The organism is Vibrio sp. Isolate33 (assembly GCF_022397895.1).
GTDB lineage: Bacteria > Pseudomonadota > Gammaproteobacteria > Enterobacterales > Vibrionaceae > Vibrio > Vibrio pomeroyi.
On the sequence record NZ_JAKEUP010000018.1, the window covers coordinates 1 to 96010 of the forward strand.

The 96010-nt window shown below is 45.1% G+C and carries 93 protein-coding genes and 1 riboswitch; of the genes, 53 read left to right on the plus strand and 40 right to left on the minus strand.

Translation table 11 applies throughout. The features are described 5' to 3' along the window. From L1D37_RS19580 to L1D37_RS19595, 4 genes are all read left to right on the plus strand, one after another. The coding region (locus L1D37_RS19580; protein WP_239848870.1) for an integrase core domain-containing protein at positions 1 to 113 on the plus strand (113 nt) is incomplete at its 5' end. Between the two features lie 186 nt (positions 114 to 299). Beyond that, entirely contained in the window at positions 300 to 644 is a 345-nt protein-coding gene (locus L1D37_RS19585) for an SMR family transporter (RefSeq protein WP_239848872.1), read from the plus strand. Positions 645 to 1131: 487 nt separating this feature from the next. After that, positions 1132 to 1995 carry a lysylphosphatidylglycerol synthase domain-containing protein gene (locus L1D37_RS19590; protein WP_239848873.1) on the plus strand — a complete coding sequence of 288 codons (864 nt, stop codon included), beginning with the start codon at positions 1132 to 1134 and terminating at the stop codon, positions 1993 to 1995. An 8-nt stretch (positions 1996 to 2003) separates the two neighbouring features. After that, positions 2004 to 3077, plus strand: a complete 1074-nt coding sequence (locus L1D37_RS19595; protein ID WP_239848874.1) for a polysaccharide pyruvyl transferase family protein — start codon at positions 2004 to 2006, stop codon at positions 3075 to 3077. Between the two features lie 135 nt (positions 3078 to 3212). On the opposite strand, the gene mpaA is transcribed toward L1D37_RS19595, so the two are convergent. Next, complete coding sequence (gene mpaA / locus L1D37_RS19600; RefSeq protein WP_239848875.1) at positions 3213 to 3917, minus strand: murein tripeptide amidase MpaA; 705 nt, start codon at positions 3915 to 3917, stop codon at positions 3213 to 3215. 144 nt (positions 3918 to 4061) lie between these two features. On the opposite strand from mpaA, the gene L1D37_RS19605 reads away from it, so the two are divergent. The 8 genes from L1D37_RS19605 to ugpC all read left to right on the plus strand — a co-directional run bounded on the left by L1D37_RS19605 (position 4062) and on the right by ugpC (position 13491). Further along, positions 4062 to 5687 (plus strand): peptide ABC transporter substrate-binding protein, encoded by a 1626-nt coding sequence (locus tag L1D37_RS19605; protein WP_239848876.1) that lies wholly within the window; start codon positions 4062 to 4064, stop codon positions 5685 to 5687. Positions 5688 to 5857: 170 nt separating this feature from the next. Next, positions 5858 to 6760 carry a LysR substrate-binding domain-containing protein gene (locus L1D37_RS19610; protein WP_239848877.1) on the plus strand — a complete coding sequence of 301 codons (903 nt, stop codon included), beginning with the start codon at positions 5858 to 5860 and terminating at the stop codon, positions 6758 to 6760. Positions 6761 to 6844: 84 nt separating this feature from the next. Beyond that, a complete protein-coding gene (locus L1D37_RS19615) occupies positions 6845 to 7729 on the plus strand; it encodes a sugar ABC transporter permease (RefSeq protein ID WP_239848878.1) in 885 nt (294 codons plus the stop codon). Positions 7730 to 7752: 23 nt separating this feature from the next. Next, the gene (locus tag L1D37_RS19620; RefSeq protein ID WP_239848879.1) at positions 7753 to 8700 is read left to right on the plus strand and encodes a carbohydrate ABC transporter permease; all 948 of its coding nucleotides are present in this window, start codon (positions 7753 to 7755) and stop codon (positions 8698 to 8700) included. A gap of 7 nt (positions 8701 to 8707) precedes the next feature. Continuing rightward, the gene (locus L1D37_RS19625) at positions 8708 to 9988 is read left to right on the plus strand and encodes an extracellular solute-binding protein (protein ID WP_239848880.1); all 1281 of its coding nucleotides are present in this window, start codon (positions 8708 to 8710) and stop codon (positions 9986 to 9988) included. 122 nt (positions 9989 to 10110) lie between these two features. Next, positions 10111 to 11580, plus strand: a complete 1470-nt coding sequence (locus tag L1D37_RS19630; RefSeq protein ID WP_239848881.1) for a CehA/McbA family metallohydrolase — start codon at positions 10111 to 10113, stop codon at positions 11578 to 11580. After that, the gene (locus L1D37_RS19635; RefSeq protein WP_239848932.1) at positions 11570 to 12304 is read left to right on the plus strand and encodes an HAD family hydrolase; all 735 of its coding nucleotides are present in this window, start codon (positions 11570 to 11572) and stop codon (positions 12302 to 12304) included. The genes L1D37_RS19630 and L1D37_RS19635 overlap by 11 nt, the downstream gene beginning before the upstream one ends. Positions 12305 to 12360: 56 nt before the next feature. Continuing rightward, the gene (gene ugpC, locus L1D37_RS19640) at positions 12361 to 13491 is read left to right on the plus strand and encodes a sn-glycerol-3-phosphate ABC transporter ATP-binding protein UgpC (protein ID WP_239848882.1); all 1131 of its coding nucleotides are present in this window, start codon (positions 12361 to 12363) and stop codon (positions 13489 to 13491) included. Between the two features lie 145 nt (positions 13492 to 13636). Here the strand turns inward: ugpC and L1D37_RS19645 are convergent, their stop codons facing one another. After that, a complete protein-coding gene (locus L1D37_RS19645) occupies positions 13637 to 14377 on the minus strand; it encodes an amino acid ABC transporter permease (RefSeq protein ID WP_239848883.1) in 741 nt (246 codons plus the stop codon). A gap of 124 nt (positions 14378 to 14501) precedes the next feature. Between L1D37_RS19645 and L1D37_RS19650 the strand changes: the two genes are divergently transcribed. Beyond that, the gene (locus L1D37_RS19650; protein WP_050651339.1) at positions 14502 to 15278 is read left to right on the plus strand and encodes a transporter substrate-binding domain-containing protein; all 777 of its coding nucleotides are present in this window, start codon (positions 14502 to 14504) and stop codon (positions 15276 to 15278) included. 75 nt (positions 15279 to 15353) lie between these two features. Here the strand turns inward: L1D37_RS19650 and L1D37_RS19655 are convergent, their stop codons facing one another. The 4 genes from L1D37_RS19655 to L1D37_RS19670 form a co-directional block, all read right to left on the minus strand. Then, positions 15354 to 16781, minus strand: coding sequence for a fructose-specific PTS transporter subunit EIIC (locus L1D37_RS19655; RefSeq protein WP_128163528.1), 1428 nt, complete (start codon positions 16779 to 16781; stop codon positions 15354 to 15356). Positions 16782 to 16794: 13 nt separating this feature from the next. Next, positions 16795 to 17235 (minus strand): PTS sugar transporter subunit IIA, encoded by a 441-nt coding sequence (locus tag L1D37_RS19660; protein ID WP_016787567.1) that lies wholly within the window; start codon positions 17233 to 17235, stop codon positions 16795 to 16797. A gap of 259 nt (positions 17236 to 17494) precedes the next feature. Further along, positions 17495 to 18712, minus strand: a complete 1218-nt coding sequence (gene manA / locus L1D37_RS19665; RefSeq protein WP_239848884.1) for a mannose-6-phosphate isomerase, class I — start codon at positions 18710 to 18712, stop codon at positions 17495 to 17497. A gap of 110 nt (positions 18713 to 18822) precedes the next feature. After that, complete coding sequence (locus L1D37_RS19670) at positions 18823 to 20727, minus strand: fructose-specific PTS transporter subunit EIIC (RefSeq protein ID WP_239848885.1); 1905 nt, start codon at positions 20725 to 20727, stop codon at positions 18823 to 18825. A 378-nt stretch (positions 20728 to 21105) separates the two neighbouring features. Between L1D37_RS19670 and L1D37_RS19675 the strand changes: the two genes are divergently transcribed. Then, entirely contained in the window at positions 21106 to 21945 is an 840-nt protein-coding gene (locus tag L1D37_RS19675; protein WP_060468969.1) for an AraC family transcriptional regulator, read from the plus strand. Positions 21946 to 22565: 620 nt separating this feature from the next. Then, complete coding sequence (locus L1D37_RS19680; protein WP_239848886.1) at positions 22566 to 24344, plus strand: transporter; 1779 nt, start codon at positions 22566 to 22568, stop codon at positions 24342 to 24344. Positions 24345 to 24492: 148 nt separating this feature from the next. On the opposite strand, the gene L1D37_RS19685 is transcribed toward L1D37_RS19680, so the two are convergent. Both L1D37_RS19685 and L1D37_RS19690 read right to left on the minus strand, forming a co-directional pair. Beyond that, positions 24493 to 25266 (minus strand): PTS sugar transporter subunit IIA, encoded by a 774-nt coding sequence (locus L1D37_RS19685; protein WP_239848933.1) that lies wholly within the window; start codon positions 25264 to 25266, stop codon positions 24493 to 24495. 7 nt (positions 25267 to 25273) lie between these two features. Continuing rightward, complete coding sequence (locus L1D37_RS19690) at positions 25274 to 25576, minus strand: fructose PTS transporter subunit IIB (protein ID WP_055319098.1); 303 nt, start codon at positions 25574 to 25576, stop codon at positions 25274 to 25276. A 345-nt stretch (positions 25577 to 25921) separates the two neighbouring features. Between L1D37_RS19690 and L1D37_RS19695 the strand changes: the two genes are divergently transcribed. Then, positions 25922 to 27787 (plus strand): fructose-specific PTS transporter subunit EIIC, encoded by a 1866-nt coding sequence (locus L1D37_RS19695; protein ID WP_239848887.1) that lies wholly within the window; start codon positions 25922 to 25924, stop codon positions 27785 to 27787. Between the two features lie 123 nt (positions 27788 to 27910). Here the strand turns inward: L1D37_RS19695 and L1D37_RS19700 are convergent, their stop codons facing one another. Further along, positions 27911 to 28495: a TetR/AcrR family transcriptional regulator gene (locus L1D37_RS19700; protein WP_239848888.1), complete on the minus strand. Its 585-nt coding sequence runs from the start codon at positions 28493 to 28495 to the stop codon at positions 27911 to 27913. A 168-nt stretch (positions 28496 to 28663) separates the two neighbouring features. Further along, positions 28664 to 29209, minus strand: coding sequence for a TetR/AcrR family transcriptional regulator (locus L1D37_RS19705; protein WP_239848889.1), 546 nt, complete (start codon positions 29207 to 29209; stop codon positions 28664 to 28666). Positions 29210 to 29411: 202 nt separating this feature from the next. On the opposite strand from L1D37_RS19705, the gene L1D37_RS19710 reads away from it, so the two are divergent. After that, the gene (locus L1D37_RS19710) at positions 29412 to 30011 is read left to right on the plus strand and encodes a hypothetical protein (RefSeq protein WP_239848890.1); all 600 of its coding nucleotides are present in this window, start codon (positions 29412 to 29414) and stop codon (positions 30009 to 30011) included. 38 nt (positions 30012 to 30049) lie between these two features. After that, a complete protein-coding gene (locus L1D37_RS19715; RefSeq protein ID WP_239848891.1) occupies positions 30050 to 30934 on the plus strand; it encodes an SDR family oxidoreductase in 885 nt (294 codons plus the stop codon). Here the strand turns inward: L1D37_RS19715 and L1D37_RS19720 are convergent. Further along, a complete protein-coding gene (locus tag L1D37_RS19720) occupies positions 30931 to 31104 on the minus strand; it encodes a hypothetical protein (protein WP_176678849.1) in 174 nt (57 codons plus the stop codon). The two genes, L1D37_RS19715 and L1D37_RS19720, sit on opposite strands and share 4 nt — an antisense overlap. Positions 31105 to 31498: 394 nt before the next feature. On the opposite strand from L1D37_RS19720, the gene L1D37_RS19725 reads away from it, so the two are divergent. After that, positions 31499 to 33478 (plus strand): methyl-accepting chemotaxis protein, encoded by a 1980-nt coding sequence (locus L1D37_RS19725; RefSeq protein WP_239848892.1) that lies wholly within the window; start codon positions 31499 to 31501, stop codon positions 33476 to 33478. A 119-nt stretch (positions 33479 to 33597) separates the two neighbouring features. On the opposite strand, the gene L1D37_RS19730 is transcribed toward L1D37_RS19725, so the two are convergent. After that, positions 33598 to 34761, minus strand: coding sequence for an aromatic amino acid transport family protein (locus L1D37_RS19730; protein WP_239848934.1), 1164 nt, complete (start codon positions 34759 to 34761; stop codon positions 33598 to 33600). A 436-nt stretch (positions 34762 to 35197) separates the two neighbouring features. Here L1D37_RS19730 and L1D37_RS19735 point away from each other — a divergent pair, with 436 nt between their 5' ends. From L1D37_RS19735 to L1D37_RS19755, 5 genes are all read left to right on the plus strand, one after another. Then, complete coding sequence (locus L1D37_RS19735; protein WP_239848893.1) at positions 35198 to 36400, plus strand: MFS transporter; 1203 nt, start codon at positions 35198 to 35200, stop codon at positions 36398 to 36400. Next, entirely contained in the window at positions 36375 to 37361 is a 987-nt protein-coding gene (gene yidZ, locus L1D37_RS19740) for an HTH-type transcriptional regulator YidZ (protein WP_239848894.1), read from the plus strand. Before L1D37_RS19735 ends, yidZ begins: the two co-directional genes overlap by 26 nt. 64 nt (positions 37362 to 37425) lie before the next feature. Beyond that, complete coding sequence (locus L1D37_RS19745; protein WP_239848895.1) at positions 37426 to 38637, plus strand: MerR family transcriptional regulator; 1212 nt, start codon at positions 37426 to 37428, stop codon at positions 38635 to 38637. Beyond that, on the plus strand, positions 38638 to 39201 hold the full coding sequence (locus tag L1D37_RS19750) for an N-acetyltransferase (protein WP_239848896.1): 564 nt from the start codon (positions 38638 to 38640) through the stop codon (positions 39199 to 39201). It begins immediately after the preceding gene. A gap of 279 nt (positions 39202 to 39480) precedes the next feature. Further along, positions 39481 to 40029, plus strand: a complete 549-nt coding sequence (locus L1D37_RS19755; protein ID WP_239848897.1) for a carboxymuconolactone decarboxylase family protein — start codon at positions 39481 to 39483, stop codon at positions 40027 to 40029. A gap of 98 nt (positions 40030 to 40127) precedes the next feature. Here the strand turns inward: L1D37_RS19755 and L1D37_RS19760 are convergent, their stop codons facing one another. Continuing rightward, on the minus strand, positions 40128 to 41555 hold the full coding sequence (locus tag L1D37_RS19760; protein ID WP_239848898.1) for a PLP-dependent aminotransferase family protein: 1428 nt from the start codon (positions 41553 to 41555) through the stop codon (positions 40128 to 40130). A gap of 124 nt (positions 41556 to 41679) precedes the next feature. Between L1D37_RS19760 and L1D37_RS19765 the strand changes: the two genes are divergently transcribed. Then, positions 41680 to 42579, plus strand: a complete 900-nt coding sequence (locus L1D37_RS19765) for a DMT family transporter (RefSeq protein WP_123285366.1) — start codon at positions 41680 to 41682, stop codon at positions 42577 to 42579. Positions 42580 to 42643: 64 nt separating this feature from the next. On the opposite strand, the gene L1D37_RS19770 is transcribed toward L1D37_RS19765, so the two are convergent. Continuing rightward, complete coding sequence (locus L1D37_RS19770) at positions 42644 to 43069, minus strand: DUF3010 family protein (RefSeq protein WP_017061669.1); 426 nt, start codon at positions 43067 to 43069, stop codon at positions 42644 to 42646. Between the two features lie 259 nt (positions 43070 to 43328). Between L1D37_RS19770 and L1D37_RS19775 the strand changes: the two genes are divergently transcribed. Next, entirely contained in the window at positions 43329 to 44966 is a 1638-nt protein-coding gene (locus L1D37_RS19775; protein WP_017630353.1) for a methyl-accepting chemotaxis protein, read from the plus strand. A 153-nt stretch (positions 44967 to 45119) separates the two neighbouring features. On the opposite strand, the gene L1D37_RS19780 is transcribed toward L1D37_RS19775, so the two are convergent. After that, on the minus strand, positions 45120 to 45467 hold the full coding sequence (locus tag L1D37_RS19780; RefSeq protein ID WP_076656284.1) for a DUF3316 domain-containing protein: 348 nt from the start codon (positions 45465 to 45467) through the stop codon (positions 45120 to 45122). A 262-nt stretch (positions 45468 to 45729) separates the two neighbouring features. Here L1D37_RS19780 and L1D37_RS19785 point away from each other — a divergent pair, with 262 nt between their 5' ends. Further along, entirely contained in the window at positions 45730 to 46599 is an 870-nt protein-coding gene (locus tag L1D37_RS19785; protein ID WP_050632447.1) for a LysR family transcriptional regulator, read from the plus strand. 4 nt (positions 46600 to 46603) lie between these two features. Further along, entirely contained in the window at positions 46604 to 47287 is a 684-nt protein-coding gene (locus L1D37_RS19790) for an endonuclease (RefSeq protein ID WP_239848899.1), read from the plus strand. 5 nt (positions 47288 to 47292) lie between these two features. Here L1D37_RS19790 and L1D37_RS19795 read toward each other — a convergent pair whose 3' ends face one another. Together L1D37_RS19795 and L1D37_RS19800 are read right to left on the minus strand one after the other, a co-directional pair. Then, positions 47293 to 47511: a hypothetical protein gene (locus L1D37_RS19795; protein WP_176678836.1), complete on the minus strand. Its 219-nt coding sequence runs from the start codon at positions 47509 to 47511 to the stop codon at positions 47293 to 47295. A gap of 206 nt (positions 47512 to 47717) precedes the next feature. Then, entirely contained in the window at positions 47718 to 49379 is a 1662-nt protein-coding gene (locus tag L1D37_RS19800) for a methyl-accepting chemotaxis protein (protein ID WP_239848900.1), read from the minus strand. Between the two features lie 275 nt (positions 49380 to 49654). Here L1D37_RS19800 and L1D37_RS19805 point away from each other — a divergent pair, with 275 nt between their 5' ends. The 12 genes from L1D37_RS19805 to phnE (L1D37_RS19860) all read left to right on the plus strand — a co-directional run bounded on the left by L1D37_RS19805 (position 49655) and on the right by phnE (L1D37_RS19860) (position 63218). After that, on the plus strand, positions 49655 to 50167 hold the full coding sequence (locus tag L1D37_RS19805; protein WP_210474032.1) for an RNA methyltransferase: 513 nt from the start codon (positions 49655 to 49657) through the stop codon (positions 50165 to 50167). Positions 50168 to 50254: 87 nt separating this feature from the next. Then, complete coding sequence (locus tag L1D37_RS19810) at positions 50255 to 51091, plus strand: SGNH/GDSL hydrolase family protein (protein ID WP_239848901.1); 837 nt, start codon at positions 50255 to 50257, stop codon at positions 51089 to 51091. 108 nt (positions 51092 to 51199) lie between these two features. Continuing rightward, a complete protein-coding gene (locus tag L1D37_RS19815) occupies positions 51200 to 52102 on the plus strand; it encodes a LysR family transcriptional regulator (protein WP_239848902.1) in 903 nt (300 codons plus the stop codon). Between the two features lie 147 nt (positions 52103 to 52249). Further along, positions 52250 to 53257: an N-acetyltransferase DgcN gene (gene dgcN / locus L1D37_RS19820; RefSeq protein ID WP_239848903.1), complete on the plus strand. Its 1008-nt coding sequence runs from the start codon at positions 52250 to 52252 to the stop codon at positions 53255 to 53257. A 57-nt stretch (positions 53258 to 53314) separates the two neighbouring features. Further along, complete coding sequence (gene dgcA / locus L1D37_RS19825; protein WP_239848904.1) at positions 53315 to 54301, plus strand: N-acetyl-D-Glu racemase DgcA; 987 nt, start codon at positions 53315 to 53317, stop codon at positions 54299 to 54301. Between the two features lie 297 nt (positions 54302 to 54598). Continuing rightward, complete coding sequence (locus L1D37_RS19830) at positions 54599 to 56572, plus strand: ATP-binding protein (protein WP_239848905.1); 1974 nt, start codon at positions 54599 to 54601, stop codon at positions 56570 to 56572. Further along, positions 56569 to 57921, plus strand: a complete 1353-nt coding sequence (locus L1D37_RS19835; protein WP_239848906.1) for a sigma-54 dependent transcriptional regulator — start codon at positions 56569 to 56571, stop codon at positions 57919 to 57921. The genes L1D37_RS19830 and L1D37_RS19835 overlap by 4 nt, the downstream gene beginning before the upstream one ends. Positions 57922 to 58185: 264 nt before the next feature. After that, entirely contained in the window at positions 58186 to 59406 is a 1221-nt protein-coding gene (locus tag L1D37_RS19840) for a glycerophosphodiester phosphodiesterase family protein (RefSeq protein WP_239848907.1), read from the plus strand. Positions 59407 to 59661: 255 nt separating this feature from the next. Next, positions 59662 to 60702, plus strand: coding sequence for a phosphate/phosphite/phosphonate ABC transporter substrate-binding protein (gene phnD, locus L1D37_RS19845; protein ID WP_239848908.1), 1041 nt, complete (start codon positions 59662 to 59664; stop codon positions 60700 to 60702). 130 nt (positions 60703 to 60832) lie between these two features. Beyond that, positions 60833 to 61603, plus strand: coding sequence for a phosphonate ABC transporter ATP-binding protein (gene phnC, locus L1D37_RS19850; RefSeq protein WP_017631561.1), 771 nt, complete (start codon positions 60833 to 60835; stop codon positions 61601 to 61603). After that, a complete protein-coding gene (gene phnE / locus L1D37_RS19855; RefSeq protein ID WP_239848909.1) occupies positions 61591 to 62415 on the plus strand; it encodes a phosphonate ABC transporter, permease protein PhnE in 825 nt (274 codons plus the stop codon). The genes phnC and phnE (L1D37_RS19855) overlap by 13 nt, the downstream gene beginning before the upstream one ends. Continuing rightward, positions 62415 to 63218 (plus strand): phosphonate ABC transporter, permease protein PhnE, encoded by an 804-nt coding sequence (phnE, locus tag L1D37_RS19860; RefSeq protein WP_086714298.1) that lies wholly within the window; start codon positions 62415 to 62417, stop codon positions 63216 to 63218. Before phnE (L1D37_RS19855) ends, phnE (L1D37_RS19860) begins: the two co-directional genes overlap by 1 nt. A 173-nt stretch (positions 63219 to 63391) precedes the next feature. Here phnE (L1D37_RS19860) and L1D37_RS19865 read toward each other — a convergent pair whose 3' ends face one another. From L1D37_RS19865 to L1D37_RS19895, 7 genes are all read right to left on the minus strand, one after another. Beyond that, positions 63392 to 63547, minus strand: coding sequence for a DUF3012 domain-containing protein (locus L1D37_RS19865; RefSeq protein WP_017631564.1), 156 nt, complete (start codon positions 63545 to 63547; stop codon positions 63392 to 63394). Positions 63548 to 63785: 238 nt separating this feature from the next. Continuing rightward, on the minus strand, positions 63786 to 64142 hold the full coding sequence (gene raiA / locus L1D37_RS19870; RefSeq protein WP_017631565.1) for a ribosome-associated translation inhibitor RaiA: 357 nt from the start codon (positions 64140 to 64142) through the stop codon (positions 63786 to 63788). A 317-nt stretch (positions 64143 to 64459) separates the two neighbouring features. Further along, positions 64460 to 64927, minus strand: coding sequence for a hypothetical protein (locus tag L1D37_RS19875; protein WP_239848910.1), 468 nt, complete (start codon positions 64925 to 64927; stop codon positions 64460 to 64462). A 1-nt stretch (position 64928) separates the two neighbouring features. Beyond that, on the minus strand, positions 64929 to 65336 hold the full coding sequence (locus L1D37_RS19880; protein WP_176678825.1) for a hypothetical protein: 408 nt from the start codon (positions 65334 to 65336) through the stop codon (positions 64929 to 64931). A gap of 59 nt (positions 65337 to 65395) precedes the next feature. Beyond that, on the minus strand, positions 65396 to 65890 hold the full coding sequence (locus L1D37_RS19885; RefSeq protein ID WP_239848911.1) for a hypothetical protein: 495 nt from the start codon (positions 65888 to 65890) through the stop codon (positions 65396 to 65398). 3 nt (positions 65891 to 65893) lie between these two features. After that, positions 65894 to 66379, minus strand: a complete 486-nt coding sequence (locus tag L1D37_RS19890; protein WP_239848912.1) for a hypothetical protein — start codon at positions 66377 to 66379, stop codon at positions 65894 to 65896. 22 nt (positions 66380 to 66401) lie between these two features. Continuing rightward, on the minus strand, positions 66402 to 66749 hold the full coding sequence (locus tag L1D37_RS19895) for a hypothetical protein (RefSeq protein ID WP_176678822.1): 348 nt from the start codon (positions 66747 to 66749) through the stop codon (positions 66402 to 66404). Between the two features lie 292 nt (positions 66750 to 67041). On the opposite strand from L1D37_RS19895, the gene L1D37_RS19900 reads away from it, so the two are divergent. After that, on the plus strand, positions 67042 to 67626 hold the full coding sequence (locus tag L1D37_RS19900) for a hypothetical protein (RefSeq protein WP_239848913.1): 585 nt from the start codon (positions 67042 to 67044) through the stop codon (positions 67624 to 67626). A 425-nt stretch (positions 67627 to 68051) separates the two neighbouring features. Beyond that, complete coding sequence (locus L1D37_RS19905) at positions 68052 to 69482, plus strand: Na+/H+ antiporter NhaC family protein (protein WP_239848914.1); 1431 nt, start codon at positions 68052 to 68054, stop codon at positions 69480 to 69482. 109 nt (positions 69483 to 69591) lie between these two features. On the opposite strand, the gene glgC is transcribed toward L1D37_RS19905, so the two are convergent. Continuing rightward, a complete protein-coding gene (gene glgC / locus L1D37_RS19910) occupies positions 69592 to 70812 on the minus strand; it encodes a glucose-1-phosphate adenylyltransferase (protein WP_239848915.1) in 1221 nt (406 codons plus the stop codon). A gap of 397 nt (positions 70813 to 71209) precedes the next feature. Between glgC and ompW the strand changes: the two genes are divergently transcribed. Then, positions 71210 to 71851, plus strand: coding sequence for an outer membrane protein OmpW (gene ompW / locus L1D37_RS19915; RefSeq protein ID WP_017631574.1), 642 nt, complete (start codon positions 71210 to 71212; stop codon positions 71849 to 71851). A 202-nt stretch (positions 71852 to 72053) separates the two neighbouring features. Continuing rightward, a complete protein-coding gene (locus L1D37_RS19920) occupies positions 72054 to 73862 on the plus strand; it encodes a choice-of-anchor I family protein (RefSeq protein WP_239848916.1) in 1809 nt (602 codons plus the stop codon). A gap of 106 nt (positions 73863 to 73968) precedes the next feature. Here the strand turns inward: L1D37_RS19920 and L1D37_RS19925 are convergent, their stop codons facing one another. Further along, positions 73969 to 74688: an SDR family oxidoreductase gene (locus tag L1D37_RS19925; RefSeq protein ID WP_239848917.1), complete on the minus strand. Its 720-nt coding sequence runs from the start codon at positions 74686 to 74688 to the stop codon at positions 73969 to 73971. 250 nt (positions 74689 to 74938) lie between these two features. On the opposite strand from L1D37_RS19925, the gene L1D37_RS19930 reads away from it, so the two are divergent. Further along, the gene (locus tag L1D37_RS19930) at positions 74939 to 75844 is read left to right on the plus strand and encodes a LysR family transcriptional regulator (RefSeq protein WP_239848918.1); all 906 of its coding nucleotides are present in this window, start codon (positions 74939 to 74941) and stop codon (positions 75842 to 75844) included. Positions 75845 to 75885: 41 nt separating this feature from the next. Here the strand turns inward: L1D37_RS19930 and L1D37_RS19935 are convergent, their stop codons facing one another. After that, positions 75886 to 76224 carry a helix-turn-helix domain-containing protein gene (locus tag L1D37_RS19935; protein ID WP_086714285.1) on the minus strand — a complete coding sequence of 113 codons (339 nt, stop codon included), beginning with the start codon at positions 76222 to 76224 and terminating at the stop codon, positions 75886 to 75888. A gap of 105 nt (positions 76225 to 76329) precedes the next feature. On the opposite strand from L1D37_RS19935, the gene L1D37_RS19940 reads away from it, so the two are divergent. Together L1D37_RS19940 and L1D37_RS19945 are read left to right on the plus strand one after the other, a co-directional pair. After that, the gene (locus L1D37_RS19940) at positions 76330 to 77097 is read left to right on the plus strand and encodes an SDR family oxidoreductase (RefSeq protein ID WP_239848919.1); all 768 of its coding nucleotides are present in this window, start codon (positions 76330 to 76332) and stop codon (positions 77095 to 77097) included. 131 nt (positions 77098 to 77228) lie between these two features. After that, positions 77229 to 77882: a cupin domain-containing protein gene (locus L1D37_RS19945; RefSeq protein ID WP_239848920.1), complete on the plus strand. Its 654-nt coding sequence runs from the start codon at positions 77229 to 77231 to the stop codon at positions 77880 to 77882. A gap of 68 nt (positions 77883 to 77950) precedes the next feature. Here the strand turns inward: L1D37_RS19945 and L1D37_RS19950 are convergent, their stop codons facing one another. From L1D37_RS19950 to L1D37_RS19960, 3 genes are all read right to left on the minus strand, one after another. Next, positions 77951 to 78946: an AraC family transcriptional regulator gene (locus tag L1D37_RS19950; protein WP_239848921.1), complete on the minus strand. Its 996-nt coding sequence runs from the start codon at positions 78944 to 78946 to the stop codon at positions 77951 to 77953. Positions 78947 to 79135: 189 nt separating this feature from the next. Then, a complete protein-coding gene (locus tag L1D37_RS19955) occupies positions 79136 to 79918 on the minus strand; it encodes an SDR family oxidoreductase (protein WP_239848922.1) in 783 nt (260 codons plus the stop codon). A gap of 262 nt (positions 79919 to 80180) precedes the next feature. Next, positions 80181 to 80819 (minus strand): NAD(P)-dependent oxidoreductase, encoded by a 639-nt coding sequence (locus tag L1D37_RS19960; RefSeq protein ID WP_239848923.1) that lies wholly within the window; start codon positions 80817 to 80819, stop codon positions 80181 to 80183. 162 nt (positions 80820 to 80981) lie between these two features. Here L1D37_RS19960 and L1D37_RS19965 point away from each other — a divergent pair, with 162 nt between their 5' ends. Beyond that, on the plus strand, positions 80982 to 81878 hold the full coding sequence (locus L1D37_RS19965; protein ID WP_239848924.1) for a LysR family transcriptional regulator: 897 nt from the start codon (positions 80982 to 80984) through the stop codon (positions 81876 to 81878). A gap of 131 nt (positions 81879 to 82009) precedes the next feature. On the opposite strand, the gene L1D37_RS19970 is transcribed toward L1D37_RS19965, so the two are convergent. After that, positions 82010 to 82858: a hypothetical protein gene (locus tag L1D37_RS19970; protein ID WP_057623828.1), complete on the minus strand. Its 849-nt coding sequence runs from the start codon at positions 82856 to 82858 to the stop codon at positions 82010 to 82012. Positions 82859 to 83247: 389 nt separating this feature from the next. Further along, positions 83248 to 83904, minus strand: a complete 657-nt coding sequence (gene ribB, locus L1D37_RS19975) for a 3,4-dihydroxy-2-butanone-4-phosphate synthase (RefSeq protein WP_239848925.1) — start codon at positions 83902 to 83904, stop codon at positions 83248 to 83250. Between the two features lie 186 nt (positions 83905 to 84090). Beyond that, a riboswitch (FMN riboswitch) is annotated at positions 84091 to 84241 on the minus strand. Between the two features lie 374 nt (positions 84242 to 84615). Between ribB and L1D37_RS19980 the strand changes: the two genes are divergently transcribed. Next, positions 84616 to 85359: a phosphatase PAP2 family protein gene (locus L1D37_RS19980; RefSeq protein WP_239848926.1), complete on the plus strand. Its 744-nt coding sequence runs from the start codon at positions 84616 to 84618 to the stop codon at positions 85357 to 85359. A gap of 91 nt (positions 85360 to 85450) precedes the next feature. Here L1D37_RS19980 and L1D37_RS19985 read toward each other — a convergent pair whose 3' ends face one another. From L1D37_RS19985 to L1D37_RS20000, 4 genes are all read right to left on the minus strand, one after another. Beyond that, positions 85451 to 85813, minus strand: a complete 363-nt coding sequence (locus tag L1D37_RS19985; protein ID WP_004741119.1) for an MmcQ/YjbR family DNA-binding protein — start codon at positions 85811 to 85813, stop codon at positions 85451 to 85453. Positions 85814 to 85895: 82 nt separating this feature from the next. Then, positions 85896 to 86621, minus strand: a complete 726-nt coding sequence (locus L1D37_RS19990) for a sulfite exporter TauE/SafE family protein (protein ID WP_176678809.1) — start codon at positions 86619 to 86621, stop codon at positions 85896 to 85898. 224 nt (positions 86622 to 86845) lie between these two features. Then, positions 86846 to 88057 (minus strand): MFS transporter, encoded by a 1212-nt coding sequence (locus L1D37_RS19995; RefSeq protein WP_176678808.1) that lies wholly within the window; start codon positions 88055 to 88057, stop codon positions 86846 to 86848. 15 nt (positions 88058 to 88072) lie between these two features. Continuing rightward, positions 88073 to 88300 (minus strand): hypothetical protein, encoded by a 228-nt coding sequence (locus tag L1D37_RS20000; protein ID WP_076668359.1) that lies wholly within the window; start codon positions 88298 to 88300, stop codon positions 88073 to 88075. 409 nt (positions 88301 to 88709) lie between these two features. Between L1D37_RS20000 and L1D37_RS20005 the strand changes: the two genes are divergently transcribed. After that, the gene (locus tag L1D37_RS20005; protein WP_017065874.1) at positions 88710 to 89324 is read left to right on the plus strand and encodes a YitT family protein; all 615 of its coding nucleotides are present in this window, start codon (positions 88710 to 88712) and stop codon (positions 89322 to 89324) included. A gap of 167 nt (positions 89325 to 89491) precedes the next feature. Here L1D37_RS20005 and sigZ read toward each other — a convergent pair whose 3' ends face one another. Both sigZ and L1D37_RS20015 read right to left on the minus strand, forming a co-directional pair. Beyond that, the gene (sigZ, locus tag L1D37_RS20010) at positions 89492 to 90091 is read right to left on the minus strand and encodes an RNA polymerase sigma factor SigZ (RefSeq protein WP_239848927.1); all 600 of its coding nucleotides are present in this window, start codon (positions 90089 to 90091) and stop codon (positions 89492 to 89494) included. After that, positions 90075 to 90371, minus strand: a complete 297-nt coding sequence (locus tag L1D37_RS20015) for a metalloregulator ArsR/SmtB family transcription factor (RefSeq protein WP_004733042.1) — start codon at positions 90369 to 90371, stop codon at positions 90075 to 90077. Before L1D37_RS20015 ends, sigZ begins: the two co-directional genes overlap by 17 nt. Before the next feature lie 233 nt (positions 90372 to 90604). On the opposite strand from L1D37_RS20015, the gene L1D37_RS20020 reads away from it, so the two are divergent. Continuing rightward, entirely contained in the window at positions 90605 to 91705 is a 1101-nt protein-coding gene (locus L1D37_RS20020; protein ID WP_239848928.1) for a permease, read from the plus strand. A gap of 126 nt (positions 91706 to 91831) precedes the next feature. Here the strand turns inward: L1D37_RS20020 and L1D37_RS20025 are convergent, their stop codons facing one another. Then, positions 91832 to 93034, minus strand: a complete 1203-nt coding sequence (locus L1D37_RS20025; RefSeq protein ID WP_239848929.1) for a hypothetical protein — start codon at positions 93032 to 93034, stop codon at positions 91832 to 91834. Positions 93035 to 93415: 381 nt separating this feature from the next. Here L1D37_RS20025 and L1D37_RS20030 point away from each other — a divergent pair, with 381 nt between their 5' ends. Beyond that, positions 93416 to 93718: a hypothetical protein gene (locus tag L1D37_RS20030; protein WP_239848930.1), complete on the plus strand. Its 303-nt coding sequence runs from the start codon at positions 93416 to 93418 to the stop codon at positions 93716 to 93718. A 115-nt stretch (positions 93719 to 93833) separates the two neighbouring features. On the opposite strand, the gene trmY is transcribed toward L1D37_RS20030, so the two are convergent. Next, a complete protein-coding gene (trmY, locus tag L1D37_RS20035; protein WP_004733046.1) occupies positions 93834 to 94433 on the minus strand; it encodes a tRNA (pseudouridine(54)-N(1))-methyltransferase TrmY in 600 nt (199 codons plus the stop codon). Positions 94434 to 94865: 432 nt separating this feature from the next. Between trmY and L1D37_RS20040 the strand changes: the two genes are divergently transcribed. Continuing rightward, positions 94866 to 95390, plus strand: coding sequence for a DUF3087 family protein (locus tag L1D37_RS20040; protein ID WP_239848931.1), 525 nt, complete (start codon positions 94866 to 94868; stop codon positions 95388 to 95390). The last annotated feature ends 620 nt before the right edge of the window (positions 95391 to 96010 follow it).

Below are 96010 nucleotides of genomic sequence, written 5' to 3' on the forward strand. Positions count from 1 at the left end.
ATTTAGATGAAGCAAAGAAAATGGTCGCTGAATCAGTAAAAATCTATAATGAATATAGGCCTCACACAGCTCTAAAATACAAAACGCCCGATGAAATACATCGAGCGTTTTAGTCAATCAAGTGTCAACCCATATCAGGACGGGTCAGTATAAGGATGAGTTATCTAAAATCTATTCATTGAGTTTTTTGGTTAAGATCTTTTAGGGTACGTCATAATAATTGCTTACTGAAAATCGCATGAATTGGAAATAAAACTACAATATTCTGAGCGCCGTATTTTATTGTTGTGGACTCAAACATGTTTTTATCTCTCCCACCTCCAGTGATGTTGTCACTTGCCATCGTGCTTGAAGTTGTCGCCACTTCTTTATTACCTAAAACACAGCAGTTTACTTCTCTGCCAGCCACTGCCGCAGTATTGGCTGGCTACGGCTGTGCTTTCTATCTGTTGTCTCTCACAGTGCAAACCATGTCTTTGGGTGTGGCCTATGCGATTTGGTGCGGGGCAGGGATCGTGTTAGTCGCAGCACTGTCTTGGCTGGTCTACGGACAAAAGCTCGATATCTTCGCAATCATCGGCATCGCTTTGATTCTGGCTGGAGTGGTGATTATCAACCTGTTTTCGACGTCGGTGAGTCATTAGCTTAGCTAACCTTATTCATATCCTATTTCTTTCTGTTGAGATTTTCGACCGATAAATTTTGTAAGATTTGACCAACTTTCCTTAGCATCTGTCAAACCGAGCCAATAGTTTGTCCAGATATTTCCGTTTGTGATCCGTAATGTAGAATTATCTTTATGAAAAATAAGAGATGGTCACTCGACTGGAAAGCGCAGAGCAATTCCATTTTTTGCCCAGATATCAATAGGGAACGTTCACTTAAAAGTTGGCTATAATATCATGTAATGGAAGGTCTAATTTTTGAAATAGTATGAGTCATATGCTTGTTAGAATATGAGCTTAACTTTCAAAAGTGATATCGTTCAAATAAGAGTTAGGTGCAGTGTAGTGGCGTTATTCTAGGAGGTTTCTTGCATACTATTTATATATCAAATTGTTCTCAGACCTAAAGTCATTGTTGATAGCTTTCATGATATCCAAATATATTGAATTAGTAACAACGAAGTTTATGTCTATCAGGTCAATTAGGCTTTCTCCGAATATAGAGATAAAGATTCTAGCGACTGCAATGCTATTATTTTTGGCGGGTATTTACCTATCCTTACGTGATGAGCCAGATCTTTTCAACGAATTCGACTGGTATGATGCCGCTGTGGTGGTGTTAGTAGGCGTACCACTGACTGTGATGATTAATGGGTTAGAGTTTATGTGCTGTGCGCGCATGGTTGGAAGGAAGTTTTCAATCTTTAGGTCGTTGGAAATCACGATAGTTGGTTCGGCAGCTAATATGCTACCTGTCCCCGGTGCGAGTATCGTTCGTATTTTGGCATTGAAATCTACAGGGCTAAGTTTAATAAAAAGCACAGGAATTAACATGCTGCTGGCTTTGATTTGGATCGGTATATCGTTTCTTTATGCAGGCATGACTTTACTCCATTTTGTAGATGGCTTGATAGCCTGGGGGGTTATAGGAACGGGTGGGTTGGCTTTGTTAAGTAGCTTCTGGGTTGTTTCCTACAACCATATACATTCGATGACTTATTTGTATGTTGTCGTTTTAAAGTTTGTGCTGGTGCTAGTGGACGCTGCGAGAATTTACTTTTGCTTCCAAGCCCTAGGTTTAGATGTTTTGTTCCTTCAAGCGTCAGTATTTGTTGTATCCGGTGTAATGGGTTCCGCTGTGTCTGTCGTTCCTGCCGGATTAGGTGTTCGAGAGCTAGTTTCTGCTGTGTTAGCTCCTCTCATAGGTGTCGCAGCTTCTGCGGGGTTCCTTTCGGCAACACTAAACCGTATAGCCGGTCTTTCAACTTTGCTACCGATCGCAGGATTACTGATTTTATTTAAGAAAGAGAAACAAAGAGAGGCATTTTGAAGGTAGTCGTGTCGGCTTGGATTGGATCTAAAAACCTTGGAGACGAATTGATCTTCAAGGTGTTGTTAGAGCAATTGGAGGTTCTCGGTATATCTAGAAAGGATGTCGTTGCTATAACACTTGATCCTAACAGGACTCGCAAAACTTTTGGTACGCAATCCGTAGGTCATCGAGACATCTTAGGTCAGTTAATTGCAATTCGACAAGGGGATGTTTTGGTGTTTGGTGGTGGAGGATTATTACAAGATGAGACGAGTATTTGGAACCTGCCCTACCATTTATCTCGTGTATGGATCGCTCGATTAATGGGAAAAGAAGTCGTAGGCCTCGGTTTGGGAGCTGGTCTTGTTAGTATGAGGTTCAGTAAATGGCTAATACGTATGACATTTGGAACATCTGTCCCCATGAATGTGCGTGATACAGAATCTCTTCAAATACTCAAACAGATAAGCGTACAGAATGTTAAACAAGCAGCAGATTTAGTATTTGGCCATTCCGTTCAGGAATATGAGTCTGATGGCTACATTGCAGTTGCCCTAAGGCCGTTCTCAAAGAAACGCAGTTGGCTACCGGTACATATGCGGGAACATGTTACCCTCGATGATCCAAGTCATATTGCGGATGCCCTTGACGTTATTGCTCGACAAGTAAATTTGCCAATTCGTTTAGTATCATTCGATTTGGACAAGGATTTGGATTATCACCATACAATAGCTGCTCAGATGTCCACTAAAGTTAGTTTTGTATCACCGACATTGAAAGATGTAACCAAAGTGATTGGTGCTGCAAATGTAGTTATTGGTATGCGTTACCATGCTGCTGTTTTGGCGTTTCTATGTGGTGTTCCTAGCGTATTAATTGGATATTCGCCCAAGGTACAGTCTTTGGCAAAAGAAGCACCTCGAGGGTGTAAAGTTGTTGAGAATAACATCAAAGGTATTAAGGCATTACCAAAACTAGTAAATGAAGTGTTGGACGAAAAACAGAGTGTTATTATTGCAAGAGAACGATTGAGAGATAGCTCTTTAGAAAACTATAAACCGTTGTGTGGCTTATTGAGAGCGAATAATAAGCTCAGGTGAACATGATTAAAAGGGTTGCATTAAGTAGAACAATTAAAGCTATTGCTTATGAACCAATTATAGTCGTCAAACTTTGAGCTAAGAATTTCAAGCTCCCACGATAACTTAATAATTTCTACATTGAGTCTTTCTAACTTACCTCTCACACCCCAACACCGCCACAAACGCATCCAAATACTGCTCGATAGTCAGATCCGCAGAAACTGGTGGCAGTTCTACGGTAATACACGGTAGGTTTCTTTCTTGGCACCAAGTGCCGAATGACCCTGGGGTTTCGTAATCGACGTCTTCAACGAGTGGTAGGTTGAACTGTTTGCCTAACCAAGTTGCAAGCTCCGATTGGGTTGGATCATCGACCATGGCGAGTGGTTCGTGGAAAGAGATAACGAACTTGGGTTTGCGCTGCTCAATGAGGTTGATGAGCGATAGCACTTCCGGTTCAAGCTGATCGGCCTGCCCCGTTTTTATTTTTACATCTCTGACTGGCGTGTGGGAGCTCCAGCGATAGACGGTGCCGTCTTCTGTCCAGTTTTGCGTCGGAAAGGCGCGGTTCAAATCGACTTGATTGGCGTTGGCTCGGGTACCTAACTGATTACCATCTGGGTTCATCGACAGAATCACATCGTGTCGTAAGTTGGCGGCTGGCAAGCTTCTTAGCGCACAAGACAAACCTGCGATAGATGCGGTTTCATCACCGTGTGTGCCTGCTATGATTAGCCCGAGAGATTCGCTTTCTACTTGCGCGGGGAAATAGAGCAAGGGTGCGCCCAATACCGAATTTCCATATGGCAGCGGCTTTATTGAAAATGCAGCTCTTTCCGTTCTTGGAATTAAACTCACCTTTATCTCCTGATTGATCAAGTACTATCAAGTATTAACGATTACACAAACCTACTTAAATAAACTAAAGCGTTAAAACTCGTCAACAGTCGCATTGTTAATTTTATTACTTGCTTCAAAGATAGGCTAGGAGAGCAAAAACATATGGATTTTAAGAAACATTCAACGGCGTTACTCATTTCATCTCTATTGACCCCTTTTATATCAGTGACTGCCGTTTCTGACACATTGCCTTCGGGAACTTCTCTGGCGAAAGAACAACACTTAGTGCGTGCGAATGATGCAGAAGCTGCGACACTCGATCCTGCGAAAGCTGAAGGCCTGCCGGAAATGCACATTTTACGTGACCTATTTGAAGGTTTAGTGATTCAAGATCGCGATGGCAACATCACCCCAGGTGTTGCACAGTCTTGGGAAACCGAAGACAACCAGACCTTTGTATTCCACCTGCGTAAAGATGCTAAATGGTCGAATGGCGATCCGGTGACGGCCGATGATTTCGTGTATGCGATAAGACGCGCGGTAGACCCTAAAACCGCATCGCCAAACGTGTGGTACCTGAAGCTTACTCAAATCAACAACATTGCTGACGTAGCCGAAGGCAAAAAGCCGGTTGAAGAGTTAGGTATCTCTGCAGTCGATAAACACACGGTGAAGTTCGAACTCGATAGTAAAGTGCCTTACTTTGTGGCGATGACAGGCCACACATCCATGATGCCAGTGCATAAATCAGCCTTAGAAAGTAGCGACAAGCCGTGGAGCGATCCTAAGCAACTTGTCGGTAATGGTGCATTCGTACTAGACGAGTGGGTGGTGAACGAGCGCATTGAATTGAAGAAAAACCCGAAGTACTGGGACAGTTCAGATACCCACTTAACCGAGGTGACTTATATTCCGTTTGAGAATCAGAATGCCTCGATTAACCGTTATGCGGTGGGCGAGGTCGATATCACTTCAGATGTGCCTACACATATGGCGCAGCAGCTAAAAACCAAATACCAAGATGCGTTTACCGCGGTGCCTTTGCTGTGTACTTACTACTACGCGTTCAATACAACACGACCACCATTCGATGACGCACGAGTCCGTAAGGCTGTCTCTTATTCCATGATGCGTGACGTTATCACCAATGGTGTTACTCAGGTCGGCAACTTACCGGCTTATACCTTTGCTCATGAGTACACGGCTGGTTTTGATGCGACACAACCTGAGTACAGCACTTGGACTCAAAAGGAACGTGATCGAAAAGCAAAAGAGCTGCTGAAAGAAGCGGGCTACGATGCGTCTAACCCACTAGATTTCAAATTGCTTTACAACACCAGTGAATCGAACAAGTCGATTGCAGTGGCGATTGCGTCAATGTTGAAGGGCAACTTAGGTGCTCAAGTCGAACTAGAAAACCAAGAGTGGAAGTCTTACTTAGTATCGCGTCGCCAAGGTGATTTTGATGTAATGCGCGCCTCTTGGTGTGGGGATTACAACGAAGCATCAACCTTCTTGAGCCTATTGCGCTCTGGTTCTTCGGGTAACTTTGCCCGTTACAGCAATGACAAGTACGACGCAGCAATGGACAGCGCCTTAGCCGCTACCAGTGAGCAAGATCGCCAAGGTTTCTATGACCAAGCTGAACAGTTGCTGGCAGATGACATGCCGATCGCGCCAATCTACTACTACATGCAGGCTCGCCTAGTGCGACCAAGTGTCGGTGGTTTTGCGAAGAACAATGTAGAAGGGCGTATCTATTCTAAGGATCTCTACATCAAAGAATAATTGCGTTTGATTCACGCGACGACACACCGCTAAAAATATGAAATAGAGAAAAGGGACGTTGATCATAAATATCTGATCAACGTCCCTTCGTCATTAATCTGTAACGGTAAGCGCAAAAAACTGAAACCTGACTGAAGTATTTTTCACTTTTATTTCAATCAGGTGAAGCCATGTTACCCCCTCTACGTGCCCTTGTTGCGTTCGAAGCTGTTGCCCGCCTCGGTTCTATTGGCGCAGCTGCGCGAGAGCTTTGTGTTACACAAGCTGCGGTGAGCCAACAGCTTAAAAGTTTAGAAACCTTTCTCGATACCACACTGTTTGAACGCAGCTCCAAAGGCGTAAAGCTGACGTCGGCTGCCCAGCATTATCAACCGATTGTTGCTGGCTCATTGGCACACCTGAAACTACAGACTCAAATCCTGTTCGGGGAAAAAGAAACCGACGTGTTGAGCCTGCGCGTTAATCACACCTTTTGCCATAACTGGCTGTTACCTCGCCTGCCATCTTTTTATCAAAAATACCCTTTTATCAGGCTCGATATTCAGCTGGTGGACTGGCCATCAACCAATCCTTGTCAGAATGTCGATATCGAATTGACCAATGGCAAGGTTGAAAGCGAAGACACTCATAGTGAGCGACTGTTTCAAGAGCATTGGCAGTTGGTGTGCAGCCCAGAATTTAAAAAACAATATCAAGACTCCTTGGTTGAGCATGATTTTTCTGCTTTGCCGACCGTGCAAGTAAAAGGCTATCGAGAGAACTGGCTGCAATGGCTGAGTCACAACCAATTCGAGATGACTTTACCGAAGGTGCTACTTGAAGTGAGTAACTCTTTGCACGCCCTAGAAGCGGTTAAGCATGGGATTGGCGTACTGTTGGTGCGTTCACTTGCGGTGTCTGAGTTGTTGGAGAAAAACGATCTTGTTCTGGCGACAGAGTCCTCGATGCCTGCTGAATCTGCCCACTATTTGATTACCAAACACCGTCGCAGTGCCAAGGTGAATTTCTTTTGTGACTGGCTTTATCACCAGATGGAAGACGGTGAACTGGAAGAAAGATTTTCTAATGGGTAGCCATAAAAAAAATGAAGGGCGCTCTTACTAACCTGTCACACAAACCCCTTAATTTAACCGCATACAAATAAGGACGAGGTCACCATGAGTGCTTTCTCAGAACCAATGAAAAACCGCTTAAAGGTACTGCTATTTACTGCACCGTTGTTGGTGCCACTGTTTACTTTTTGGCTCGTACCATTTGGTTATTCGATTTATATCAGCTTCACCGATTGGGATTACATCTCGCCAGATTATTCGTTCATCGGTTTAGAAAATTACCAGTACATGGTCGAGGACTACGAGTTCATCCAAGCGATGCTCAACACGTTTTGGTTCTCGGTCGGTGTGGTGATTCCAACCATCATTCTTGGCCTTGTGTTTGCCATGCTACTGCACAAAAACTTCAAGGGCAGTCAGTTTTATCGTGCAGTGATCTTTTCTCCTTGGATCACGCCAACGGTGGCAGTGTCGATTGTGTGGTCTTGGGTGTTCGAGACCAAATCAGGTTTGGCAAACCACTTATTGGAGTCGGCAGGGTTCAGCGCGATTCCATGGTTAGAAAACGGAAACACAGCCTTGATTGCGGTGATTATCGTGACGGTGTGGCAGGCGATTGGTTGGACGATGCTGTTTTACATCAGTGCGCTCAACAAGATTCCAGAGTCACTGTATGAGGCTTCTTTGATTGATGGTTGCAGCAGCTTAACGCGCTTTTTGAAGATAACGCTGCCACTGATTTCTCCAACCACATTCTTCTTAGTGGTGGTCAATATTATCACGGCAATGCAGGCGTTCGATCAGTTCCAGATCCTAACGCAAGGCGGGCCGGGCGGTGAGACTCGTACCTTGTTGTACTTGTTCTACCAACAAGCATTTGAACGTTACGAAATGGGACCTGCGGCCGCGACATCGTTAGTGATATTCCTGATTACTGGATTGTTGGCACTTATTAATACCTACATCGGCAAGCGCTGGGTGTACTACTAGTCGATTTTTGAAAGGACAGAATTATGACCACGCAAGTATTGGATGCGAACCAAGTATTAAATCAAAGAGTAGCTAAAGCCAAAGTTAGAGCCCAAACCAAAGCGACCAAATCAGAGATTGCGTCAAAGAAAGCTTCAGTGGATCGCCGCTCGTTTATCGCATTGGCTAAGCACCTGTTCTTGGCAACCTGCGGAACCATTATGGTATTCCCTTTCTTATGGATGCTGTCTGGTTCGCTGAAAACCAATGATGAGATCTTTGCTAACCCGCTGGACTTGATTCCAGAACAGTTTCGCTGGGAAACCTTTGTCGAAACCTTTCACAGCGCGCCGTTTGGCTTGTACATCTTCAACAGTTTTAGCGTGGCTTTATTCACTACGCTGTTGGTGATTGTGAACTCGGCGATGTTTGCATACGCACTGACTCAGCTGAAGTTTCGCTCGAAGACGGTGCTCTATTTCGTCGTGATGGGTTGTTACATGCTGCCGGGAGCAGTGACTTACATTCCGTCTTACATCACCTTGGCAAAGCTAGGCTTGTTGGATTCACACATGGGCCTAGTGGCGTCGAATGCGGCGTCGGTGTTCGGTGTGTTCTATCTACGCCAAGTGTTTATCAAGGTGCATCCGTCGCTGATTGAAGCGGCACGAATTGATGGTGCAGGTGAGCTCAAAATCTTATGGGCAATCATCTTACCGCAATGCCGAGCAGCAGTCGCAACACTGTTCCTCATCACTTTTATTACCAATTACAACAGCTACATGTGGCCGAGCCTAGTGATAACGACTCAGGATTTAAATCTGATCGCTACTGGTATTCGTCACTACTTTATTGCCGAAGGTAACTATGGGTTGAACTGGTCGCAAATCATGGCGGCGAGCACCATTGCAGTATTGCCTTTGTTAATTCTATTCGTCATTTGTCAAAAGACGATTCTTTCAGGTATCGCCGATAACGGCGTAAAAGAGTAAAACGGAAATGAAACTAAAAACTCTCGCACTAGTGTGTGCTGGCGCAGCAAGCGCGTCTATGTTCTCTAGCAGTGTTGTTGCCGCAACCGAAGTTAACTTTTGGTATTCCGGTGGTACTAAGCCACAGCAAATGATGACTAAGCTCATCGAAGAGTTCAACGCGAGCCAAGATGAGTATGTGGTGAAGCCAGCATTGCAAGGTAACTACACAGAAACCTACCAGAAGTTGCAAGCAGGCCTAGCGTCTAGAACTGCACCTGAACTTGTGCTGCTAGATTCAGGCCGTGCGGAAGCGATGCACGGACGTGGTTTGAGCCGTGACTTAACGCCGTTCATGGATGAAGAGTTCAACTTCTCTGATTTCATTGGCGCGTTTAAAGACCAAGTGACCGCAGACGATGGCACCATCATCGGCCTACCTGCTTACGGTACAACTCAAGTGTTCTACTACAACAAGCAGGTGTTGGCAGACAACGGCTTTACCGAGCAAGACCTAAACACATGGCAAGGCGTGGCTAAGGTCGCTGAAAAAGTCACACAGCGTGACGAGAAAGGCAATGTAACCTTCTATGGCTGGGAGCCGATGTGGGGTCAAGACAACATGATTGATGCGGCTTTCTCTAACGGCGCGCAGATCATCAGTGATGATGGCAAAACTGTACTTATCGACTCGGCTGAGTGGGTTGAGGTGTGGGACAGCTTCCGTAAGTGGATCCACGATGATCAAATTATGCGTATTCACTACGGTGGTCAAGGTTGGGAATACTGGTACAAAACCATTGATGACGTGATGAAAGACAACGTGCTTGGCTACACCGGTTCATCGGGTGACCAAGGTGACTTGGACTTCACTAAGCTTTCGGCAACCACACAACCAGGGTGGGGCTCAAACCCTTCTGCGCCACAAGCGGGTGCGTTGGTTTATGTAATGCCAAAAGGCACAGACGAAGCAGCGGCTAAAGGTGCATTCGAGTTTGTTGAGTTCTACACCAACGCGAAAAACACGGCGGCATGGTCAATGTTCACGGGTTACATCCCAGTGCGTAACAGCGTTTCTGAAGTTCCAGAATACCAAGCGTTCACTAAAGATAACCCACAAGCTCTGATCCCGCTGAAGCAAGCGAACACGGCAACCAAAGATTTCCTAGACCCTACTAACGGTAAGATCATGGATGCTCTTAAGGTGGCTGCGGACCAGATTCAAATCCAAAACGTGCCTGCGGACAAAGCGCTGAAACAAGCAGCTAAGAAAGCACAACGTGCACTAGACCGAGCGAATCGTTCTTAATCTGTAAAGTGGTTAGCTCTTGGCTATTAATAACGAAGAGCTATTGACTAACAAAGGCCCATCTATTCGGGTGGGCCTCTTTTTGACCCAGTCCTTTAATTAGGACGAATTTGGTGAAGACAATGACCCAATTTCAAGGTGAGCTGCCGTTTGGCAGAGTACGTATCCCCTTTGATGTGCCAACAGGTTCTCACAGCGTAGAGATTACCGGTACAACGGTGAAAAAAGGATTTTTATACGCGGCAGCCTATGATGCCAACCAAGCATTTCGTGGCAAAGTGTTGTTTGAGAAGGCGAACAAGTCACTCACTATCCAACCGCAAAACGCAGGGTTAGGCGCGATTGATGGCGCGATTCCATCGGGCGAGTGGTTCTTAGAACTTTACAACCTTGAAGGTGAGTTTCGCACCGAGCGTGCGATGCAGTATCAAGTCGATGTGCTTTGCTCTGAAGAGTCAGTTAATAATGATGTTGAGCTAGAACTGAACCCAACAGTGACAAGTGAGCACCATATCGAGTTTGATTACAGCCACATGCTGAGTTCTGATTCTCGCTGGTATCGTGGTGACTTACACGCTCACACTCAGCTTTCTGATGGTCACAATACCTTGGCAGCGGCTAAAGGGATTGTGGAATCACAAGGGCTCGATTTCTTCTTCTTCACTGAGCACAACATCTGTCAGCCGAAGCTACCTGTTTCAAAACAGTGTTTGTTCTTACCTGCATTAGAAGTCACAACCGACCTCGGGCACTTTAATGTGCATGGCCCAGTTAAGTCTTTGGACCTTCGATACGTTGAACACAGCAGCCAAGCAACCATGGAAGCGGGATTGAGCTTAGCTAAAAGTGGACACAGTTCCCTTGGCATTAATCACCCGATGATGAAGCCGTGGCATTGGCATTACGATCAAGTGGATCTTAGCCAAGTGTCTACGTTTGAAGTGTGTTGTGACCCAACTTGGTCAACCTCGCCTAAAGCGACCGAAGAAGCATTATTGGTTCTCAATGAAATGTGGAATTGTGGCCAGCGTATTACGGCGATTGGCGGCAGCGATTCACACCTTGAGCCCCATGAACGCAATCCTAAATCGGATGAGCCTTCTATCTACGGTGACCCATCAACTTTCGTATACAGCCATGGCTTGAGCGGCGAAGGCATCTTGTCTGGTTTGCGTAATGGGCAAGTTTACCTAGAGCGCCGCTGTGGCTTGAAGTTTGATATCAACTTAGGCGACTTGCTACCGGGCAAAGACTCTCAAGGCCAACCACTAACATACCGAATTGCGGTCTCTGATTCAGAAAACCCTTACTACGCAGAGTGCGTGGTGGATGGCGAGATTGTTGAACGAATCGCTCTGAATGATGAGCTGCAAAGTATCCATATTGATGAAGGCTACCGTTGGTGCCGTGTTGATATTCGTCGTGGAGAACTTTCTTCTGCATTAATTAACAGCACTCAACCTGCATCTGATGAACATGAGTTTGAAGGCTGCATCAACGCCGTATTCGACGGCAAACAACCAGAATTTAACCAACCCCTAGTGCGTACTTGGGGAGAACTAATGGAGCGAATGAGCCGTGATGAAGTTTAAGGCGATGTTATTTGATAAAGACGGCACATTGTTAGAGTTCCACAAGATGTGGCTTAACGTTTCTCGTGGTGCTTGTGAACGTGTTAAATCTTACAGTGACCAGCATCAAGGTAATCAAACTGTCACACCTGCTGAGTTACTCTTGGCCATCGGTGTGGAAGGTGATGTGGTTGATAACTATGGACTATTAGCCTCAAACCCAGTGGAAGATACCGCGACAGCGTGGTTCAACATGCTGCAACCTAATGTCTCGCTCGCTGAGTTCACTAAGGTGACCAAAGCCGCTTTCAATGACGAAGTGGAAGAGAATCCAAGCTGGATTGAAGCCCTACCGGGTGTGACTGAAAAGCTGGGTCTGTTTAAGCAGCAAGGCATGATTTTAGGCATCGCGACCGCGGATACCAAAGACTCAACGATCTACACACTAGATCAATCGGGTCTGAGCGAGATGTTCGATTATGTTGGTTACTCCGATGGTGATATCGAACCTAAGCCTGCGCCAGCACTGCTCAATGCCTTCTGTGAAAAGTGCGGTATTGAGCCACATGAAGTGATCATGTTTGGTGACACGGTTTCAGATATGGAGTTTGGCCGCAACGCAGGCGCAAGCAATGTCGGTGTTCTGACGGGCACGGCACAACACAGTGAGTTAGAGCCAGTGGCGGATCTGGTTATCGCATCAGTCGCCCATTTTGAGCTCAACCAACTGCAAGAACGTGGCTAAAATGTCCACGACAGATTGCAAAGATAGTATTTAACAAATTGATTTAAGGACAGGTTATGGCTGAAGTCACACTGAGAGGGGTAGAGAAAACTTACCCAAATGGTTTTAAGGCTGTGCACGGTGTCGATCTGAATATTCGCGAAGGTGAGTTCATGGTGTTTGTTGGGCCGTCTGGCTGTGCAAAATCCACCACACTTCGTATGATCGCAGGCCTTGAAGATATCTCAGAAGGCGATGTCTACATTGGCGATAAGCGTGTGAATGAGCTGCCACCTAAAGATCGTGGTATCTCAATGGTGTTTCAGAACTACGCGCTTTATCCGCATATGTCGGTGTACGAAAACATGGCTTTTGGCCTTAAGCAACAGAAGCTGCCAAAGCATGAAATCAATGAGCGAATTGAAGATGCAGCCAAGACTCTGGATATCGAACACCTGCTAAATAATAAGCCAGGTGAAATGTCGGGCGGTCAAAGGCAGCGTGTGGCGCTTGGTCGTGCGATGGTGCGTAAGCCAGATGTGTTCTTGTTTGACGAGCCTTTGTCTAACTTGGATGCCAAGCTGCGTGTTTCGACTCGTGTCAGCATTGCTCAGTTGCACAATAACCTGAAGCAAGAAGGGCAGAACGCCACCATGATCTACGTGACACACGATCAGGTGGAAGCGATGACCCTTGGCGATCGCATCTGTGTGTTGAATCAAGGCGAGATCATGCAGGTCGATACGCCAATGAACCTTTATCAATACCCAGCAAACAAGTTTGTCGCGGGCTTTATTGGTTCGCCGGCGATGAATCTTCTCAAGGTGAGATTGGATGAGATTGACGGTGTGATGAACGTGGTCTCTGAAAGTGGTACTCGTTGGACGCTGCCACAAGACAAGCAGATTATCGCTCGTGAAAAGATGGGTGAGTGGGTGTGGTTCGGTGTTCGCCCTGAGCACATTCAATTGGCTAATCACGATGCGCCGTTGTCTGAGGTGAATACTCAAACGCACAGGCTTGATGTGGTTGAGTCGATGGGTAACGAACTGTATCTCTACTTCCAACTCGGTCATGACAAAATGGTGGCAAGGGTGCCTTTTGATGCAGATCGAACGGCAAACAGTGGCGAAGAGACAGTGCTGCATTTCAATACCTCACAGTGCCATCTGTTCGACCTAGAGACAGAAGAAGCATTGACTGAATAAGTCGATGTGTCGAAGAGTCAAAATAAAGAAATCCCCGCTCAGATGAGTGGGGATTTTTCTTAGGGGGAGTATCAACAGGAGCTCGGTTTTGTGCTCGAGGCTTTTTTGTTGGAGATAGCTAAACACTCTTGAGGGTTAGAACCATTTAATGGCTCGGAATCGCAATCCTTTTTTCTAGCCAACGAACCGCTTGCGATACGACCAAAATAAGAACAAGGTACTCCAAAACCAGAAACGTATAGATCTCTAAAGGTAAATATTCGTTCACCACCAGCTCATTTGCTCGCCTTGTTAAATCACTCAAACCAATCACACTCACTAGCGAGCTCATCTTGAGGATATAAATAAACTGATTGCCCAAGGGCGGCAGTATTTGACGGAATGCCTGTGGTAGGATAACCAATCGCATTTTTTGCCAATAGGTCAATCCCAAGGATTCGGCCGCTTCATGTTGGCCACGATTAATCGCTTGAATCCCCCCACGGAACACTTCTGCCATAAAGGCGCTCTCGGCAATAGTCAATGCGATTACCCCTGCCCAGAAGTGGTTCAAAGAGACATCGAGTAATGTCGGCATTCCGTAATACACCCACAATAGCAATACCAATACAGGGATAGAACGCATCACCTCTACGTAAAGTCGATTAATCCCCCTGAGTATTGGAGAACTAGAAAGCGCTGGAAAGGCGACCAATAGACCCAGAGCCATAGCAAAAAACATGCTTAGCAACGAAACCTGAATAGTCTCGCTAAAACCAGCCATCAAAAACTGAATGTTAGTTCGCCCCTGCTCCGTCGACGGGTCGAGTACATACCATCCCCATTGGTAGTCTGAACATCCTGTCAGAAACAGCAGAGAAACTAGCGATAAGTGACGATAGTTCACATTTACTCCCAAAAACTCCATTTGTTATTGCTATGTTAACAACCAAATCTGTTTAATGGTTAATAATTAAGAAGAATATCTACATTCATCACTTAGAAATCAGCATTCTTTGAAGGAATAAAAAATGAAGAAAAGCTTAATTGCATTAGGAATGTGCTTACTTGCTTTTACACAAATTGCACATGCACAAAGTCGTTTGCAGGAGATACTCGATGCCGGAGTTCTTCGCGTTGGTACAACTGGGGATTGGAACCCAATGACAATGAAGGATCCAGCGACCAATAGCTACCGCGGCTTTGATATCGATGTCACGACTGAGTTGGCTAAAGACCTAGGCGTAAAAGTGGAATACGTCGCAACAGACTGGAAAACCTTGGTGAATGGCATCACGGCCAACAAATACGACGTGACTGGCAGCGCATCGCTCAACATGTCTCGAGCAAAAGTCGCTGGGTACAGCCAACCTTACTTCTATCTGGCTTTTGTCCCTGTTGTGCAAAAGAAAGACATAGAGAAGTTCTCCGATTGGAGTGACTTTGACAAAGCAGAAATCAAAGTTGCCGCCACGCTCGGCACAGTACAAGAAAAAATGGTGAAGGACTTCTTCCCATCGGCACAACACATCGTAATTGAAGCGCCGGCACGGGATTTCCAAGAGCTTTTAGCTCGCCGCGCTGATGTCTCCGTGACTTCAAATGTAGAGGCTGCAACCTTAGTAGAGAAGTTCAAACAACTCGCAATTGTTCCGGTAAAAGAGCCACGTAAACCAACACCAATTGCCATGCTTCTACCACAAGATGATCAAGTTTGGATTAACTACATTAACCACTGGGTTGAATTGAAAAAGACGCAAGGTTTCTTCAAGCAAACCGCTGAGAAGTGGGGATTGAAGAGCATGTAACGAGCTCATAGAGAAGAGAAAAATAGAGCCCTTAGGGGGTAGGGCTCTAGAGTTAGGAGCTAACTTGAAGTTGGGTTATGCGACGACCAGTGTTGCGGCTTTCTTCATCGCTTCTTTGGTTGAGCACTCAATCACGTTCGCATTGGCAAAGCGGTGAGCGTCTTTCACTTGAATATCGTGAGCCAAGATAACCAGCTTCGCGTTCGCTACGTCTAGGTCGGTGATGCGGTTTTGAATACCGTTTTGACCTTGAGTTTCTACCTTAATCTTAAGGCCTGCAGCTAAGCCTGCTTTTTCTAGTGCTTTCGCTGCCATGAAGGTGTGTGCAACACCAGAAGGGCAACATGTTACAGCTACGATGTCGTATTCGCCTTCGCCTGCTACAGGAGCCGTTTGAGCTTGAACTGGCGCTGCTTCAACCATGTCTTCTTCCGTTTCTACTGCGACTGGTTTCCAGAAGCCAACGATAACCGCTGTGGTTAGCGAGCCTAGTGCGATACCCACAACGTACATTGGGATGTTGCTTGATACTGGCGCTGTGATTAGGCCACCCCATGGCGCGTGCAGTAGAACGTCTGTCATGAAGCCAAACACACAACCTACGATACCACCGGCTACGATTGAAGGAAGTACGCGCATTGGGTCGTTCGCTGCGAACGGGATAGCACCTTCAGAGATACCGATAGAACCCATGATTGCCGCTGCTTTACCTGCTTCTTGTTCTTGTTTAGAGAACTTGTTTTTGAATAGGAAAGTTGCCAACGCCATGCCTAGAGGTGGTGTACAAATCGCGATGCCTACGCCACCCATTAGCCACGGTTGTGTGTCTACTTGAGTTTGAGCAAATAGGGTCGCTACTTTGTTGATTGGGCCGCCCATATCAAACGCCGTCATACCACCAAGGATTGTGCCCAGAACCATCTTAGATGCGCCCGCCATTGAAGCTAGGAACTCGTTCATTGAAGACATGAACAGTTTGATTGGTTCACCGATGCCCCACAGTACGATACCTGCAGAGATTAATGTGCCTAGAAGCGGGTAGATGAAGTAAGCACCCAGCGCGGTCATGTTGGTAGACAGCGGGATCTTCTTAAGTTGAAGTACCACACCACCGGCGATAAAGCCTGCCACGATACAGCCAAGGAAGCCGCCGCCCATGTCTGCCATGATGCCAGAAGAGATCATCGCTGGTGCTAGCGCTGGTTTATCTGCAATTGAGTAACCAATAAAGCCGCCAAGAATGATTGGGAAAAGAACAAGGCCCTTGATACCGATGTTAGAGATGTCTGCCAGCAAGCCGTCTGCTGGAACCGCACCTTTACCCGATGCCATTACCGCTAAAGCCAACAGAACACCACCGGCTACGATGAAAGGCAGCATGTGTGATGTACCGAAAAGCAGGTGACCCTTCATGGTACTAAGGATTTTTTTATAGTCGCTACTACTATTCTTATTATTAGAATTGCTACTGGTATTCGTAGCTTGATTTGCTAGGGTGCTCATAATTGTCTACGCCTTATGAATTAATTAAAATATTAAGGATTTGATGTTCATCTTTTGCGTTATGGATATTTTGGATAAATTCATCACTGAATTTTCCAAATAGTTCTTGTAGTACATAAATATGATGGTCTGCGCCGTTATCTGGTGAGGCAATCATAAAAAATACGGTTGGATTAATGCCATCTTCGTCGCCATACTCAATGCCTTCACGCTTAACGCCAACAGCGATTGCCGGCTCAGTTACTGCCTTGCTTTTTGAGTGTGGGTAAGCGATGCCGTCCATTGAAGTAATGCTTTGAGATTCACGAATTTCGATGTCGGCCAAGAAGGCTTCTTTATTACTGATTCGGTTGTTCTCAAATAACATGCCTGCCAATTCTTCAAACAGTTCTTTCTTATTATTCGCTTGAAGGTTGTTATTAATTAAGTTGACGTTAGTTAGTTGTGTGATCATTTATTAACTCATTCACTATTGAAGTTCTTGAATTAAAATTAATGGATTAACTCGATTCGTGAAATAGCAAATAAAAGCCCTTCACTGTACATTTGTATCCAGCAAAATTAAGTGTGATTTGCATCATTTATGCGGTGTGATATTGGTCATGTTTGATGGCGTTTTGGGTTAGGTTTTTGACACGCTAATAGCCTTCGTCAAAAACAAAAATGCCCCGCAAAAGCAGGGCATAAACAGTGTGTACTGAGTTCTGAGGGAGCTAGCTGTAAGCGCGCGCTACGCGTCCAACGCAGTCCAGTTTGTAACTCTCAGCATAAGCAGGAATAAACACCGACTGGCCTTTCTCAATCACGCAGGTTTCACCACATTGATGAGTGAGCACCATGGACTCGTCGAGCGGCAATAGGATCTCGGCTCCTTCTGTGGTGATCTGTCGTTGATGTGAGTTTTGCACGATAGAGAACTTAAAATCCTCAACAGGGATTTCGTATTCCATTACATCACCTTGCTCAATCGGGCTTAGCAGTAATCTATCCGCAGGCTTTTCATTAAATCTCGTACAAGAAACCAGTTCATTCACGTCCATATACTTAGGTGTTAATCCGGCGCGAAGTACGTTGTCTGAGTTCGCCATGATCTCTAAGCCCGTCCCTTTGATGTAAGCGTGGGGTGTCTCTGCATCTAAATACATGGCTTGCCCAGGCTTTAGGGTAATCACATTCAATAGCAGTGGGGCGAACAAGCCGACATCGCCAGGGTATTGATCTTCCAGTTCTGAAATCAATTGGAATACACGTTTATCAGAAAGCTTGGCCTTCATGATCAACATGGTAAGCGCCATGCCTTTTTGTTCACCTTCCAAAGACAGTAAGCTCGCAAAAAAGCAGGCTAAGCCATTGGGTGTTTGATCGCCCGCGAGATCGTTGACCATCGAATGAAGCTCTGGAATGTCGAGATAATGGAAGTGCTCAAGGATCTCGCTGATTGACCTAAAACCATTCATCGCCGTGTAGTCTGTTAGTGCATACACCAATTCTGGCTTGTGGTTAGGATCTTTGTAATTACGATTGCCAGCGGTCATCGGAATACCTTGCTGCTCTTCTAGAGCATAGCCAGATTCCGCTTGTTGTTTGTTTGGGTGAACTTGAACAGAGAGTGCTTTCTCAGCTGCTAACACCTTGAATAGGTAAGGCAGTTCGCCAAAACGACTCGCAACTTTCTCGCTTAGAAACAGGTTTAAGTTCTTAGAAATTAAGCTCGACAATGTGGTTTGCTGACCATTGTCGTTCACCATTGAGCAACCATTCGGGTGAGCACCCATCCAGATCTCCGCTTGCGGCTCACCAGACTGGTTATCAATACCAAACAGTTGGCTAAACGAAGAAGGGCTACCCCATGCGTAGTTTTGAATTACGTTAGTCATAGGGTAGAAAAAGCGTTGTACGAACGAGTCGTTCGCTAAAGAAAAATCAGACATCGAAATCACCATGAAGGGAAACATGGCTTGAGCTCTATTCGTTCCTAAAAAACTACTAGCTACTAAAAACAGTAGGGTCGAAGGGCTCAAGCCATTGGAGTTGAAATGGTTTAAGCCGCTGCTGCTGTTAGCTTGGCTTTGCGTAGATTTTTAAGCGCGATACAAGTAACCGCAGTCACACCCGCACCTGATGCCATGCACAGAAGCGCCAGCATTGGGTAGTTCATTGCGCCAAGTAGAGCCACAACTGGCCCACCGTGAGCAACGCTGTTGGTAATCCCAAACGAGAACGCCATTACTGCAGCAGTCATTGAGCCGAGCACGTTGGCCGGGATAACTGACATTGGGTCTTGAGCCGCGAAAGGAATCGCACCTTCAGAGATACCCACTAAGCCCATCGCGCCTGCTGCTTTGCCTGCTTCAATCTCAGAGGATTCGAATAGGTCGAACTTACGGCCAAGTCTGGTTGCGATAGCCATGCCGAGTGGAGCCACAGGGATTGCACATGCCATTGCACCCATGAATTGAGTTTGACCGCTGGCAATCATGCCGACCGAGAATAGGAACGCCACCTTGTTGAACGGGCCACCCATATCAAAGCCAGCCATGCCACCCAATACGATGCCTAGTAGAACCACGTTGCCTGTGCTCATGCTAGTAAGTAGGGCAGTAAGCGCATCCATCAGCCCCGCGATAGGAGCGCCGATAATAAAGATGAACAGACCAGCAATAAACAGAGATCCAGTGATCGGAGCGATCATGATAGGTACAAGTGGCTGGACGAATTTGTGGTAGTTAAACGAGGTAATCCATTTAACGAAGTAACCCACTAATAGACCTGCGATGATTGCGCCAATGAAGCCAGTACCTGCATCAGCACCATAGAAAGAACCATTGTTGGCAATCCAGCCGCCAATCAAGCCTGGGGTTAGGGCAGGGCGGTCAGCAATCGCGTAAGCAATGTAGCCAGCCAAGATCGGGATCATCAATGTGAAGGCAACCACACCCACTTCTAGGATTTGGTTCCACATGCTGCCAGCAGGAATCGCCATACCAGATTCACTTGGCTCGCCGCCAATCGCTAACGCTAGGGCAATCAAAAGGCCGCCCGTCACTACGAATGGGATCATGTGTGATACGCCATTCATCAAGTAACGGTAAAGGTCTGAACGCGCTTGCGATGCTTTTTCGGCAACGGATTGGTTGGTCGATGCTTGTTCTGCTTGGTAACTTGGTGCCTCGAGAGCTTGTTTGATCAAGCCTTGCGCGTCTTTGATTGGCGCTTTTACGTTGGTACAGATCACGCGTTTGCCAGCAAAGCGAGCCATGTCGACCTGCTTATCACAAGCGACGACAATCGCGTCGGCACGTTCTATCTCTTCTTGAGTGGGGCTGTTCTTAACACCAATAGAACCGTTGGTTTCGACCTTAACATCGTAGCCAAGCGCCGCAGCGCCTTTCTCTAGCGCTTCTGCTGCCAGATAAGTGTGTGCCACACCAGCGGGGCAACCTGTGACACCTATGATGAAACCTTGCTTCTCAACATTGGTTTCAGTCTCAGCAGGTTCAGGTTTGGTAAGCAGTAGCTCCAATGCGGTTTGCTCGGAATCGGCATTCATGAAGTTTTCAATGAAACCTTCTTCAATCAGTCTTGAAGAAAGTTCTGCCAATACTTCTATGTGGTGATTGTCGCCGCCATCGGGAGAGGCAATCATAAAGAACAGTTTTGAAGGCTGACCATCATCGGCGCCGTACTCGATCCCTTGTTTGTGTACACCGATAACAACTGCAGGTTTGGTCACCGCGCTGCTTTTCGCATGTGGTAGGGCGATGCCTTCTTCAAACCCTGTGTTGCCTTGTTCTTCTCGCGCTTTAATGTCGGCAAAAAACTGCGCTTTGTCTGAAATTCGACCTTGTGCGTACAACACGTCTATCAGCTCTTTAAATACGTCTTCTTTGGAATTGGCGCTAAGCGAAAGCTTAATCAAATCTTGATTGATCAATGTCGTGATCATAATGAACCCCTACTCTTTTTTATTTTGTTAGGGGTATTCTGAAATTGATTACTTGCCTTCTGTAGTGAAGAAAAAACGCATTTACTGGATGATTGTTGCCTTATAAATGGAGTGTGATTTTGATCGGTTAGTGGCTCGTTTTTCGGCCTCTATTGACATAGGTTGAGTCTGCTTGAGGCTTTTATTTGCAAGGGGTTTGGCGTGTAGAGTTATCGGGGGAACAATGTGCTATATCAGATTTGTGACTGGAGATTTATTTCCACTACTGGATTTTTGTAACCTAGATCTCAAATTGTGATTTTGCTCAATAGCGCTATGTTTCACTAAGGAGTATATCTATTCCCGTAGCCTTATTGCTGCCTATAAGAGTTCGAATAAATGATTTTTCATGACTTAATCTCGTCGGTATTAAACGAGCGAGAGCCGTTTCACAACATCTGGTTTGCTGGAGATTTTCATACGCCTTCAGCATGCAGTTATCAGGTGAACTTTCCACGTTTAGAGCTGGTGCTAGATGGAGAATATATAAATGAAATGGAGAGTCATGATCGCAAGATCACCAATGTTATCGCCAAAGCGGGTGATGCAATTTTTATCCCACCTAACTGTTGGAACAAGCCGAACTGGGATACGGACTGCTCGGTGCTGAGCATGTTGTTTGGCCGTCGTCAGCTTGGTTTAAGCTTGGTGAGCAAGCGCAAAGGTGAAGAGAGCTTTTACGACATTCAAAAGCACAGTATTCAGACTCGCTCTGGCTTTGCCATTGACAATATTCTTGAGGCGCTCAGTTCATTAGCGCGCGAGAGTAACAAACAGCCGATGGATGAGTTACTGCTGCAAGCGCTGCTGCAATACAGTAAGACCATGTTGGATGCGCCTGTCGAGAAATCTCACAGCCGAGTGCAGGATGTGTATCAGGGCATTTGTATCTACATTCAAGAGAATTTCCACCGCCACATCACCCGTGACAGCATCGCCTCGCGCTTTAGTATTTCATCCAATCACTTGTCGCGAATGTTCCGCCAACAAGGCCACATGACGTTGGCCGAGTACATCACGCGCGTGCGAGTCGACCGTGCCAAGTTCATGCTTAAGAAGTACAACTTCAAGCTCAATGAAGTGTCGGTTCGTTGCGGCTTTAAAGATGTGAACTACTTCTGCCGAGTATTTAAAAACCGTACAGGAAGAACCCCAACCGAATACCGCGGTTCAATCTGATATCGCTTCAAACTGATACCGTTTCAATCTGATGCTGTATCAAATTTTCCGTTTCAAACTATCTTCTCGAACTGGTCTTATCCGACCGTATTTTGTATGACTTGATTACCGCAACTGACCCTGTGTTGTGGTAATCAATTTGATTTTTGCTTTCCTCTAAGTTTCCTCTTTTCAACGGCTTTTTCTTATCTATTACTAAACCGACTCCCACGTTTTGTGTATTTTCCGCGATTCTCTAGATAACGCCGATTAATAACAGTAAGAGGTTGTTTTGCGAGCTATTTATTGTTTTTCGCGCTCTATTTATTGAATCAAACACCTAAGGATTTAGATATTAATTGGATGCATTAAATGAATTGTAAGTAAATTCAAATCCATTTATCGAGACGACAAAAGTTAATTATCCTTGACGGAGCTACTGATTGAAATGTTCGTAAAGTATTGATTTTTAATGCTTAGTTTATAGTGTTCTATTCTTTGTTTATTGACGTTTCATTCATGCCTAAAAATCAAATATTCAAGTTTATACGGTCTATCACAACCTTGACTTATAATACTACAAATTAAAATTTCTACGGATAATATGCTCTTCAGATATTAATAATAAAGAAGACTTATACATGGAACTCAATACTCTGATCGTAGGAATTTATTTCCTTTTCCTTATAGCAATAGGTTGGATGTTTAGAACGTTCACCAGTACAACCAGTGATTATTTCCGCGGGGGCGGTAACATGCTTTGGTGGATGGTTGGTGCGACTGCGTTTATGACTCAGTTCAGTGCTTGGACCTTCACTGGCGCAGCGGGTAAAGCGTATGCCGATGGGTTGGCTGTCGCGGTTATCTTCTTAGCGAACGCATTTGGTTACCTGATGAACTACCTGTACTTCGCTCCGAAATTCCGTCAACTACGTGTGGTAACACCAATTGACGCAATTCGTATGCGTTTTGGTAGCTTCAACGAACAAGTATTTACTTGGTCTGGAATGCCGAACAGTATTGTTTCTGCGGGTATCTGGCTGAACGGTTTGGCGATCATCGCATCGGGCATCTTTGGCTTCGACATGACGACAACTATCGTTCTGACGGGTCTTGTTGTACTTGTTATGTCGGTGACAGGCGGCTCTTGGGCGGTTATCGCGTCTGACTTCATGCAGATGGTTATCATCATGGCGGTAACGGTAACGTGTGCTGCGGTGGCTATCGTGCAAGGTGGTGGCGTTACGGAAATCGTTAAAGACTTCCCAGTGGCAGAAGGCGCATCATTTGTTTCTGGTAACAATCTGAACTACGTAAGCATCTTCGGAATCTGGGCATTCTTTATCTTCTTCAAACAGTTCAGTATCACCAACAACATGTTGAACTCTTACCGTTACCTAGCGGCAAAAGACTCAAAGAACGCGAAAAAAGCGGCACTGTTGGCGTGTATTCTGATGACCATTGGTCCAATCATTTGGTTCATGCCACCTTGGTTTGTAGCAGGACAAGGGGTTGACCTTGCAGCGCACTACCCAGATGCAGGTTCTAAAGCAGGCGACTTTGCTTACCTATACTTCGTAGAGCAATACATGCCAGCAGGTATGGTGGGGCTTCTGATCGCAGCGATGTTCGCAGCAACCATGTCTTCAATGGACTCAGGCTTAAACCGTAACTCAGGTATCTTTGTAATCAACTTCTACCAACCGATTCTTCGTCCAAACGCGACAGAGAAAGAGCTGATGATTGTGTCTAAGTTGATGTCTACCTTCTTTGGTCTTGCCATTATCCTTATTGCGCTGTTTATCAACTCGCTAAAAGGTTTGAGCCTGTTCGACACCATGATGTACGTGGGCGCGTTGATTGGCTTCCCAATGACCATTCCAGCATTCTGTGGCTTCTTCCTTAAGAAGACTCCGGACTGGGCAGGTTGGGGTACCCTAGTGGTTGGTGCGATTGTTTCTTACATCGTTGGCTTCGTGATTACGGCTGAAATGCTGCAGAACTTGTTCAACCTAGAGCCGCTAACGAGCCGCGAATGGTCTGACTTGAAAGTGGCAGTAGGTCTGATTGCGCACCTAGTGTTTACGGGCGGCTTCTTTGTTCTTTCGACACTGTTCTACAAACCACTAGAAGCGTCTCGTCAGAAAGATGTAGATACTTTCTTCAACAACCTTGCGACGCCATTAGTTTCTGAATCAACAGCTCAGAAGAAACTGGATAACAAACAACGTCACATGCTGGGCTCACTGATTGCAGTGTCTGGTGTGGCAGTGATGGCGATGTTTGCTCTGCCGAACCCATTCTGGGGAAGAATGATGTTCGTATTGTGTGGCGGTATCGTGTTCATCGTTGGTCTGATGTTGGTGAAAGCCGTGGACGACTCGGTGGAAGATGCGAACCAAGAGAACAAAACGGCTTAGGTAACTAAACCTACAAGATAAGCCATTTAAAATAGAACGGCTGAGCGTGATTGCTCAGCCGTTTTTTATTATGCGAACCATGGAGTTACAACCAATGGAGTGAGTCACTTAGTTGATTAAGGAGATGAATTTAAAAGGGTGAAATGAACTAAATCAGACGAGAAGAGATGTACATGAGCAAAGCTTGTAGATCGACACTGCTTCGAGTCTTTTGTAAACGCTCATTGACCTGATCGTGAAGCAGGTTTCTGGTTAGGTTGGTGGCCGCCACAATATGTTCTCGCTGTGGCTTGGTAGGCAGTACCAAAGCGATGGCAACGTGCACCTCACCAATGCGTGAAGCCCAATCAATCGGGTCGTCACTGACGATGACTGCGATCGAGAGATCTTGGGTCGATTCAAACATCACATGGGGCAATGCGATCCCTGGGGATACACACGTAGACGAGCGTTCCTCTCGTTTAATAAACGCAAGAATCAGTTCATCCGGATCTTCTGGATACACGAGATGAGCAAGCCCTTTTAGACATTCAAACTTGGTCAGTTGAGTTTGTGCTTTGGCATGGTGCCACTTGATGTCACAAGGTGGGCATATCTGCGGCATGCGCTGGATTAAGTCGTTCGAGAACTCATGGTTCACTTGTGAGCCAACCATGGTGTAATGCTCTGCAACCACATCTTTAAGAACGAAACACGCCAGCTCGGCATCAATACCGACCGCGGTTATCTGGCACAAATCGCCGCGAAGTAAACCCACTTGCAACATCGCGACAGATTTGGAGAGATCGGCCGTTCGGTTTTGAGTGATGTTGATAATACGGATGGTACTTTTGAACTTCTTTGCCAAGCGGCTAAGTGGCTGCGCGACGTGTGAGTTCGCGGCAGGATCGTCAACGAAGAAGGTGATCTGATATTCGTTCATGAATGATTTAGGTGCGACAATGCTTAATAAAGACTTTATCGACACTCAACAATACCTCTTCCATGGGGATGAATAAGGTTTTCGCTGGGTCGAAGCGGTTTGGCTGTTCAATGTCGATATCGGAGACGATCAATACCTTGTCTGCGAGAGTAATATCCTGTGCAGTCAGTAAGTTTTCAATACCCATAGCGCCTTGTGTTTCAACCTTGATTGAAACGTTGAATTTAGGGGCTGTTTTATTTAAAGCATCAGCTGCCATATAGGTATGGGCAATGCCTGTAGGGCACGCAGTTACCGCTACAATTCTCATTATTATTCTCGGCTTAATCTCGTCCCTGTTACGTTACATAAGCTACCTTTCACAAGCTATTTTGTAAGAGCTATCTTGCGTGGGAAATCCAGTATGGAAAACTCGCATAGAGGAGGGGCGATTTGTTTATGGGTTCTGTGGATTTTATGGATTGCCGTTTTTTATTCTAAGGTGAAAGTCACACTCTGAGTTCTTGGTTACAATAATCCAGTTAATGCACCTTTCGTCCTATATATTGAGTGCCTTCACACCGTTAATCTTTTCATCTTATTAACATCGAAATTTTAATTTAGGTCGGAAGGACCTAATTACTTCAGTCTGAAATCAGACGAGGCAGAATAGACCATGGATATCACCAACATTATCGAGCCCGAGATTATCTGCTTGGAGCTACAAGCAGACTCTAAACAGGCGGTATTTGAAGAGCTTGTCGAACTGCTCGACCGTGCCGGTAAGCTCTCTAATAAAAGTGCATTCCTTGATGATATTTGGAAGCGTGAGGCCATTGGTAATACGGGCTTTGATGATGGTATTGCGATTCCACATGCGAAAAGTACGGCTGTAGCTAAGCCTGCTGTGGCGGTAGGCATCAGCCGAACGGGCATTGATTATGGTGCTGATGGCGGTGAACTGTCTGATGTGTTCTTTATGCTCGCTTCACCTGACAACAATGATGACCATCATATCGAGGTACTGGCTCAGATCTCGACCAAATTGATCGAAGATGGCTTTGTTACAAAATTAAAGGCGGTCGAGTCAGTTGAGGAGGCTCAAGAGCTGTTTCTCGAAGCCAATTCAGATTCGTTCGACAGCTACGCTTCTAGCCATCATGAAGTGTATGTTGAGCCGCTCAGTCCTTGGGCACAATCTCTCAATCGACTCAAAGAACACCTGTTATACGGCACTTCGCACATGATCCCATTCGTGGTTGCGGGCGGTGTGTTGTTGTCTTTGTCGGTGATGATGTCGGGTCATGGCGCTGTGCCTGAGAGTGGCGTTCTGGCGGACATCGCGCAGATGGGCATCGCAGGCTTAACTCTCTTTACTGCCGTATTAGGCGGTTATATCGCCTACTCAATGGCCGACAAGCCGGGTTTAGCGCCCGGTATGATTGGTTCTTGGGTTGCGGTGAATCAATACAACACAGGCTTTCTTGGGGCGATAGTGGTCGGCTTCTTTGCGGGTTTTGTGGTGAATCTACTCAAGAAGATCAAACTGCCAGACAGCATGATCTCACTAAGCTCTATCTTCATCTATCCACTCGTCGGTACCTTTGTCACTTGCGGTGCGGTGATGTGGGTGATTGGCTCTCCGATAGCTCAAGTGATGCTTGAGATGAACCAAATGCTGACTGGCATGGCAGGCTCCGGAAAAATGGTGCTCGGCAGTATTTTAGGTGCGATGACCGCCTTTGATATGGGCGGTCCAATCAACAAGGTCGCTACACTGTTTGCTCAAACTCAAGTGAACACCCAACCTTGGTTGATGGGAGGCGTCGGCATTGCGATTTGTACGCCACCACTCGGCATGGCTCTCGCGACTTTTATATCGCCGAAGAAGTTTAAACGCGACGAACGCGAAGCGGGCAAAGCCGCGGGGATCATGGGAATGATCGGCATCAGTGAAGGTGCGATTCCATTTGCTGCTGCCGACCCTGCACGTGTTCTACCTGCAGTCGTGGCTGGTGGCATTGTCGGTAATGTGGTTGGCTTCATGTTCCATGTGGTCAACCATGCACCATGGGGTGGCTGGATTGTTTTGCCTGTGGTTGATGGCAAGATTGGCTACATCATTGGCACATTGGCGGGAGCGCTCACCACGGCTTTGATCGTGATACTGCTGAAAAAGAATGTGGTTGAAGGTGAAGCGAGTGCCAACCAGTTTGCTGGTGGTTCAGTGACGGAAGAAGGGCAAGCGGATGTACTCGCAATCACTTCTTGTCCGTCAGGGGTTGCCCACACTTTCCTCGCAGCGAAGTCTCTGGAAAAAGCGGCGCATCATCTTGGGGTTCGGATTAAAGTCGAAACACAAGGTGCTAACGGGATTGGTAATCGCATCACACCAAAAGACATCGAAAGGGCGAGGTTGGTGATCTTCGCTCACGATGTAGCGATTAAAGAAGTCGAGCGCTTTGCGAACGTCAAAACGTTAGATGTCAGCACCAAAGAGGCGATGCTTAATGCGCAAGCGTTGATCATGAGAAAGGTGTAACCCTTAAACTTTAAAGTTAATCATCTATAAAGTTAACTAGCTCAAAACTAAAAAGACTCCGCTCTAGCTTATGGCTAACAGTGGAGTCTTTTTGTATGGCTTTCAAGTAGATAAGCTCAGCTTTTAGAAAGGATGATACTTAAATACGTCTTCAACCATAGAGTTAAGTAAATCGATATCGTCGCAGGTTTTCGCGTAGGTACGCAGGCCTGCGATTTGAACCTGAACATGACGAGCAAGTTGAGCGGGTTCGCGCTCTTTATTGATCTCACCTAGCTCTTGAGCTTCTGAAATCAGCTTGGCGAATTCACCTTCCATGATCTTCAGTGATTTCTTCGCTTCTTCTAATAATTCGGCGTGCTCATCAGTCAGCTCAGCCACCGTTTTTGCCAGCATACACATGCCATTTGGCGAGCTTTGTTTCGATTCGACTACAGCACGTTTGACGAAGCTTTCGAGCGCTTTGATTGGAGAGTCTGTTTCGCTGCGAAAGCGGTTCAGGTTGAGAATGCCAAGTTCGGTATAGCGAGCAAGCGTCTCTTTAAACAGACCTTCTTTGCTGCCAAACGTCGCGTAGATGCTACCCGGACGCATATCAATCACATCTTGCAGGTTACGCATAGATGTCGCGTGAAAGCCCTTTTCCCAATACAGGTTCGTTGCTTTATCTACTACATCTTGTCTATCGAACTTCGCGGTCTTAGCCATAACATCTACTTCATTAATCTGAACATATGTTCAATATTTTATGCTGAACGTTCGTTCTAGTAAAGCAGTGATTAGATTCGCTTGAGGACAATCGATCTTGCTTAAGCGTCTTAAAGTAACTAAGCCTTTGATACTGTTTAGCTATGTTCTTACTTTTCGAGAGACCGGTTAGGCTAAGTATTTGCTTACCACGGAACGCACATACTCAGGTTCAAGCTTTCCACCACATAAGGTTTGGTGTGTCAGCAGGCCGATGAGGATGCTATATAGCTCGACCGCATTCTCGGCATCGATGTATTGGGCGAGCAGTTGTTGATATTTATTGTTGGCGATTGCGATGCTGGCATCTTCAGCCACAGCTTCTTGACCAATCACATCAATGTAATCAAAGACCAACTTCATTTCTTGGAAGTGACGTGATTCGATGGCCTGAAAGATATGGACGAAGTTTTCAATCTTCTGCTCAGTGGTTGCATCCACAGCTAGAGGCAAGTCGGCGAGGTTACCGCTATCGTGTCGAACAATCGCTTCGGTCGCAGCCTTGAACAGCTCATCTTTACTTTTGTAGTAGTGATAAACCGCGCTTTTGCTCATGTTGAGGTGTGAGCACAGCTGTCTCATTCCCAGCTCTTTATAACCAAACTCCAAAAACACACCCGCGGCTTTCAGTGCGATCTCTTCGCGTCTTTGGTCATGATCGACGATCTTTGGCATGAGTCTTCCTCGCAGTTTAATGGTTGAAGGTTCAGTCAATTTAGGCAACTGAAGCAATAGCTTAATGCAGCTGATGAGTGTCATCTTAGTTTAAATTAGTCCAAGTGGTCAAAATAATTCTTTACAGTGGTTAAACTTCGATCTAATTTAAAAAGACCAAGTGTTCTAAATAAAAATTAAACGACGATTATTCGAGGTAACTATGAGAATTGATTGGAACCTGCCCCCATTCAGAGCGGGCTTCTTAGGCGGACTAGATAAATTTATTGGTCCGGGTGCGACATCAGCAGAGAAGAACCTGCAACTGTACATTCCGTTCATAGCGGGTGCGCTGATTGCTGCGTATGCCAATCATGCAGAGTTGGGCTGGTCTTGGGGACAATACCTAGCAGCAGTTCTGTTAACCATCGACATGCTGGGTGGCGTGATCACCAACGCGACATCAAGTGCTAAGCGCTGGTTTCACAGAGAAGGTGAAGGCTTTAAGCAGCACATGACCTTTATCGCTATCCACTTCATTCAGTTAACAGTATTCAGTTGGTTGTTTTTGGATATGAACCTGATGTGGGTGGTAGTGACCGGTGGTTATATGATGTTGGCGTGTGCCTTGATACTGAAAACTGCACTCTATCTGCAACGTCCGGTTGCTTTGATTCTGTATACACTGAGCTTGATCTTATCGCTTTATGTTGTGGAAGCTCCTGTCGGCTTAGAGTGGTTCTTACCTGTGTTCTATTTGAAGTTATTAATCAGTCACATTCTACGAGAAGAGCCTTATCGTCCGGAAAACGAAGCTGTTTAATCAATGAGGCTTTTTTTGATAAATGGGGTTATCTATAAATGAACGTAACGAATGAATCGAAAAGCCGAATCTTAGTGGCTGGGGCGACAGGATACTTAGGTCGCCATCTTATCGAAGCACTCCAAGCGCATGATGCTGATTTCAAAGCGCAGGCTCGCAGTGCTGATAAATTGAAGGATCTCGGTCTGAACGACTCTCAAATTCAGATCGCACAAGTGACCAATGCCGAGAGCCTAAAAGGGTGCTGCGATGGAGTGGATATCGTCATCTCTTGTGTTGGTATTACACGTCAGAAAGAGGGGCTGAGTTACATGGATGTCGACTATCAAGCCAACCTAAATTTGTTGGAAGAAGCTGAGCGAGCAGGCGTTAAGAAGTTTGTTTATGTATCGGCATTTCGGGCGAACGTGATTAAAAATGTGCGTCTACTTGAAGCAAAAGAGCGCTTTGCTCAGCGTTTACTGGCATCAGTACAATTAGCACCTTCCGTGATTCGTCCGAATGGTTTTTTTGCCGACATCGAAGAGTTCTACAACATGGCTAAGTCGGGAAGGGTGCATCTTTTTGGTTCAGGGGATGTTCGTTTGAATGCAATTCATGGCATAGATCTAGCCGAATTTATCTTGGCTTCACTGTCTAATACGGAAAAAGAGTTAGATGTAGGTGGCCCAGATATCCTCAGTGCAACACAAATAGCAGAGCTTGCTTTTCAATCTCAGGGTAAAACGGCGCGAATTACTTATGTTCCCGATTGGGTCAGGAAACTGGCTTTATGCGTGATAAGACGACTACCGGAAAGTCGAGTAGGACCTGCGGAGTTTTTCTTGAGCGCAATGGAAGGTGATGCCATTGCGCCATGCGTGGGAAAACATCATTTAAGTGATCACTTTTCCCAGCTCAATCACGAGTCTGATAAGGGCTAGTTGTCGACGACTTCGACGGTTTTATGTTGCGCGCCGTAATAGGTGCCTTCATCGATAGTGTACATCAGCGTTTCTTCGCACTCTGGGCAATCGAATTCTTCATTAGGTTCGATTGCTGCTTCTTCTACCCATTCCCATCCAATGTGTTCTTCGCAAGCGGGACAGTCCATAAAAACCTCTAATTATGCTTCTACGTTAATTGAATTCGTAACTTTTTGAGCCCGGCATTATACATAGTTGGCACTGAATATGTAGCGATAACTGAGGTGAAAAAAGGTGCGAGCATACCTCTTTAGGGTTATTAAAAACTGTCATTTTTCAGTCACTTGCGCCGGAAAAATGTTGTTGCACGTTTTTTGTGTTTTCTAAAGTTGCATAGCTAACAGTTTTATAAATAAGTCAATGAATTCTGTAAGGTTAAATGCTAGCGTTATCGATTGTCGTCCAATATGGCACGGTAATTGATAAACTAAATATTATTATGATCTCAGTAAAGGTACACCGTTTTAGAAGTGTGTCTAATTACACGACAGATAAAGATTCGTTAGCCGCTAGGAAATAAAAATGAAATTAACCGATATGTCTTTTAAGCAAAAAATCATCGCTTTGCTTATTTTACCGATCTTAGGGTTTCTCTGGCTCAGTGTTTCTGCGATATCCAAAGGCGTAGAAACAAAGACTGAAATGTCCTCATTGAATCAACTGACACGCCTTTCGGTTGTGTACAGTGAGTTAGTGCATGAGTTACAAAAAGAGCGAGGCATGACAGCTGGCTTTATTGGCTCTCAAGGAACCAAGTTTGTCAGTGAATTAGCCGCGCAGAGAACCAATGCCGACAACCGACGTAATGAAAGAAACGATTACTGGCAGTCTGCCAATATCAATCTGCCACAGATTAGCCGCCTGAACACAGAGATAAGCCAAAGCCTTAATCAGATAACGACGATTCGAAATCGAGTGGATTCTCAATCTATCCCACTTTCTGAGGCTTTGGGTTACTATACCCAACTGAATGCAAAGTTACTTAGCGTATCGGCGTTGATTGCTGAATTAAGTTCTGATGTCACCATCACTACTGAAACCATCGCTTACTACAACTTCTTACAAGGTAAAGAGCGAGCGGGTATCGAGCGTGCTGTCCTAAATAACACCTTTTCTAAAAATGAATTTGGCCCAGGTATGCTGGTGAAATTCATCTCTTTGGTGACAGAGCAAAATACCTACTTTTCTAACTTTGAAGTGTTGAGCAACTCAGCCAACGTGCGTTTCTTTGAGCAACAGCTAAATGACCGCTCTGTGGCAGAAGTAGAAAAGCTTCGTAGTTTGGCTGAATCTAAGATGAGCGGCTTTGATGTCGACCCTGTGTACTGGTTCTCTCAATCTACTGCTCGTATTGTTCAGCTAAAGAAAACAGAAAACCACCTAGCAGAATCACTGATTGCGCTGACTGAGAAAAAAATGTCACAGGCACAGTCTGCGATGATGATGAGTATTGGTTTGTTTGCTTTGATTACGTTGTTCGCAACCTTCGTCAGCTTTAAGGCGATCAGTGACCTGACGATGAGAGTGAAAGACCTGACAGTAATGTTGTCTAAAGTTCGTAATGACAATGATCTAACGGTTCGTGCTAAGTACGTTGGTAACAGCGAGCTTGGACAGATCTCTTCGGCACTCAACGAAACGTTAGAGAAGTTTTCAAACGTTATCGACAACTTGTCTCAGTCGAGTCTGACTTTGGCTTCAGCCGCTGAAGAAACCTCGCAAACTTGTCACTACAACTCGAACACCTTGGTTCAACAACAAGATCAAATTGGCTTGGTTGCGACGGCGACAGAAGAGTTATCAGCAACGGTAAATGAAGTGGCCGCGAAAACTCAGCAGACAGCAAGCTCAGCTAAACTGGTCGATGAGCAGTCGCAAGAAGGTTTGAGCACGGTTCAAAATTCTTACCACTCTATCGAAAAGCTGGCATCTGAAATTAATGACCTAGCCGAAAAGATCACGCATCTACACGAAAGCAGCAACAACATTAACAGTGTGATTGATGTGATTAAGTCGGTAGCAGAACAAACTAACCTGTTGGCATTGAACGCGGCGATTGAAGCAGCGCGAGCGGGCGAGCAAGGTCGTGGATTTGCGGTCGTTGCCGATGAAGTTCGTACACTGGCTCAGCGCACACAAGAATCGACATTGGAAATTGAAGGCTTTATCAGCTCGCTACAGTCTGATGTGCAAACAGCCTTCAATGTGATTGATAACAGTAAGAAGATGTCATCAAAAGCGGTAGAAGATTCAAAAGAGGTTGAGCACACTTTGCAAAGCATCTCAGCAGCGATAAGCGAGATCTTCAGTATGACGGAACAGATCGCTACGGCTACAGAAGAGCAAGCGGTTGTGACTCAAGACATCGCGCAAAACGTGATGGCCGTTGAGCAGAAATCGACAGAGTCGACCACTGGCGCAACTCAAATAGCAGCAACAGCCAAAGAGCAAGCTGAACTGGCGGCTTCATTGAAAGAGATCGCTAGTACGTTTAAGAGCTAGTCTTATAAAAAAGCCAAAGGCAGTTCGATTAGAGCTGCCTTAGTAAAAACTGAAAAACCCGTGAATCCTGAGATTCACGGGCTTTTTTTATCAGCAATGTTTGGGCTAACCCATAAGCTCTAGCCCATAAACCAAGACACGAAAATCAATGCGCCAAAACCGAATGTCGCCATTAGTGCGGTGTCGCCGCCGGCTGCTGTGTAGCTGCCCTGAGTTTGTAGGTGAGGGAAATCAGGTCTACGAACCTTAACTACCATTGCGAGTGGCCCCCAAATAGCTAGGAACACCAACACCATGCCTGCATAGTCGAGCATGCTTACGAACTGGCTAGCAAACAGTTCTGCTAATACTAAAGGCAGTACAAAGGTCAGAGCATAAGCCATTAGCTTGTTGTTGGTTACAGCGTCTTTGTTTTGGTCATACAGCGCCATAGATACGCCAAGGAAAGAGGTCACCAATGCCAGTGCTGAGAACAGAGCAATCACCACTTTCAACCAAGCAGATTGTCCGCTAAACGCAGAGATTAGCTCTGAAATGTTGTGGAATTGGCTGATCGCGTCTGTGCCAAGGTTTCCGATAATCGCGAACAACCAAGTGAGGTAGCATACTAGCGGAATCACTGAACCTAACAGAATCATATTGCGGATCTGCTTTTGAGTCGCTTCACGGTTGTAGATAACCAGTGACGGGATCACCACCATAGAGGCAAAGCTGGTAAAGATAACCGCGCTGTACTGCACCACGTCATTGGCCGTGTATTGGCTAGTTTGAGTTAGGTAATCAAGACGGATATTGCTAAACAGAGAAGCGATAACAATAAACAGCATCACCACCATCATGATGAATAGGCCACGGTTCAACTTATCGATATAAGACTTACCCGATACCACAATCACACCCATAAATAGGCTGAAAACGGTATAAGCAGCAGATGCAGAGATGTTCACGCCAACATCGAGCAGTAGCTTATGGATGATGTCACCCACGCCCAAGATATAAGCGATGAGCATGCATACTAACAGCAGGTAAAAGAGTGCATTGATAAAGTGTTTACCTTTGCTGCCCAGAGTGAGGTAAGCAACACTGCTCATGCCACTGTTGTCTTTAGTTTTGGTACACGCTTCCGCCAGTAGGAGTGCAGAGTAAGTGGTACCGATAAAGATAAGTAGCATCAGCACTGAGCTGATCATGAAGCCAAATTGGGCCAACACCATGGGAATAGCAAGCATGCCAGCCCCTAATGCAGTTCCTGAAAGAATCAAAGAACTGCCGAATAATTTCATATTCAAGAAAGCAACCTCAAAGTATCCAATTAATTTTTAGTTGGATTGTAAATATTTGTTGCCAAGCCTAACAAATTACTCAGTAAAGTTAGGGGTTAAATTCTAATTATTTTTGAATTTTTCTAAAAAATTTAAACAGGGATTTATGGTGAATATGAGTGGTTGATTTAAGTATTCACTTGGCGACTTGTTTTAGCGTTCTGATAACTTTTGTAAATTGATCGCCGATCAATAGGCAGCGGTTTATAGCTGATAAATCTTTGTCTTAATTTCAGCAGAATTGAGTCAAAACCTTGCTTATTTCGCTAATTGTTATCTGTCGCCTTTTCCACATACTGAGGGTTTGTCGTAAATGGAAAGATCCGTTGTCGTAGATGCCACTCGGTAGTTTCGCGTTTCGCTCTTATTATCCTCACACCAATTATGTGGGGGTGTTATGTATCGTTTTCTGTTTTGTAGTTTCGCGTTTGTTCTGTTGTATCCAACGGCGATTGATTTGTATTTGGTTGGTTTGCCTCAAATCGCCGCTGATTTAAATGCTTCGGAGGCGCAGCTCCATGTGGCGTTTTCTATCTATCTTGCGGGCATGGCAACCACCATGCTGTTCGCCGGTAAATTTGCCGACAATATAGGAAGAAAGCCTGTCGCGATTTTCGGTGCGATTGTCTTTGCTATCTCTTCAATGTTAGGTGGCATTGTGACTAGCGCGGAACCGTTTCTGGCGGTGCGTTTTTTCCAAGGTGTTGGTGCGGGTTCATGTTACGTAGTGGCGTTCGCCATTTTGCGAGATGTGTTAGATGACCAAAAGCGCGCCAAGGTGTTGTCGATGATGAATGGCATTACCTGCATCGTGCCAGTGCTTGCGCCTGTTATCGGTCACCTCATCATGACGGTGTATCCTTGGCCTAGCCTGTTCACGACTATGACGAGCATGGGTGTAGTGGTGTGTTTGTTGTCGGTGTTAGTACTAAGAGAAACTAAGCCAAATGGCAAAGACGTGGCAGTAACAAAAGCTTCTTTATCTCAATCAACTTCAGCCGAAACCTTCAAAGAACCCTTGTTTATCAGCCGAGTGGTCATGACCAGTTTGGGCGTGACGGCGATTCTGACTTACGTGAATGTTTCTCCGATGTTGATCATGACAGAGCTTGGCTTCGACCGTGGTCAATACTCCTATACCATGGCTCTCACTGCATTAGTCAGTATGTTGGTATCGTTCTCTGCGCCGTTTGCACTGAATGTGTTTAAGCAGAAAAGCCTGATGTTGACATCTCAAACGTGCTTTGTGATTTCGGCTATTTTGTTGCTTGCATCGATTGATGGTGGGTTAGGGCATTATGTAACCCTACTAGGCTTCGCTTTTGTGTGTGGTGGTTTCTCGCTAGGTTTTGGTGTCGCGATGAGCCAAGCATTGAGCTGTTATTCACAACGAGCAGGTGTCGCGAGCTCGATATTAGGCGTTTCTCAGGTGTGCACGTCGGCACTGTTTATCTGGTTGATGGGCGCTATCGGATTCAGTGCATTGAATATGTTGGTATTTATACTGGCTGCTGGTGGAGTTATCAGTATTGCTCTAATACTATGGGTAGGTCCTTCCCAAGTTAAAAGTGATTATGAAGAAGCCACTAGCCCGTCTTGATCTGAATCTGTTGTTCACTCTGCAATTACTGCTGCAAGAGCAGAGTGTTTCAAAAGCTGCCAAAAAGCTTAACGTTACGCCTTCAACGGTGAGTAAATCACTGACCAAGCTTCGAGACTGGTTCGATGATCCCTTGTTTGTGAAAACACCAAGAGGTTTAACGCCGACACCGCTTGCACTAAGTATGGTGAAAGATCTTCAAGACTGGCTACAGATCGGTAGTCAAATTCTCACGACTCGTGGTGACGATGCGCCGAAAGATGTGCGATTGAATCTAGAGGCAGAATCCCCTCTGTCGTTAATCATGCTTAATGAACTGACGCAAAGCGTGTATCAACGCTATCCAAATGCGAAGATCAAGATGCGCAACTGGGATTACGATTCAATAGACTCTATCGTGCGTGGTGAATCTGATATCGGATTTTCAGGGCGAGAAAGCCACCCGCGATCGAAAGAGTCTCTAGACGCGCTGCCATACTTTATCGATTTCGAGGTGCTATTCCACGACATGCCAGTGGTGTATCTCAGAAAAGATCATCCAGCCTTACAGGAAGAGTGGAACCTTGAGGCTTTCCTCAAATACCCTCATATCAATATCGTGTGGGATAAAAGCGAAACGTGGGCGCTGGATGAGGTGCTCACCGACCTACAACTAGATCGAAACATCGCCTTGACTCTTGCAGGCTTTGAACAGTCTTTGTTTATGGCCGCCCAGTCTAATCACACCATGACGACGGTTGCGCCCAATTACTGTCGACGTTATGCAGAGCAACTTCACCCCAATCTTACCTGCTTACCCATCCCTTTAGATGAAGAGAGTGCCAATAAGCTGCTGATCCCATTCACCATGATTTGGCACAAACGCAATGCCTACAACCCGCTAGTTCTATGGTTAAAAGACACGCTCAGAGAGCTTTACCAATTTGAAGGCGAAGAAGGAAAAGACAAAATAAATGTCTAAAAGTTTGTTGACCTGACTACAGCTTCATAGTTTATCTTTGCTACCGAAATGAGAGGGGAAGTGCATGTATCGTATCTCTGAACTGGCCGAATTAGTTGGGCTGAGTCGCTCCACATTGCTGTATTACGGCAAGCTAGGCTTGATTGAAGCTCAACGCCAGAGCAATGGCTACCGCCTTTATTCTGAAAAGGATCTTCAGCGTGTTCGCTTGTTGCAGCAGTTACAAGCGGGTGGGCTGACGCTCAAAGAGTGCCAAGCTTGTCTAGATGCAAAGATAGAACGCAACTTGCTAGAAAATCGCCTTAAGCAGTTGGATGAAGAGCTCGTTCAAAAGCAACGATCACGCGACCTACTAGCAGCAATGCTAGGTGAAGGTGGTTTAGAAGAGTGGCATGAGTCGATGGATAAACTTGCGCCAGATGCACACCTCGATTGGTTAATTAAGCAGGGTTTTGATGAGAAACAAGCCCTGCGATTGAAGTGGTTATCGAGAGACATGAATGAACATGATCAATACATGGCGGATTTTGGCGCTATCTTTGAGGGCTTAGATCGTTTAGGACCTGGAACGGCTGAAGATACTTTAGCGGCATTGGCACAAGTTCCTATTTCTGCAAAGCGTGTACTTGAGATAGGTTGTGGCAAAGGCATCGCGACCAATGTGTTAGCGAAAGCCATCAAAAAGCACCAAGCTGATGTACACATTATTGCGGTCGACAATGATCAACCGAGTTTGGACATTCTAACTCAGCAAGCACAAGCATCTGGCTTAGAAAGTAATGTTCAAACCGTGTGCGCAAGCATGATGGATTTGCCGTTTGAAGCGAAGTCGTTCGACTTGATCTGGTCAGAAGGCAGCGCTTACATCATGGGTGTCCAGAAGGCATTGAAACAGTGGCGGAAGCTACTTACCGATGATGGCATCTTGGTTGTGAATGATTTGGTTTGGAACACGGAGGCCCCGATCGAATCAATCAAAGCGTTCTGGCAAAAAGAGTATCCAGATATGACCACGGTAGCTGAACGTATCAAGCATGCTAAGGCGGCGGGGTATCAAGTCTTGGGTGACTTTGCGATGAGCGATGAAGGTTGGCTTGCCTATTATCAGCCTTTGCAAAAGCAAGTCGAGTCTTTGAAAGCAACGATACCAAACTCAAAAGCGCTCGCAGATTGCGACAATGAAATTAAACAATTCTTCAATAACAGCAAACTAATGGAAGGCTCACCGAAGCGTGATTTTGACTATCACTTTTTTGTGTTGAAGAAAGTACTGTAAGTGAAGAACACTATGAAATTTAGACAACATGATTCAAGCGAGATCGAAACGATCACTCAACTTTTTACTCAAACCTTTACTGATTCAGAAGGCGAGAACGAAGGTAAAACTGTGGGTAAGCTTGCCAACGATCTTTTAACGACCACAGCTCCAACAGAGCTACTTTGCTTTGTTGCGGAAGATGATTCTATTGAATCTGGCAGCACGATTGTGGGTGCGATTATTTTTACTCCACTTTCATTTGACGATGGAATCAAGGCGTACTTGCTTTCACCAGTAGCGGTGATCACACAGGTTCAAAAGCGTGGGATCGGTCAAAAGCTGATTAACTTCGGCTTAGAGAACCTAAAAGAACAGGGTATCGAACTTGCAGTGACGTATGGTGATCCTAGCTACTATTCAAAAGTCGGCTTTGCACCAATCACTGTTGAACAAATCCCAGCGCCATTTGAGTTGAGCTACCCTCACGGTTGGATCGCTCAATCGCTGACTGGCAGTGAAATCAAAGTGACGAGCGAACAGTCGAGCTGTGTTGAAGCTTTGGCTCACGCCAAATACTGGTAGTCGCTAAAAAATAAAATCTTAATGAATGAAAGCCCATCAGGTTTAACTTGATGGGCTTTTTTTATTTTTAATCAAAAGGATAAGTTAACAATAACTCGATTTTAAATAGTCTATTCCCCTTATTAATTTCTTACTCGATATTTATTTTGAACGATTGTTCAAAATATTACTTGAACGATCGTTCTGTTTTGGTTTATATTGTTTTCATACCAACGGAGAGCGGTCACTAAACCTCCGTAAATGACAAAATTTAGAATCAGAATTGATAGGAATAGAACGATGAGCAATTTCAAAATTCACTCAGTAGAGTCAGCACCAGAACAAAGCAAACTCATTCTTGAGGGCGCGAAAAAACAGATGGGGAGAGTACCGGGGTTGTTTGGTGTGCTAGCCGAGTCTCCAAATACTTTGAAAGCCTACAGAGAGCTTCATCAGCTTTTTAACGACTCATCTTTTGATGCCGAAGAGCTTACGGTTGTTTGGCAAACCATTAACGTTGAACACGAATGCCACTACTGTGTACCTGCGCACACAGGCATTGCACACTCAATGAAGGTTGATCCTGCGATCACTGAAGCACTGCGTAATCGCACCGCAATGCCAACAGAAAAGCTGCAAGCTCTGCACGACTTCACACTAAGCATGGTTCGTAATCGCGGCAATGTGCCAGCAAACGAAATGGAAGCATTCTTCGCAGCGGGTTACGGCCAACAGCAAGTATTAGAAGTGATTCTTGGCCTGTCACAGAAAGTAATCAGTAACTACGTAAACCACGTTGCTAAAACACCTGTAGACAAAGTATTCGAACAGTTTGCTTGGGAAGGTTAATTCACCTTTGATTAAGTAACAGGCAATAATGAAGAAAGCCCCGCTCGGTTGAGTGGGGCTTTGTTGTATTTAGGATCTAGTTTGTTTTGGCTAAGCAGTTAACGTGCATGCTTAGCGATCAACTTAGCCAACGTCACTATCCCTTCTTTCCAATCTTTGCTCTCTTCGATGTTGGCAACGGTGAAGCGCAGGCAGTGTTTGTATTGATCATGAGTGCCAAAAACGGTGCCGGGTAAAATGCCTAGTTTATGTTTCAAGCAATCTTGATAGACCGCATAACTGTCGACCGATTCTGGGAGCGTTATCCAGTTGAGAAATGAGCCTTCTGGCTTTGATAAGTGATAGCGCCCAACAAGATGCGGGTAACTATCTAATGCTTGTATTAATAGGCTTTGGAACTGTTTTTGATTGGTTTGATAGAGCCGTTTCATTTTGGATAAATGGCTGCGGTATTTGCCCGTTGTGAGAAATTGACCGACCGCAGATTGCATGAGGTTTGAGCTGCCCATGTTATCGCATAGCAGATACTTCTCGACCAAGGGTTGATAACGCCCCGAAAGCAGCCAACCGACACGAAGGCGAGAGTCCAAAGTCTTGGATAGTGAGTTCACGTAGATGACTCGGTCTTGGTCATCCAGTTCTTTTAAGCTCGCAATCGGTGCGTCAAACGCTAGGCTACCGAACACATCATCTTCGATAATCGGCAAAGATCCGGTTATTTCCAGAAGCGCTTTTCGATTGGCTAAAGGCATTCTTGAGCCTGTCGGGTTGGTAAAGTTTGGTGTCAGCAGCAGCGTTTTTACTTCCCATTTATCTAAAGCGTTTTGTAGTGAAGGAATATCGATTCCGTGGCTAACACTGCTTGGTATTTCAAGGGCTTGTAAACCCAGTGACTCAAGTAACAATAAGTTGCCAAAGTAACACGGAGACTCTACTGCCACGATGTCACCCGGTTTGGTTAACGCTCGTAACGCTAAGCTGATCGCCTGTTGTGCACCGTGAGTTATCGCAATCTCTTTCGATCCTGCAGGTACGCTCAGATCATGGGTGATCTTTAACAATTGCTTTACTAATTGCTCGTCTCCGGGGGGCAATTGGTAATAACCGGGAAGTTGAGTTTGCAAACGACTATGGCGACCGATCTCGGCATACAAGCTCCGAATAGCGGGATTGTTAATGTTCGGGTGAGCAGAGCCCGCAAGTAGCTTCATACGACCTTTTGGACGAGAAAGTACCGACTTGGTGACAGATAAGAGGTCAACTTTTTGAGGTTGGCTGGGCGCATCCCAACTTGTGGTGTTGGGTGCTTTAACGCGATAACCCGACTTGGGAACCGAGTACACCCAACCCGTAGCTTCCAATTCTTGATAGGCTCGAATCACGGTATTTTTGCTGACACCTAATTGTTCACTTAACTGGCGGATCGAGGGGAGTCGATCGTCTGGGTGAAAGAGCCCCTTATCGATCTGAGCCTTAATATGTTGTTCGGTAGCGAGATATTTATTGCCGCTGACTTCTGCTTCCACGTTGTTCTTCCTCGTTGCTCACACTCAATCTGTAACCATTTAAAGTGTTATATCTGTATCTTTATTAGTTATCTGTACCCAACTAAGGTAACAGCATTGATGAAGAGTTGACCAGAGGTTTGTAATGCTGATTAAAATGATTCCGTTCGTGTTTGTAATATTGTGGTCGTCAGGCTTTGTTGGCGCCCGTCTTGGCGTGGAATACGCCGAACCCGCGACGTTACTTTCACTTAGGATGGTGGCCAACGTGGCGCTGTTCTTGGTTTTGATTGCAATTCTTAAACGTCGTATCCCTCGTGGTCGAGCATTTTTCCATGCGTGTGTAGTTGGGATATTGATTCACGGTTTTTACCTAGGTGGTACCTATCTGGCGATTGACATGGGGATGCCTGCTGGATTGAGTTCTTTATTGGTGGGCCTACAACCTATTCTTACTGCGCTAATCATGGTCAGTTGTACCTCACAGCGTTTTAACTTCGCACAATGGCTTGGTTTAGCACTCGGTTTTGCGGGTATTAGCTTAGTGTTAATGGGTAATATTGAATGGCAATCGGATGACCAAAAAGGCTTGGCGACATTGTTATGTTTAGTCTCATTAGTAGGCATTACCTGCGGCACTTTGTACCAGAAACGTTTCTGTAAGGGGACAGACATGGTGGGCGGTGCGATGGTGCAATACTTGGCCTCTGCAGCGTTGTTTCTGCCTTTTGCGATGCGCTACGAAACCATGCAGGTGAACTGGACAGTAGAGTTTACGTTAACGCTGATTTGGCTGGTGGTCGTTCTATCTTGTGTCGCAATACTGCTGTTGCTTTACATGGTGGAACACGGAGCATCTTCAAGTGTGGCATCGGTGTTTTATCTAGTACCGCCGACCACCGCAATTCAAGCTTGGCTTATCTTCGGTGAATCATTCGATATCTATGGTGCAATGGGCTTTGCGTTGTCTGCTGCTGCGGTTTATCTAGTGGTGAAGAAGCCAGAGCTGGTCAAGTTGCGAAGACAAGCGGCTTTAAATCGTTAAAACAAAAAAGAGCCTGACAATGCAGGCTCTTTTTTTACTCAATTTTTTCGCTAGCGATTGATGGTTAGCGCTTCATCAAACAAGCGTAAGCCGTTGTAAACGGTGCTTCTTGGTATTGCTTAAGGCCAGTCTCTTTGAACTTCATCATAAGAGGGTTGCGCTTAAGGCTTTCTTTGATTTCAGCTGGAGACACAACGGTTACATCTAGGCCGTCGATTAGCTGAATTGCTGCTTCAAGTTTGAAGCCGAAACCACCGCCAGCAAATTTGCCTTTAGTTTGACGTTGGCGAATTACAACTTTTTCTACTTGGTAATCTTCCATTAACTTTGCAAAAGAGAATTGAAAGTCTTTCATATTCTGTGTGTCGTTTGCGTCGCTAATCGCAACCTTAGAAACTCGGCAATCAGGAATGTTAAATACGCCGTCTGACAGAGAAAGAAGACAGATGACTGCATCGTTACCTTTGATTTCAACACCACAAATTTTCATGTTCTTACCTACTTATTTTAGAGCCCTACATTATGGTGTTATTTCTAACACTTCTCCAGTATTTGCGCGTATCAGCTGCAAATAAGTCTAAATCAGAGAGTATTTTAGTCGCTGAAAGTTAACCTTTGATTGAAAAAACATCACACGAATTTACGGTATCGTTTGCTATGAGATGAAGCTCACAAAAGCTTAGCGGGATTTCATATGTGTGCTGTATATTGCGCGCGCATCCCTATTTGAAGTGTGGTTATTAATCCCAATGAATATCAATAATCTTTCGATTAAGAGTAAAATCGCGATCCCGCTGTTGGTGATTGTGATTGTTTTTTCTACCGTTACCGTGCTCAACGTTATCAGATCAAATGCTCAAGCTGCGATTAATAACGAGCTCAATAATGTGGTTCAACCAGTTCTAGATAACCTAGAAGACGGCTACCGCGATATCTACCAAATCATCGCTTCGGCACAAGGTCTGCTGCTTGCTAAAGATCAGGCAGCGATTGAATACCAAAAGTTCGAATTTAAAGACAACGCTTATAAAGCGGTTCCTCGTTTTGAGAGTGTGGAAACGCTTTACAGAGCAGGTGTGTTGGATCCTTCTTCTCGTGGTGAGCTATCAAAGCTAGTTAACGCAATGAGTAAATGGGTTTCGCTGCACGAGCCTATGTTTGCAGACCCTGCGAACGCGCACCAATACAACATTGATTATTCGCCAGCGTTAGACGCTGAGTTTGCGATTATTCGTAAGCAATTGCGTGATATCAGAACGTTGATTGAACTAAAGCAGAAAGAGCTTCGTCAGCAAGCCGATGACTCTATCGAATCAAGCAAGTTGATCATCGAAGTGGGTATGGCTGTTGCTGTATTTGCTGCAATTTTCGCGATGTGGTTGTCGAACCGTTTCATTATTCAACCCATTCAGAACGTTGAAAAAGCGATGAATGAAATCGCTTCGGGTGACGGTAATCTGTCTCAACGAATGAAGGTCGAAGGTAATGATGAGATTGCTCGTTTGAGTTCTGCCTTCAACCAGTTTGTTGGCAAGATCCATGTCACCGTAGAACAAGTGATTTTCACATCGAATGCGGTTCGCTCAGAGATGGAAAACATCAAATCACTAACGCAAAGTGTTGCTGAATTCTCGTCTAATCAACAGCGAGAAAGTGAAGTAGTCGCGGCGGCAGTCCATGAAATGCAAGCAACCAGTGAAGTGGTGAGTGGTAACGCATTAGACGCGGCTACAGCAAGTAATGTGGCGAACCATGAAGTGGAATCGGCAGATACAACACTAGGGCTAACGGTTACATCGATTGAACGCCTTGCACAAGATATCGAGAATGCGGGCGGAGTGGTTCAAGAACTGGATACCGATGTGAAGAACATCGCGTCTATTCTTGGTGTGATCAAAGGCATTGCTGAGCAAACAAACCTACTGGCACTAAATGCAGCGATTGAAGCGGCAAGAGCGGGTGAACAAGGGCGTGGCTTTGCTGTGGTTGCGGATGAAGTTCGTGCGCTTGCGAGTAAAACTCAAGACAGCACGGGTGAAATTCAATCTATGATTGAGCGCTTAGAAGTAGGTGCAAAACATGCGGTTGGTGTGATGAACGAGAGTAAAGCCAGCGGCGAGAAAACCATTGTTCAAGCGGGTACGGCGGCGTCTTCTTTGAGTGAGATTCGTAATTCGATCGGTAAGATGAACGACATGAATACACAAATCGCAACGGCAGCTTCTCAGCAATCTCAAGTATCTGAAGAAGTGAACAAGAATGTTCAACGCATCGCAGAAAGCACCATGCAAATGGTTGAGATGGCAAGCAGCGCAGAGAACGCGTGTATGGCATTGGCTGAGCAGTGTGAAGCGCTTGATAGCCTAGTTTCTCAATTTGAAGTTTAACCTTCAAAAGTAGACTGACGAACATGAGCTAATAATGGTTGCTCGTTTTGGGTTCCATTAATCAACGCTTAACGAAAAAAGCCCGTACTCTATGAGTGCGGGCTTTCTTTTTGAACGTGTGATCGGCTGATGGACCTAATCAATCATTCAGTGTTAGCTGCTGCGACCGTCTTTGTATGTGTAACGGTAGTCAACTTTTACGTTCGCTTGGTAATGAACATCGCCGTTCATGTTAGTGATTTTTTTCACTTCCATGTTCGCGTCATCAATCTTGAACGAATCGTATTTTGTTGTTTGTTGGAACTGTGGCAGTTCTCTAGAAAGCTCAAAAGGTGTCTTTGCGCTTAACTCATCCATAAGGTTAGTTCCTGCATCGTATGCTTCCGCTTCAGTAACAAATGTATCAGATTTTAGCGTTGTTTCTTGAATCGTTGTTTTGGTTGCTGCGAACGCTGTTGTGCTAAGTACAAGAGTTGATGCAAGTATGATTAATTTTTTCATAGGAGTACCTTACTGTGTTGAAGTACCTGTGTTCCGGTACAGAACCAACATATCAATGAAGTGGTAGGAGGAGTGTCAGGGGAGACGACGATTTTGTTAGTGTTCGGTAAGGAATAATGAGAAATGTCAGCAGTTGGTTGGAATGATTTTGAACGATTGTAGGTGGCGAAGATTTATGCGCAAAGCATATCAAGCAAGGTGACAGCAATTTGTAACTTCAATACACTGTATGGGTAACCATCGTTCAATATAAGGTAAAGGCATGGCCAATTGGGAAGGGGTAAGTGAGTTTGTTGCAGTGGCAGAGCGTGAGAGCTTTACTGGTGCGGCGCAGAAGCTTGCTACGTCAGTGGCTCAAATCAGTCGTCGGGTGGCTAACCTTGAAGAGCGCCTCGCGGTAAAACTACTTAATCGAACGACTCGTAAGGTGTCTCTTACCGAAGCCGGGCAGCTCTATTATCAGCAATGTAAGTTGTTGGTCGAGGGTTTAGAGATCGCGGAATTAGCCGTAACGCAGATGCAATCTACACCGAAAGGTTTATTGAAGGTGACTGCGCCCGTGACTTATGGCGAACGCCAACTCGCACCGATACTTCACCAATTCTTAAAGCTTCACCCGCAAGTAGAATTGGAGCTAATGCTGACCAACCAAAAGCTCGACCTTATCGATTCTGGTGTTGATGTGGCGATTCGTCTTGGTCGCTTAGAAGATTCAAGCCTTGTGGCAAAGAAGCTCTCCCAACGACAACTCTACGTGTGTGCAAGTCCTGAATATATTGAGAGTTATGGTGAGCCACATACGCTCTCTGAGTTAAGCCATCATCAATGCTTGGTCGGTGGCTTTGAGCACTGGCGTTTTAAAGAAAATGGTCGTCCTCGTTCGGTTCGCGTTAATGGGCGCATCAAGTGTAATAGTGGTTTAGCTTTGTTGGATGCTGCGAAGCAGAGCATAGGCTTGGTTCAATTACCTGAATACTACGTAAGTGAAGATCTTGACTCTGGTGAGTTGGTCGAAGTGCTTTCCGATTACCGAGACGATAAAGAGGGGATCTGGGCACTGTACCCGCAGAACCGTAACCTGTCGTCAAAGGTTCGTTTGCTCGTCGACTTCCTTTCTGAGCAATTGGATTAATTCTATGACCGAAATTGAGCGTCATTCAGCAAGTCAAAGCGAGTTGATACTCAGCGTGTTCGACACACTCGAACAGCATTACGGCTATTTTGATTGGTGGCAAAGGAATGATCCTTACGAGATCGTTTTAGGCGCTATTTTGGTTCAAAACACCAACTGGAAGAACGCAGAGAAAGCGCTCATTAATTTAGGTGAGCAATGCAACCCAAGATCGGTTGCTGAAATGGATCTTGATGAGCTTGCCCAAAAGATTCGATCCAGTGGTTATTACAATCAAAAAGCCATTAAGTTAAAGGCTGTGACCGAATGGTTTTCGAAGTACCAATACGATATGTCGGTGGTTCGTAAGCAGGATAAAGATCAGCTTCGAAAAGAGTTATTGGAAGTAAAAGGCATTGGTGGCGAAACGGCTGATGCGATTCTGGTTTATGCGATAGGTAAGCCTTCTTTTGTGATTGATGCGCACGCGAGAAGGATCTTCACTCGTAATGGACTCGATGTGCCTAAATCGTATGAGAAGTTTCGAGCCTTAATGGAAAGCATAATCCCTTTGGATACAAAAAGGTACGGTCACTATCATGGCTTGCTGGTCGATCACGGACAGCAGTTTTGTAACCCCAAGCCAAAGTGTCAAGACTGCCCGCTTAATAGCACGTGTATAGAAGCTAAAACTCATACTAAAATTTAACTCGCTTAAGGTTCAATCTCTCCGATGGAATACAAAACCAACTCTTCTGGGTTGGTGCCTTCACCAAGTGTTCGAATGTCCTCGCCTTCCTCTTTGAGTTGAAGAATGCACTTCATCGCTTTGTTCTGCTCAACACCAATAATGGTCTTCATCTCTGAAGCGGAGACGCCAAAGCGAGTGGCTATCAGTAAATCGCGAACCTTCTTTTTATCTGAATTAAACATGTTACCCACCTATCTTTGAGTCGATGATCTTTACGAATTCACTAAGTTTAACCGACTTCTGTAAATTGGCACTCAAAGCTTATGATAAATAGGAAGTTAAAGGGGGAGAGGCTTTTAATGCGGTGGAGCAGAGGGCTTAAAAATTCGGGCTTCAGAATGGGGATTCTGAAGCCCGAAGTGTTTTAGAGGGTAAAGATATAGGGATATTAGACTGTGAAACGATCCACCAAGTGGTAAAGCTCATTCGCACGACTGTTTAGGTTTTGGCTACCTGTACGGTTTTGATTTGCTAGTGCTGCTGACTGCGAGCTTTGATCGGATATCACCACAATGCGTTGAGATATCTCTTGGCCGACAATGTTTTGCTGTTCTGTTGCCGTAGCAATAAGCGAGTTCATGTCCATGATGGTATCGATCGACTCTTGGATCTTCGCCAGTGCAGCGGCAGCAGCGTTTGCTTCTTCAACCGTTTGAGCACTGCGGTTTTGACTTGAATCCATCGCTTTTACCGCGGCGTCTGAAGCGGCTTTTAGCTGCTCAATCATCTTGTGAATATCGCCCGTACTTTCCTGAGTTCGGCTTGCCAGCTTGCGAACTTCGTCTGCTACTACTGCAAAACCACGACCTTGTTCACCAGCACGAGCAGCCTCAATTGCGGCATTCAACGCAAGTAGGTTAGTTTGCTCTGCAATATCTTGGATAACCGCCAATGAAGATGAGATGTTCTGAACATCGCCTTCTAAACGTGATACCACGGTGTTGGCTTCTGACACTTCGCTAGCAAGGCCTGCAACAGAATCCGCAGCTGCGTTCACGATTTGCTGCGCTTCTTTTGCGTTACCTTCTGCAAGTTTCGCTGAATCCGCCGCTTGGCTTGCGTTGCTTGAGATCTCTTGCGCGGTTGTGGTCATCTCAGTCATCGCTGTTGCAACTTGTTCTGTTTCTTCACGTTGGCCTGTGGCAATTTCGTCGACCTGAGCTGCGCGAGAAGACATGCTAGACGTTTCGGCTACCACTTGCTGGCCCACATCACTTACGCTGCGAATGATGGTTTGTAGGCTTGCTACAAAGGCGTTGAAGTTCTCGCTGAGCTTAGTGAATTCGGGCGCTTTGAATGTTTCCATTCGAGCGGTCAAATCGGCTTCACCACTCGCAAATGCGCTGATTGAACGGTCAAATTGCTCAAGTGGCTTCATAATTGTACGGTTCACTGCGACTGCAAACACGGCAACCACAAGAGCGATTAAGCCACAGAAAATAGCGATGGCAGTCAGTGAGCTTTGCAGCGCAGCATTCGAGCTCTCTTTCATTTCTGCGATGACCGTATCAATGTCGTCAGTATAAAAACCGGTGCCAAGCATCAAATCCCATTGTGGGATGAATATCGAGTAGCTGAGTTTTGGCAGGGCTTCAGATTGACCAAGTTTTGGAAAGTAGTAAGTGGTGAATTCGCCACGCTTCGAGTTCTTGATTAGGTCACGAATCAGGTAATTGCCTTTCTTATCTTGCAGATCGTAATAGTTTTTACCAATGCCATCGTTGTTTTGCCCAACCACCACTCGAACGCCTTTAGAGTCGTAGCCAAAGATGTAGCCAGACTCGCCATATTCGAGTGTTCTTAATGTCGGTAAGGCTTCTTCTAACGTTGCACCTCTGTCTAAGAACGGACTGATAGAAGATTGAGCCATTTGCAGATACGCTTTGAGTTCCTTTTCTTTCATCGCCATCATATTGCTACGCGTCGATTCTACTTGTTGTGCGGTTAGCTCGGTGCTCTTCATATACGTCACGCTCATCATGCCAATTGCCATCAGTAGCAGTGGAATGAAAGAGAGAATATAAAGGCGGTTTTTGATGGTTAGGGTCATGTCACGCTTCCTGTGTGATTGTCTCATGCAATTTTCAACACATTATTAATGTGGTTTCAAAATGTAAATGGGCTTGTTGTTTAATTGTTACCCTAGAGTGTTTTTGTTTTATAAATATGATGGCGGTTAGATTTTTTAGGTGAGAAGCCTTGCAACTAGAGGCTTAAGCGCGAAAAAGTGAGTTTGTATCGATGCTTTTGAATTCGACGCTGCTTTGTTAGAATGCGACGCTTTGTAGCACCCTGCTATGTCTATTCGTTAAGTGAGAAAGATTCATGAACAAAAGCCATGTGACTATTGGTTTAACTAACCCAAAGAGCCCGACAAACGTTGGTGCTGTTATGCGCGCGGCTGGTTGTTACCAAGTCGACGAAGTTAAATACACAGGGCAACGCTACGAAAAAGCCGCGAAATTTCACACCGATACTAAGAGTGCTGCGCGTACTATCCCGTTGACTGGTGTTGAGTCATTTTTAGACAATCTTGATCCAGGAACTAAGATCGTTTGTGTAGAACTTGCAGAAGGTGCAACACCACTGCCACGTTTTAAACACCCAGAAAACGCTATCTATATCTTTGGCCCTGAAGATGGTTCTATTTCTCAAGACGTTGCTGATAGAGCGGATCACGTGGTGTACGTTCCAACAGTGGGGTGCATGAACTTGGCAGCGACAGTGAATGTACTGCTTTACGATCGCCTTGCTAAATCTGATGAAATGGACGAGAGCAACGAGCTGATTAAGAAAAGCCGTGATAACCGAAATCATCTGCTAATCAAAGAAAAGTAAATCTCTGCTTCTAGTGTTATCTATCCCGTACGCGATCGGATATTATCTTGAGTTCATCACTAGATAATTGAAGGGTTAGATAACACCATGGAAGACAAGCAATTACTTGCCGCGCTACAACAACACCCTGTCCTCGATCTATATCAGTTATTCCAAGAAGTTGGTCAAAATCGCTCTCTGTACGTATTGTTAGAGAGGCTATCTTCCCTTAAAGAACACCATCAACTGAGCACTCGTCTTAGTCCTTTTAAGCCTCACATCGAAGGGTTACTGGCTCAGTTCGATAGCAGCACACTGGACAGTGAAATCCTCAAGGCGGTTGCTCTTCAGTCTGAGATTCAGCAACGAGGCCACAGCATGAGTCGTTACATCATGACATCAGATAATCATCGTCATTTTTCTCCGAATGCAGATTTAGTCATGTTTGGTGATTCGATCACTGAATGGGCTCCGTGGGCGGATATTTTCCGTGATGTCTCAATGGTCAATCGCGGCCTCGCGGGGGATACCACAATCGGCATGTTGCGCCGCATTGATACCACGTTAAACGTGAAGCCAAAGCTAGTATGTTTTATGGCGGGGATAAACGATTTAGCGCAAGGTTACGATGTCGAGCATATCTACCAGAACTACATTGATATGCTTAAGGTGTGGCAAGAAAACAATATTCGAATATTGGTGCAGTCAACGCTTTATGTAGGATCTAAACTGCAAAGTTTGAATCCTTCGGTGGAACAGCTCAATAGAAAAATAGGTGAGTACTGTGCTCAACAAGGCATTGCTTTCTTAGATGTGAATTCAGTATTGTCACCTAATAAGCTGTTGTCGAATGAGTACTCGTGCGATGACTTGCACTTGAATGCCAAAGCTTACCAAGCTTGGTCTGAGGTGCTTCAACCTGCGATAGCTGAGTTACTAAAATAAATTCACGTAGATAGCTAGATTCATGTAGACAGCTAAGTTGATAGATAGCTTAGTTAATGCAACTGAATCCAAGCCCTAAACCTGTTCGGTGAACCAAAGGACGTCAATTTGAACCTAAGACAACTGGAAGTCTTTTACGCCATTATGCAGACCGGAACCGTATCTGGAGCCGCACGCAGCTTACATGTGTCCCAGCCTAATGTGACGCGTATTTTGGCGCACACCGAGCAGCAGTTGGGATTTGGTTTGTTCGAGCGTGTCAAAGGACGACTGGTGCCAACGGTTGAAGCGAAAACCTTGCTACCAGAAGCCGAGAAGGTGTACCAACAACTGGGTCAATTTCGATCTTTGACCAACAAAGTGAAGCAAGGCCATCAGCATTTACGTATTGGTGCACCGCCGATTCTAGCGACCAAATTGCTGACTCCAGTGATCGCCCAAATGTCTCGCGAGCAATATTCCAATAAACAAGAGCTCTCTTTTGAATTGCTGACAGCCAATCGTGACGAACTGTGTTCAGGGTTATTGAAGCACGAGCTTGATATTGCTATCGCATTTGGAGATGAAGCGCCGCCAGCGATATTGTCTGAAACGCTATTAACCGAATCGCTTAAGGTTCTGGTTCCATCCAATACCATTGAGCAGCTACCGACAGAATTAACCCTTGATGACCTGATCAATTATCCGTTGCCAATCATTGGGCTTGATAGTCGTGACCCATTGGGTTTGCTGCTCCATCAAAGCTTGATTGTGCGAGATGAGCATTATCATCATCCGATATCGGTACGCGGATACAGCGCTGCTGCGGAGTTGGTTAAGCACCAAGCAGGTTTTGCGATTGTTGACCCGTGGACGGCAGAGCAATACCAAAATGACAGTTCAGTTTGCGTATTGCCACTGCAGCCAGAGATTCCATTCTCAGTATCGACTTTGTATGCAGAACATACGCCACAGTCGATTGCAGCTAAACAGTTCATTTCAGCACTCATGTTGCTAGCTAAGAGCAGTTAGCTGATAAGTTTACTGTCTCCGATTACTACCCATAACATCAGCTACCCATAACATCATGTTATAGGCACGCGATAAATAGGCATTCGGCAGTGCTCAGCTTCTTAATTAAAGTAAATCCATACAAGGACTTATTAATTAGGAATGCTCATGTCTATCGCTCAACCTTACCTTCTTTTTCTTGGGGATGTTACTGACCCACTGGCTGCAAAAACCGCTCGCGGGATTCACCAATGGCGACCAGAAATCTGCCTTGGTCAATTACGTTTAACAGAAGAGACAGTATCTCTTGGCTTAGTGGATATGACCTTACAAGACGCACAAGCCCAAGGTGCGAAAACGCTCGTGATTGGCACTGCAAACCCGGGCGGCGTTATTCCTGACTCATGGCAACCTACGATATTAGCCGCTGCAGAAATGGGATTTGAGATTGCATCCGGCATGCATCAGCGCTTGAGTGAATTCTCACCGCTTGCTGACATGCAACAGCGAGGATTGACTAAGCTTCATGATGTACGCCATTTTGATCATGCCCTAAACGTTGGTAATGGCAAGCCTCGCCAAGGCAAGCGCCTTCTTACGGTCGGTACCGATTGCTCTGTAGGTAAGATGTTTTCGGCGTTGGCGATTGAAAAATCGCTTAAAGAAGCGGGAACATCTGCTCAGTTTAAAGCGACAGGGCAGACTGGTATCTTGATCGAAGGCTGCGGTATTTCGATTGATGCTGTGGTGGCGGATTTCATTTCGGGCGCGGTTGAAGCGATTAGTCCCGATTTTACCGACCACGAATGGGACATCATTGAAGGCCAAGGTTCGTTGTTCAACCCTTCTTTTGCTGGCGTGAGTTTGGGTTTGTTGCATGGTGCTCAAGCTGATGCGTTGGTGTTATGTCATGAAGTAGGGCGAGCACATATTCGCAACCTTCCGCATGCAAAATTACCAACGATAGAACAGACGATTGACGCTAATTTGCAAGCTGCGCGACTGACAAATCCAGATGTGAAGCTGGTCGGTATCTGCCTGAACACATCGGCGATTAGCATTGAAGAGGCTGAGACATTGTGCCAAGAATGGACCACACTTTATCAAGTACCAGTGACGGATCCGGTGCGATTTGGTGTACAACATATTACTGATCATTTGCGACATTCACTTTAACGATTTCATCATTTCTACGTTTCCATTTGTTAAAGCGAACATCAACCGAGTGAAATTATGAAGATTACTGCAGAACCTATTACTATCGCGATGCAAACGCCTTTTCGCATCTCTCGAGGCAGCCGAACAGAGTGTCATGTTGTTCGTGTTTACATCGAGCATAATGGTAAACAAGCGCAAGGCGAGTGTACGCCTTACCCACGTTATGGTGAGTCATCCGAGTCTGTGTTGGCGCAAATTCAACAAGCTGCTAGCTCTCTTGAAACTGCTTTTGAGCGCGGCATGACCGATCCTGAAGAATTACGAGATCATCTTCAGTCTTCATTGACGGGAGGCGCTGCGCGTAATGCTATCGATTGTGCGCTTTGGGATTATCAAGCGCAGCAGAACGACCAGATCTTTCCGAATAGCTTGTTCGAGTTACCTAAGCAGATTGTTACCGCAATGACAGTCTCGATTGGCACACCAGAAGCGATGGCAACACAAGCCAGTGATTATGTGGCGAACGGTGCGAAACTTCTAAAAGTGAAGCTTGATGGTGAGCAAGTGGTAGAACGCGTGCGCGCTGTCCGAGAAGCAGCACCAGAAGTTAAAATTGTACTGGATGCTAATGAAGCTTGGACTGGATTGAATCTCGAAGAACTGTTCAATCAGCTGACTGAGTTTGATATCGCCATGATTGAGCAACCTTTACCACAACAGCATGATGCCTCGCTGGCACACATCAAGCATCCTATCCCACTGTGTGCTGATGAAAGCTGCCATACCACATCTCAACTGTCTTCGTTGTTGGGCAAGTATGAAATGGTCAACATCAAGCTTGATAAAACCGGTGGTTTGACAGAAGCATTAGCACTTGCCGAAGAAGCGCAAAGGCTCGGATTTACTCTGATGTCTGGCTGTATGCTTGGTACCTCACTGGCCATGCGTGCAGCGCTGCCTATCGCCGTGCAGTCTGAAATCGTCGACCTTGACGGTCCTGTATTACTTGGTCAAGACGTGTCGCCAGCACTGACTTATCAAGATGGGATGATCATTCTTTAACTCGTTGAGTCGACCACTAAATTGGCGTAATACTAATGAAATCGCATAGGTGAAAGCCTATGCTATTTTTTGTATTGATAGAGTAATCACGTTTCTGTCGGCGAAGTCACTTTCTTCTCTCTCAAAACAGACAACCTAGGGTTTATAAAATAATTGTTATGGTGTTTTATGTGAAATGTTAATGATTACTCTTGTTTTCATAGTTTCACTAAAACTATTTGAAGTGGCTTTAAGTCAGGTTAACCACCTAACTGATTGAATCATTGACCTTTACTGTTGGTTTTTGATGAGAAGAAGGTGGGGCGAGTGAGTAGTCGTGTCTCAGAGGTGATAGATAACAAGGACAGTTTTGAACGTCCATTTCCGATCAAGATTCCGCGTCGTAAGTGGTTTGGCTGGAAAGGCATAGAGCTGCGTTTGGTGCTGGCGTTAGCCATGTTATCGATGACTACCATCTTCCTCTCGGTAGTCTCCAGTTTCACCTTTGATAACCTAAATCAACGCCTTGTTGAGCTAAAAGAGAGTGAAATCCCCGCTTTAGATAACGCTGCTCGCCTCAATGACATGGTGCGTGTGATTATCACGACTTCATCTCAACTCAATGATGCGGAATCCAATTTAGAGCGCAAACAAGCGATGCTCAAAATTGAAGACGCTATTTCAGTCATGAATAGCGTTATGGTGCAATTCCCCGATTATCACTCCTATTTTAAAGATCTTATCGCTCAAGTTAACAATAGCCTCAGTCTGTTGTACCAAAGTGAGATTGAATCTGAACAGCTCAACCAAGAACTTCGTAATCTACTCGAAGGCTTTTATCCGCTATTGCAGCAAGCCAGTGATTCACTCGATAGCTTGCCTGAGTCAGCCAAAGAGCAGGTTCAATACACGCAATTAAAGTCCCTGCTGTATTACCAATTAGGCTTGGTAGAAAAACTGTATAACGACTCGAGTTTTAATGAGCTGGATTACACCAGTTTACGACTCGAGCAGGTTGGAGAAGAGTGGTGGCAGCTTTGGGTCAGTGGCGATTTAAGAAGTATCTTTCCGGAATTGGATCACCAACTTACCGTGATTTACAACCTAGCCTCTAGTGATAGCAGCTTGTACGGGATGAAAAATAAAGCGCTCAATCATCTCTATCAAGAGCAGTATTTCTTACAAAACAGCCGTGAGCATTTGAATCAGTTGACTGTGCAAATCGAACGTAACACCAGCCAAGTGAACCGCAATATTGATCAGTCGATTCAGCAGGCGCAACACTCTTTGCAATCCAACCAACGTTTATCACTTTTTCTCTCTCTTTTTAGTGTGTTAGCCGCTGCAGCTATTTCATGGTTCTATGTGCGCAAGAGTATTTTAGAAAGGCTATTACAGCTTAAAGACAACATGTTCGCGATTTCGACTGGCCACTTAGGTACGGAAGTCGCCATTCGTGGTAAAGATGAAGTGACGCAAATGGCTAAGTACCTAAAGGTATTTCAAACGACAGCCAAAGTCGTCAAACAAACCAACCGAAAATTGGAGGCCGAGGTGGAAGAACGTACCTTAGCCGAGGCCAAGCTGCGTGTTACTCAGGATGAGCTCATTCAAGCCGGAAAACTGGCCGCGTTGGGGCAGTTAAGTGTCGGCATTACTCACGAGATCAATCAACCTCTGACCGCAGTAAACAGTCATGTTCGAAGCGCGCAACTGTGGTTAGGCAAAGATAGGCCAGACAGAGCAGAAGAGAACCTGAAAAAGATCGAGATCCTATTAGATAAAGTGGCTGCGATTACACGTCACTTGAAGGCATTTTCGCGCAAGAGCGATGGCAAAATTGATAATGTCGAGTTGGATAAGGTGATTGGTGATGCGATCGATCTCTTTGAAACTCGGCAGAGTAGGGTGTCAATTCAGTATTTCTCACAAAGCGATCAAATGGTTCGAGCCAATAGCATTCGCTTGGAGCAGGTGCTGGTGAATTTGATCAGCAATGCGTTGGATGCCGTTGAACACAGGGAGCGGCCTCAGCTGTGTATCTCCACTAAAGAGCACCAGAACACCATTCAGGTATTAGTTAAAGATAACGGGTTGGGGATACCCGAAGAGGACATTCCTTACCTGTTTGATCCGTTTTATACCCGCAAGACCACAGGCAAAGGGCTCGGGCTCGGTTTGTCTATCGCATACAACATAATTAAAGACTTTGGCGGCTCGATTCACGTCGAATCGGTTGAACACCAAGGCACCACCTTTATCGTCACTCTACCAAAAGGCACAAACTCATGACTTCAGAAAAACACATAGTTCTTATCGACGATGAAACAGACGTTGTTGAAGCCGTGAGCGAAATGTTGGAACTCGAGGGTTTTCGTGTTACGAGCTTTACTGACCCAAACCTTGGTCTAAAGTCCCTCAAAGCAAACAGTCAGTCGGTGGTGCTGTGTGATGTTCGGATGCCACAAGTGGATGGGCTTACGTTGTTGAGTTCAATCCAACATCGCGCAGCCAATGTTCCTGTATTGCTGATGAGTGGGCATGGTGATATTCCGACGGCAATCGAGGCTATGAAATTAGGAGCGTTCGATTTCCTGGAAAAGCCCCTCAATGCCAGTGAGTTGGTAGAAAAGCTCGACTTGGCGTTGGCACAGTGTCAGCAAAACAGCCCTGCAACGTTAGACGACGATCAGGATACAGAACTACCGATTGAATCTGTGGTTATCGGTCAATCGCAAGCGATGGATACCATACGTAAGCAAGTGCTTGCGCTCTCTCATACTGGCGTCGATACCATCATTAACGGTGAGACAGGCACTGGCAAAGAGGTGATTGCTCGCGCCTTGCATCAGTTTAGTCGTCGTAAGGCAAAGCCGTTTGTCGCAATAAACTGCGGTGGCATGACAGAGAGCATTATTGAGAGTGAGTTGTTTGGTCATGAAGCTGGCTCGTTTACCAGTGCCAATAAGAAACGCATCGGAAAAATAGAACAAGCCAATGGTGGCACGCTGTTTCTCGATGAAATTGAAAGCATGCCGATTGCAGTGCAAATTAAGTTGCTACGCGTGATTCAAGAACGAGTGATCGAGCGTGTTGGTGGTAATGAATTGATACCTGTCGATATTGTGGTGGTCGCTGCCAGTAAAGCTGACCTCGCAAGCCTCAGTGAATCTGGTGAGTTCAGAGCCGATCTCTTTTATCGCCTAAATATTGCGAGCTTAAACCTTCCGGCACTGCGCCAACGCAAAGAGGACATTCAGGTGTTGTTCCGCCACTTTGTGATTCAAGCAAGCCACAAGTACAAGACGCGTCCATCGACGATTTATCCCGAACAGATACAGCAGTTGTGTCGACATGAATGGCCAGGAAACGTGCGTGAGTTACGTAATGTTGCCGACCGATTTGTACTCGGTATTGTCGGCGATGGCTTTGACCTTCAATCGCCAATTTGTGAGTCGACAGGGGAAGACTTTGCCTTTGATAAGCAGATGGAGCAATACGAGAGAAATGTATTAACCGAAGCCTTGATAGAGAGCGCGGGAAATATTAATGAGGTCTCAAGCAAGCTGAATCTGCCACGTAAGACGCTTTATCGAAAAATGAAGAAACACCAGTTGGACAAAGAGAGTTTTAAAGCTTAACTCGCTAGGTTGGTTATCAAATAGCAAACCTCAACCAAAAGACAAAGCAGAAGAAAAAAGCACAAGACAACAATGACCCATTTATCATTTAGTCGAATGATTAACTGTTTCAAGTAATTGTAATAAAAGAGTTTTAACATTTGGCACAAAGCGTGCAATCCCTACATTGTGGCATCAGCCCACATGAGGTCATCTCACAGAAAGTAGAAATGACCGGATTAAGGAAATTAGAAAAATAATTGCTTGTTGCAAGGAGATACAAACATGAAGCAAATACTGAAAGGTTCGATTGCTCTGATACTCGGCGTTAGCTCAATGACAGCATGGGCGGCGACAGAGTCAGCAAACCTAGGACCTCGTCCCCTCTTTTTAGTCAACAATATGGACGAGAGCCCTTTGAAAACCAAGCTGCTCAGTTGTAGCGAAGGGCCTTTTCATCGTAGTGATTTTTCTATTGGGCATCGTGGAGCTGCAATGCAGTTTCCTGAACACACCAAAGAATCTTACTTAGCGGCAATTCAGATGGGAGCAGGTATCGTAGAGTGTGATGTTACTTTCACTAAAGATAAGGAATTGGTGTGTCGACATTCTCAAAGTGACCTGCACACTACAACCGATGTATTGGCTCACCCAGAGCTTGCTAAGAAGTGTTCAGTTCCATTTAAACCTGCGAACCCTGCGACAGGTGAAGATGCTCAGGTTGAGTGTCGTACTTCCGATTTCACGCTGGCGGAGTTTAAGACGTTAAAAGGAAAAATGGATGGGGCGAACCCGAAAGCCACCACAGTCGAAGAGTACATGAACGGTACTCCGGGTTGGAGAACGGATCTATACAGCCAGAGCGGGACGTTGATGACACACGCAGAAAGTGCGGCGCTGTTTAAAGAGCACGGTGTGAAAGTGACTCCTGAATTGAAATCGGCAGCGGCTGAAATGCCTTTCAATGGCTTCAGCCAAGAGATGTACGCGCAAAAGCTGGTGGATGAACTCAAAGAAGCGGGTTTTGAACCTTCGGAGACTTACTTGCAATCGTTCAACCTAGATGATGTGAAGTACTGGATTAAAGCAGCACCTAAGTTCGGCAAGCAAGCCGTTTATCTTGATGACCGTGTTTACGAGCAAGCGGACTTTGTCGCATCTGTTGAGAACATGAAAGAGCTGCACGATGCGGGTGTAAACATCATCGCGCCGCCTCTGTTTGCTCTGGTTGAACTAGATGAGAACAACGAACTGGTTGCGTCTAATTACGCCAAGCTCGCTAAAGGTGCAGAGCTCGATATTATCGCATGGACTCTGGAACGTTCAGGCCCACTCGCTCAAGGCGGCGGTTGGTACTACAAGAGCGTGAAAGACGGCATCAACAATGATGGCGATATGATGAAAATGCTCGATGTGTTGGCGCAAGATGTTGGTGTGATGGGCGTATTCAGTGACTGGCCAGCAACGGTCACTTACTACGCAAACTGCATGGACAGCGACGCCTAAGTTATCTGGATTATTGAAGAATAATACGAGAAAAAGCAGTGAACCAAAGAGCCTTCGGGCTCTTTTTTTACCAACAAAATTGATGGGCCATAAATGACCCAAATGTAAGCTTTTGGGTTGGACATGAATGACTCAAAATAGATTGTTGAATTTGAGATTCCCATTAACTTGTTGAATTTAAATAAATAAAAACATGGCACAAAGGCTGCAATAGTGAAGGCGACTTTCAACAATAAGTAAAAGTAAGGTTTGAATATGAAAATCAGTGTTAAAGGACTGTTAATCGCTAGCTCATTACTACTTCCTTCAATGGCTATGGCAAGCGATTGCACTAGCCGTGGTGTGTTAGACGATCGATACTGTGATGAAAACCAAGATTTGGTGGCAGATTCACCAAAGAATCCAGACAAGTGGAATGACCCAAGTACGCTTGTGTTCACCTACACACCAGTAGAAGACCCTGCGCTATACAAAGATGCGTTTGCCGACTTCCAAGCTCACCTAAGTAAAATCACAGGTAAGCGAGTGATTTACTACACGGTGCACTCGAACTCTGCACAAGTAGAAGCGATGCGTTCTGGTCGTTTGCACGTTGCTGGTTTCTCTACGGGCCCAACTGGCTACGCGGTTAACCTAGCGGGTTACGTTCCAATTGCAGTGAAAGGCGATGAGTCTGGTTTTCAAGGCTACAATCTGATCACCATTGTGCGTAAAGATAGCGGCATCAACACGATGGCTGATCTAAAAGGCAAAAAGGTTGCACACACTTCTGCATCATCAAACTCTGGCAACCTAGCTCCTCGTGCGTTATTTCCAGCTAAAGGGTTAGTGCCAGATGAAGACTACAAAGTGCTTTACTCAGGTAAACACGACCAATCTATCTTAGGTGTCTTCAATGGCGACTATGATGCAGCACCTGTGGCATCTGACGTGTACGATCGTATGGTGGCAGCAGGTCGTGTTGATGATTCTGAACTTAAGATCATCTACCGCAGCCCACGCTTCCCAACATCTGCTTTCGGTTACGCTTACAACCTAAAACCAGAGCTAGTTGAGAAGATCAACGAAGCTTTCTTCAGTTACCGCTTCACACCAGAGATGAGTGCATCATTCAAAGGTGCAGACCGTTTCTCGCCAATCAGCTACAAAGAAGAGTGGGATGTGATTCGTGATATCGCCCACGCGACAGGCACGGCTTACACCAAAGCAGGTTTGAAAAAACTGGCTGAAAAAGACGCCGCTAAACGTGCAAAGAAAAAAGCCGCTGAGTTAGCGAAACAAGCAAACAACGGCTAACTCTTAGTTCCAAAGAAGGCTTAGGCTTCATATCAAGCCTAGGTCTCCCAGAACACTTACTTCAATTAAGTATCTATGCCCTCGCGGGTAGGGCATTGATCATTCTAAAATTCGCACAAGGAAATGCAGTATGGCCGTAGCAAGCTATGACGGAATAAAGATCAACAACCTATTTCATGAATATGTGGCAGGCAAGCCAATCCTTAAAGGTATTAATATTGATATCGACGAGCCTGGTATCATTGCGATTATTGGCCCGTCGGGTACCGGGAAAAGTACACTTCTGCGTTGTATCAATCGCCTTAATGACCCAAGCCAAGGTGAAATCATCTTTGATGGTGCTGACCTGACTCAACTAAAAGGCCAAGCACTTCGTAAACAGCGCCGTCATATCGGTATGGTCTTTCAAGAGTACAACTTGGTAGAGCGCTTAACGGTTATCGAAAACGTGTTGAGTGGACGATTAGGCTATATGACAGCTTGGAATGCGTGGCGTCGCAACTACTCAGCACAAGACTTAGCAAAAGCGTTTGAGCTACTGGAGTTTGTTGGCTTACAAGACTTTGCAAACCAACGTGCCGACAGCTTGTCTGGCGGTCAAAGGCAGCGTGTTGGTATCGCTCGTGCAGTAATGCAAGACCCTTATATTCTTCTTGCTGACGAACCTACCTCATCACTTGACCCGAAAACCGCGGTTGAGATCATGGAGTTGATGGAAACCTTCGCTGAGCAGAAAAACATCCCGGTGTTGGTGAATATCCACGATGTGAACCTAGCCAAGCGTTATGCAAAACGCATCATCGGTATGTGTAATGGCAAGGTGCATTATGATGGCAGCCCAGAAGGCATTTCAGAAGAAGATCTGAAAATCATCTACGGGGGTGAGTCATGGCTGGATTAACCCCAAGCTCGTCGCCAAGCGTTTCGTCAAACGCATCGCTAGCGAGCCATGAAAACCCATTCAAGGTGTCATGGACAAACCGTGCGATCATCGCTGGCATTATTGCTTACCTGTTCTACAGCTTTTCGACATTAGGGCTGACGTTTGATCGTTTGATCATCGGCTTTGGTGAAAGTGAACGATTACTATCTCGAATGTTTCCGCCTGATTTTTCTCGTACCAGCTTGTTGTTAAGTGGTTTAGCGGAGAGCTTACAGATCGCGATTATCTCAAGCTTTTTCGGCATTGTTATCTCACTATTTTTAGGCCTGCTTGCCGCGAGAAACATGATGCCGTCAATCGTATCAACGCCAATCCGTGGTTTTATTGCCTTGTGCCGTTCTTTTCACCCAGTGATCATCGCCATCTTGTTTGTGAAAGCGGTGGGCTTTGGTGCGCTAGCAGGAATTTTGACCTTGGTGTTTGCATCGATTGGCTTTATCGCCAAGTTGTTTGCAGAAGCAATTGAGGAGATCTCCTTTAAACCGGTTGAAGCGATTAAAGCAACAGGTGCTAGCTTTACTAGTGTGATTTTGTATGCCGTTATGCCACAGGTTTTCACGCGCTTTATCGGCTTTGCAAGCTACCAGTTAGATTCCAATCTTCGCAACTCAACCATGGTTGGCATCGTAGGTGCGGGCGGCCTTGGCGGGACACTTTTCTCTGCCTTCCAACGTTTTGATTACGACTTCGTCGCCGCTATTTTGATCACCATTATCGCACTGATTCTTGTCGGTGAATTTCTTTCCAACATTGTTAGGAGAATCTTCTAATGACAACTGCATCTATCGATAGAGAGTGGCAGCGCTTTACACCCAACGAACGTGTGGCTCGATTCGCTGTTTACCTTAGCCTAGTGTGTGCCATTGTTTGGTCTTGGCAGACGGTAGAAGTGATTCCTGAGTTCCTTTATGACGCGCCCGCTCAATTTGCAGATATGTTCGAGCGAATGGTGCCAATGGACTACGGCTTCTATCCAGAATCGATTCACGCGGCGATGATTGAAACCTTACACATCGCGACATTGGGCACACTGTTTACTTTGGTGTTTGCGATTCCTTTGGCGTTGTTGAACGCACCAAACATTACTCCAAATAAAGCGTTGAACTGGGTTGCTCAATTCTTCCTCGTGTCTTCACGTTCGGTGAACTCGTTGGTTTGGGCATTACTGTTTATCGCACTGTTTGGCCCCGGTGTTCTCGCAGGTATCATGGCAATTGCAATTCGCAGTATCGGCTTTGTAGGGAAGCTATTAGCGGAAGCCATTGCCGAAGTGAACATGGGGCCTATCGAAGCTTTACGCGCAACGGGTGCTTCGTGGATGAGTATCTTACTGAAAGGGTATTGGCCACAAGTGATGCCAGCGTTCTACTCAATTGTGTTATTCCGTTGGGACATCAACGTGCGTGAATCTGCGGTACTAGGTTTGGTGGGCGCTGGTGGTATTGGTGTGGTGCTAAATGATGCGCAAAACCTTTTTGAATGGCAAAAAGTTTCGATGGTATTAGTGAGTATTTTTGCGGTGGTTATCGTTGCTGAAGCGGTGGTTATCCATATCCGTAACAAACTGATCTAACCGATGTACTGTGTTCACTATGTTGTTTTTGACATGTGTTTCGTGTGAAAGTTGAGAGCTTGTCTATCTAGCATTTTAAAGCTCAAACGACCCTAGGTAATTCGGTCTACCTAGCGGTCGTTTTTTTATGCGGTGTGTTCTGAATTTAACTGTATTTAACGGAAAGCGAGCGCTTAGAAAATACAGTGCTTAGCAAAATCGCCCGCTTCATTCGCCGTCCAGTCACCTTTAGGCTTTTCTTTCATATCCGCACACCAAGCTTCACTGCCAACCTCGGTACAAGCCATTAACTGAGTGGCTAGGAAAAGGATCAACGCGACTTTCTTCATAACAAATATTCCGTTTTGGTCTAGGTTTCTACTTATAACTGTACCAAATACTATTGGTGATTGTTATAGCAACCAGAGACTTAAGGGATTTAAAGACGATATGAATTTGAGCTGAAATAGCGATTTGGTGACGATAGAGGATGATGGGGTCTCAAGATCGAAAAAGCCAGCAACGTGTGCTGGCTTTGCAATTCTTTATAAGCTTCTATTCGTTAGTAAGCTTGAGCTACTTGAGGAATTATACCAGTTTCATCTCTTGGATGATGTCCGAAGCAATCTCTGGCTTGGTACTTGTTGGTTTCTCGTGTAGGTCTGCTTTTAATTGTCCCTTACGGTTACTTAGGCCTGCTTCTAGCTTCTTGATCGCTGATGCGATAGCCGGATACATAACGTCATCTGTAGCTTTTGCGTTTACACGTACACCTTCGTAGTTGGTGAACACTTCAACCTGATGTTGACCATGTTCTTTTGTAATGATGATGTCGCAGCTAATCAGTGATGGAAAATGGTTAGATATCTTTTCGAATTTACCTTCGATGTCTTTACGTGAGTCGTCGTTAATTGATACGTGATGTGTTTGAACGTTTATTTTCATAAATCATACCTTTCCAATGACTGTGTCATTTAAACGTAGCAAACATCGGATAGATTAACCAACAGAGAAAGTACACATGTGTGATTCACTTCAGTGTTATCAAATAATCTCTCCTTCCTCCCTTGAAAGTCCGAATAACTGATCGCATATTATGTTTCGTGTTTTCGAGACATGTTCAAAAATACTCCATCCTTGATAATTTGCTCTAACTCAGCGCTCAATCCCAGTGAATCACTCTTCGTCAGTTTTATAATTCCGAACTTGTCACTTAGTGAATATCTTTGGCTTTGATAAAAAGCCACGCTCAAGTTGCGAATTTATAGACACTCAATTGCCCACTCCATATTGAAGTGAAACTCACCCGCTGTCAGTTGTGACTCTGGGATAGTGATACGCGCTTGAATCGCGACTTCTTTATTCGATGCGAGTTGCTCGCTAGGAAACTCCACGCCCTGACGCCAATAATTGATGTCTCCTTCATAACGAACGGGCGTTTCAACTTTGAATCGTACGAGCTCTGAGATACGAGACTCATCAATTGAGCCTAGATCAATATGTTGCAGTTTGAGCAGCAATCGCGAATCTTTTCGATTGGATTCCAGCTTAAGCGTGATCGCTCGGCCATCGTAGTCTTGGCCAAAGCTCATCTCACCTTGGTTATTAATCACCTCTAGCCCGCAGCGCTCCCGCACATGCTTTTTAAAGCTCAATGTAGAGTGATTATTGGATGCAAATGTACAGCTAGATAAGCTAAGTAGTATGAACGCGATAACAAAACGCAGCATGTTAGTTCACCATAACGCGGACAATAAAGTCCGTGACCGCTTGTTCGGTGACTGCCACATTGCTGATGGTTTGCTTATCTTTGAGGGATACCTGATAACTCGAGCTCAGCACAATGTCGGCATGATGATATTTGTATTCAACAATCAGATCGCAAGTGACGCGCCCCTTTTGCTTAGCTGCGACTGTGGTATCGGTGTAGTTAACACGACTTTCCGTGTCGATTAATTCAATACTCGACCAGTCGATGTATTCAGAATTTGAGAGTGCATCAAAGATTCGGCGCTCGTGATTGTTTGAACCATCGACACATATTTGGTTGAACTGTTCGACTTCTTGTTTATCAAACCCAGTGCTGACAGCGTAGGGGGCGATAAATAAGATCGACAAGAATAATAGTAAGGTTTTCATAAAGCCTCTAAGTCAGTAAGCCCTCGTGATTAGAGGGCTTGCCGTGGGAGAGATGATGGTTAGTTACACTCAATCTTCCATTTTGTCTTCACTTCGTAATCGTCACTTGCATCTAGGTTGCTTTCATCAACAGCAACACGCGCGAATAGGTTCATATTGTTGTCTTCACGGATTTGATCACGGGTGATGTCTACACCTGACTCCCACCCAATCGCGGATTGGTCGAGTTCTGTGGTACCCGTTGATTGGAAAAAGACATCGCTTTTTTGGATTTGTCCGTCAAAAGACTCGATTTTTACCTCTTCGGCTCTAACTTTAATTCCATTTCTGTTACTCACCAGTTTCACAGTCGCATGGGAATCATTGTAATTTTCGCCAAAGGCTAGGTCAGCTTTATCTTCTGTAGCCTCTATACCGCATTGAGATTCAACCGATGCCGAAAACACGACATCTCCGGTTTTGTCATCTCCATCACCGGGAGGTTGTGCAAATGCCGATCCAGTGGCAAAAATTGATATGGCTGCTAAGCCAAGTAATGGTTTTTTATTAAGCATCTTTTACTCCGAAAAAGTGGTATTGCTTTGTTTCATCTTCAGCAGGCGATATTTCTCTGCTTCGATTTGTAATAGCTTGAGCTCATGTTCCGCTTGAGCTAGCTCTTCTAAACGTTCTCGCTCACGGAGCTCGAACTCGTAGAGTCGACGACAGTCAACTCGATCCTCACCACCAAACTGCAGTGTGACGGCGGCGTAAATGCCTGCTTCATCCTGATTCTGGTAGTAATAGTTGTTGTAATAGCTATCGCTATCTTCATTGCCCGTTGAGCCATAAGTACCGAACTGAACTGTTTTGCCCGTGGAAATGGCTTGCTCACACGAAGCACCTTCAGAGGTACGAACTCGGTCGGTTCCTGATGGGTTGGAGACACTCGGTATCGGGTTCGCTATTGCAGGGCTCGTTATAGAAAGGCTGGTCAATGAAGCGATAGCCAGTGCTACGACAGTCAATAAAGCCCTGCACAGCGTTGTTATGATTTTTTGCATCGTTAGTACCGTTTGAATTGGGTTAATAGCGCTTGAACTTAAGATTGGTGCACACTTCGTAGCTGTTCGGAGAGTCCGTCACCATGCGTGTGCAGATCTTTTTCTTGGTCGTTTGACCTGCTGGTGTCTTCACATTGATATCCAGCTCAATCTCTTGATTTGCAGTTAATTGGATCTTGTTTGGAAATTCTTTGTCATCAATTCGCAGGTAGTAGTCGGCTTGCTTGGTGTAACGGTTTACCAATAGAAACCTGACCTGTGTTTTGTCTGAGTAGGTCTGAAATTCGGTATTTTTCCATTTGTGCACGTTTGCGTTTGCCAAAGAACTGCTCAGCAATAGCGCGGCAGCAATGATGTAAATAGCCTTCATGAGAACCTCAAAATGATGATCGAGGTCTCATTTTAGTTTTGTTCGAATGCAGGACTTACCATTTTGCGCCACTGACATAAGGCTGACAGTACGGTAAAAATGGGACTGATTTATCGTTTGAAATTGTGGGGAAGGGGAATTTCGTCGCGGTAGAGTCGAGAACGGGAATACATTAACTACTGATGATTTCGTCACTCAATATCACAATTACCAATATAAGCCGCTGCAGTTTATTGAGGTATTTGTTAGTACGGGATACCATAACAACTTCGTTAAACTTGGATCCGTTACCATGAAAATGCCTGTTAAATTGGCTGCCATCGCAGCTTCACTTTCTTTCGCTTTTAATGCTTTTTCTGCGCCTGTTGAGTTTCAGAAAATTCCAGAGATCATGCAGCAATTTGAAACTGCAGAACTTTACGTTAAGAAGTCGGTGACGCTAGGCCGTTTGCCTGCTGAGTCTGAAATTGGCGTTGATTTCCCTACCTACGTTTCAGATGGAAAGGGTGGTTACAGCTTAGAAACCAATAATGTAATGACAGACGATGTGGTTATTGCAAGCATGCCGAAAGCGATTGTTGATGATGTTTTCAACCAATGGTTGGTGCCAAAAGAGACGTGGATCAGCAGTTATGGTTCACTGCCAACATCGACCACAGAATTTAAGCCGTTTAAGCGCATTAAAACCATCAAGGCGATTAAGATCGATGCTGAAATGTTAGAGCTGATGGGCAGTGAAGATGGTAAAACTGCAGTGATTAAAGTGAGCTGGGATGAAAAAGGCATGAAGGTTTATAAGGATGGCTATTTAGCAGATTATGAGTACGGGATTGCCCCTCATGAAATGCAAGAGAACTACGAGCTAGCACCCAAGTAACCGGTTATATCTGTCTCTCGATATATTGATCAAAGCGCGCTGTTTTACAGGGCGCTTTTTTATGGTCAACAAAATGTGACAAAAATCACGCTTTCCTGACATTTTACTGCCTGTTGTGCTAGTATGCGCCGCTTGTCTTTGTAATTGATAAAAAACGCATTACCCAAACAGTCTTTTTCTGTTTATCTGCTTGTAATGACCTCATTCAGTTTGGCCTGACTTGGCTGAACATCTGCATTTTGCTCGGACGCAAAGAGAGTAGTTCTCGCTACTTCACTATGTACATTTGAGAGCACCATCTATCAAAGGCCTTTTAGAAACAGCCTAGTTAGCGCGAACTTAGTTCAGCGTGAAGGGTTTCGTTTTCCCAAAAATCCCCCTTGGCGGCCAAGTACTTCTTGGTTGCTGACAAGTAAGGAGTCTATATGACGTCTACGGTATCTACATCCGTACCTACATCTCCAGCTGGTAATACAGCTTCGACAGAGAAAGAAGTAAACCACCCGTTTCTCTCTTTGGTTATCATGGTGATCGTTGCTGCAATCGCAACTTACTTCATCCCTGCTGGTGAATTCGAGCGAGTGGTCATGAATGGTCGCACGGTTATCGACCCAGACAGCTACACACTGTTAGCGAGCAATCCAACAACATTAGCCTCTTTTTTCGAATCATTTTTTAAAGGCTTCAAATCCGCTTCTGGCGTGATGGGTGTTGTGGTATTTGTTGGTGGTGCTTTCGGTATTATCAAACACATGGGTCTGTTAGATGCATCGGTTGTTGCGCTCACCACTAAGCTTAAGAAGCAAGGTTTGTACGTGATTGCGCCTGTGATCATGACGGCGATCTTCTTCAACGTAACCTTCACGGGGATGCGTGAGCTTGATGTCATTTTCATCTCGCTGATGATCCCTATCTGTATCAAGCTTGGCTACGATGCGATCACGGCTCTCGGTGTTGTCCTACTCGCGAGTTGTGCGGGTTTTGCGGCCGCATTGGCAAACCCATTCTTCACGGGTATTGCACACACTATTGCTGAACTCCCTATGTATTCGGGCATGTGGTATCGCTTTATTGTTGGCATGTTCATGCTTTTGACGGGCGCTTGGTATGTGTTGAGTTACGCTCGCAAAGTAAAGCAAGACCCAACTAAGGGCTTGCTACACGGCACGGGTTACCACTACGAATCAAATGTTGAAGCGAAAACACTGACCACACGTGAAAAGTTCGCTGGTATCGCATTCTTAGGCGTATTCGCATACATGATCTTCGGTACTCTGACGATCAGCTTTGGCTTTACCGAGATTGCGGGTGCATTTGTGGCAATGGCGATCATTCCAGGTTTAGTGGCGGGTTTGTCTCCTAACAAGATCTGTGAATACTGGACCAAAGGTGTCAGCGATGTATTGGTTGCTGTGTTGATCATCTTCTTTGCACGCTCGGTGTTGACCATTATGGAAGACGCGAAGATTGTTGACTCGATCATCTACTACCTTGCTCAGATCATTTCAGGCAGCTCTAAGCTTGTAGCTGCGGCGGGTATCTACTTCTCACAAGCTGCGATTAACCTGTTTATTCCGTCGGGCAGTGGCCAAGCAGTAATCACCATGCCAATTATCATTCCATTGGCAGACATTGGTGAAGTAACTCGTCAAGTAGCGGCGTTGGCTTCTCAATTGGGCGATGGTATCTCTAACTACATTTACCCAACCAATGGTGGCTTACTGGCTGTACTAGCGATTGCAAAAGTGCCTTACACCAAGTGGGTTCGTTTCTTCTTACCGTTATTCTTGTTCTGGTCAGTGGGTGCGTTAGTTTCGGTTGTGATTGCTCAAATGATTGAGTTGGGTCCTTTTTAAAGAGTTCGCTCTTATTAAATAAGCTATGCTTGAGAACATCTAACCAAATAAAAAGGCAGCGAATTCGCTGCCTTTTGTCGTTTAATAAGAAGCTACGCTAGAGGGAGTATCACTCTTCAAACTGATAAGAAGAGGGCACCACTATTACTCCTTGTTTTGATATGTGGAAGCGCTTGGCGTCGGCAAGGCTATCTATGCCAATTTGAGTCCCATCTGGCACTTTAACGTTCTTATCGATAATGCAGTTTTGAATGTGGCAGTTTCGCCCGATCTCCACGTCTTCAAACAGAATACTATCAATCACAATCGCGGCATTGCTGACTTTTACCTTAGGGAAAAAGATAGAGTTTTGCGCTGAACCACCTTCAATCACCACCCCATTCGCGATCATCGAGTTGATGAATATCCCCTGGTTGCCTTCTACCGAAGCAATGGTTCGTGCGGGCGGCAGTTGCGGGTCATAGGTGCGAATTGCCCAATCCGGTTGGTACAAATCGATAGGTGAGGCTGGTTTCAACAGGTCCATATTCGATTGGTAATAAGAGTCGATCGTACCCACATCTCTCCAGTAAGCGTCTTGGGTTACGCGTCCTTCTTCATCACCAAACTTATACGCATAAACACTGTTGTTGCCGACTAACTTTGGAATGATGTCTTTACCAAAATCGTGGCTTGAGTCCGGATCTTCTGCGTCCGTAAGTAGTGCTTGAGTAAGCACTTCTTTATCAAAGATGTAAATTCCCATTGAAGCCATGCTTCGGGTCGGTCTGCCGGGTACGCACGCGGGGTAACGTGGCTTCTCGGTAAAGCTATTGATTTGTAGAGATTCGTCTATCTCCATCACACCAAACTCTTTGGCCTCATCAATCGACACTTCCATACAGGCGACCGTCAAGTCAGCTTCATTCTGCTTATGTTGCTTGAGCATTGGTGCGTAATCCATGCGATAGATGTGGTCGCCAGATAACACGACTACATGCTTAGCTTCACTGCGAGATAGCAGATACAAGTTTTGATAAATCGCATCTGCCGTGCCGCTATACCAACTGTCACCTGTGCGCATTTGCGGGGGAACATTGGTGATGTATTCGCCGAGCTCGGGGTTAAGAACCGACCAACCATCACGTAAGTGTTTTTGCAAAGAGTGAGACTTGTACTGAGTCAGTACTAGAATTTGGCGAAGCCCTGAGTGCAGGCAGTTCGCGAGTGTGAAATCGATGATTCGATATTTACCACCAAAAGGTACCGCAGGTTTTGCGCGGTTATCGGTGAGAGGGGAAAGCCGAGAGCCAACACCGCCGGCCAGAACGATTGTTAGAGTGTCTTGCATAGTCAGAACCTCAATGTATTTATGATTATGAACATAGACTTGCAAGCACCAAGCCAAATGTAACTCATTGAATATTAAACGAGGTGAGAACGAACTCTGCGAGACTGCACCAAATTGATGCGTACGGGATGTTGGATTGCTCTATTTTGATCCAAAGAGATCCGAGCAAAGTGAAAAGGCAGAGTTAACAAAATGATGCACGGAAAAGTCGCATTACAAAACTGTCAATAAAATGAAGGAATAAAGTGATCGGGTCGATATAAATTTACACAAATAATCATAACCTTTCACAAATTGATTTCCATCAATAAAGTAGGGGTATTCTGTGATAACTTGCACGCAAAATAAGAAATGATTACTCATTCACCAATAAAATGAAGCCCTCAAGGAAATAATAATGAAAAAAACAGTATGTGGTATTGCGGTTATTGCGGCTCTTATGTCAACGAATGTTCTTGCTCATAAAGAAGGTGATTTCATCATCCGTGCAGGTGCAGCAACAGTATCTCCAAACGACAGCAGTGACGCTGTACTTAACAACCCTGACCTAGAATTCTCAGTTGATTCTGATACTCAACTTGGTCTTACTTTCGGTTACATGTTCACTGACAACATCAGTTTTGAAGTCCTAGCAGCAAGCCCATTTTCTCACAGCATTTCTGTAAACGGTCTAGGTAAAATTGCTGATACTAAACACCTCCCGCCAACGTTCATGGTTCAATATTACTTTGGTGAGGCGAACAGCGACTTCCGTCCTTACGTAGGTGCGGGCATCAACTACACTGTGTTCTTTGACGAAGGATTGAATGCTAACGGCAAAAATGCAGGCCTAACGGATGTGTCTTTGGATGATTCTTGGGGCCTTGCTGCAAACATTGGTATTGACTACATGATCAATGAGGACTGGTTCCTAAACGCATCGGTTTGGTACGCAGACATCGGTACTACAGCGACATACAAAACGGCTACAGACACGTTCAAAACAGACGTTGATATCGACCCATGGGTATTCATGATCGGTGGTGGTTACAACTTCTAACCTACCTATTCAGTTTACTAAAGGCGCTCAAGCACCAGCCAGCTTGGGCGCTTTTTTTTGCTTGCTTGTTAATGGAATGCTCATTCCAACCCTCTGTTGTTATGGGTAAAAGAAACCGATTGTCGTCACCTATTGTTAATAAAAGAGAAAGATAACTGTCATAAGCGGCCTCTATGATCGCGATTCAAATTATGGAGGATATATGAATCGTAAATTTAATAAGCTGACTTTATTACTACCTATCGCGGTAAGCTCGGCTCTCGTTGGTTGTTCTCAATCAACTTCAAAGCCGACAACATCATCTCAAACATCACTTGATGCTTTTAGCCTTCAATGCCAATCCATCCAACAGCCAATCGCGAGCGATGCGGTGGTAAGTGGGCTTACTTTGGTGGGCAGCTCTATTGCTGACGCTCCGTTTGATACTTCTGCAGCCGAAATCGTCAGCTACGATTCATGTACCGATAAGCTTTATGTGGTTAACGCGCAAGCGCAGAAAGTCGATGTGTTGTCGATGAACGCTGATAGCGCACCGACATCTGAGGGTTCTATCGACCTTCAATCAGCCGCTGCGGCTTCGGGTATTAATATCGGTGCTGCGAACAGTGTATCGACTCATCAAGGCTTAGTTGCTGTCGCGATCGAAAATGCTGACAAGCAACAAAATGGCATAATTGCGCTTTATCGCTCAGATACACTAGAGCTGATCACCACTTACACTGCTGGCGCATTACCAGACATGGTGAGCTTCTCGAAAGACGGCCGTTACATCGCATCAGCAAACGAAGGTGAGCCGAATGCGGATTACAGCATTGATCCTGAAGGCTCTGTGACGCTGGTTGATTTAGCTAATGGTCCTTTACAAGCAAAAGTGACTCAAATTGATTTCAAGGCCTTCAATCAAGGTCAGCCTCGCCATGCAGAACTGACTGACAAGGTTCGAATCTCGGCTCCGAATGCGACCGTTGCTCAAGATCTAGAGCCGGAATACCTGACGTTTGCTGATAACGGTAAACTTTACGTTGCCTTGCAAGAGAACAATGCATTAGCAGCAATTGACGTGGCAACTTCAGAAGTGGATGCGATTCTTGGACTAGGCGGCAAGCCTTGGGATACCGCTCAGTTGGATGCATCGAACAAAGACAAAAACATCGGCAACCTACAAAGCTACGCAATGTTAGAAGGGCTTTACATGCCTGATAGCATCACCAGCTACAGCGTTGATGGTAACACCTACATCGTGACGGCAAACGAAGGCGATGGCCGCGAGTATGGCATCAAGACGACGCAAAAAGTGTGTGATGATAAAGGGTTTGAGTGGGATGGTGACGACTACCAAGGCACTGAAAACTACACAACAGAAAAAGACTTTTGTATTGCTTATGTTGATGAAGTGCGTGGCAAGAAGTTAGATGTTGACGCTAACCATCCATTGGCTGGTGCGTTGAAAGACAACAAACAACTTGCTCGTCTTAAAGTGATTAAGCCACAAGCAACACTTGCTGCTGACCAAAAGGTTCAAGCATTCGGTAGCCGTTCTTTCTCGATCTGGGATGAGTCTGGCGAGTTAGTGTTTGATAGCGGTGATGACTTTGCTCGAATCGTTCTTGAACAAGATCCTGCAAACTTCAATAGCACCAATGATAACAACCAAAGTGGTGACGATCGCAGTGATGATAAAGGGGTAGAACCTGAAGCTATCGAAGTGGCTGAGATTAACGGTAAGCACTATGCCTTTATTGGTCTTGAGCGCCAAGGTGGCATCATGGTTTACGACGTAACACAGCCTGAAAACGCAAGTTTCATCAGTTACTTGAACAACCGAGATTTTACACAACCAGTGTGCACTAAAGTTGATGAAGACGGCGATTGCGACAACGATACTTACAACTCGAAAGCGGGTGACCTAGGCCCAGAGTCAATCAAGTATTTCACTCGCTCTGGTAACCACTTTATTGCGGTTGGCAACGAAGTAAGTGGTAGCACATCAGTTTACCGCGTTGAGTTCTAATCTCGCTTATTGCTAACAATTAGATTGAATCAAAAAAAAGCGCCACGACTTGTTAAGTCGTGGCGCTTTTCTAGTTCATCGCTGATTTAGTCGCGATAGCAAAGGCCTATGGCTGTTGCTTAGTCGGTGCTAGAGCGATTTCACGGATACAAACGTTCTGTGGTTGTTGGTAAGCGAATGATACAGCGCGAGCAATATCGTCAGGTGCCAATACACCGCCCATGTCTTCTTTCCAAGAATCGTAACCGTCTTTGATCTCTTGAGATGTAGTGTGAGACAGAAGTTCAGTCTCAACAGCACCCGGTGCGATAGTGGTAACACGAACATTTGAAGCTGCTACTTCTTCACGAACGTTCTCAGAGATAGCGTGAACCGCGAACTTAGTACCACAGTAAGCAGCGTGGCTTGGGAATGTTTTCTTACCCGCAATTGAGCTGATGTTGATGATAGTACCTGTGTTGCGTTCCATCATTGGAGCAAGTACAGACTGCATGCCGTTTAGAAGACCAATTACGTTCACATCGAACATTGTCTTCCACTCTTGAGCATCTTGAGTATCGATTTGGCCAAGAAGCATTGCACCTGCGTTGTTGATAAGCGCATCTACAGGGCCAAACTTCGCTTCACCTTGTGCGATTGCCGCATCAAAAGACGCTTTATCTGTTACGTCTACTTTCACAGATAGAGAGTTTGGTAGGTTAAGCGCTTCAAGACGGTCAACACGACGAGCTAGAAGTAGCAGAGGGTGACCTTCACCGCTTAGACGACGAGCGATTGCTTCACCAATACCAGAGCTTGCACCTGTAATTACGATTAGTTTTTTCATTTTATTTCCTCTGTACTTTAATTGCGTCGGTTGGCTACGACGTATTGTTTAAGTGCATTCGAATCAAGTGCTTGTTGTCTTGTTTCGTTGCGATGGGGGTATATTAAGGAAAATAGTATTGTTGATATATAGCGCTTTACTTGAAACACTGTTGCTGTAGTGCAACAATAAAAGCGTTCACTCTATAGCTTTATAGCGTCATAACTCTATAGCTTCATCATCTTCAAATTTCACAAGTAAGTTGGCGACTATGCTCAATCAAATTAACCTATCTGATATTCGTTCTTTCGTGCTTATCGCTCGTTTAGGTAACTTCACTAAAGCGGCGGAGGAGCTTGATGTGTCTCGCTCCCACGTATCACGCCAAGTGAGTAGTTTAGAAAAGCAGATGGGCGTGACATTGTTTATCCGCACCACACGAACCTTGAGGCTGACTCACGCAGGGCAAGATCTGTACGCGAGATGTGAACAAGCCTTAGATAATATAGACCAAGCTTTGATTGCTGCTGTGGACGATGTCGAAGAAGTACGCGGCGACATAAAAGTAAACTGTGTTGGTGGTTATTTGGGTGAGGTGATCATCGCGGATCTGGTCAATGAGTTCATGCAGCTCTACCCAGACATCAGCATTAGCCTTGATTTCAGCAGTAACCGAGTTGATTTGATTGAAGACGCTTTCGATATCGCTTTTCGTATGGGAAGCCTAGAAGACGCGGGTTTTATAGCAAGAAAGCTTTTGGACATAGAGATGGGAACACTCGCGAGCCCAGAGTATTTTGTTCGCAAAGGAAAGCCAAATCACCCTAAGGACCTTATCCATCATGATTGTTTAACAGGCTCGGTGCGTAAGTGGAGTTTTCAAGCGTTGGACGACACCAAGAAAACGGTCGATGTGCATGTTACGGGCAGGCTGCAATGTAAAAATGGCCGAGTGTTGGTGCAGGGTGCTAAGTCGGGTAACGGAATTATTCGAGTTCCCACTATCTATTGCTTACAAGAACTCAATGACGGACAACTAGAGCAGGTGTTTGATGAGTGGGTAGTACCTAAAGTGGACTTTTCAGCGATCTACCATCGAGACCGCTATCAACCCAGTCGAATTCGAACCTTCATTGATTTTGTGAAAGGTCGCTTTGAAAAAATGCCAGTGAGCTAAGTTTGCTTGCTGTGTCTGCTATTCGTTTGACTGGTTTGGGCTTACATCTCGTCGATTTCGTTTTGCAGGCTTTCCAGTTGATCTAGAATCAGTAAAAACTTCTCACCAAAGGGTGTCACTTGATACTCAACTCTTGGTGGCAGTTCGTTGAACATTTGCTTATTTAAAATCCCGAACTCCACATTTCGCTTCAAACATTCATTCAGTACCTTGGTCGATAACCCTTCGACCGAACGCACCATTTCACCGGGGCGATTAATGCCATTTGCCAATAATTGATAAACCGTTAGCGACCATTTACAGCCGTAGATGGTTTCGACCATGCGAGCGGAACGCTCTGGCGCTGATTTTCTTGAAAAAAAGTTTTCCTGATTTTTCATAAAGATGTACCAATAAGTACCTACCTAACCGATTTGTACTTACTATTCATAGTGTTAGTTCAAAGCCTAAGATTACCACGTTCACATGACTTAGGAGATAACAAAATGAACTTCACTAAAAATGGTATTGCAGTAGTAATCGGTGGCACAAGCGGTATGGGCTTTGAAACAGCGAAGCAGTTAGTCGCTCAAAACATCCATGTGTTGGTTGTCGGCAATAACCCAACTAAGTTAGATAAAGCGGTGTCAGAACTTCAATCATTAGGCCACGCTTCTGGTTGGCCAGCTAACCTTTATGATGATGCAAGTGTGTCGAATCTTATTGCGCATTTAGAGTCTATCGAAGAAGGTATTGGTTACCTTGTTAATGCGGCTGGCTACTTCAACCCTAAAGCGTTTATTGAGCACCAAGAGTCTGATTACGAGCAATACATGCAGCTTAATAAAGCAACCTTCTTCATCACTCAAGCGATAAGCAAGTTGATGATCAAGAACGGCGGCGGCTGTGTGGTTAACGTTGGTTCTATGTGGGGTAAGCAAGCAATCAAAGCGACACCATCTTCTGCGTACTCAATGGCAAAAGCTGGCTTGCACGCTTTAACACAGCACATGGCGATGGAGCTTGCGGACCACAACATTCGCGTGAATGCGGTTTCTCCAGCAGTAGTTAAAACGCCGATCTACGAATCTTTCATTAAGCCGGAAGAAGTGGATCAAGCGCTAGAAGGCTTCAACGCATTCCACCCTATTGGTCGCGTAGGTTTGCCGAAAGACATCGCAAACAGCATTTCTTTCTTACTATCAGATAGTGCCGATTGGGTAACGGGTGCAATCTGGGATGTTGATGGTGGCGTGATCGCTGGCCGCAACTAATCAGGATTCTCTTTAGGTGGCTGTCGCGTAGGTAAATAGCAACGTGATGGCCTCCTTGATGAGTATTCGCGTAGAATGGATACTAGAAAGACAATAATAATTAAAACGATAACAAGAGTAAGGTCGCCATTATGTTCAACATGGACTTTTCAAAAAAGCTGGTTATTGAAACCGGATCATTAGACTGGATTGCAAGCCCTGCCAAAGGGGTATGGCGCAAGCCGTTAGAGCGAGAAGAGAAAGAATCGGGTCACACAACCAGTGTGGTGAAGTACGATCCTCAATCTTCGTTTTCTGAGCACCCGCATCCGCAAGGTGAAGAGATCTTCGTATTAGAGGGTGTTTTCTCTGATGAAACCGGAGATTTCCCTGCGGGCACTTATATCCGTAATCCGCCGGGTAGTGCGCACTCTCCATCGAGTAAAGATGGCTGCACGATCTTGGTTAAGCTTAATCAGTTTGATGCGAGAGACTTAACTCAAGTCCGCATCAATACGCTAGAAACGGAATGGCTTTCTGGCATTGGTGGCTTACAAGTCATGCCACTGCATGAGTTTGAGCACGAACATGTTGCTTTAGTGAAGTGGCCTGTCGGCGAACGCTTTCAGCCACATCGTCACTTTGGTGGTGAAGAGATCTTTGTATTGTCTGGAACTTTCAAAGATGAACACGGCGAGTACCCGAAGCACACATGGATGCGTAGCCCCCACATGAGCGAACATTTCCCTTATGTGGAAGAAGAGACGGTTATCTTAGTGAAAACGGGTCATCTGCCGATCGACTAGCTCGCGCCATAACTGAGCTATTGTTTTGGTTTAGAGTTAATCTCAGAGAACTAGTCTCAGAGAACAAATCAATGAACTTGTTCTCTGTAGGTTCCCGGTGATACCCCTTTCCAATTGCTGTAGGCACGTATAAACGAGTTCGCTTCTTTGAATCCCAGTAAGAAGGATATCTCGCCCAGTGACAGTGTCGATTTTTCCAAATAGTGATCGGCTAATTCACCTCTTACTTCTTGCAGTAGGTTTTGGAAGCTCTCAGCGTCATTGGTGAGCTTTCTTTGTAGGGTGCGCTTACTCATTGCAAGTTTGCTCGCGATACCTTCAATCGAACTCTCACCACTTGGCAACGACTCTAGCAGAGCGGCTTTCACTCGCTCAGAGGTCGATGCTTCTGAATCTAAATCAATCAGTTTTTTATTAAGCGACTCTTCAAAGAATGTCCACATAGAGACATTCTCGGTCAAGAAGGGCGAAGCGGCGTCTTTAGCACTGAAGGTGATTTTTATCTGCTCGCTGTGTGTCAGCTCGCAACCAAAATACGCTTTGTAATCTTCTAGGTTATTAGGTAGCAGCGGTAACTCGATTGCGATCGGCTTGATGTTTTCTCTGGTCGCCAAGCGTGCTAATTGAGTAAAGAAGACTAACTCAGACACGCCAAGGTATTTGGGGATCTCCGCGTCGTAGCCGTAACAACTGATGGTAATGCTCGTCTGTTTCGAATTGATCTCGACGTCAGACATCATTGGACCAATCAGCGGTTTGTATTGGCTAAGACGTTGCAGCGCCGTATTCAAATCTGGGCTACAAATGCTGGCAAAGATCGGTGGATCGAACGCTTCGACTGTCATGTATTTCGCCAGTAACAGTGGTGCTTCTTTTTCACCAGACGCGGCTTCGATAGCATCCCAAAGTCGGTAGTACTCATTTGGATTTAAGGTGAAATTCTGACGATTGAAAAGATCCATCGGCAATTTGGCGTGCTTGAGCACTGCGAGCGGGTCAATACCCATGTCGCAGAGCAATAGCCTCCAACTCGGGGAGTAGGTGAATTTCTTCGCTCGTTTCATAATTACCCTTTAATACCTGTTTAGCTGTTTAGCTTTTTATCGTTCAAGCCCTTCTAACCCGCTGAAGCTCTTTTAAACCGACCAAGTTTTTTTATTAGCACAAACCTTTCGAAACCGATTCAGCCTTTGAAACAGAATAAGCATACAGCGCCCAATCAAGAGCGAAGTACGTTTATTTTCTTAACTGGTTTACTGCTTTTCCATTGATTGGCGAGACATTTTCAGCACCATCTTTCTTGGTAGAAATGGGATAAGCCATTCAAGCATGAACTTTAATCCTTTCTCATTAAACGCCACCAACTCGCCTTTTTCCATCGCTTGATAACCGATTTGAGCGACAGACTCTGGTGACTTCGCATTTTTCCAAGCGTCGACACCTTTCAAGTCGCCAGCTTCAACAAACCCTGTTTTCACTGTGCCTGGGCATAGCGCTGTCACAGTGACGTTACTGCCTTCTAGTTCTTGAGCGATGGCTTGGGAGAATGACGTTACGAATGACTTAGTCGCGTAGTACACCGCTTGTAATGGGCCGGGTAGGAAAGAAGCGGTCGATGACACGTTCAACACTTTACCGTGGTTACGCCCAACCATGCCTTGCAGATATAAGTGTGTCAGTGATACCAGTGCATTGATGTTTACTTGAATCATCGATAAGTCGGCGTTTAGCGCTCGTTCATGAAACAGACCATGACCACCGAAGCCCGCGTTGTTGATTAGAGTGCTTATCTCAAGCCCATGACTTTCAGTGTAATCGAAGATTCGTTGCGGGCTTTGAGGATCACTCAGATCTTCAGAAATCACATGAACCGAGACTTTATATTGGCTTTCAATCTCAGCTTTTAGTGCTTCGAGTTTTGGCAGCGTGCGAGCAACAAGAACAAGGTCACCACCTTTCTTTGCATGTATTTTTGCAAGTTCAAAACCGATACCACCTGATGCACCAGTGATTAAAGCAATGTTTGAAGTGTTCATAGGGATTCCTCTTTGTTTTTAATATTGTTGCTGACGAGGTAAATAGTAGGGTATCCCATCGCGCCACGCACTCGCGTATCACGACATGCTGCTAGCAAAAGGTGCCAACTTGATAATGGGACTTTTGGGAGGTTACGAAAAAGCCGCTTAACCAGTGGAATTAAGCGGCAATAGGGCAAGTTGTACTGCTAGCGAGCTAAGCTGTTAGTAAATAGCTACTAGTAAACAAATGTCATTCGATAACAACTCGTCGATGAAACAACTAGTAAGCGACGCCAATACGTTGGCGCGGGAACTTGCCAGCTTCGAGCTCATCAATCATTGCGATAGCATAATCGCTGACTGAAATTTTGCTGTTGCCATCTTCGTCGGTGAGCAGTTGGTCGCCACCTGTGCGGTAGGTCGATAGTTTCTCACCCGGGAATATTTCTGCTGCAGGACTAACAAAAGTCCAGTTCACTTCGCTGTTCGATTGCTTGAACACTTCAAGAGCTTCGCCTTGTGCTAGCGCTTCGTTTTTGTAATCCGCAGGGAAGTCCGGAACGGTCACTAGCGGTACGTTTGGCGCCACTTCTAATGAGCCTGCACCGCCAACCCAAAGTAGGCGATCGATACCGATGCTCGGTAATGTTGCGAGCAATTTAGCCGCAGTGTTTTTTACGATGTCGTGATTACCCAAAGTACGTCCGCCAATCGAAGTAATTACTGCATCAACGCCGGACAGTGCGTTTGCTAGATTTGCAGCTTCGTCTTGTAAATCAAATGAACGAACTTCAATGCCTTGGGTTTCTACGCGGTTTGCATCTCTTACAACAGCAACTACGTCGTGACCACGAGATTGAGCTTCTTGAGCGATGTGACTACCAATCCAACCTGATGCGCCTAATACTGCAATTTTCATAATGTCTCTCCAATTATCTAATTTATTGAGTCGTTTTCTCGACAGCCATTTCAGTCTAATAGCTCACTAGGTTGCGATAAATATCGCAAAATGATGTAGATTGTATCTATATAGTGATCTAATAAGATTCGACTAGCTACGAAATAGTTCAAGGAGAGCGTGATGGATAGGTTGACGGCAATGCGTAGCTTTGTCGAAGTTGCGAATTGTGCCAGCTTCACTCAAGCGGCTGAGCATTTGGACATGAGTCGGTTGCAGGTTTCACGTCATGTTCAAGAGATCGAAGGGTGGTTAAAGCAGAGGCTATTACATAGGACGACTCGAAAGGTGAGCTTAACGGCGGCAGGGGAAATCGCTCTGCAGCGCTGTGAGAAGATCCTCCATGAGACCGCTGAGCTAGAAGTTACTTCACTCAATCAAACCGATGATCTTTCTGGAACCATTCGAATTGCAGCACCCATTGGTTTAACTCAGCACATGTTGTTGGATGTGGTCGAACAGTTCATCGAGCGCCACCCTAATATCACGGTCGAACTGTTTGCCTCAGACCGTTTTACTCAGCTGGTGGATGAAAGGATCGATATTGCACTTCGCTATACGGATCAACCTGACGATAGTTTGATTGCACGAAAGCTAATGGTAATTGATTCAGTGGTGTGTGCTTCACAAGCCTACTTGGACAAACATGGTGAGCCTAAAACGGTCGAAGCGCTTCGACAACACAATTGCTTTCGTCATTTGAATGTCTCGAAGTGGGATTTCGTTAAGGATAATCAGCACTATTCGGTTGAAGTGTCTGGCACCATCAAGGCTAACGATGTTGGAGTGCTAACTCGCGCGGCACAGCATGGAAAAGGGGTGGTTCGTTTACCTTGTGATTTAGCCAACCCACTGATTGCGAATGGTAAATTGAAACGAATATTGGATGACTTTGTTTCGCCCAGCAGCGTTCTTTGGGCGGTGTATCTATCTCGCAGCTATCAGCTTCCGGTTGTTCGCCAGTTTATTGATTTTGCGGCACAAGCTTGGGCTAGCGATATCAAGTCTGGTGATGTTTGAAACTTCATAGGCAATGATACATAGCGATAGAAATTTAAAAGCCCATAAATACAAAAATCCGATATCAATGGTGATATCGGATTTGAACTCAATAATTCAGAGTTCCAGCACGCTCTCCTCTCACGAAGTCTTTACATGTAATGATGTACGGATAATCGAGTATTTATCACCTTTTCGTTGATGTCTGGTAAAGGCTGATACAAGCTTCTCGTAATGTCGGATAATACTTGGTCGTAGACTTGCGACACGACGCTAGAGATATCACTGGTTAATTCGTACATGCTGTCTGCCGGTTGGGTCGCTTCGTTACTTGATGCGATCTCTGTCAGTGCATGCATCGCTCGTGTACAAACCGGTGACCCACTACTAATCGGGCAGATAATCGATAATTGGTTGAGTTTTCTGTGTGTCTGAGACGCGTAGAATTTGAATCTTAAATACTCCTCAGGCTTCTCCATATCTGGGATACACATTCTGAGCTTGGTCAGGATCTCCATACAATCCAAGATCTGTTGCCAATTCATGTGGTACTCGCGGCTCATGTCTTCGCGCTCAGACTGAATCAGCCAGATGATCATCACTTCATCCATCAAGAACATGCTGTGACGTATTGTTTTGCCATGAATCGATTGGTTACGCACCAAGCTACGGTTTTGCCAATCACTGTGCATAGCGATGAGCTTGAGGTGATAGATGCGATACATCGGGCGGCTATCAAACGACACGTGGGATTGAAGCAGCTCAGATACCTCAAGTATGTTGTCATAAATCTCGTTCACTTTGCGAATCGAGTCGCTAGACAATTTATATGCTAGAGCGTAATGCGTTGCTGCACGGTGTTTGCGTGATAACAACAATAACTCTCTAAGCAGAACTAAGGTTTCAAACCTGTGTGATAGCGCTGTTTGTCTCTTCCTTGAGAAATGAAACAGGGCTGCAAGTACTAATAGGGATAAACCCACTGAAATAACTACAAACATATTCAACTCCTAATATTTGTATACCTACTTAGTGGTAGTGCAGACACCGTGCCAAAATAAATAAGTGTTATATTTCATTGGTTTATGTTTTTACTCTAATTATGGATGATCAATCATGGTGCATGACTTCACCATTCGAGTGAATTTTTCTCATGTTTTGCAGGATTTTTTGAGAGGTTACGCTTTTCTGACGATTAGGTTGGGGAGATTTCGATAAGTAGAGACACTTTGGCGATCGATTTCTGGCCTGTATCAAAATAGGGAAATTAAAAAGGCCTCATCCCTTATGTGCTTTTAATTATAAAAAGCAGTAAGAGTGAGGCCTTTCAGTGTTCATTTCGCAGCGTCGTTAGCTTAATAGCTAAGTGTTTAGCATTGAAGGCTAAACGTTATGCAAGCTTAAGGTCGAACTCAGTGCGGTACATAACCATATCTTCAATGGTCAGTACTGGCATGCTGTGCAGTTTACCGAAAGCAACGATCTCTGGCGCTTTTGCCATTGTACCGTCTGGGTTGGTTACTTCACACAGTACGCCTGCTGATTGAAGACCTGCCATTTGCATCAGATCCACAGTACCTTCTGTGTGGCCGCGGCGAGCAAGTACACCACCTTTGCGAGCACGCAGTGGGAATACGTGGCCAGGGCGAGCAAGGTCAGTCGGCTCAGCTGTTGGGTTAGCAGCTGTTTTGATCGTTGTTACACGGTCAGCGGCAGAAACACCTGTTGTTACGCCTACTTTTGCTTCGATAGTCACCGTAAACGCAGTTTGGTTTGCGCTGTTGTTATCAACAACCATAGGTGGAAGTTCAAGTTGGTTTGCTTGCTCGTCAGTTAGACACAGACACACGATGCCGCTGCATTCACGGATCATTAGTGCCATTTGAGCATTGGTTAGATGTTCTACTGAGTAGATGATGTCGCCTTCGTTCTCGCGATCTTCATCGTCAAGTAAAAGTACGCCACGACCTTCGCGCAGAGCTTGCAGTGCGTTTTCAACGCGAGTGATTGGTTCGCCAAATTCGGCAAGTAGTGAAGACTGATTCATGGTTAAACTCCTAAAATATCACCAGAATCAGGGCTGTATGAGGGATCTCAACCGAGCACTACAAAGCCAACTCATTACAAGTCGACCTTAGCTCATTATGGTTTCATCCAAAACGAAATGCACCCGTTCGAGTTGGAGGCATGAACCCAATAAATAGGTACGCCTTTCCAACTTAAACGAGTGTGTTTCCATTCTCTCTCATCCGGACTATAACCGTCGGCTCTGGCATCTCACCAGATCTGCTGACCTCGACGAATCGAGCGCTCGCGGGCTTATCTTTAGATTTTGCTAAGGACATACCGCCGGTGGGGAATTTCGCCCCGCCCTGAGAATAAAAATTAATAATCTGTTTTGCTTTGAAAGCAGACCAGATGGTAATCCTTTCAATAGTGGATTTAAAGGACTGACAGCAAAGTTTTTCAGATTCTGGCCTGATAATCCGGTGAGTGTTCACTTTATCAGCAGAACACAATGCCGTTGTGTTTAGTGCGGTACAGCTGGCCTTTAGTTGGTTTTACTGTCGGTATGCGTATAAATGGATGGCAAAGATTATTGATGATGAGGTGAGGGTTCACCGAATCAATATTCAAGCACCGCATTAATCGAATATTGTTACACCATGACGGCTGACTGACCGTTTTGACATAAAATTGATATTGGCGATGCTAAGCTGCGATAGCATCCGACCACTTTATCCAAAAGATCTTAGCCATGACTTCTCTGTTCTCTAACAAATCCAAAGGCTTATTACTGCTCGTTTTAAGTTTGTATTCTCTCGTACCCTTTTTGATCTTTGGATCTGATTTCGACCTTGGAAGTGCGGTTCTGCCTTTCTATGGCGCCTTCATGACTTTCGTGACTTACTCGGCAGGCAATCAAGGATTCTTGGTAACGCTCGCTGTTTTGTCTTCAGTAGTGCTCACGATGAAGTTTTCTAAAGCGAAACTGGTCAGCCTTTGTCTGCAGTTAGGCATTTTGTTGGTACTTAGCTTTGCCGCGAAAACCTTCTTAAAGCATTCAACAGAGAGTCCACGCCCTTATTCTGAGTATTTGGTTACGCAGGAAGTGGTTGAAATGCCAGAGCTGTTCTATGAGTTGCCATTGGTAGAAAAGAACGTAGCGATCGAGTCTGTGCAAGATAAGGTCAGTGAGTGGCGAACGCGTCATTGGCTTGGTGAAACCGACTATTCTTTCCCGTCTGGACACATGATTTTCGTTGGTGTGTGTTTGGCGTTCTTTGGTGGCTTGTTCTTAGAAGCGAAGCGCTTTTATTTAGTGGGTGGTTTGTTGGTATGGGCTGGCGGCGTTGCTTATAGCCGTGTTTGGCTTGGCATGCATCGCCCTGAAGACTTAGCGGCGTCTATCGCTTTTGCGGGTTTAATCTATTTATTGGTGCCACTGGTGCCAACGCAAAAAATAGAACCTCTATTGCCCAAGTTCCTTAGAACGACCTAAGTTTTTAAGAGCGATTTAAGCTTTTAATAGCCGCCTAAGTTTTGAAAGGTTATCTAGTCTTGGGTGGCCTGTTAACAAGCAGAAATTCTAGCTATTGATTGAGCCCGAGTTCTGCTTGTTTCTTTTTGGTTAGCCCTAAAGAGACAATTCGGTGTGATTCAGTGAGGTAGTATCTCAATTCCTCATCCCTTTCTGGTGTGCTCTCAAACAGTTGAATCCACTTCATACCGCGTGAAGCAAAGTAGGGCGCAGGTTTATAACCGGGCTCTTCTTTTAGAAAGTCGAAATTCTGATCCGACGCTTTGAAGATAAATGCAGGCTCGTCGTTCGGTCCCCAACCTCCAATCGCAAACACCTTCCCACCTACTTTCCAAACGTGAGAGTTATTCCATTGCATCACATAGCTGGTGGCTGCTTGTGATTCACAGAATGCATTGAACTCATCGTATGTCATAGAACGCCCTTTCAATAGTTTGGTGGTGGATCTGCGTGTTTGTTGTTTTATCGATGTTTCTGCTTCTAGCTTCTGCTTCGAACTAGCCAGCTAAGCCTTGCCAAATGGCAGTCAAGCCGCTGATAGAACATAGCAACAAAGAGCCGATACGTATCTTCTCTTTAGGAATGCTTTGCGTCGTCAATAACGCCACCTTGTAACCCAACCAAGCCGCTGGAAGCAGCGGGATTGTGATGATCAAATGGTGCATAGTGAAGAAGCCAATCGGGATCTGTACCAGTAATGAAATGATAGAACTAAACACAAAGAATGCAGAAAGGTTACCACGAAGTTGATTGGCATCTTGGTGTTGAAGCAGTAGTGCCATTGGCGGCCCACCAATACCTGAACTGGTACCGAAGAAGCCTGAGAAGAATCCCGCGATGCCCATTTTGGCAGGCGTCGGTTCTAACCTAAACGGCAGTAAGCTAACAATCACGGCGAATACAACCAATAAGCCTAACCACAGTGATAATACGCTTGTAGAAACCATCACTAGTAAAGCCCCGCCAGCCAGTGAACCCGGAATACGGCCTAACAGTGCGATTTTTAATCCGCCAATCGAGATATTTGCTCGGTGTTTAAACGCGTTGAATACAGAAATGAACAGACCAACAAGGCAGATAGGCGCGGGTACATAGTCAGGCGAGACCAAAAACAACAACGGGGCAGCCACAATAGCCAAACCAAAGCCGATTGCTGTTTGTACAAACGAGCCGACAAAAATGAGTGCCATCGCGATAAGGGCGGTCTGATCTAGGTATTCCATAAGCCTGCGAATAAGTTCTAAAGGAGCGAACGAATACTATAAAGTAAAACGGCAGGAATAGTCTTATTATTCAGTGAGGTTTATGCAAGTTTCGCTAGTTATAATTTCGATTTCAAAGCCCAGTAAAAAAGAGAGTGAATATCTCAGGATGCGCTCCTTTCAATATCCACTCTCTTATTGGATTGCTTATCGATTTTCGCTGCTGGGGGAGTCAGCGTTAAATGTTAAGCCATTGCCAATTTGATACGCTCAATCGGCTTGTCATTGATTGGTAAGTGGATAAGTGCTGCTGCAAATGCCAATATCACCGTCGACCACCAAATTGGCTCGTAAGATCCGTAGTAATCGTAAATACGACCACCAACCCAAGCGCCTAAGAAACTACCTACTTGGTGAGTGAAGAATACCAAACCATACAAAGTCGATAGGTAACGAGCACCAAAGATTTGGCGAACTAAGCCTGAAGTGAGTGGAACAGTACCTAGCCAGCAGAAACCAATGGCTGCACCAAAGATAGCTGCGGTTGATTCCGTAACTGGCAGAGTCACAAACGCACCAATAACCACAGTGCGCACTAAATACAGTGCTGACATTACATGACGCTTGCTGAACTTATCGCCCATCACACCCCAGAAGTAAGATCCGAAGATGTTAAAGATACCGACATAAGCCAGTGCCATCGCTGCGCTGCTCGCAGGCAAGTTCTTATCTGCTAAATAACTTGGTAAGTGCGTTGCGATAAACATCACGTGGAAGCCACACACAAAGAAGCCTGCATGAATCAGCCAGTAACTTTTGTTAGAGAAGGCTTCTGACAACGCTTCTTTCAATGTTTGATTGTCTTCTGCTTGTGCCTGTTTGTTTGATGCCGCTTTTGGCGCACGCATGAATAGTGCAAAAGAGATCATCAAGCAACACAATACGCCAAACACTTGCATCGCACTTTGCCAATCAAATTCATTCAGCATGTATTGCGCGCCCGGAATTACCGCAAACATACCAAATGAACCGGCAGCTGTAGTTAAGCCGAATGCTTTAGCTGCATGCTCTGCGGGTACTACTTTTGCTACTGCACCTAACACAATCACATAGCTTGTTGCACTTAGGCCAAGGCCAACCAGTGCACCTAATGAAACGTAAAGCATGCTTGATTCGGTAGAAATTGAGGTAAGAAGTAAACCCAAACCGTAAGCACATGCGCCTGCAATAATGATGCGTCTTGCTCCCCATTTGTCAGCGGCCATACCAACAAAAGGTTGGAACACACCGAATAACAGGTTTTGTAGAGCAATAGCGAAGCTGAAAAACTCTCGACCCGTGCCGAAATGCTCTGAAATTGGCATCATGAAAATGCCGAATGATTGTCTGATCCCTAGACTGATAATAAGTGTGCCGATCCCAAGCCATACCAGTAAAGGAAAACGGAAAATGCTCATTCTAATACTCTTAAATTAATGGTGGTGATGTGAGTGGTCTTGCGCTGACATGTGTTGGTCAGTCATCTCATGGTGATGTTCGTGCCCAGAATGATCATGACCTGACTGCTGGTGGCAACCACTGCTTACGGCATGCTGAGCCAAGAGATCAATCAATGGCTGACTGTGATGCACAATAACCAAGCTAATGACGAGGAATAACGTCATTCTGGCCAGTTGGGCAAAAAGAGATTGTGAAAACATAAGGTGTTTACATGCGCTCTATGTTGTAAGAAGTCGCGCATCATAATGAGGAGTGAGATATGTATCAAATGACCATTTGTGATTTAGTCTATGTGTTTTATGCATAGATCTATGCGTGGATTTATGCGTCGCTGAGATTGGGATGAAACATGACCAATAAATAGGAAAACGCTAAGCTCATTGATTCAACGGTAGAAGCGTGTAATTCAGAATAGATACTTAATTTCTTGTTCGTAACTAGTTGCTTTATTGAGATATTTCACATAACCGTAAAAACTAATATACAAACTAATTACCTCGTAAGATCGGCTGTTCGCTCGACTTATCTGCTAAACATCGTAAATTTGGGCGTAAATCGTTTCAACATGACTGAAACGCGATGTTAAAAGATTCAGGGAGAGTCATTCACATGGATAAAGATCATAACCTTCGCGAAAACTTACTGGCGCTGATCTTAGGTAGCGCATTGGTATCACTCGGCGTTATCTTTTTCAATCAGGTCGGTTTGCTCACCGGAGGCACGGCTGGTCTAGCGATCTTCATTACTAAAGTGACAGACTTAAGCTTTGGCCAAGTGTTTTTCGCACTTAACTTACCTTTCTATATTTTGTCTGTCGCTCGTATGGGGTGGCGCTTCACTATCAACACCTTTATTGCCGTTTCGATTGTCTCGTTCGCCGTGGATCATTTGTATCACGTGATTCAGATTGCCGAAATCCATGCATTATATGCAGCGTTACTTGGCGGTGGCTTAATTGGTACCGGCATGCTGGTGATCTTCCGTCACAAGATGAGCTTGGGTGGCTTCAACATTCTGGCGTTGTTCCTACAAGAACGTTTTGGAATTCGTGCGGGTAAGGTTCAGATGGCCCTAGACTGCACGATTGTTGTGCTGTCACTGTTTATCGTTGACGTGTCATTGGTTCTGTTGTCTGTACTGGGCGCGATAGTCACCAACTTGATTTTGGCGATGAACCATAAACCGGGGCGCTATCAACCAGTCGTCAAAGCGGAAGCCGCGTAGCTGAGTTGGCACAAGTACTAGGTTCGCTCAAGCGCTTGGTTCGCTCAAACACTAGGCTAGCTTAAGCAAAGTGATTTACAGATTATGAAAACAACAAAGCCAGCATCAATTGCTGGCTTTGTTCTATTTAAAAAACGGGTTTGAGCTAACTACTACCAGTACTTCTATTAACACTTACCGCAATCGGCGTCCGACTTAAGCTCACAATCAATCACATTGCCTTGCTTATCCAGTGACAAGTTACAGCATTGTTCGAATAGGTTCTTAAGATCCCCACGACTTTTCTGAACGCGAGACTTCACCGTTGAATAGCTTATGTTTTGTGCCTCTGCGATCTCTTTCTGGCTTTGGCCTTTGATATCAACAGCAAGCAGTAGCGATGAACTTTGTTCTGGTAGCGCCTGAATAAACGGTTCAATGCACAATGACAGCTTCTGTTTAAACTCTGAATCGTGGTCTAAATCGGCAAACCACAGATCTTCAGCGTCAATTTGGCTGTCACGCTGTTGGCGAGCATGTTTACGGTAGAAGTCGATGATCGTGTGATTAGCTAATTGGAATAGCCACGATTTCACACTGCTTGCATCTTGGACTTTGTCTAAATTCTGATACGTCTTAATCAAGATCTCTTGAAGCAAGTCGTCGACGTCAGCGGTGTTGTTGACCTTAGAATGCAAAAAAGACTTTAACGCTTGTTGGTACTCAGCCCAAACCTGTTCTAAGTCCAAAGAAGCCTTATTCAAAGGTGCTTTAGTTACACTGTTCATTCACGCAACACTCGTCTTGTAAGAAATCAATCACGCCTTCTAGGCATTCATACTCTGCCACGCAGAATAAGGTTCTTCCCTCACGCCTTTGGCTGATTAGGCCTGCCGACGCTAGGCTTGAAATATGGTGAGACAAGGTAGAACCAGGAATACCGAGTTCTTCTTGTAGGCCGCCAACTGCAATGCCTTGGTAGCCAGCTTTAACGACACTCTTATAGATAGTTAGGCGGATAGGGTGCCCCAACTCTTTAAGTGCTTTCGCAACGACTTCTAAGTTCATATTAACTCCTCAAGATTTAATTTCGATAATAGTCGAAATGTACTCCAAATACAAATGTAAAAAGCGTGATTATGTAAGTCATTGAAAATCGGTTCTTTTGAAATTCAATTCGATTTTTATCGAAATAAAGCTTGATCTGTTACCAAACATTTCTATAATTCGAGAATATTCGAAATTAAGGGTTGGTTACTTTCCTCATAGAGTCCAGCCTTCAATCCAGTTTGGAGTTAATTATGAGCAATGAAATGTTAACAATGCTAAAAGACGCACTTGATATGTTCGCTTTCTTAGCAGTAGAGCTAATCATCCTTTTCTTGGCGATCAGCTACATTGTTGGGATTCTGCAAGAGTTTCTTACACCAGAGAAGATTCAATCTATCTTGAGCTCGCGTAACGGTAAGGGCTATGTGGTTGCAGCGCTACTGGGTGCGATTACGCCTTTCTGTTCATGTTCGACCATTCCTTTCTTAAAAGGATTGCTGCGTGCCCGAGCGGGTTTCGGTCCAATGATGGTGTTCCTATTCGGTAGCCCACTATTGAACCCAGTGATCATTGGTTTGTTTGTGATTACGTTCGGCTGGCAGGTAGCGGTGTTCTACTTCCTAGTAGCAATGACGGTATCGGTAGTGGCAGGTTACGTACTAGAAAAACTAGGTTTTGAGCGTTACGTAAAAGCAGAAGCGTATGAATCAACAGGTTCTTCTTCAAGCTGTGGTACTAGTTGCGGTGACTCTGCTCCTAAGAAAGCAGCACCAGTAAAAGCTGAATCTTCATGTGGCACAAGTGCATGTGGTGAACCTGCACCAGTAATGGCGAAAGAGACATCTTGCTGCGATTCTAAAAAAGAAGAGCCACAAGTTACTGTTTCATGCTGCTCAACGGATGGAAGCGCGACTGCTGAAATCGTAGAGAAGAAAGAGCCTAGCCGTTGGATGAGAATTTGGTTCTCAACTTGGAAAGACTTCAAACAAGTTTTCCCTTACCTAATGATGGGTATCGCGATTGGTTCATTCATCTATGGCTTCATTCCTACAGACCTAATTGCAGAGTACGCTGGTGAAGGTATGTGGTATGCGATTCCCGTAGCGGCTGTGATTGGTATTCCACTGTACATTCGTGCTGAAGCGGTAATTCCACTAAGTGCTGCTCTAGTTCAGAAAGGTATGGCGTTAGGTTCGGTAATGGCATTGATCATTGGTAGTGCGGGTGCAAGTTTGACTGAAGTTATCCTGCTTAAATCAATCTTCAAAAACCAAATGATTGCAGCATTCCTATTCGTTATCCTAAGCATGGCGATGGGTGCAGGCTTCCTATACAGCTTCATCTTTGGTTAATCAGGTCTGATTCCTAGAAAATCCCATTGATAACAAGATATAGATAATAAAAAGGAGCTCACTTAATTGAGCTCTTTTTTTGTTTGGGTTGTCCCGACCTGAAATGTGTTAAATAAAGAGTGATTATCAGACTGGGTTTGGTATTGCCGCGGAAGTACCGTGTGCGGCGAAAGCATTAGTGGATAACACATCACAGTGGTGACGATTAATCGCATCACCATAGTTGTTGGTGATTCCGGGGAACTGAAAGCGATACATTGGAATGCCGTAGCGACGCTCTCTCTGCTGACCGATTCGGTCTTTGCTTGTCCATAACAGTCGGTTCTTTGCCGTGTAAGTCATGCCGTGCATTTTATTGAAGTATTCTTCGTGACTGCGCATCTGCTCGTATAACTCGATGATGCGTTGTCGGGAGAAGTTTAATGTCGTACTCGCTTTAAGTTGTGTTCCCCAACCGGTTAATACTTTTTCCATGAAGTCTCGTGTGACAAGGCCGGGGCCTGTAAGTAATCCAGCACCTTTGCTTCCGCCAGAGGTATTGGCATTACCAACCAAAGTGCCATGTCGACCAGGCATGTAGGTTGTGTAGTATTTCGTTGAAGGAGACAAGCGGGGCATTCTTGCTTTGAAAGCGAGTGAGCGTTCATCTTCCGCGAAAACGCACACGATCTGTTTGACGTTTTTACCGAGTGATTTGTAATCCTTGAATGCGTTCATCCCTCCGGGTACGGGATCACAAGCAAAGATGTTTACTGGGATGTGGCTAAGTTCGGGATCTTTGAGCATACGGTTCGCCAATTCAAAACAACTGACACCACCTCGGCTCCAGCCCACGATGTTAACTTGGCTAATTGGTTTACTTTGGCGCTCTATCGCAATGTTCTGTTGGCGCGCTGCCATACCGTGTTTCAGGTCAGCCGCTAATTCTTGCGAATCTTTCAACCAATCTTGATATTTCTGGTTGGTTGCAAAAGGCCAAGCCGATTTGGCAGGGCGAGATTCACTGAGCAGTCCTTTCGCTCGCTTCATATAGTCATTCTTATCCTGTTGGTTTCCACGCAAGATATTCAGAACATGGCGCATATTGCTATCAATGCCTTTGCCCTGCAGTGCTCCTCTCACTGCTGAGTAAGTGTCATCTTTGCCTTGTTTCAACCACTCGTTCTGATTCCCACTACCAACCCCATCCACTTGAATGTAGTCAATCATGTCTCTGCCCGTTGCATTCTTTGCTAACGTCGAAATCAATTCGCCAGACACATAGTTTTTGTGATTGTTGTCTTCTGAGTTGGATCCTGTTCCACAGAAGAATACGGTAAAAATTGACATACATTCCCTTAAATTAATTCACCGGATTTATCGGAAGTATAACTGTCGAATCAAAAGGTTGGAGATAAATGTCTATTTATTCGCAAAGGTCAGACCAACAGGCATTAGAAATGGAACGAAGCGCAAGTTTTATAAATTCGTTATTTGGTCAGTTCTATTGGACCCTTGAGCTCGGTTATACCCGTCAAGAAAGATCAATCGAAGTGTCACAATACTCAACGCTATTTTGTCTAGTATCAAACAGCAGGCTGATTTTGTTCTAGTCCCGAAATCTGAAGCCTACACTTTGTATAGATACTTGCTGTTCAGAGGCACCTATGAATTGCGGGTAATTTATAACAGATCGCTTACGAGCTTAGATTGAGGTTTATAGGAGGGAGTATGTTCGCAATACATAGGGAATATGAGTTACAGAATCAGCAACATTTTCATGCCCACATTCAAGTAAAGCCTACCGGAAATTTAGAGTTTGAGATTTTAGAGTCTCATGAACATCATGATACCGACTTTAATCACTTGTCTTTTGAAGCCGAAAAAGGGAAGACTAAAGTGCTTGGACGAGATGAAAGTGGTCAACGGACAGATTGGCAAATTTTATTGGCAGAGGAAGATGCAAAAGAGCTTAATCATCTGGTGGTATTGGTGTCTGAACAATATGAGACGCTAATGCGAGATCTCATGTGACGGGTTTAGCTGATCATAAACTAGAAGAGATTCTCAGCATCCAAAGAATCAAAAGCCCGGCGAATAACCGGGCTTTGTTCACTGTGTTTTGTTAAATGTGATCGTGTCTTTCGAGTTAGAAACCGCGAATATCAAGCTCATTGTTGATCAACACGACACACTGAGAAGCAAACAGCATGTTCGGACCTAAACTGATTTTCTCTGTTCCCAGACGCTTTAAGCTGTTGTAGCTCTTCTTCGGCATAGGGATGTGGTCAGTTAGAAGGAAACATGGGTTTTCAGCAATCTCTGCATCACGGATAAAGTCGCCTTTCTTATCCATCATGTACAGCTGGTGGTCTTCAGCTAGCTCTTTAACTAGCTTTTCAAAACTCATAGTACGAACAGTGATGCCCGGTTCAACCTGACGCGTCTGTTCTTTTGTCATACCTTGAGAAGCGTCAACTGCTCTTACTACCGCTGATAACAATGCAGACTCATGGAAGCCACCAATGTTGGTGATCTCGTTTGAATCGAATGTAATCGTACGTGAAAAGTCTTTAGTACTCTCTAATACAAGGTGCACGGTGACATTCTCACGGTGAGATTGAGCAACGAAGATCGTGTTCATCAGAGTATGAGCCAGAATCTCAGTATGAGCATCTTGCCCAACACCTTCTAAGATAAGTTTGCTCTCTGTAGGGGCTGCGCGAGCGCGTAATACAAATGAACGCATGGAATGTACCTTGTCAGTATGTGATAAAGCGAAGCGGGCTTTATCAACATGAATTGATGAATAACCAAAATTGTGGCGGTATGTAACTCTTTTCTATTAATGAAGTCAAATAGAGTTGCGTATAGCGCCAACCAGAAGAACTCAGCGTATTAAATAGAGAATGACCACATTACAAGATGGTAAGGGTTGAAGCGACCCAATGTTTACGTAGATAGTATGCGCAAATTATAAGGTGGCTTATACCAATCACAGTAAGTAAGTGATCATAAATAGCGCAGGAAAAAGGCTTAAGAGCAAGGCGGCTCTATTCGACAAAGAGTTTCGATAAGTAGTTATTCTACAGTCAAAATTTCTAACGCGGCTATTGAGCGTTTTAACAAGCTAGGATGACCAGTTATTTACTACGATTGGTATTATTTAAGGAAGTAGTCGATGAAGTTACAGAAGATCAATAAAGAAGAATATAGAAAGAAGATGAACCTGCTGTTGGTTTCGTTGGTTGGTTCACTCGCAGTGTTTGCCATTGTATTCGGAACCATACTGATTGACCTATTTGGTTCAGGACAATCAATCGCAGGCGAATCGACAGGTAATTTCCACTTGAACGTATTAGGTGTGATCTTATCAGTCGCATTGAATGCATTTATCGCGAGTCGTGTAAAAGGGCATGATTACTTCAAAGAAGCACTTTATGTATGGAACCTTAAACAGGTCCATAATCAAATCTATCGTAAGCTCAAGCGTATTCAACCTAAAGCTGAGCAAGGCGACCGAGACGCGCTGACCGTCCTTTACTTCTATTACACTACGCAAAAACAGGTATACGACCTAGACAACAACACATTGACGATTAAAACAGTTCAGCAATCGCTAGATAACATCCTAGAACTGAGTGAGAAATGGAGCATTGAGCTAGATATAGAGGCTTTTTCGAAAGATCTAATCGCAAAGTTTTAAGTAATATGCCCATTATTGTATGAGATTTGGGCGACGAAAGAACCTTTTGACGTAAAAGTAGCCACTTAAGCAAGTTTTTTGAATTTTTATCAAAAAAGGGGTTGCCATGTTTTCGATGATCTCTATAATGCCGCCTCACTGACACGGCAGACGCCACAAGGCTTCAGCGGTAATCAGTAAGACGGAAAGTTCGAAAGAAATTAATTTTAAAAAGTGTTTGACACTTAAGATTAAATCGCTAGAATTCACGTCCGCTTTCAAGGGTTTCTTTGTAAAAAGAAAGTTTCGATAAGCAAAGCTCTTTAACAATTTAAACCTATCAATCTGTGTGGGCACTCGTTGATGAATATCAAAACGTTATTGCTTAGGTAATGACAGTTACTTCGGTAACAAACTGATTTCAATGAACTGAGTGACCAATCAAGTCTTAGGACTTGGCACAGTCAATTCATTATCTTTCTGTTGGAAAGATAATAGCTTTAGAATTACATGTTTCTGTTCTTTTTCGAAAGAGCGGTAAATATTAGTTTTGAAGTCAGTATTCGTTGAGTCACAAAATCTTAAATTGAAGAGTTTGATCATGGCTCAGATTGAACGCTGGCGGCAGGCCTAACACATGC

Bases quoted from the DNA above. Each gene is read 5' to 3' on its own strand.
- L1D37_RS19585 (WP_239848872.1), top strand. From the start codon at position 300: ATGTTTTTATCTCTCCCACCTCCAGTGATGTTGTCACTTGCCATCGTG.
- L1D37_RS19800 (WP_239848900.1), bottom strand. From the start codon at position 49,379: ATGACCCTAACCATCAAAAACCGCCTTTATATTCTCTCTTTCATTCCA.
- L1D37_RS20000 (WP_076668359.1), bottom strand. From the start codon at position 88,300: ATGTTTTCACAATCTCTTTTTGCCCAACTGGCCAGAATGACGTTATTC.
- L1D37_RS19675 (WP_060468969.1), top strand. From the start codon at position 21,106: ATGATTTTTCATGACTTAATCTCGTCGGTATTAAACGAGCGAGAGCCG.
- L1D37_RS19705 (WP_239848889.1), bottom strand. From the start codon at position 29,209: ATGCCAAAGATCGTCGATCATGACCAAAGACGCGAAGAGATCGCACTG.
- glgC (WP_239848915.1), bottom strand. From the start codon at position 70,812: ATGCAAGACACTCTAACAATCGTTCTGGCCGGCGGTGTTGGCTCTCGG.
- L1D37_RS19970 (WP_057623828.1), bottom strand. From the start codon at position 82,858: ATGTTTGTAGTTATTTCAGTGGGTTTATCCCTATTAGTACTTGCAGCC.
- L1D37_RS19885 (WP_239848911.1), bottom strand. From the start codon at position 65,890: ATGCTTAATAAAAAACCATTACTTGGCTTAGCAGCCATATCAATTTTT.
- L1D37_RS19945 (WP_239848920.1), top strand. From the start codon at position 77,229: ATGTTCAACATGGACTTTTCAAAAAAGCTGGTTATTGAAACCGGATCA.
- L1D37_RS19650 (WP_050651339.1), top strand. From the start codon at position 14,502: ATGAAGAAAAGCTTAATTGCATTAGGAATGTGCTTACTTGCTTTTACA.
- L1D37_RS19900 (WP_239848913.1), top strand. From the start codon at position 67,042: ATGAAAATGCCTGTTAAATTGGCTGCCATCGCAGCTTCACTTTCTTTC.
- L1D37_RS19950 (WP_239848921.1), bottom strand. From the start codon at position 78,946: ATGAAACGAGCGAAGAAATTCACCTACTCCCCGAGTTGGAGGCTATTG.
- dgcN (WP_239848903.1), top strand. From the start codon at position 52,250: ATGTCTATCGCTCAACCTTACCTTCTTTTTCTTGGGGATGTTACTGAC.
- L1D37_RS19685 (WP_239848933.1), bottom strand. From the start codon at position 25,266: ATGAACGAATATCAGATCACCTTCTTCGTTGACGATCCTGCCGCGAAC.
- L1D37_RS19620 (WP_239848879.1), top strand. From the start codon at position 7,753: ATGACCACGCAAGTATTGGATGCGAACCAAGTATTAAATCAAAGAGTA.
- L1D37_RS19790 (WP_239848899.1), top strand. From the start codon at position 46,604: ATGACCGAAATTGAGCGTCATTCAGCAAGTCAAAGCGAGTTGATACTC.
- L1D37_RS20015 (WP_004733042.1), bottom strand. From the start codon at position 90,371: ATGAACTTAGAAGTCGTTGCGAAAGCACTTAAAGAGTTGGGGCACCCT.
- L1D37_RS19795 (WP_176678836.1), bottom strand. From the start codon at position 47,511: ATGTTTAATTCAGATAAAAAGAAGGTTCGCGATTTACTGATAGCCACT.
- L1D37_RS19940 (WP_239848919.1), top strand. From the start codon at position 76,330: ATGAACTTCACTAAAAATGGTATTGCAGTAGTAATCGGTGGCACAAGC.
- L1D37_RS19890 (WP_239848912.1), bottom strand. From the start codon at position 66,379: ATGCAAAAAATCATAACAACGCTGTGCAGGGCTTTATTGACTGTCGTA.
- L1D37_RS19590 (WP_239848873.1), top strand. From the start codon at position 1,132: ATGTCTATCAGGTCAATTAGGCTTTCTCCGAATATAGAGATAAAGATT.
- L1D37_RS19920 (WP_239848916.1), top strand. From the start codon at position 72,054: ATGAATCGTAAATTTAATAAGCTGACTTTATTACTACCTATCGCGGTA.
- L1D37_RS19995 (WP_176678808.1), bottom strand. From the start codon at position 88,057: ATGAGCATTTTCCGTTTTCCTTTACTGGTATGGCTTGGGATCGGCACA.
- L1D37_RS19985 (WP_004741119.1), bottom strand. From the start codon at position 85,813: ATGACATACGATGAGTTCAATGCATTCTGTGAATCACAAGCAGCCACC.
- L1D37_RS19655 (WP_128163528.1), bottom strand. From the start codon at position 16,781: ATGAGCACCCTAGCAAATCAAGCTACGAATACCAGTAGCAATTCTAAT.
- L1D37_RS20030 (WP_239848930.1), top strand. From the start codon at position 93,416: ATGTTCGCAATACATAGGGAATATGAGTTACAGAATCAGCAACATTTT.
- L1D37_RS19770 (WP_017061669.1), bottom strand. From the start codon at position 43,069: ATGAAAATTTGTGGTGTTGAAATCAAAGGTAACGATGCAGTCATCTGT.
- L1D37_RS20005 (WP_017065874.1), top strand. From the start codon at position 88,710: ATGGATAAAGATCATAACCTTCGCGAAAACTTACTGGCGCTGATCTTA.
- phnE (WP_086714298.1), top strand. From the start codon at position 62,415: ATGACAACTGCATCTATCGATAGAGAGTGGCAGCGCTTTACACCCAAC.
- L1D37_RS19745 (WP_239848895.1), top strand. From the start codon at position 37,426: ATGTATCGTATCTCTGAACTGGCCGAATTAGTTGGGCTGAGTCGCTCC.
- dgcA (WP_239848904.1), top strand. From the start codon at position 53,315: ATGAAGATTACTGCAGAACCTATTACTATCGCGATGCAAACGCCTTTT.
- L1D37_RS20025 (WP_239848929.1), bottom strand. From the start codon at position 93,034: ATGTCAATTTTTACCGTATTCTTCTGTGGAACAGGATCCAACTCAGAA.
- L1D37_RS19990 (WP_176678809.1), bottom strand. From the start codon at position 86,621: ATGGAATACCTAGATCAGACCGCCCTTATCGCGATGGCACTCATTTTT.
- L1D37_RS19625 (WP_239848880.1), top strand. From the start codon at position 8,708: ATGAAACTAAAAACTCTCGCACTAGTGTGTGCTGGCGCAGCAAGCGCG.
- L1D37_RS19735 (WP_239848893.1), top strand. From the start codon at position 35,198: ATGTATCGTTTTCTGTTTTGTAGTTTCGCGTTTGTTCTGTTGTATCCA.
- yidZ (WP_239848894.1), top strand. From the start codon at position 36,375: ATGAAGAAGCCACTAGCCCGTCTTGATCTGAATCTGTTGTTCACTCTG.
- L1D37_RS19805 (WP_210474032.1), top strand. From the start codon at position 49,655: ATGAACAAAAGCCATGTGACTATTGGTTTAACTAACCCAAAGAGCCCG.
- L1D37_RS19765 (WP_123285366.1), top strand. From the start codon at position 41,680: ATGCTGATTAAAATGATTCCGTTCGTGTTTGTAATATTGTGGTCGTCA.
- raiA (WP_017631565.1), bottom strand. From the start codon at position 64,142: ATGAAAATAAACGTTCAAACACATCACGTATCAATTAACGACGACTCA.
- L1D37_RS19610 (WP_239848877.1), top strand. From the start codon at position 5,858: ATGTTACCCCCTCTACGTGCCCTTGTTGCGTTCGAAGCTGTTGCCCGC.
- L1D37_RS19720 (WP_176678849.1), bottom strand. From the start codon at position 31,104: ATGGACTGTCCCGCTTGCGAAGAACACATTGGATGGGAATGGGTAGAA.
- L1D37_RS19755 (WP_239848897.1), top strand. From the start codon at position 39,481: ATGAGCAATTTCAAAATTCACTCAGTAGAGTCAGCACCAGAACAAAGC.
- phnE (WP_239848909.1), top strand. From the start codon at position 61,591: ATGGCTGGATTAACCCCAAGCTCGTCGCCAAGCGTTTCGTCAAACGCA.
- L1D37_RS19955 (WP_239848922.1), bottom strand. From the start codon at position 79,918: ATGAACACTTCAAACATTGCTTTAATCACTGGTGCATCAGGTGGTATC.
- L1D37_RS19925 (WP_239848917.1), bottom strand. From the start codon at position 74,688: ATGAAAAAACTAATCGTAATTACAGGTGCAAGCTCTGGTATTGGTGAA.
- L1D37_RS19775 (WP_017630353.1), top strand. From the start codon at position 43,329: ATGAATATCAATAATCTTTCGATTAAGAGTAAAATCGCGATCCCGCTG.
- L1D37_RS19785 (WP_050632447.1), top strand. From the start codon at position 45,730: ATGGCCAATTGGGAAGGGGTAAGTGAGTTTGTTGCAGTGGCAGAGCGT.
- L1D37_RS19690 (WP_055319098.1), bottom strand. From the start codon at position 25,576: ATGAGAATTGTAGCGGTAACTGCGTGCCCTACAGGCATTGCCCATACC.
- L1D37_RS19965 (WP_239848924.1), top strand. From the start codon at position 80,982: ATGGATAGGTTGACGGCAATGCGTAGCTTTGTCGAAGTTGCGAATTGT.
- L1D37_RS19875 (WP_239848910.1), bottom strand. From the start codon at position 64,927: ATGCTGCGTTTTGTTATCGCGTTCATACTACTTAGCTTATCTAGCTGT.
- phnC (WP_017631561.1), top strand. From the start codon at position 60,833: ATGGCCGTAGCAAGCTATGACGGAATAAAGATCAACAACCTATTTCAT.
- L1D37_RS19780 (WP_076656284.1), bottom strand. From the start codon at position 45,467: ATGAAAAAATTAATCATACTTGCATCAACTCTTGTACTTAGCACAACA.
- L1D37_RS19660 (WP_016787567.1), bottom strand. From the start codon at position 17,235: ATGATCACACAACTAACTAACGTCAACTTAATTAATAACAACCTTCAA.
- L1D37_RS19840 (WP_239848907.1), top strand. From the start codon at position 58,186: ATGAAGCAAATACTGAAAGGTTCGATTGCTCTGATACTCGGCGTTAGC.
- L1D37_RS19935 (WP_086714285.1), bottom strand. From the start codon at position 76,224: ATGAAAAATCAGGAAAACTTTTTTTCAAGAAAATCAGCGCCAGAGCGT.
- L1D37_RS20040 (WP_239848931.1), top strand. From the start codon at position 94,866: ATGAAGTTACAGAAGATCAATAAAGAAGAATATAGAAAGAAGATGAAC.
- L1D37_RS19635 (WP_239848932.1), top strand. From the start codon at position 11,570: ATGAAGTTTAAGGCGATGTTATTTGATAAAGACGGCACATTGTTAGAG.
- L1D37_RS19680 (WP_239848886.1), top strand. From the start codon at position 22,566: ATGGAACTCAATACTCTGATCGTAGGAATTTATTTCCTTTTCCTTATA.
- L1D37_RS19670 (WP_239848885.1), bottom strand. From the start codon at position 20,727: ATGATCACGACATTGATCAATCAAGATTTGATTAAGCTTTCGCTTAGC.
- manA (WP_239848884.1), bottom strand. From the start codon at position 18,712: ATGTCTGATTTTTCTTTAGCGAACGACTCGTTCGTACAACGCTTTTTC.
- L1D37_RS19835 (WP_239848906.1), top strand. From the start codon at position 56,569: ATGACTTCAGAAAAACACATAGTTCTTATCGACGATGAAACAGACGTT.
- phnD (WP_239848908.1), top strand. From the start codon at position 59,662: ATGAAAATCAGTGTTAAAGGACTGTTAATCGCTAGCTCATTACTACTT.
- L1D37_RS19980 (WP_239848926.1), top strand. From the start codon at position 84,616: ATGACTTCTCTGTTCTCTAACAAATCCAAAGGCTTATTACTGCTCGTT.
- L1D37_RS19730 (WP_239848934.1), bottom strand. From the start codon at position 34,761: ATGAAATTATTCGGCAGTTCTTTGATTCTTTCAGGAACTGCATTAGGG.
- L1D37_RS19715 (WP_239848891.1), top strand. From the start codon at position 30,050: ATGAACGTAACGAATGAATCGAAAAGCCGAATCTTAGTGGCTGGGGCG.
- L1D37_RS19905 (WP_239848914.1), top strand. From the start codon at position 68,052: ATGACGTCTACGGTATCTACATCCGTACCTACATCTCCAGCTGGTAAT.
- L1D37_RS19960 (WP_239848923.1), bottom strand. From the start codon at position 80,819: ATGAAAATTGCAGTATTAGGCGCATCAGGTTGGATTGGTAGTCACATC.
- L1D37_RS19695 (WP_239848887.1), top strand. From the start codon at position 25,922: ATGGATATCACCAACATTATCGAGCCCGAGATTATCTGCTTGGAGCTA.
- L1D37_RS19710 (WP_239848890.1), top strand. From the start codon at position 29,412: ATGAGAATTGATTGGAACCTGCCCCCATTCAGAGCGGGCTTCTTAGGC.
- L1D37_RS19930 (WP_239848918.1), top strand. From the start codon at position 74,939: ATGCTCAATCAAATTAACCTATCTGATATTCGTTCTTTCGTGCTTATC.
- L1D37_RS19865 (WP_017631564.1), bottom strand. From the start codon at position 63,547: ATGAAGAAAGTCGCGTTGATCCTTTTCCTAGCCACTCAGTTAATGGCT.
- ompW (WP_017631574.1), top strand. From the start codon at position 71,210: ATGAAAAAAACAGTATGTGGTATTGCGGTTATTGCGGCTCTTATGTCA.
- L1D37_RS19605 (WP_239848876.1), top strand. From the start codon at position 4,062: ATGGATTTTAAGAAACATTCAACGGCGTTACTCATTTCATCTCTATTG.
- L1D37_RS19810 (WP_239848901.1), top strand. From the start codon at position 50,255: ATGGAAGACAAGCAATTACTTGCCGCGCTACAACAACACCCTGTCCTC.
- ribB (WP_239848925.1), bottom strand. From the start codon at position 83,904: ATGAATCAGTCTTCACTACTTGCCGAATTTGGCGAACCAATCACTCGC.
- L1D37_RS19615 (WP_239848878.1), top strand. From the start codon at position 6,845: ATGAGTGCTTTCTCAGAACCAATGAAAAACCGCTTAAAGGTACTGCTA.
- sigZ (WP_239848927.1), bottom strand. From the start codon at position 90,091: ATGAACAGTGTAACTAAAGCACCTTTGAATAAGGCTTCTTTGGACTTA.
- L1D37_RS19630 (WP_239848881.1), top strand. From the start codon at position 10,111: ATGACCCAATTTCAAGGTGAGCTGCCGTTTGGCAGAGTACGTATCCCC.
- trmY (WP_004733046.1), bottom strand. From the start codon at position 94,433: ATGCGTTCATTTGTATTACGCGCTCGCGCAGCCCCTACAGAGAGCAAA.
- L1D37_RS20020 (WP_239848928.1), top strand. From the start codon at position 90,605: ATGAGCAATGAAATGTTAACAATGCTAAAAGACGCACTTGATATGTTC.
- L1D37_RS19880 (WP_176678825.1), bottom strand. From the start codon at position 65,336: ATGAAAACCTTACTATTATTCTTGTCGATCTTATTTATCGCCCCCTAC.
- L1D37_RS19700 (WP_239848888.1), bottom strand. From the start codon at position 28,495: ATGGCTAAGACCGCGAAGTTCGATAGACAAGATGTAGTAGATAAAGCA.
- L1D37_RS19725 (WP_239848892.1), top strand. From the start codon at position 31,499: ATGAAATTAACCGATATGTCTTTTAAGCAAAAAATCATCGCTTTGCTT.
- ugpC (WP_239848882.1), top strand. From the start codon at position 12,361: ATGGCTGAAGTCACACTGAGAGGGGTAGAGAAAACTTACCCAAATGGT.
- L1D37_RS19895 (WP_176678822.1), bottom strand. From the start codon at position 66,749: ATGAAGGCTATTTACATCATTGCTGCCGCGCTATTGCTGAGCAGTTCT.